The organism is Streptomyces altiplanensis (assembly GCF_053591575.1).
In genome coordinates this window covers 55,228-169,213 of sequence record NZ_JBSFUB010000005.1, presented here as the reverse complement: position 1 = coordinate 169,213, position 113,986 = coordinate 55,228, and the positions used below count along the sequence as shown (strand labels likewise).

At 72.1% G+C, this 113,986-nt stretch carries 96 protein-coding genes and 1 pseudogene (2 of these 97 running past the window's edge); 49 read left to right on the top strand and 48 right to left on the bottom strand.

The window, feature by feature from the left end:
- From ACWD0Y_RS03995 to ACWD0Y_RS03985, 3 genes are all read left to right on the top strand, one after another.
- Positions 1–932: the 3' portion of a glutamine synthetase family protein gene (locus tag ACWD0Y_RS03995; protein WP_093801124.1), read on the top strand. 430 nt of this gene lie to the left of the window's left edge; the window shows 932 of its 1,362 coding nt (coding positions 431–1,362); its start codon lies beyond the left edge, outside the window; the stop codon is at positions 930–932.
- 147 nt (positions 933–1,079) lie between these two features.
- The gene (locus ACWD0Y_RS03990; protein WP_450258889.1) at positions 1,080–1,325 is read left to right on the top strand and encodes a hypothetical protein; all 246 of its coding nucleotides are present in this window, start codon (positions 1,080–1,082) and stop codon (positions 1,323–1,325) included.
- Positions 1,322–2,062 carry an SAM-dependent methyltransferase gene (locus ACWD0Y_RS03985; RefSeq protein ID WP_450258888.1) on the top strand — a complete coding sequence of 247 codons (741 nt, stop codon included), beginning with the start codon at positions 1,322–1,324 and terminating at the stop codon, positions 2,060–2,062. The genes ACWD0Y_RS03990 and ACWD0Y_RS03985 overlap by 4 nt, the downstream gene beginning before the upstream one ends.
- A gap of 18 nt (positions 2,063–2,080) precedes the next feature.
- Here the strand turns inward: ACWD0Y_RS03985 and ACWD0Y_RS03980 are convergent, their stop codons facing one another.
- On the bottom strand, positions 2,081–2,593 hold the full coding sequence (locus ACWD0Y_RS03980; protein WP_450258887.1) for a pyridoxamine 5'-phosphate oxidase family protein: 513 nt from the start codon (positions 2,591–2,593) through the stop codon (positions 2,081–2,083).
- 73 nt (positions 2,594–2,666) lie between these two features.
- Positions 2,667–4,802, bottom strand: a complete 2,136-nt coding sequence (locus tag ACWD0Y_RS03975; RefSeq protein WP_450258886.1) for a PIG-L family deacetylase — start codon at positions 4,800–4,802, stop codon at positions 2,667–2,669.
- Between the two features lie 339 nt (positions 4,803–5,141).
- On the opposite strand from ACWD0Y_RS03975, the gene ACWD0Y_RS03970 reads away from it, so the two are divergent.
- Complete coding sequence (locus ACWD0Y_RS03970) at positions 5,142–8,138, top strand: bifunctional [glutamine synthetase] adenylyltransferase/[glutamine synthetase]-adenylyl-L-tyrosine phosphorylase (RefSeq protein WP_450258885.1); 2,997 nt, start codon at positions 5,142–5,144, stop codon at positions 8,136–8,138.
- 3 nt (positions 8,139–8,141) lie between these two features.
- Here ACWD0Y_RS03970 and ACWD0Y_RS03965 read toward each other — a convergent pair whose 3' ends face one another.
- Together ACWD0Y_RS03965 and ACWD0Y_RS03960 are read right to left on the bottom strand one after the other, a co-directional pair.
- Positions 8,142–8,522, bottom strand: coding sequence for a sporulation protein (locus ACWD0Y_RS03965; RefSeq protein ID WP_450258900.1), 381 nt, complete (start codon positions 8,520–8,522; stop codon positions 8,142–8,144).
- A 60-nt stretch (positions 8,523–8,582) separates the two neighbouring features.
- Positions 8,583–9,197 (bottom strand): TetR/AcrR family transcriptional regulator C-terminal domain-containing protein, encoded by a 615-nt coding sequence (locus ACWD0Y_RS03960; RefSeq protein WP_450258884.1) that lies wholly within the window; start codon positions 9,195–9,197, stop codon positions 8,583–8,585.
- Between the two features lie 137 nt (positions 9,198–9,334).
- On the opposite strand from ACWD0Y_RS03960, the gene ACWD0Y_RS03955 reads away from it, so the two are divergent.
- Together ACWD0Y_RS03955 and ACWD0Y_RS03950 are read left to right on the top strand one after the other, a co-directional pair.
- Positions 9,335–10,828 (top strand): APC family permease, encoded by a 1,494-nt coding sequence (locus ACWD0Y_RS03955; protein ID WP_450258883.1) that lies wholly within the window; start codon positions 9,335–9,337, stop codon positions 10,826–10,828.
- Between the two features lie 14 nt (positions 10,829–10,842).
- Positions 10,843–12,417, top strand: coding sequence for an amidohydrolase (locus ACWD0Y_RS03950; RefSeq protein WP_450258882.1), 1,575 nt, complete (start codon positions 10,843–10,845; stop codon positions 12,415–12,417).
- Positions 12,418–12,442: 25 nt separating this feature from the next.
- Here ACWD0Y_RS03950 and ACWD0Y_RS03945 read toward each other — a convergent pair whose 3' ends face one another.
- The 3 genes from ACWD0Y_RS03945 to ACWD0Y_RS03935 form a co-directional block, all read right to left on the bottom strand.
- The gene (locus ACWD0Y_RS03945) at positions 12,443–13,333 is read right to left on the bottom strand and encodes a phosphatase PAP2 family protein (RefSeq protein WP_450258881.1); all 891 of its coding nucleotides are present in this window, start codon (positions 13,331–13,333) and stop codon (positions 12,443–12,445) included.
- A gap of 75 nt (positions 13,334–13,408) precedes the next feature.
- Positions 13,409–14,428, bottom strand: a complete 1,020-nt coding sequence (locus ACWD0Y_RS03940; protein WP_093801153.1) for a LacI family DNA-binding transcriptional regulator — start codon at positions 14,426–14,428, stop codon at positions 13,409–13,411.
- 25 nt (positions 14,429–14,453) lie between these two features.
- A complete protein-coding gene (locus tag ACWD0Y_RS03935; protein ID WP_450258880.1) occupies positions 14,454–16,067 on the bottom strand; it encodes a glycoside hydrolase family 13 protein in 1,614 nt (537 codons plus the stop codon).
- A 300-nt stretch (positions 16,068–16,367) separates the two neighbouring features.
- Here ACWD0Y_RS03935 and ACWD0Y_RS03930 point away from each other — a divergent pair, with 300 nt between their 5' ends.
- The 7 genes from ACWD0Y_RS03930 (at position 16,368) to pulA (ending at position 29,814) form a co-directional block, all read left to right on the top strand.
- Positions 16,368–17,642, top strand: a complete 1,275-nt coding sequence (locus tag ACWD0Y_RS03930; protein ID WP_450258879.1) for an extracellular solute-binding protein — start codon at positions 16,368–16,370, stop codon at positions 17,640–17,642.
- 19 nt (positions 17,643–17,661) lie between these two features.
- A complete protein-coding gene (locus ACWD0Y_RS03925) occupies positions 17,662–18,672 on the top strand; it encodes a carbohydrate ABC transporter permease (protein WP_450258878.1) in 1,011 nt (336 codons plus the stop codon).
- On the top strand, positions 18,669–19,556 hold the full coding sequence (locus ACWD0Y_RS03920) for a sugar ABC transporter permease (RefSeq protein ID WP_450258877.1): 888 nt from the start codon (positions 18,669–18,671) through the stop codon (positions 19,554–19,556). The genes ACWD0Y_RS03925 and ACWD0Y_RS03920 overlap by 4 nt, the downstream gene beginning before the upstream one ends.
- Before the next feature lie 91 nt (positions 19,557–19,647).
- Positions 19,648–21,312 (top strand): glycoside hydrolase family 13 protein, encoded by a 1,665-nt coding sequence (locus ACWD0Y_RS03915; RefSeq protein WP_450258899.1) that lies wholly within the window; start codon positions 19,648–19,650, stop codon positions 21,310–21,312.
- Positions 21,297–22,337: a LacI family DNA-binding transcriptional regulator gene (locus ACWD0Y_RS03910; protein ID WP_450258876.1), complete on the top strand. Its 1,041-nt coding sequence runs from the start codon at positions 21,297–21,299 to the stop codon at positions 22,335–22,337. Before ACWD0Y_RS03915 ends, ACWD0Y_RS03910 begins: the two co-directional genes overlap by 16 nt.
- A gap of 406 nt (positions 22,338–22,743) precedes the next feature.
- Positions 22,744–24,441 carry a carbohydrate-binding module family 20 domain-containing protein gene (locus ACWD0Y_RS03905; RefSeq protein WP_450258875.1) on the top strand — a complete coding sequence of 566 codons (1,698 nt, stop codon included), beginning with the start codon at positions 22,744–22,746 and terminating at the stop codon, positions 24,439–24,441.
- 51 nt (positions 24,442–24,492) lie between these two features.
- Complete coding sequence (gene pulA / locus ACWD0Y_RS03900; protein WP_450258874.1) at positions 24,493–29,814, top strand: pullulanase-type alpha-1,6-glucosidase; 5,322 nt, start codon at positions 24,493–24,495, stop codon at positions 29,812–29,814.
- A 78-nt stretch (positions 29,815–29,892) separates the two neighbouring features.
- Here pulA and ACWD0Y_RS03895 read toward each other — a convergent pair.
- A pseudogene (locus ACWD0Y_RS03895) lies at positions 29,893–30,432 on the bottom strand (GNAT family N-acetyltransferase); the annotation flags it as partial.
- Between ACWD0Y_RS03895 and ACWD0Y_RS03890 the strand changes: the two are divergent.
- Together ACWD0Y_RS03890 and ACWD0Y_RS03885 are read left to right on the top strand one after the other, a co-directional pair.
- A complete protein-coding gene (locus tag ACWD0Y_RS03890) occupies positions 30,431–30,781 on the top strand; it encodes a 5-carboxymethyl-2-hydroxymuconate Delta-isomerase (protein WP_450258873.1) in 351 nt (116 codons plus the stop codon). The pseudogene ACWD0Y_RS03895 and the gene ACWD0Y_RS03890 sit on opposite strands and share 2 nt — an antisense overlap.
- A 32-nt stretch (positions 30,782–30,813) precedes the next feature.
- Positions 30,814–31,500, top strand: coding sequence for a DUF4230 domain-containing protein (locus ACWD0Y_RS03885; RefSeq protein WP_450258872.1), 687 nt, complete (start codon positions 30,814–30,816; stop codon positions 31,498–31,500).
- Here ACWD0Y_RS03885 and ACWD0Y_RS03880 read toward each other — a convergent pair.
- The 4 genes from ACWD0Y_RS03880 to ACWD0Y_RS03865 all read right to left on the bottom strand — a co-directional run bounded on the left by ACWD0Y_RS03880 (position 31,479) and on the right by ACWD0Y_RS03865 (position 38,387).
- Positions 31,479–32,207, bottom strand: coding sequence for a TetR/AcrR family transcriptional regulator (locus ACWD0Y_RS03880; RefSeq protein WP_450258871.1), 729 nt, complete (start codon positions 32,205–32,207; stop codon positions 31,479–31,481). The genes ACWD0Y_RS03885 and ACWD0Y_RS03880 overlap by 22 nt on opposite strands.
- 74 nt (positions 32,208–32,281) lie before the next feature.
- The gene (locus ACWD0Y_RS03875) at positions 32,282–34,243 is read right to left on the bottom strand and encodes a hypothetical protein (protein WP_450258870.1); all 1,962 of its coding nucleotides are present in this window, start codon (positions 34,241–34,243) and stop codon (positions 32,282–32,284) included.
- A 91-nt stretch (positions 34,244–34,334) separates the two neighbouring features.
- Positions 34,335–35,138, bottom strand: coding sequence for a tyrosine-protein phosphatase (locus tag ACWD0Y_RS03870; RefSeq protein ID WP_450258869.1), 804 nt, complete (start codon positions 35,136–35,138; stop codon positions 34,335–34,337).
- 117 nt (positions 35,139–35,255) lie between these two features.
- On the bottom strand, positions 35,256–38,387 hold the full coding sequence (locus tag ACWD0Y_RS03865; RefSeq protein WP_450258868.1) for an alpha-N-acetylglucosaminidase: 3,132 nt from the start codon (positions 38,385–38,387) through the stop codon (positions 35,256–35,258).
- Between the two features lie 176 nt (positions 38,388–38,563).
- On the opposite strand from ACWD0Y_RS03865, the gene ACWD0Y_RS03860 reads away from it, so the two are divergent.
- Positions 38,564–38,989 carry a hypothetical protein gene (locus ACWD0Y_RS03860; RefSeq protein WP_450258867.1) on the top strand — a complete coding sequence of 142 codons (426 nt, stop codon included), beginning with the start codon at positions 38,564–38,566 and terminating at the stop codon, positions 38,987–38,989.
- A gap of 70 nt (positions 38,990–39,059) precedes the next feature.
- On the opposite strand, the gene ACWD0Y_RS03855 is transcribed toward ACWD0Y_RS03860, so the two are convergent.
- The 3 genes from ACWD0Y_RS03855 to ACWD0Y_RS03845 form a co-directional block, all read right to left on the bottom strand.
- Positions 39,060–40,592, bottom strand: a complete 1,533-nt coding sequence (locus tag ACWD0Y_RS03855; protein ID WP_450258866.1) for a DUF1996 domain-containing protein — start codon at positions 40,590–40,592, stop codon at positions 39,060–39,062.
- Between the two features lie 320 nt (positions 40,593–40,912).
- On the bottom strand, positions 40,913–41,245 hold the full coding sequence (locus ACWD0Y_RS03850; protein ID WP_450258898.1) for a glyoxalase superfamily protein: 333 nt from the start codon (positions 41,243–41,245) through the stop codon (positions 40,913–40,915).
- A gap of 26 nt (positions 41,246–41,271) precedes the next feature.
- The gene (locus tag ACWD0Y_RS03845) at positions 41,272–41,763 is read right to left on the bottom strand and encodes a carboxymuconolactone decarboxylase family protein (RefSeq protein ID WP_450258897.1); all 492 of its coding nucleotides are present in this window, start codon (positions 41,761–41,763) and stop codon (positions 41,272–41,274) included.
- Between the two features lie 136 nt (positions 41,764–41,899).
- On the opposite strand from ACWD0Y_RS03845, the gene ACWD0Y_RS03840 reads away from it, so the two are divergent.
- The gene (locus ACWD0Y_RS03840; protein ID WP_450258865.1) at positions 41,900–42,361 is read left to right on the top strand and encodes a MarR family winged helix-turn-helix transcriptional regulator; all 462 of its coding nucleotides are present in this window, start codon (positions 41,900–41,902) and stop codon (positions 42,359–42,361) included.
- Between the two features lie 6 nt (positions 42,362–42,367).
- Here ACWD0Y_RS03840 and ACWD0Y_RS03835 read toward each other — a convergent pair whose 3' ends face one another.
- Positions 42,368–43,045 (bottom strand): LuxR C-terminal-related transcriptional regulator, encoded by a 678-nt coding sequence (locus tag ACWD0Y_RS03835; protein WP_450258864.1) that lies wholly within the window; start codon positions 43,043–43,045, stop codon positions 42,368–42,370.
- Complete coding sequence (locus ACWD0Y_RS03830) at positions 43,030–44,229, bottom strand: sensor histidine kinase (RefSeq protein ID WP_450258863.1); 1,200 nt, start codon at positions 44,227–44,229, stop codon at positions 43,030–43,032. Before ACWD0Y_RS03830 ends, ACWD0Y_RS03835 begins: the two co-directional genes overlap by 16 nt.
- On the opposite strand from ACWD0Y_RS03830, the gene ACWD0Y_RS03825 reads away from it, so the two are divergent.
- The 3 genes from ACWD0Y_RS03825 (at position 44,219) to ACWD0Y_RS03815 (ending at position 46,721) form a co-directional block, all read left to right on the top strand.
- Entirely contained in the window at positions 44,219–44,350 is a 132-nt protein-coding gene (locus ACWD0Y_RS03825; RefSeq protein ID WP_450258862.1) for a hypothetical protein, read from the top strand. The genes ACWD0Y_RS03830 and ACWD0Y_RS03825 overlap by 11 nt on opposite strands.
- A 138-nt stretch (positions 44,351–44,488) precedes the next feature.
- Complete coding sequence (locus ACWD0Y_RS03820; protein ID WP_450258861.1) at positions 44,489–45,142, top strand: hypothetical protein; 654 nt, start codon at positions 44,489–44,491, stop codon at positions 45,140–45,142.
- Between the two features lie 82 nt (positions 45,143–45,224).
- Complete coding sequence (locus ACWD0Y_RS03815) at positions 45,225–46,721, top strand: PepSY-associated TM helix domain-containing protein (protein WP_450258860.1); 1,497 nt, start codon at positions 45,225–45,227, stop codon at positions 46,719–46,721.
- Positions 46,722–46,817: 96 nt separating this feature from the next.
- Here ACWD0Y_RS03815 and ACWD0Y_RS03810 read toward each other — a convergent pair whose 3' ends face one another.
- On the bottom strand, positions 46,818–47,438 hold the full coding sequence (locus tag ACWD0Y_RS03810) for a winged helix-turn-helix domain-containing protein (protein ID WP_450258859.1): 621 nt from the start codon (positions 47,436–47,438) through the stop codon (positions 46,818–46,820).
- 376 nt (positions 47,439–47,814) lie between these two features.
- Entirely contained in the window at positions 47,815–48,846 is a 1,032-nt protein-coding gene (gene glnII, locus ACWD0Y_RS03805) for a glutamine synthetase (protein WP_450258858.1), read from the bottom strand.
- A 211-nt stretch (positions 48,847–49,057) separates the two neighbouring features.
- Here glnII and ACWD0Y_RS03800 point away from each other — a divergent pair, with 211 nt between their 5' ends.
- Entirely contained in the window at positions 49,058–49,957 is a 900-nt protein-coding gene (locus tag ACWD0Y_RS03800; protein ID WP_450258857.1) for a Gfo/Idh/MocA family protein, read from the top strand.
- 158 nt (positions 49,958–50,115) lie between these two features.
- Here the strand turns inward: ACWD0Y_RS03800 and pdxR are convergent, their stop codons facing one another.
- Positions 50,116–51,564 carry a MocR-like pyridoxine biosynthesis transcription factor PdxR gene (gene pdxR, locus ACWD0Y_RS03795; protein ID WP_450258856.1) on the bottom strand — a complete coding sequence of 483 codons (1,449 nt, stop codon included), beginning with the start codon at positions 51,562–51,564 and terminating at the stop codon, positions 50,116–50,118.
- A gap of 47 nt (positions 51,565–51,611) precedes the next feature.
- Here pdxR and ACWD0Y_RS03790 point away from each other — a divergent pair, with 47 nt between their 5' ends.
- Positions 51,612–52,112, top strand: a complete 501-nt coding sequence (locus ACWD0Y_RS03790) for a carboxymuconolactone decarboxylase family protein (protein WP_450258855.1) — start codon at positions 51,612–51,614, stop codon at positions 52,110–52,112.
- 45 nt (positions 52,113–52,157) lie between these two features.
- On the opposite strand, the gene ACWD0Y_RS03785 is transcribed toward ACWD0Y_RS03790, so the two are convergent.
- Positions 52,158–52,520: an arsenate reductase family protein gene (locus ACWD0Y_RS03785; protein ID WP_450258854.1), complete on the bottom strand. Its 363-nt coding sequence runs from the start codon at positions 52,518–52,520 to the stop codon at positions 52,158–52,160.
- A gap of 120 nt (positions 52,521–52,640) precedes the next feature.
- Between ACWD0Y_RS03785 and ACWD0Y_RS03780 the strand changes: the two genes are divergently transcribed.
- Complete coding sequence (locus tag ACWD0Y_RS03780; RefSeq protein ID WP_450258853.1) at positions 52,641–52,907, top strand: hypothetical protein; 267 nt, start codon at positions 52,641–52,643, stop codon at positions 52,905–52,907.
- 81 nt (positions 52,908–52,988) lie between these two features.
- Here ACWD0Y_RS03780 and glnA read toward each other — a convergent pair whose 3' ends face one another.
- Positions 52,989–54,398, bottom strand: coding sequence for a type I glutamate--ammonia ligase (gene glnA, locus ACWD0Y_RS03775; protein ID WP_093801179.1), 1,410 nt, complete (start codon positions 54,396–54,398; stop codon positions 52,989–52,991).
- Between the two features lie 197 nt (positions 54,399–54,595).
- On the opposite strand from glnA, the gene ACWD0Y_RS03770 reads away from it, so the two are divergent.
- Positions 54,596–55,063, top strand: coding sequence for an RDD family protein (locus tag ACWD0Y_RS03770; RefSeq protein WP_450258852.1), 468 nt, complete (start codon positions 54,596–54,598; stop codon positions 55,061–55,063).
- A gap of 129 nt (positions 55,064–55,192) precedes the next feature.
- On the opposite strand, the gene ACWD0Y_RS03765 is transcribed toward ACWD0Y_RS03770, so the two are convergent.
- The 4 genes from ACWD0Y_RS03765 to lipB all read right to left on the bottom strand — a co-directional run bounded on the left by ACWD0Y_RS03765 (position 55,193) and on the right by lipB (position 58,304).
- Positions 55,193–55,897 (bottom strand): DUF4191 domain-containing protein, encoded by a 705-nt coding sequence (locus ACWD0Y_RS03765; RefSeq protein ID WP_450258851.1) that lies wholly within the window; start codon positions 55,895–55,897, stop codon positions 55,193–55,195.
- 9 nt (positions 55,898–55,906) lie between these two features.
- Complete coding sequence (locus ACWD0Y_RS03760; RefSeq protein ID WP_450258850.1) at positions 55,907–56,143, bottom strand: SCO2195 family GlnR-regulated protein; 237 nt, start codon at positions 56,141–56,143, stop codon at positions 55,907–55,909.
- A gap of 284 nt (positions 56,144–56,427) precedes the next feature.
- Positions 56,428–57,393 carry a lipoyl synthase gene (gene lipA / locus ACWD0Y_RS03755; protein ID WP_450258849.1) on the bottom strand — a complete coding sequence of 322 codons (966 nt, stop codon included), beginning with the start codon at positions 57,391–57,393 and terminating at the stop codon, positions 56,428–56,430.
- A gap of 113 nt (positions 57,394–57,506) precedes the next feature.
- Positions 57,507–58,304: a lipoyl(octanoyl) transferase LipB gene (gene lipB, locus ACWD0Y_RS03750; protein WP_450258848.1), complete on the bottom strand. Its 798-nt coding sequence runs from the start codon at positions 58,302–58,304 to the stop codon at positions 57,507–57,509.
- Between the two features lie 240 nt (positions 58,305–58,544).
- Here lipB and ACWD0Y_RS03745 point away from each other — a divergent pair, with 240 nt between their 5' ends.
- Positions 58,545–60,014 (top strand): regulator, encoded by a 1,470-nt coding sequence (locus tag ACWD0Y_RS03745; RefSeq protein ID WP_450258847.1) that lies wholly within the window; start codon positions 58,545–58,547, stop codon positions 60,012–60,014.
- Positions 60,015–60,320: 306 nt separating this feature from the next.
- Here the strand turns inward: ACWD0Y_RS03745 and ACWD0Y_RS03740 are convergent, their stop codons facing one another.
- Positions 60,321–61,625 carry an NAD(P)/FAD-dependent oxidoreductase gene (locus ACWD0Y_RS03740; protein WP_450258846.1) on the bottom strand — a complete coding sequence of 435 codons (1,305 nt, stop codon included), beginning with the start codon at positions 61,623–61,625 and terminating at the stop codon, positions 60,321–60,323.
- Positions 61,626–61,819: 194 nt separating this feature from the next.
- Positions 61,820–62,734 (bottom strand): TIGR01777 family oxidoreductase, encoded by a 915-nt coding sequence (locus ACWD0Y_RS03735; RefSeq protein ID WP_450258845.1) that lies wholly within the window; start codon positions 62,732–62,734, stop codon positions 61,820–61,822.
- Positions 62,735–62,781: 47 nt separating this feature from the next.
- Here ACWD0Y_RS03735 and ACWD0Y_RS03730 point away from each other — a divergent pair, with 47 nt between their 5' ends.
- Positions 62,782–63,303: an N-acetyltransferase family protein gene (locus ACWD0Y_RS03730; protein WP_450258844.1), complete on the top strand. Its 522-nt coding sequence runs from the start codon at positions 62,782–62,784 to the stop codon at positions 63,301–63,303.
- Positions 63,304–63,419: 116 nt separating this feature from the next.
- Positions 63,420–64,577: a PP2C family protein-serine/threonine phosphatase gene (locus ACWD0Y_RS03725; protein WP_450258843.1), complete on the top strand. Its 1,158-nt coding sequence runs from the start codon at positions 63,420–63,422 to the stop codon at positions 64,575–64,577.
- Positions 64,578–64,581: 4 nt separating this feature from the next.
- Here ACWD0Y_RS03725 and ACWD0Y_RS03720 read toward each other — a convergent pair whose 3' ends face one another.
- The gene (locus ACWD0Y_RS03720; RefSeq protein WP_450258896.1) at positions 64,582–65,106 is read right to left on the bottom strand and encodes a DUF4240 domain-containing protein; all 525 of its coding nucleotides are present in this window, start codon (positions 65,104–65,106) and stop codon (positions 64,582–64,584) included.
- A gap of 181 nt (positions 65,107–65,287) precedes the next feature.
- Between ACWD0Y_RS03720 and ACWD0Y_RS03715 the strand changes: the two genes are divergently transcribed.
- Positions 65,288–66,223, top strand: coding sequence for an SDR family oxidoreductase (locus ACWD0Y_RS03715; protein ID WP_450258842.1), 936 nt, complete (start codon positions 65,288–65,290; stop codon positions 66,221–66,223).
- A gap of 3 nt (positions 66,224–66,226) precedes the next feature.
- Here ACWD0Y_RS03715 and ACWD0Y_RS03710 read toward each other — a convergent pair whose 3' ends face one another.
- The 6 genes from ACWD0Y_RS03710 to ACWD0Y_RS03685 all read right to left on the bottom strand — a co-directional run bounded on the left by ACWD0Y_RS03710 (position 66,227) and on the right by ACWD0Y_RS03685 (position 76,067).
- The gene (locus tag ACWD0Y_RS03710; protein WP_450258841.1) at positions 66,227–67,195 is read right to left on the bottom strand and encodes a helix-turn-helix transcriptional regulator; all 969 of its coding nucleotides are present in this window, start codon (positions 67,193–67,195) and stop codon (positions 66,227–66,229) included.
- A gap of 74 nt (positions 67,196–67,269) precedes the next feature.
- Positions 67,270–69,939, bottom strand: a complete 2,670-nt coding sequence (gene aceE, locus ACWD0Y_RS03705; RefSeq protein WP_450258840.1) for a pyruvate dehydrogenase (acetyl-transferring), homodimeric type — start codon at positions 69,937–69,939, stop codon at positions 67,270–67,272.
- 293 nt (positions 69,940–70,232) lie between these two features.
- Positions 70,233–70,856, bottom strand: a complete 624-nt coding sequence (locus ACWD0Y_RS03700) for a GntR family transcriptional regulator (protein ID WP_450258839.1) — start codon at positions 70,854–70,856, stop codon at positions 70,233–70,235.
- A 98-nt stretch (positions 70,857–70,954) separates the two neighbouring features.
- A complete protein-coding gene (gene sucB / locus ACWD0Y_RS03695; RefSeq protein ID WP_450258838.1) occupies positions 70,955–72,775 on the bottom strand; it encodes a 2-oxoglutarate dehydrogenase, E2 component, dihydrolipoamide succinyltransferase in 1,821 nt (606 codons plus the stop codon).
- A gap of 54 nt (positions 72,776–72,829) precedes the next feature.
- Positions 72,830–74,218 carry a dihydrolipoyl dehydrogenase gene (gene lpdA / locus ACWD0Y_RS03690; protein WP_176710108.1) on the bottom strand — a complete coding sequence of 463 codons (1,389 nt, stop codon included), beginning with the start codon at positions 74,216–74,218 and terminating at the stop codon, positions 72,830–72,832.
- A gap of 307 nt (positions 74,219–74,525) precedes the next feature.
- Positions 74,526–76,067 (bottom strand): leucyl aminopeptidase, encoded by a 1,542-nt coding sequence (locus tag ACWD0Y_RS03685; protein WP_450258837.1) that lies wholly within the window; start codon positions 76,065–76,067, stop codon positions 74,526–74,528.
- A gap of 313 nt (positions 76,068–76,380) precedes the next feature.
- Here ACWD0Y_RS03685 and ACWD0Y_RS03680 point away from each other — a divergent pair, with 313 nt between their 5' ends.
- From ACWD0Y_RS03680 to ACWD0Y_RS03660, 5 genes are all read left to right on the top strand, one after another.
- On the top strand, positions 76,381–78,417 hold the full coding sequence (locus tag ACWD0Y_RS03680; protein WP_450258836.1) for a hypothetical protein: 2,037 nt from the start codon (positions 76,381–76,383) through the stop codon (positions 78,415–78,417).
- 98 nt (positions 78,418–78,515) lie between these two features.
- Positions 78,516–80,057, top strand: a complete 1,542-nt coding sequence (pelF, locus tag ACWD0Y_RS03675; protein ID WP_450258835.1) for a GT4 family glycosyltransferase PelF — start codon at positions 78,516–78,518, stop codon at positions 80,055–80,057.
- Positions 80,024–81,532, top strand: a complete 1,509-nt coding sequence (locus ACWD0Y_RS03670) for a hypothetical protein (RefSeq protein ID WP_450258834.1) — start codon at positions 80,024–80,026, stop codon at positions 81,530–81,532. The genes pelF and ACWD0Y_RS03670 overlap by 34 nt, the downstream gene beginning before the upstream one ends.
- A gap of 10 nt (positions 81,533–81,542) precedes the next feature.
- Positions 81,543–82,178, top strand: a complete 636-nt coding sequence (locus tag ACWD0Y_RS03665; RefSeq protein ID WP_450258833.1) for a spherulation-specific family 4 protein — start codon at positions 81,543–81,545, stop codon at positions 82,176–82,178.
- A complete protein-coding gene (locus ACWD0Y_RS03660) occupies positions 82,175–82,978 on the top strand; it encodes an endo alpha-1,4 polygalactosaminidase (RefSeq protein WP_450258832.1) in 804 nt (267 codons plus the stop codon). The genes ACWD0Y_RS03665 and ACWD0Y_RS03660 overlap by 4 nt, the downstream gene beginning before the upstream one ends.
- A gap of 6 nt (positions 82,979–82,984) precedes the next feature.
- Here ACWD0Y_RS03660 and ACWD0Y_RS03655 read toward each other — a convergent pair whose 3' ends face one another.
- Together ACWD0Y_RS03655 and ACWD0Y_RS03650 are read right to left on the bottom strand one after the other, a co-directional pair.
- Positions 82,985–85,621 carry a hypothetical protein gene (locus ACWD0Y_RS03655; RefSeq protein ID WP_450258831.1) on the bottom strand — a complete coding sequence of 879 codons (2,637 nt, stop codon included), beginning with the start codon at positions 85,619–85,621 and terminating at the stop codon, positions 82,985–82,987.
- 90 nt (positions 85,622–85,711) lie between these two features.
- The gene (locus tag ACWD0Y_RS03650) at positions 85,712–86,494 is read right to left on the bottom strand and encodes an adenosylcobinamide-GDP ribazoletransferase (RefSeq protein WP_450258830.1); all 783 of its coding nucleotides are present in this window, start codon (positions 86,492–86,494) and stop codon (positions 85,712–85,714) included.
- A 77-nt stretch (positions 86,495–86,571) separates the two neighbouring features.
- Between ACWD0Y_RS03650 and ACWD0Y_RS03645 the strand changes: the two genes are divergently transcribed.
- On the top strand, positions 86,572–87,330 hold the full coding sequence (locus ACWD0Y_RS03645) for a hypothetical protein (protein WP_450258829.1): 759 nt from the start codon (positions 86,572–86,574) through the stop codon (positions 87,328–87,330).
- Positions 87,331–87,461: 131 nt separating this feature from the next.
- Here the strand turns inward: ACWD0Y_RS03645 and cobT are convergent, their stop codons facing one another.
- Together cobT and ACWD0Y_RS03635 are read right to left on the bottom strand one after the other, a co-directional pair.
- Complete coding sequence (cobT, locus tag ACWD0Y_RS03640) at positions 87,462–88,610, bottom strand: nicotinate-nucleotide--dimethylbenzimidazole phosphoribosyltransferase (protein WP_450258828.1); 1,149 nt, start codon at positions 88,608–88,610, stop codon at positions 87,462–87,464.
- Positions 88,611–88,792: 182 nt separating this feature from the next.
- Complete coding sequence (locus ACWD0Y_RS03635) at positions 88,793–89,992, bottom strand: bifunctional adenosylcobinamide kinase/adenosylcobinamide-phosphate guanylyltransferase (RefSeq protein WP_450258827.1); 1,200 nt, start codon at positions 89,990–89,992, stop codon at positions 88,793–88,795.
- A gap of 109 nt (positions 89,993–90,101) precedes the next feature.
- On the opposite strand from ACWD0Y_RS03635, the gene ACWD0Y_RS03630 reads away from it, so the two are divergent.
- Entirely contained in the window at positions 90,102–90,311 is a 210-nt protein-coding gene (locus tag ACWD0Y_RS03630) for a hypothetical protein (protein ID WP_093803583.1), read from the top strand.
- Between the two features lie 118 nt (positions 90,312–90,429).
- On the opposite strand, the gene ACWD0Y_RS03625 is transcribed toward ACWD0Y_RS03630, so the two are convergent.
- The 3 genes from ACWD0Y_RS03625 to ACWD0Y_RS03615 all read right to left on the bottom strand — a co-directional run bounded on the left by ACWD0Y_RS03625 (position 90,430) and on the right by ACWD0Y_RS03615 (position 93,011).
- Positions 90,430–91,524, bottom strand: a complete 1,095-nt coding sequence (locus ACWD0Y_RS03625) for a S1C family serine protease (protein WP_450258826.1) — start codon at positions 91,522–91,524, stop codon at positions 90,430–90,432.
- Positions 91,525–91,593: 69 nt separating this feature from the next.
- A complete protein-coding gene (locus ACWD0Y_RS03620; RefSeq protein ID WP_450258895.1) occupies positions 91,594–92,328 on the bottom strand; it encodes a class I SAM-dependent methyltransferase in 735 nt (244 codons plus the stop codon).
- A gap of 83 nt (positions 92,329–92,411) precedes the next feature.
- Positions 92,412–93,011, bottom strand: a complete 600-nt coding sequence (locus ACWD0Y_RS03615; RefSeq protein ID WP_093801202.1) for a DUF3043 domain-containing protein — start codon at positions 93,009–93,011, stop codon at positions 92,412–92,414.
- Between the two features lie 251 nt (positions 93,012–93,262).
- Here ACWD0Y_RS03615 and ACWD0Y_RS03610 point away from each other — a divergent pair, with 251 nt between their 5' ends.
- From ACWD0Y_RS03610 to ACWD0Y_RS03590, 5 genes are all read left to right on the top strand, one after another.
- Entirely contained in the window at positions 93,263–94,042 is a 780-nt protein-coding gene (locus ACWD0Y_RS03610; RefSeq protein ID WP_093801203.1) for a PspA/IM30 family protein, read from the top strand.
- A 30-nt stretch (positions 94,043–94,072) separates the two neighbouring features.
- Positions 94,073–94,351: a PspA-associated protein PspAA gene (gene pspAA, locus ACWD0Y_RS03605; RefSeq protein ID WP_450258825.1), complete on the top strand. Its 279-nt coding sequence runs from the start codon at positions 94,073–94,075 to the stop codon at positions 94,349–94,351.
- Positions 94,352–94,403: 52 nt separating this feature from the next.
- A complete protein-coding gene (locus tag ACWD0Y_RS03600) occupies positions 94,404–95,660 on the top strand; it encodes a sensor histidine kinase (protein ID WP_450258824.1) in 1,257 nt (418 codons plus the stop codon).
- Positions 95,657–96,355 carry a response regulator gene (locus tag ACWD0Y_RS03595; RefSeq protein ID WP_450258823.1) on the top strand — a complete coding sequence of 233 codons (699 nt, stop codon included), beginning with the start codon at positions 95,657–95,659 and terminating at the stop codon, positions 96,353–96,355. Before ACWD0Y_RS03600 ends, ACWD0Y_RS03595 begins: the two co-directional genes overlap by 4 nt.
- Before the next feature lie 146 nt (positions 96,356–96,501).
- Complete coding sequence (locus tag ACWD0Y_RS03590) at positions 96,502–99,675, top strand: efflux RND transporter permease subunit (RefSeq protein WP_450258822.1); 3,174 nt, start codon at positions 96,502–96,504, stop codon at positions 99,673–99,675.
- 88 nt (positions 99,676–99,763) lie between these two features.
- Here the strand turns inward: ACWD0Y_RS03590 and ACWD0Y_RS03585 are convergent, their stop codons facing one another.
- Together ACWD0Y_RS03585 and nadA are read right to left on the bottom strand one after the other, a co-directional pair.
- The gene (locus ACWD0Y_RS03585) at positions 99,764–100,165 is read right to left on the bottom strand and encodes a YciI family protein (protein ID WP_450258821.1); all 402 of its coding nucleotides are present in this window, start codon (positions 100,163–100,165) and stop codon (positions 99,764–99,766) included.
- Between the two features lie 186 nt (positions 100,166–100,351).
- Entirely contained in the window at positions 100,352–101,530 is a 1,179-nt protein-coding gene (gene nadA / locus ACWD0Y_RS03580; RefSeq protein ID WP_093801208.1) for a quinolinate synthase NadA, read from the bottom strand.
- A gap of 253 nt (positions 101,531–101,783) precedes the next feature.
- Between nadA and ACWD0Y_RS03575 the strand changes: the two genes are divergently transcribed.
- Entirely contained in the window at positions 101,784–102,140 is a 357-nt protein-coding gene (locus tag ACWD0Y_RS03575) for a HesB/IscA family protein (protein ID WP_093801209.1), read from the top strand.
- A 77-nt stretch (positions 102,141–102,217) separates the two neighbouring features.
- On the opposite strand, the gene ACWD0Y_RS03570 is transcribed toward ACWD0Y_RS03575, so the two are convergent.
- Together ACWD0Y_RS03570 and ACWD0Y_RS03565 are read right to left on the bottom strand one after the other, a co-directional pair.
- Positions 102,218–103,693 (bottom strand): hypothetical protein, encoded by a 1,476-nt coding sequence (locus ACWD0Y_RS03570; protein WP_450258820.1) that lies wholly within the window; start codon positions 103,691–103,693, stop codon positions 102,218–102,220.
- A 120-nt stretch (positions 103,694–103,813) separates the two neighbouring features.
- Positions 103,814–104,023: a hypothetical protein gene (locus ACWD0Y_RS03565; RefSeq protein ID WP_093801211.1), complete on the bottom strand. Its 210-nt coding sequence runs from the start codon at positions 104,021–104,023 to the stop codon at positions 103,814–103,816.
- A 179-nt stretch (positions 104,024–104,202) separates the two neighbouring features.
- Here ACWD0Y_RS03565 and ACWD0Y_RS03560 point away from each other — a divergent pair, with 179 nt between their 5' ends.
- Positions 104,203–105,177 carry a carbohydrate kinase family protein gene (locus ACWD0Y_RS03560; RefSeq protein ID WP_450258819.1) on the top strand — a complete coding sequence of 325 codons (975 nt, stop codon included), beginning with the start codon at positions 104,203–104,205 and terminating at the stop codon, positions 105,175–105,177.
- Positions 105,178–105,348: 171 nt separating this feature from the next.
- Here ACWD0Y_RS03560 and ACWD0Y_RS03555 read toward each other — a convergent pair whose 3' ends face one another.
- Entirely contained in the window at positions 105,349–106,734 is a 1,386-nt protein-coding gene (locus tag ACWD0Y_RS03555; protein ID WP_450258818.1) for an aminotransferase class V-fold PLP-dependent enzyme, read from the bottom strand.
- Positions 106,735–107,006: 272 nt separating this feature from the next.
- Between ACWD0Y_RS03555 and ctaC the strand changes: the two genes are divergently transcribed.
- From ctaC to ACWD0Y_RS03535, 4 genes are all read left to right on the top strand, one after another.
- Complete coding sequence (ctaC, locus tag ACWD0Y_RS03550; protein WP_450258817.1) at positions 107,007–107,975, top strand: aa3-type cytochrome oxidase subunit II; 969 nt, start codon at positions 107,007–107,009, stop codon at positions 107,973–107,975.
- A complete protein-coding gene (ctaD, locus tag ACWD0Y_RS03545; protein ID WP_093801214.1) occupies positions 107,972–109,711 on the top strand; it encodes an aa3-type cytochrome oxidase subunit I in 1,740 nt (579 codons plus the stop codon). The genes ctaC and ctaD overlap by 4 nt, the downstream gene beginning before the upstream one ends.
- Positions 109,708–110,106: a cytochrome c oxidase subunit 4 gene (locus ACWD0Y_RS03540; RefSeq protein ID WP_093801215.1), complete on the top strand. Its 399-nt coding sequence runs from the start codon at positions 109,708–109,710 to the stop codon at positions 110,104–110,106. Before ctaD ends, ACWD0Y_RS03540 begins: the two co-directional genes overlap by 4 nt.
- Positions 110,107–110,250: 144 nt before the next feature.
- Positions 110,251–111,513 carry an Ig-like domain-containing protein gene (locus ACWD0Y_RS03535; RefSeq protein WP_450258816.1) on the top strand — a complete coding sequence of 421 codons (1,263 nt, stop codon included), beginning with the start codon at positions 110,251–110,253 and terminating at the stop codon, positions 111,511–111,513.
- Positions 111,514–111,529: 16 nt separating this feature from the next.
- On the opposite strand, the gene ACWD0Y_RS03530 is transcribed toward ACWD0Y_RS03535, so the two are convergent.
- Positions 111,530–111,925 (bottom strand): hypothetical protein, encoded by a 396-nt coding sequence (locus ACWD0Y_RS03530; RefSeq protein ID WP_450258815.1) that lies wholly within the window; start codon positions 111,923–111,925, stop codon positions 111,530–111,532.
- 205 nt (positions 111,926–112,130) lie between these two features.
- Here ACWD0Y_RS03530 and ctaE point away from each other — a divergent pair, with 205 nt between their 5' ends.
- The 3 genes from ctaE to qcrA form a co-directional block, all read left to right on the top strand.
- Positions 112,131–112,751 (top strand): aa3-type cytochrome oxidase subunit III, encoded by a 621-nt coding sequence (ctaE, locus tag ACWD0Y_RS03525; protein ID WP_093801217.1) that lies wholly within the window; start codon positions 112,131–112,133, stop codon positions 112,749–112,751.
- 66 nt (positions 112,752–112,817) lie between these two features.
- Entirely contained in the window at positions 112,818–113,627 is an 810-nt protein-coding gene (gene qcrC / locus ACWD0Y_RS03520; protein WP_093801218.1) for a cytochrome bc1 complex diheme cytochrome c subunit, read from the top strand.
- Positions 113,624–113,986: the 5' end (the start) of a cytochrome bc1 complex Rieske iron-sulfur subunit gene (gene qcrA / locus ACWD0Y_RS03515; protein ID WP_093801219.1), read on the top strand. It continues 690 nt past the right edge of the window; the window shows 363 of its 1,053 coding nt (coding positions 1–363); it begins with the start codon at positions 113,624–113,626; its stop codon lies beyond the right edge, outside the window. Before qcrC ends, qcrA begins: the two co-directional genes overlap by 4 nt.

The following is a 113,986-nucleotide window of genomic DNA, read 5'->3' as shown; positions in this document are numbered from 1 at the left end:
CCCGGCCCACGCCCGCCGACAACTCGGGTTATTTCGACCACACCCCGCAGAACGTCGGCATGGACTTCCGCCGCCAGGCGATCACCATGCTGGAGTCCATGGGCATCTCGGTCGAGTTCAGCCACCACGAGGGCGCCCCGGGCCAGCAGGAGATCGACCTCCGTTACGCCGACGCGCTGTCGACCGCCGACAACATCATGACGTTCCGGCTGGTCATGAAGCAGGTGGCGCTGGAACAGGGCGTGCAGGCCACCTTCATGCCGAAGCCGTTCAGCGAATACCCGGGCTCGGGCATGCACACCCACCTCTCCCTCTTCGAGGGCGACCGCAACGCGTTCTACGAGTCGGGCTCGGAGTACCAGCTCTCCAAGGTCGGCCGTTCCTTCATCGCGGGCCTGCTCAAGCACGCCGCGGAGATCTCCGCCGTCACCAACCAGTGGGTCAACTCCTACAAGCGCATCTGGGGCGGCTCCACCCGCACGGCCGGCTCGGGCGGCGAGGCCCCGTCGTACATCTGCTGGGGCCACAACAACCGCTCCGCGCTGATCCGCGTCCCCATGTACAAGCCCGGCAAGACCGGCTCGGCGCGCGTCGAGGTCCGCTCGATCGACTCCGGCGCGAACCCGTACCTGACGTACGCCGTCCTGCTCGCCGCCGGGCTCAAGGGCATCGAGGAGGGCTACGAGCTCCCGCCGGGCGCCGACGACGACGTCTGGGCGCTGTCCGACGCCGAGCGCCGCGCGATGGGCATCGAGCCGCTGCCGCAGAACCTCGGCGAGGCCATCGCCCTGATGGAGCGCAGCGAACTGGTCGCCGAGACGCTGGGCGAGCACGTCTTCGACTTCTTCCTGCGCAACAAGAAGCAGGAGTGGGAGGAGTACCGCTCCGAGGTCACGGCCTTCGAGCTCCGCAAGAACCTGCCGGTGCTCTAGCGGCAGCCCGGGGCCGTCGGGGCCGGTGGCGTCATGCCGCCGGCCCCGGGCCGCCGCGGCCGGCGGCCGTCAGGGCCTCTCCGGCGCCTGTCCGGGCATAGAGCACCAGGCCCGCCGCGCGCTGCGCCCGCCCCGCTCCTCGGCCGCATGAACGCCACCTTCCGTTTCATGCTCGGCGGTGCGCTCGCCGTCGGCTCCGCGGTGGCGGGCGTGATCGGCGGGTTCGCCGGGGCGCACACGGCGCTGTGGGTGGGCGGCTGCTGCCTGGCGCCGGCCTTCGTGCCGGTCTTCCTCTCCCCGGTCCGTACGCGACGGGAGCTGCCCCGGGTGAGCACCGGGGCGGAGAAAAGCCGGTGCGGCGGGACCGGCGACGATGGGAGGGTGCGCGGATGAACCGATCACTGATCTCGCGGCTGGCCCATGCCAGTCACCCCGTCGCCGCCCCGCTCGACGACGAATCCGTGCGCCGCCTCCTCGGGCGGGCCGTCGTCCGGGGGGACGAGCGGCTGCTCGACCTCGGGTGCGGGCAGGCCGAATGGCTCGTACGGGCGCTGGTCGCGCATCCGGGGACGACGGCCGTGGGCGTCGACGTGTCGGCCGACGCGCTGGAGGAGGCACGCGAGCAGGCCGACGCGCGGGGCGTCGGGGACCGGCTGGTGCTGCATGAGCAGGATGCCGGGGCGTTCGCCTCGGAGCGGGGCTTCGACGTCGTGATGAGCGTGGGGGCCACCCACGCCTTCGGCGGGCTGACGGGCACGCTCGCCACGGCCCGCGAGCACCTCGCGCCCGGCGGCCGGGTGCTCGTCGGCGACGCGTACTGGGAGGCCGCGCCCAGCGCCGAGGCACGGGAGATGCTCGGGGAGTACGAGGATCTGGCCACGACCATGGACCGGGTGGCCGCGGACGGCTGGACGCCCGTGTTCGGGCACCTCAGCACCCGCCGGGAGCTGGACGACTACGAGTGGCACTGGACGGGGGCCCTGGCGGAGTGGGCCCTCGACCACCCCGGGGACCCCCTCGCCCGGGAGGCCCTCGCGGCGGCGGACCGGCACCGGTCCGAGTGGCTGCACGTGTACCGGGGCTGCTTCGGGTTCCACACGCTGGTGCTGCGGGCCACGCCGGCCGGCTGAAGCGGCCGGCCGGAGGGATCAGCCGAAGAGCCAGCGGGTCTGGCTGTAGACGCCCTTGCCGAAGCCGAAGGCCGTCGACGGGGCGACGCGGAACACCACGGCCCGGTCGCCCTCGCCCGCGCCCTGGAACGCCCCGTCGCGTACGTCGAAGTGCCAGTCCGGGCCGTACTTCGTCTCGTACGCCTCCGCCAGGCGCCGCAGGCGCGGCTCGTCGGTCTCCCGCGCAGCCTCGCCCTCGACCACCAGGTCGATCCCCTCGTGCAGGGTGTTCCTGCCGGTGGTCAGGACGACGTTCCGGTTGGCGGCGAGGTTCTTCGCCTTGCGTTCCGCCGGGCCCGTGCAGAAGTACAGCGCGTCGTCCTGCCAGACGGCCAGCAGCGGGGTGACGTGCGGGCGGCCGTCCGGGCGTACGGTCGTCAGCCAGAACAGCTCCGCCTGTGCCAGGCGCGCCACCGCGTCGGACCAGGAGGCCGCGGTCGCGCCCTCGTCGCTGTAACGGGGGTCCAGCCTGCTCTGCGGTTCCGGTTCCACGGTGTTTCCCTCTCGCTCGCGGTCCACCTCTCGTTACAGAGTCCTGTCGGCAGGGGCAGACCGCGAGCGGAACTCACCGGGCGTTCGTGCCCACCGGCTGCCAGCCGGAGGAGTCCCGGCCGCTCCAGTGGAGCCGGCCGTCCAGGGCCACCGCCGCCACCGAGGTGTTCCCCGCCGCGTCCGTGGCGGACGCGGGGGCTCCGCCGAAGAGGAAGCCGCCGCTCCTGTTCCAGCGCGGTGTGCCGGCGGGGCCGGTGGGAAGTTCGGCCGTGCCGAGCCGGCCCGAGCCGTCGCGGGCCGCCAGCAGGGTGCCCGCGGCGCTCACCGGGCCGAAGCCCGCCCGGCCGCCCAGGTCGATGACGCGCGGGGCCGCCGGGGCCGCGGCGGTCACCGCGCCCGGGGCGGTCCCGGCGGTGAAGCGGGCCGTCCGGACGGCGCCGGAGTCCGGCTTGCGGAAGTACAGGCGTACGCCGTCACCGTCCGGGCGGACGGTCGGCGGCAGCGGCGTCGCGGGCAGGGCGGTGGGCACGGGGCCGCGCATCGGGGCGCCGGGTGCGTCCTGGGTCCATACGACGGTCGACGTGAGGGTCTGCGCGAAGACGTAGTCGCGGCCCGCGCTGTCGGTGGCCGTGGCCGGGTCGCCGAACACCTGACGGCCGCCCAGCGCCCGCCAGGGCGCCCAGGTGCCGTCGGACAGCTGCGTACGGGAGCTGAGCCCGTGGTCACCGTCGCGGAGGTAGACCGTCGCCCGGCCCTCGCGGTCCACCGTCACCGCCGGGGCGCTGATGTCCAGGGACTCGGGCGCGTGGGCGGGGCGCGGCATGCCGAGGGCCTGCCAGGGGCCGAACGTGCCGCCCACGGTGCGCTGCACGGTGGTGACGACGTCCCTGCGGTAGCCGGCGGGGCCGTCGAAGGAGGTGCGGGTGCCGAAGAGGGCGATGCGGCCGTCGGGCAGCTTCTCGGAGGTGATGCCGCTGTCCAGGCCGGTTTCGCCGAGCAGCGTCGGACCGGTCCACACGGGCCGGTCTCCCGCCCCGGTGCCCGCCTCGCGGTGCCAGACCGCGAGGCGCGTGTCCAGCACCGCGAACGCCCACAGCTCGCCCTCCCGCGCGCCGCTCTGGAGCCACGAGGTGCTGGTGTTGCGCGAGTAGCGGATGCCGTACACCCAGCCGGGGCCCGTGGGCCGCCCCGCCACCTTGCGGTCGCCGCAGCCGGCCTCCGCGCCGCAGTAGTTGTCCGGGTAGTCGGTCCAGGCGTACGTCTCCAGCGTGTGCAGCTTCTCCCGCACGGCCTCGGGGCCCAGGACGTGCGGCAGGCTGCCGTTGAGGTAGCCGAGGTAGTTCTGGACGGTGAAGTGCGGGCGGCCGGCGGTTTCGCCGTACTCGCTGAGCGCCAGCTGGGCGAACCTGGCGCCGTACATGTGGTCCTGGTGGTCGGGGAGCATCTGCGGCGTGGTCTCGCGGCCGTTCGTCGGGTCCAGCATTCGTACGAACGTCGGCCGGAAGCGCTCCAGCACCCCGGTGATCGTCCGCACGACCTGGTCCCTGGAGTACGCGAAGGTCTCCTTGACCGGGGTGTCGGACGACAGGTGCGACTCCAGGGCCTGTATCCGGCCGTCCCACAGCCCGTGCAGGCTGTGCGGCCGGTCCGCGGCGCTGGCGCCCGCCTCGTGCAGCTGGAGCCAGACCAGGCTGACCTTCGGGTGCGCCTTCAGCGTGTCCAGCTCGGCCCAGCCGCCGCCCGCCGTGCGGATCGCGGAGCGCTTCCAGGGGCTGGTGCGGTCGCCGGTGGCCATCTCGGCGTACGCGGCGCGTATGCCGTTCTGCCGGGCCTCGGCGTACCGCATCTTGTCGGGGGCGGGCAGCGGGACGCCCTCGTTCTTGCCGCCGCGGAAGGAGTTGACCCCGTCCGCCTCGCCCGCCGTCAGGTAGACCGAGGTCAGGCTCTGGCCGGTGCGTATCGACTGGCTGAGGTCGGGGTTCATGAAGAACAGGTCGTCGTCCGGGTGGGAGAGGATCTGCACCACGGACTCGTGTGCGCCGCGGGACGGCCCGTCGGCGTCCGCCCGGCCCGCCGCGTCCACCGTGCCCGCGGTGTCGGCCGTGACGGTCCTGGCCGCCGTGGGACCGGAGGACGGCGGGACGGCGGGACGCGCGAGCTGGACGCCCGTCACCGCCAGCAGCAGCGTCGCGAGAGCGACGCTGGGCATGCTGCGGCGGGGCAGGCGGAAGGGACTACGGGCCCTGGGCGGCATAGGAACGGTGCTTTCGGTGTGCGGGGGTACGGCGTACGGAACGGGGTTGCGCCCAGGACGGCGCTGAACATCGCGCTGACTGTGGAGCAGAAGTGAAGAGAGTGGCACGGGGCATCCGGTTCACCGGCACCGAAAACCGGCGATGTTGTACATGTCACTGGCCTTTTCCGTCACAGCCCTTCTCCCAGGTCCGCAGGGTGGGAGGCCGTCTCGCCGCTCCTGCGGATAGGCTCGTGAGCCGGACCTTGACCGGGCGGCCGTACGGTCCGCGGGACGGCCGGAGCAGGAGGCACAATGTCGGCGCCGGGGCGCAGGAGCAGTACCTTCACACGGCTGCTGCGGCACGGTTTCACCGATCCGTCCGCCGCCGAGCGGCTCCTCGACGCCCCCGGGCTCGCGGCCGTACGGACCGACCCGGTGCTCCTGGACGCGCTCGGCGCGACCGCCGACCCCGACCTGGCGCTCCTCGGACTCGTACGGCTGGCCGAGGCGCAGGACGACGCCGGGCGGCGCGTCCTCCTCGACACCCTCGTCACCGCCAAGCCGCTGCGTGACCGGCTGCTCGGTGTGCTCGGCGCGTCGGAGGCGCTCGGCGACCACCTGGCGCGCCATCCGCACGACTGGCACGCGCTCGTCACGTACGAGGCGGCCGACCTGCACCCCGGGGTCGCCGAATTCGAGCGGTGCCTCGCCGGTGCCACCGACCCGGTGTCGCTGCGGGTCGCGTACCGGCGCTGCCTGCTGTCGATCGCGGCCCGCGACGTGTGCGGTACGACCGATGTCGCGCAGACCGCCGCCGAACTGGCCGACCTGGCGACGGCGACCCTGCGCGCCGCGCTCGCCATCGCCCGCGAGGCCGCCCCGCAGGACGCCGCCGCGTGCCGGCTCGCGGTGATCGCGATGGGCAAGTGCGGCGGCCACGAGCTGAACTACGTCTCCGACGTGGACGTGATCTTCGTGGCGGAGGCGCCGGAGGGGGCGCAGGGCGCCGACGAGGAGAAGGCGATCGGCGCCGCGACCCGGCTCGCCTCCCACCTGATGCGGATCTGCTCCGAGACGAACACCGAGGGCACGATCTGGCCGGTCGACGCGAACCTGCGGCCCGAGGGACGCAACGGGCCGCTGGTGCGGACGCTCTCCAGCCACCTCGCGTACTACCAGCGGTGGGCCAAGACCTGGGAGTTCCAGGCCCTGCTCAAGGCGCGGCCGGTGGCCGGCGACCTCGCGCTGGGCCTGGAGTACGTCGAGGCCGTGTCACCGCTCGTGTGGCAGGCCGCCGAGCGCGAGAACTTCGTGCCCGACGTGCAGAAGATGCGCCGCCGCGTCGTCGACAACATCCCCGCCGCGCAGGTGGACCGCGAGCTCAAGCTGGGGCCCGGCGGGCTGCGGGACGTCGAGTTCGCCGTACAGCTCCTCCAGCTGGTGCACGGGCGCAGCGACGCGACGCTGCACCACGGGTCGACGCTCGGGGCGCTGAAGGCACTCGCGGCGGGCGGGTACGTGGGGCGGGTGGACGCCGCGCAGCTGGACGAGGCGTACCGCTTCCTGCGCGCCATGGAGCACCGCATCCAGCTGTACCGGCTGCGCCGCACGCACCTCGTGCCGCAGGGCGAGGCCGACCTGCGGCGGCTCGGGCGCTCGCTCGGGCTGCGCACCGAGCCCGTCGCCGAGCTCGACCGGGCGTGGCGGCGGCACGCGGCGGTGGTGCGGCGGCTGCACGAGAAGATCTTCTACCGGCCGCTGCTCGACGCGGTCGCCCAGCTCGCGCCCGGCGAGATCCGGCTCAGCCCCAAGGCGGCGGGACAGCGGCTCGAAGCGCTGGGTTACGCCGATCCGGCCGCCGCGCTGCGGCATCTGGAGGCGCTCGCCTCCGGTGTGACGCGCAAGGCGGCCATCCAGCGGACGCTGCTCCCGGTGCTGCTGGGCTGGTTCGCGGACTCCGCCGACCCGGACGCCGGGCTGCTCGGCTTCCGGAAGGTGTCCGACGCGCTGGGCAAGACGCCGTGGTACCTGCGGCTGCTGCGGGACGAGGGGGCGGCGGCGGAGAACCTGGCGCGGGTCCTGTCGGCCGGGCGGCTCGCCCCCGACCTGCTGCTGCGGGCGCCGGAGGCGGTGGCGCTGCTCGGCGACCCGCAGGGGCTCAAGCCGCGCGGCCGGGCGCACCTGGAGCAGGAGGTGCTGGCCGCGGTCGGGCGGGCGGACGGTGCGGAGGCGGCGGTCGTGGCGGCGCGGGGGGTGCGGCGGCGGGAGCTGTTCCGTACCGCCGCAGGGGACATCATCGGGTCGTACGGAACCGAGGAGAGCCCGGCGGAGGAGGACCCCGGAGCGCTCGTCGACCGCGTCGGCAACGCCCTGACCGACCTCAACGCCGCCACGCTCGCCGGCGCGCTGCGGGCCGCCGTGCGGGAGCGGTGGGGGAACACGCTGCCGACGCGGTTCGCGGTGATCGGGATGGGACGCTTCGGCGGCCACGAGCTGAGCTACGGGTCCGACGCGGACGTTCTCTTCGTGCACGAGCCGCGCGAGGGCGCGGACGAGCAGGAGGCGGCGCGGGCCGCTAACACGGTCGTCGCCGAGATGCGGCGGCTGCTCCAGCTCCCCACCTCGGACCCGCCGTTGATGATCGACGCGGACCTGCGGCCGGAGGGCAAGAGCGGACCGATGGTGCGTACGCTCGCCTCCTACGCGGCGTACTACCGGCGGTGGTCGCTGGCCTGGGAGAGCCAGGCGCTGCTGCGCGCGGAGCCGGTGGCGGGGGACGCGGACCTCGGGCGGCGTTTCGTCGAGCTCGTCGATCCGCTGCGGTATCCGCGGGCGGGGCTCGGCGAGGAGGCGGTGCGCGAGATCCGGCGGCTCAAGGCGCGCATGGAGTCCGAGCGGATGCCGCGCGGCGCGGACCCGACGCTGCACGCGAAGCTGGGCCGGGGCGGGCTCAGCGACGTCGAGTGGACGGTCCAGCTGCTCCAGATGCGGCACGGGGCGGCGGAGCCGGGCCTGCGGACCACCCGTACGCGCGAGGCCCTCGCGGCGGCGCGCGAGGCGGACCTCATCGCGGCGGACGACGCGGCGGTGCTGGACGAGGCGTGGGTACTGGCGACGCGGGTGCGCAACGCGGTGATGCTGGTCCGGGGGAGGGCGGGCGACACGTTCCCCTCGGACGCGCGCGAACTGGGCGCGGTGGCCCGGTACCTGGGGTACGAGGCGGGGCACATGGGGGACATGCTCGACGACTACCGGCGCACGACGCGGCGCGCGCGGGCAGTCGTCGAGGAGCTGTTCTACGGGGGCTGAGGCCTACCGCGTCCAGTGCGCCGGGATGTGCGCGTCCAGCGCGGCGGCCCACTTCGCCGGGTCCATGTCCGCGTAGCCGAAGGTGGCCGGCGGCCAGCCGCCCGGGTGCAGATCGACGGCGTCCCCGCGGGCGACGAACACGGCCTCCGGCCCGGACCGTCCGCGCCCGGCGGACTCGGGGAAGAAGAAGCCGGTCTCCTGCCGGTGGGGCGCCACCCGCCGGCCCCGCACCCGGGCCGGCCAGGTGCCCACCTTCACCTCGGCCTCGACGTCCGCTCCGCCGCCCTGGACGGTCACGGTGCAGTGGAGCTGCTCGCCCGGGCGGACGACGGGGTTCTCGACCACCGTCCCGACGCTGGGCGCGTTGGTGCCGAGTGGGCTCAGAAACGTGCGGAACGCTATGAGAAGGGGCCCCCTCCCCGGACGTCCTGTCCGCCGGGCACTCTAGGCGGACGCATCCCCCAGCAGGCGACGGCAGTGCGCCATGAAGCCCTCCAGGGCCAGGTCGAACGCCGCGTGGGTGCGGTCGGGGCCGGCCGCCGCCAGGGCGCGGGCCAGCCACGGCGTCGCCGTCTCGTCCGGAAGCTCCCACATCGTCTCCGGCGCCGCCATGTCCAGCGCCGAGCCCAGCACCAGGTTCTCCAGCGCGCTGATCACGACCATCACGTCCGCCGGCCCGAAACCCGCGTCCAGCAGCAGCCGCGCGGCGCGCTCGTAGTGGCCGAGGACCTTCGGCGCGCGCACCGGTGAGGTCATGAGGAGCGGGATCGCGCGCGGGTGGGCGGCGAAGGCGGCGCGGTAGGAGCGGGCCCAGGCGGCCATCGCGGCGTCCCAGGGGCCGGTCTCCAGCGTCGAGGTGTCGATGGCGGAGGTGACCCGTACGCGCAGCAGCTCGACGATCCCGTCCCGGCCGTCGACGTGGTGGTAGACCGACCCGGTCTGCACTCCGAGCCGCCGTGCGATCTGCGGGACGCTGAATTCGCCCTGCTCGTCGACGAGCTCCAGCGCCGTCGTGGTGATGCGCTCCCTGTCCAGCAGTGGTGTGCGCGGCCGGCCCATGTCTGTTCCCCTTCGGTCTCGGGTCGCTTCCAGGTCTTCCCGGATGACCATCCGGAGGCTACATTGCCGAAACCGAAAGCCTTTAGGTTTCCGGTCGCCCCTGCCTCCCCGCCTGCCGCAGAAGGGCCTGCCCCCGCATGTCTGTGACCCCCCAGACCTCCCCGAGCTCCCCGAGCTCCCCGAGCTCCCGGGACGAGAGAACCGGACCGGCCGCCGGGCCGCCCACCCTCCGCCGCGCCACCCTCGGCACCTCGGACATCGTCTTCTTCGTCGTCTCGGCCGCCGCCCCGCTCACCGTCATGGCCGGCGTCGCCCCGCTCGCCGTCATGCTCGGCGGTGTCGGCGCCCCGGCCGGTTACCTCATGGCCGGCATCACCCTCGCCGTCTTCGCCGTCGGGTTCACCACCATGACCCGGTACGTACGCCACGGCGGCGGCTTCTACGCGTACATCAGCCGGGGCCTCGGCCGCCCCGTCGGCATGGGCGCCGCGCTGCTCGCCCTGATCGGCTACAACGGCATGGAGATCGGCGTCTACGGCCTGCTCGGCAGCGCCACCCAGGACACCGCCGAGTCCCTGTGGGGCATCGACATCCCGTGGCTCCCGGTGTCCGTCGCCGGGCTCCTGCTCGTCTGGTACCTCGGCTACCGGTCCATCGACTTCGGCGCCAAGGTCCTCGGCGTACTCCTCCTCGCCGAGACCGGCATCCTCGTGCTGCTGGCCGGCGGCGTCCTGCTGGACGGCGGGGCCCAGGGGCTCTCCGCCGACTCCTTCGCCCCCGGCAACATCGTGGCGCCCGGCATGATCGCCGTCCTCGCCATGGCCTTCGCCGCGTTCACCGGCTTCGAGTCCACCGCGATCTACCGCCGCGAGGCCCGCGATCCCGGCCGTACGATCCCGCGCGCCACCTACGTCGCCGTCGCCTTCCTCGGCCTCTTCTACGCCTTCGTCGTCTGGACCGTCATCCAGGCCTACGGCTCCGACAAGGTCGTCCAGGCCGCCACAGACGACCCCGGCGGCCTCTTCTTCACCGCCATCACCACCTACGTCGGCGGCTGGGCCGCGGACCTGATGCACATCCTCATCGTCACCAGCGTCATCGCCTCCCTCCTCGCCTTCCACAACGCCATCAACCGGTACGGGCTCTCCCTCGCGGAGGAGAACGTCCTGCCCGCCGCGCTCGGCAGGGTCCACCCCCGCCACCGCTCGCCCCACCTCGCCGGCGCCGCGCAGACCGCCCTCGGCCTGGTCGTCGTACTCGGCTTCGCCGCGGCCGGGGCGGACCCGTACACCGAGCTGCTGCTGTGGGTGAACACCCCCGGCATGATCGGCCTGATGGCGCTGCAACTGCTGGCCGCCATCGCCGTGCCGTTCTTCTTCCGGCGCGTCAGCCACACCGAGAACATCTGGCGCACCACCATCGCCCCCGCAGCGGCCGCCGTGCTGCTCGCCACCGCGCTCTTCCTCGTGACGAGGAACGTCGACCTGTTCTCGGGGGCGACCACCGGCGTCAACATCGTCCTCGTCTCCGTCGTGCCCGCCGTCTTCCTCCTGGGCATCGCCCTCGCCCTGCGCCTGCGCCGCAGCAGGCCCCAGGTGTACGCCGGCTTCGCCGCAGAACCGAACGAGTGAGAAAGCAGAGAAACATGCCCGCAGCCGACCTCGTCCTCACCGACGCCCGCGTCCGCACCCTCGACCCCGACCGCCCCGAGGCCACCGCCGTGGCCGTGAAGGACGGCCTGATCGTCGCCGTCGGCGGCGAGCCGGACGTACAGGACTGGCGCGGCCCCGGCACCGAGACCGTCGGCCTGGCCGGGGCCACCCTGACCCCCGGCCTGGTCGACAGCCACAGCCACCCCGTGTGGGGCCTGGAGATGTCCACCGGACTCGACCTCTCCGCCGTACGCGACCTCGACGCGCTGCGCGCCGCCCTCGCCGGCGCCGACCGCCACGAGGGCTGGATCACCGCCTGGGGCCTCGACCACAACGCCTTCGGCGGCCGCCCCGTCGACCGCGCCCTCATCGAGGACGCCGTGGCCGACGCCCCCGCCTTCATCCGCCTCTACGACGGCCACTCGGCCCTGGCCAGCGGCGCCGCACTCGACGCCGCCGGGATCACCGGGCCGCGCACCTTCGCGCAGCGCTCGGAGATCGTCTGCGACGCCGACGGCCGCCTCACCGGGCACCTGATCGAGCACGCCGCCATGGAACTGGTCGGCGCCAGGGTGCCCAGGCCGTCGTACGCCGAGCGCCGCGCCCGCCTCGGCGAGCTGCTCTCCGCGATGGCCGCCACCGGCCTGACCGGCGCCCATGTGATGGACCTCGGCGGCGACGCCCTGGAGCTGCTCCGGGCGGCCGAGGAGACGGACGACCTGCCCGTACGGCTGCTCCTCGCCCCGTGGTGCATGCCGGGCGCGGACACCGCCGAGCTCGACGAGCTCGTCGCCCTCCAGAAGGAAGCGGGCCGCCTCTGGCGCGTCGGCGGCGTCAAGTTCTTCATGGACGGCACGGTCGAGGGCGGCACCGCCTGGCTGGAGCACGCCGACTGCCACGGCCAGGGCACCGAAGCGTTCTGGCCGGACCCGGCGGCGTACACCGGGGCGGTGCGCCACCTCCACGAGGCAGGGGTGCGCACCGCCACCCACGCCATCGGTGACGCCGCCGTGCGCCACGTCCTGGACACCGTCGCGTCCCTCGGCCCGAGCGGGCGGCTGCGCCACCGCATCGAGCACATCGAGACCGTCCCCGGGGACCAGATCGCCCGCTTCGCCGAGCTCGGCGTGATCGCCTCGATGCAGCCGCCCCACACCGCGTACACCCGCGCCGACCACACCGACGAATGGTCGAAGCGCCTCGGCGGCGAACGCGCGGCCCGCGCCTGGCGCTGCCGCGACCTGCGCGACGCCGGCGCCGTCCTGGCCCTCGGCTCGGACTGGCCCATCGCCCACTACGACGCACGCCAGGTACTGGCCACCGCCCGAGCCCCGCGCGGCGCCGCCGGGGCCGGCCGTGCGCTGACCGGCCTGATGGCGCTGGAGGGCTGCACCACGCACGCGGCGGTGGCGGCGGGCGAGCAGACCGTCTCGGGCCGCATCGCCCCGGGCCTGCGGGCCGACCTGGCGGCCTTCGGCCTGGACCCGGTGGAGGCACCGGCCGACGAGGTGGCACAGGCACCCGTACGCCTGACCGTGGCCGGCGGCAGGATCACGCACCGGGGCTGACCCGGCGCGGGCACCGCTCCTTCGGCTACGCCCGGACCGGCCACACCCGGCGGCCGGTCCGGGGCCGCGACACGTCCTCGTCGACCAGCTTCGGCAGGCGGTGCGGCAGGGCGCCGTACCAGACACCGCTGAGGGCGTAACCGAAGGAGAGGCAGAGCATGCCGCCGACCGCGTCCAGCCAGAAGTGGTTGGCGGTGGCGACGATCACGACCAGGGTGGCCGTCGGGTAGAGCAGGCCGAGGATCCTCACCCAGGGGACGGTGGCCACGGCGAAGATCGTCAGGCCGCACCAGAGGGACCAGCCGATGTGCATCGAGGGCATCGCGGCGTACTGGTTCGACATGTTCTTGAAGTTGCCCGAAGCCATCGAGCCCCACGTCTGGTGCACCAGGACCGTGTCGATGAAGCCGTGCCCGTTCATCAGGCGGGGCGGCGCCAGGGGGTACAGGTAGTAACCGAGCAGGGCGATGCCCGTGGTCGCGAAGAGGACGAGGCGGGTCGCCGCGTAACGGCCGGGATGCCAGCGGAAAAGCCAGACCAGGACGCCGATCGTGACGATGAAGTGCAGCGTCGCGTAGTAGTAGTTCATCGACACGACGAGCCATGTCACCGAGTTCACGGCGCGATTGACCGTCTCCTCGACCGCTATCCCGAGGGTCTGCTCGGCCTGCCAGATCCAGTCCGCGTTGCGCAGGGCCGCGGCCTTCTGCTCCGGCACGGCGTTGCGGATCAGCGAGTACGTCCAGTAACTGACCGCGATCAGCAGGATCTCGAACCAGATCCGCGGACGGCGGGGCGAGCGAAGCCTCTTCAGGGCCGCCGACCGTGCGGACGGCTGATGCTGCTCGTCGTCCGCGCTGGGTGAGAGGGCGGTGGCCGCCCGGCCTTCCACAGTCTTCACGGTCAGTTCACCCATGGGGAGAGAGTCTGCCAGATGAGGACCACCCCTCCGATCATCCTCCGGTCGGGTGGTGCTCGCACGTGCTCAGCCCTACGGACGAGGCCCCGACGCCGTTGAACCACGTACTACCAGCTCGGGCATGAAGACGAACTCGCTGGGCGGCGCAGGGGTGCCGCCGACCTCTTCGAGGAGGGTGCGGACCGCGGCCTGCCCCATCGCCGTCACCGGCTGCCTGATGGTCGTCAGGGGAGGGTCGGTGAACGCTATGAGCGGCGAATCGTCGAAGCCGACCACCGAGACGTCACGCGGTACGTCGAGGCCCAGACGGCGGGCGGCGCGGATCGCCCCCAGCGCCATCATGTCGCTGGCGCACACGATCGCCGTACAGCCCCGCTCGATGAGGGCCGAGGCGGCGGCCTGGCCGCCCTCCAGGGTGTAGAGCGAGTGCTGGATCCGCTCCTCCGCCTCCTCCGGGGTGAGGCCGAGCCTCTCCTGCATGGCGGTCCGGAACCCCTCGATCTTGCGGAGTACGGGAACGAACCGCTTCGGGCCGACGGCCAGACCGATCCCGGTGTGGCCCAGCGACGCCAGGTGCGTCACGGCCAGCCGCATCGCCGCCCGGTCGTCGGGCGAGATGAAGGGCGCCTGGACCTTCGGCGAGAAGCCGTTGACCAGGACGAAGGGGACACCCTGGGCGCGCAGCTGTTCGTAGCGCTGCATGTCGGCGGTGGTGTCCGCGTGGAGCCCGGAGACGAAGATGATGCCGGAGACACCGCGGTCCACGAGCATCTCGGTGAGCTCGTCCTCGGTGGAGCCGCCGGGGGTCTGGGTGGCGAGGACGGGGGTGTAGCCCTGGCGGGTCAGGCCCTGGCCGATGACCTGGGCGAGGGCCGGGAAGATCGGGTTCTCGAGCTCGGGGGTTATGAGGCCGACCAGTCCCGCGCTGCGCCTGCGCAGGCGGACGGGGCGCTCGTATCCGAGGACGTCGAGCGCGGCAAGTACGGATTCGCGGGTGGCCGCGGCAACCCCCGGCTTGCCGTTGAGCACACGGCTGACCGTCGCTTCACTGACCCCCGCCTGGGCTGCGATGTCGGCAAGCCGTGCGGTCATGGGAGTGGACTGTACCGGGCGCATGTCAGATTGCCCACCAAGCGCAGGAATCGGGCGGGAGAGTGACGGCGCCGGCGTGCGTGGCGGGAGCCTCGGAGGCGATCAGGAGGCGCCCCGGAGCGGGGAGTTCGGCGGGGCGGGCCGTGGCGTTGAGCGTGCAGACGAAGCCGGGGCGGCCGAAGACCAGCAGGCCGTCGGGGGCCTGCCGCCAGGTGATCGGTCCGTCTCCCAGCCCCGGGAGCTCGCGGCGCAGGGCCAGCGCGGAGCGGTAGAGCTCCAGGGTGGAGTGCGGGTCACCGGTCTGGGCCTCGACGGTCAGGTCCTTCCAGGTGTCGGGCTGCGGCAGCCAGGAGGGGGCGGCGGACTCGGGGGAGAAGCCGTACGGCGGCGCGTCGCCCGACCAGGGCATCGGCACCCTGCATCCGTCGCGCAGGCCGTCCTGGCCGTCGCTGCGGAAGAAGGACGGGTCCTGGCGGACCGCGTCGGGCAGGTCGGTGACCTCGGGCAGCCCCAGCTCCTCGCCCTGGTAGAGGTACGCCGAACCGGGCAGCGCCAGCATCAGCAGCGCGGCGGCGCGGGCCCGGCGCAGGCCCAGCGCCTCGTCCCCGCCGCCGTAACGGGTGGGGTGGCGGACCACGTCGTGGTTGGACAGGACCCAGGTGGTGGGGGCTTCGACCAGGGTGGTCGCGGCGAGCGACGCCTCGATGACGGCGCGCATCGCCCGCGCGTCCCACGGACAGTTCAGGAACTGGAAGTTGAACGCCTGGTGCAGCTCGTCGGGGCGCACGTACAGGGCGAGCCGCTCGGGGGTGGGGGCCCACGCCTCCGCGACACCGATGCGCTCGCCGTCGTACGAGTCCAGCAGCCTGCGCCAGGAGCGGTGGATGTCGTGCACGCCGTCCTGGTCGAAGAACGGCAGGACCTGGGAGCCGATCATCTTGGCCTGTTCCCGGGCGCCGATGTCCGGCAGCCCCTCCGCCTTGATCATGCCGTGCGCGACGTCGACCCGGAAGCCGTCCACGCCCAGGCCCAGCCAGAAGCGCAGGATCGACTCGAACTCCTCGTGGACCTCGGGGTTGTGCCAGTTGAGGTCGGGCTGCTGGGGCGCGAAGAGGTGCAGGTACCAGTCGCCGTCGGGGACGCGGGTCCAGGCGGGGCCGCCGAAGACCGACTCCCAGTCGTTGGGCGGGAGTTCGCCGGCGGCGCCCCGGCCGGGGTGGAAGTGGTAGCGGTCGCGGGCGGGGCCGTCCTGCTGGTCCGCCAGGGCGGCGCGGAACCACGCGTGCTGGTCGGAGGTGTGGTTCGGGACGACGTCGACGATCACCCGCAGGTTCAGGTCGTGCGCCGCGTTGATCAGTTCCGCGGCGTCGTCGAGGGTGCCGAAGAGCGGGTCGACGGTGCGGTAGTCGGCGACGTCGTAACCGCCGTCGGCCTGCGGCGAGGCGTAGAAGGGGGTCAGCCAGACCGCGTCGGCGCCCAGGGCCGCCACATGCGGCAGGCGCTCGCGGATTCCGCGCAGATCGCCGATGCCGTCGCCGTCGCTGTCCGCGAAGGAGCGCACGTACACCTGGTAGATGACGGCGTCGCGCCACCAGCCGCGCGCCGGGGTCGTCCGGGTGGATGCGAGCTCCTGCGTCATGAAGGTCCCTCTCGTACGGGCGGGCTGGATCGGTCACTACGAGATCAACGCGGACAGATCCTGAAAGTAACAGCTCTGCAAGTCTTTGCGGTAGTGCTTGCAGGGTCGGCCGCGAGCCGTTAAGTCCTCTCCTGCCTGCCTGACAAGGGGTTCGATGGCAACTGTGAGGACACGCCGTTGTAACGATCGGCTGTTCTTGCGGAAAATCTTCGCAAGCTCTTTCGGACTTCTTTCATCCTTGTTACGTTCCTCGACGACCCGGCGCCGCGACGGAGCGGTTCGGCAGTTGAAGGAGTTCAGATGCGACGTGGCATAACGGCCACCGCCCTGGTCGCGACCCTGGCGCTCGCGGCGACGGCTTGTGGTGGCGACAGCGGTGACACCGGTGACAAGAAGGCTTCGGGCGAGCTGTCCGGCACCGTCACCTGGTGGGACACCTCGACCGTCGGCAGTGAGGACAAGGTCTTCAAGAAGCTCGCCGAAGGTTTCGAGAAGAAGCACCCGGGCGTCGACGTCAAGTACGTCAACGTCCCCTTCGGCGAGGCGCAGAACAAGTTCAAGAACGCCGCCTCGTCCGGCTCCGACGCCCCCGACGTGATCCGCTCCGAGGTCGCCTGGACCCCCGAGTTCGCGGACCTGGGCCTGCTGGCCCCGCTGGACGGCACCGCCGCGCTCAAGAACGACAAGGACTTCCTGGCGCAGGCCGCGGCCAGCACCAAGTACGACGGCAAGACGTACGCGGTGCCGCAGGTCATCGACTCGATGGGCCTCTTCTACAACGAGAAGATCTTCAAGGACGCCGGCGTCGAGGTGCCCGAGAGCATCGACGAGCTGAAGACCGTCTCGAAGAAGATCAAGGAGAAGACCGGCAAGACCGGCCTCTACCTGCGCGGCGACGACGCGTACTGGTTCCTGTCCTTCCTCTACGGCGAGGGCGGCGACCTGGTCGACGCCAAGAGCAAGAGCGTCACGGTCGACCAGGAGCCCGGCGTCAAGGCGATGAAGGTCGTCAAGGACCTCGTCGACTCGGGTGCCGCCAAGACGGACGCCACCGACGGCTGGGAGAACATGCAGGCGGCGTTCAAGGACGGCAAGGTCGCCATGATGATCAACGGCCCGTGGGCCGTCGCCGACACCTTCGCCGGCAAGGAGTTCAAGGACAAGGCCAACCTGGGCATCACCACGGTCCCGGCCGGCAGCAAGGGCCAGGGCGCCCCGCAGGGCGGCCACAACCTCGCGGTCTACGCGGGCTCCAAGAACCTGGACGCCTCGTACGCCTTCAGCGAGTACATGACCTCCGCCGAGAGCCAGGCGCTCGTCGCCAAGGAGCTCAGCCTGCTGCCGACCCGCACCTCGGTCTACTCCCAGCCGGACGTCTCCGGCAACCAGATCGTCGGCTTCTTCAAGCCCGTGGTCGACAAGGCCGTCGAGCGCCCCTGGATCCCCGAGACCGGCAGCCTCTTCGCGCCGCTGGTCACCGAGTACACCAAGGTCCTCACCGGCCAGACCACCCCGGAGAAGGGTGCCAAGGCCACCGGCGACCAGTACCGCAAGCTCCTCAAGGGCTGGAAGTAACAGAAAGGCAGGCCGACTGATGGCTGTCCACACCAGCCAGTCGGTGGCGAAGGCCGCGGGCGACGACGTCGCCCGCGGCCCCAGCCGCGGTGCTGGCACACCTCCGGGCAAGCTCCGGCGGTCGCTCTCCACCCACTGGTACGCCTGGACCATGGTCGCCCCCGTGGTGATCGTGATCGGCGTGATCATCGGGTATCCGCTGGTCCGCGGCATCTACCTGTCGCTGACCGACGCCAACGAGCGCAACGTCGAGCGCAGCATCGGCGTCAACCACCTCCCCGCCACGTACGAGTTCGTGGGGCTGGACAACTACGCCGACGCGCTCACCGGCTCCCAGTTCCTCGACACCCTCGGCTGGACGCTGGTGTGGACGGTCTCCTGCGTCAGCATCACGTTCCTGCTGGGCCTGGGGCTCGCGAACATCCTCAACCGCAGGATCGCCGGCCGGTCCGTCTACCGGATGATGCTGATCCTGCCGTGGGCCATCCCCGGCTTCGTCTCGGTCTTCGCCTGGCGCTTCCTCTACAACGAGGACCGCGGCTTCCTGAACCGGCTCCTGGCCGGCGGCGGCATCGAAGCGGTGCCGTGGCTCAACGACCCGACGATGGCGAAGATCTCGGTCATCGCCGTCAACGTCTGGCTCGGCGTGCCGTTCATGATGGTCGCCCTCCTCGGCGGCCTCCAGTCCATCGACAGCGCCCAGTACGAAGCCGCCGAGATGGACGGCGCCAGCGCCTGGCAGCGCTTCCGGCACATCACCCTGCCGGGACTGCGCCCCGTCAGCTCCACCGTGATCCTGCTGTCCACGATCTGGACCTTCAACATGTTCCCGGTGATCTTCCTGCTCACCCGCGGCGGGCCCGGCGACGCCACCCAGATCCTGGTCACCCAGGCGTACAAGTTCTCCTTCGAGATCAGTCCCCGCGACTACGCGCAGTCCTCCACCTGGGGCGTACTGATCCTGATCCTCCTGATGCTCTTCGCCGCGGTCTACCGGCGAGTGCTCCGCAAGCAGGGAGATGTCTGGTGACCACTGCCTCCAACGCCCCCGCCCCGGCCTCCGCGAACGTCCCGGTGAACGCCCCGCTCCGCGGCCGGCGCTCCCCGCTGGCCTCGGCCGGTCTGCACGTCACGCTCGTCGTGGCGTCGGTGATCGCCGTGTTCCCCGTGCTGTGGGTCCTGCTGACCTCGCTCAAGCCGGCGGCGTACGCGACGTCCACCGACTTCTTCAAGGACACGACGTTCGAGAACTACACCAACCTGCTGCGTGACACCCCGTTCCTCACCTGGTTCGGGAACTCGCTGCTCGTCGCGGGCCTGTCCACGGTCCTCGGCGTCTTCGTCGCCGCCACGACCGGCTACGCCGTGAGCCGCTTCCGGTTCCCCGGCAAGCGCGGCCTGATGTGGACCCTGCTGATCACCCAGATGTTCCCGGTCGCGGTCCTGATCGTGCCGATCTACAACATCATGTCGAGCATGGGCCTGCTCAACCAGCCGGCCGGTCTGGTGATCACCTACCTCACCATCTCCGTGCCGTTCTGCGCCTGGATGATGAAGGGCTTCTTCGACACCATCCCGCGCGAGATCGACGAGTCGGGCCAGGTCGACGGCCTCACCCCGTTCGGCACCTTCTGGCGGCTGATCCTGCCGCTCGCCAAGCCGGGCATCGCGGTGACCGCGTTCTACTCCTTCGTCACCGCCTGGGGCGAAGTGGCGTACGCCTCCGCCTTCATGGTCGGCGACGAGAACATGACCCTCGCGGGCGGCCTCCAGAAGTTCGTCAACCAGTACGGCGCCCAGTGGGGCCCGATGGCCGCCGCCTCCGTGCTCATCGCCATCCCGGCGGCGCTCGTCTTCCTCTTCGCCCAGCGCCACCTGGTGACCGGCGTGTCCGCCGGAGCCGTCAAGGGCTGACCGCCCTTTCCCCTTTTTCCGTACACCGGCGGCGCCGGGCCCGCACCGAGGACCCGGCGCCGCTCCCGCCCCCATGACTTCCAGGGACGACATGACCCAGCACCTCGCTGCTCCCACCGCCCCCGCCCGCGGCAACCGCACCGGCTGGTGGCGTGACGCGGTGATCTACCAGGTCTATCCGCGCAGCTTCGCCGACGGCAACGGCGACGGCATGGGCGATCTCGAAGGGGTACGCGGCCGCCTCCCGTACCTCAAGGAGCTCGGCGTCGACGCCGTCTGGCTCAGCCCCTTCTACGCGTCGCCGCAGGCCGACGCCGGCTACGACGTCGCCGACTACCGGGCCATCGACCCGATGTTCGGCACCCTCCTCGACGCCGACGCCCTGATACGCGACGCCCACGCCCTGGGCCTGCGCATCATCGTCGACCTGGTGCCCAACCACTCCTCCGACCAGCACGAGTGGTTCAAGCGCGCGCTGAAGGAGGGCCCCGGCTCGCCGCTGCGCGACCGCTACCACTTCCGCCCGGGCAAGGGCGCGAGCGGTGAACTGCCGCCCAACGACTGGGAGTCCATCTTCGGCGGCCCCGCCTGGACCCGTACGACGGACCCGGACGGCACGCCCGGCGACTGGTACCTGCACCTCTTCGCGCCCGAGCAGCCCGACTTCAACTGGGAGCACCCGGCCGTCGCCGACGAGTTCCGCTCCATCCTCCGCTTCTGGCTCGACATGGGCGTCGACGGCTTCCGCATCGACGTGGCGCACGGCCTGGTCAAGGCGGACGGCCTTCCGGACCTCGGCAGCCACGACCAGCTCAAGCTCCTCGGCAACGACGTCATGCCCTTCTTCGACCAGGACGGCGTCCACGAGATCTACCGTTCCTGGCGGCAGATCCTCGACGAGTACCCGGGCGAGCGCATCGGCGTCGCCGAGGCGTGGACGCCGACCGTGGAGCGCACGGCCAACTACGTGCGCCCCGACGAGCTGCACCAGGCGTTCAACTTCCAGTACCTGGGCACCGGATGGGACGCGGCCGCGCTGCGCGAGGTCATCGACGTCTCGCTCGCCGCGATGCGCCCGGTCGACGCGCCCGCCACCTGGGTGCTGTCCAACCACGACGTGACCCGGCACGCGACCCGGTTCGCCAACCCGCCGGGCCTCGGCACGCAGATCCGTACCCCCGGCGACCGCGAGCTGGGCCTGCGCCGCGCCCGCGCGGCGACGCTGCTGATGCTGGCGCTGCCCGGATCGGCGTACATCTACCAGGGCGAGGAGCTCGGGCTGCCCGACGTCACCGACCTGCCCGACGAGGCCCGCCAGGACCCGTCGTTCTTCCGCGCGGAGGGCCAGGACGGCTTCCGCGACGGGTGCCGCGTGCCGATTCCGTGGACGGCCGGGGGGCCTTCCCACGGTTTCGGTACGGGCGGCAGCTGGCTGCCGCAGCCGGCGGGCTGGGGCGAGCTGAGCGTCGAGACGCAGACCGGAGACCCGGCGTCGACCCTGGAGCTGTACCGCTCGGCGCTGGCCGTACGCCGCGAGCACCCCGGCCTGGGCGCCGGCACGGACGTGGCGTGGCTGGACGCGCCCGAGGGCGTGATCGCCTTCGCGCGCGAGGGGTTCGTCTGCACGGTCAACACGACGGGCGCGGCGGTACGCATCCCCGCACCCGGCCGCGCGCTGCTCGCCAGCGGCGAAGTGACCCTGCGCGAGGGTGATGTCGACCTGCCGGCGGACACCACGGTGTGGTGGACGGTGTGACCGTGCCCGCGCCGCCCCGGCTGGCGCACATAGCGGAGCACGCCCGGGTCAGCGAGGCCACCGTGAGCCGGGTCCTGAACGGCAAGCCGGGCGTCGCGGACACCACGCGCCAGCGGGTGCTCGCGGCGCTCGACGTCCTCGGGTACGAGCGGCCGATGCGGCTGCGGCAGCGCAGCGCGGGCCTGATCGGACTGGTGACGCCCGAGCTGACCAACCCGATCTTCCCGGCGTTCGCCCAGGTCATCGAGCAGGTGCTGGCGGGGCACGGCTACACGCCGGTGCTGTGCACCCAGCTGCCGGGCGGGGCGACGGAGGACGAGCTCGTCGAGCAGCTGGTGGACCGGGGGGTCGGCGGCATCGTCTTCCTGTCCGGGCTGCACGCCGACCTGTCGGCCGACCCCGCGCGGTACGGCCGGCTGGCCGAGCGCGGGGTCCCGTACGTCCTGGTCAACGGCTACAACGAGGCGATCAGCGCGCCCTTCGTGTCCCCGGACGACCACGCCGCGATGCGGATGGCCGTCGGCCACCTCGCCGAGCTGGGCCACGAACGGATCGGCCTCGCGGTCGGCCCGCGGCGGTACGTCCCTTCGCGCCGCAAGCGGGAGGGCTTCGTCGACGCGCTCGCCGGCCTGCTGCGGACACCGCGCGGCGAAGCCGAATCCCTGGTCCAGCACACGCTGTTCAGCGTCGAGGGCGGCCGGGCGGCGGCGGGCGCGCTGCTCGACGAGGGGTGTACGGGCATCGTCTGCGGCAGCGACATGATGGCGCTGGGCGTGGTGCGGGCGGCGCGCGAGCGCGGGCTCGAAGTGCCGGACGGCCTCTCGGTGGTGGGCTTCGACGACTCGCAGCTGATCGCCTTCACCGATCCGCCGCTGACCACGGTCCGCCAGCCGGTGCAGGCGATGGCGACGGCGGCGGTCGGGGCGCTGCTGGAGGAGCTGGGCGGCAGCCCGGTCCAGCGCACGGAGTACGTGTTCCAGCCGGAACTGGTGGTGCGGGGCTCCACGGCGCAGAAGCGCGCGTAGCGGAACGCGCCGCCGAGGGGCGGGGCGGCAGGGGAACCCCGGGCCTGCCCAGGCAGGGCCGCGGGGATTCGACGGCCCGGGGAGTCCCCTGTCGTACCCGACCCGGCCGGTCGGGCGCGTGAGGCCCGGACCTGCCGGGCCCCCGGCCGGCCGGGCCGGAGTCGAGGAGAACGTAGCAGTTCCGCAATGACTTGCGAAAGAGCTTGCAAGAAGAAATTCGGCAGGTTTCCCGCAGGTGAGCGGAGTGTGTCACAAGGGTTGACCGCGCTGGTGAGGGCTCGTACGGTCTGCCCCGCAGCAGGTTTTCAACTATTGCTGCAAGAACATTCAAGCCTTGAGGGCAAGGCGCGTTGCCGCGCGAGGCTGCACCGTCGCACCCGCACCTCCCCCCATGCAGGAGGAACACATGGCCCGCAGACCTTTCTCTGCCGCCCTCGCCCTCGCGGCCGGCGCGGGAGTCCTGGTGGCCCCCACGGGCGCCGCGCAGGCCGCCCCGCCCGGCACCAAGGACGTCACCGCCGTCCTCTTCGAGTGGAAGTTCGACTCGGTCGCCAAGGAGTGCACGCGGACCCTCGGACCGGCCGGTTACGGCTTCGTCCAGGTATCCCCGCCGCAGGAGCACATCCAGGGCGGCCAGTGGTGGACCTCGTACCAGCCCGTCAGCTACAAGATCGCCGGAAGGCTCGGCGACCGCACCGCGTTCGCGAACATGGTCAGCGCCTGCCACGGGGCGGGCGTGAAGGTCATCGCCGACAGCGTCATCAACCACATGGCGGCCGGCAACGGCACCGGCACCGGCGGCTCGGCGTACGAGAAGTACACCTACCCCGGCACCTACTCGGGTTCGGACATGGACGACTGCCGCTCCCAGATCAACAACTACCGGGACCGGGGCAACGTACAGAACTGCGAGCTGGTCGGGCTCGCCGACCTGGACACGGGTGAGAACTACGTGCGCGGCCGGATCGCGGCGTACCTGAACGACCTGCTCTCCCTGGGCGTCGACGGCTTCCGGATCGACGCGGCCAAGCACATGCCGGCCGCGGACCTCGCCGACATCAAGTCCCGGCTGAACAACCCGGGCGTGTACTGGAAGCACGAAGCCATCCACGGCGCGGGCGAGGCGGTCTCGCCGGACGAGTACCTGGGCTCGGGCGACGTGCAGGAGTTCCGGTACGGCCGGGGCCTCAAGCAGGTCTTCACCAACGAGAACCTCGCGAACCTCAAGAACTACGGCGAGGGCTGGGGCTTCATGGAGAGCGGCAGGTCCGCCGTCTTCGTGGACAACCACGACACCGAGCGCGGCGGCGACACCCTCAGCTACAAGAACGGCGCCACCTACACCCTCGCCAGCGTCTTCATGCTGGCCTGGCCGTACGGCTCCCCGGACGTCCACTCCGGCTACGAGTTCTCCAGCCACGACGCGGGGCCGCCCGGCGGCGGAACGGTCAACGCCTGTTACAGCGACGGGTGGAAGTGCCAGCACGACTGGACCGAGATCAAGAGCATGGTCGGCTTCCGGAACGCGGCGCGCGGTCAGGGCGTCACGAACTGGTGGGACAACGGCGGCGACCAGATCGCCTTCGGCCGCGGTGACAAGGCGTACGTCGCCATCAACCACGAAGGCTCCTCGCTGACCCGCACCTTCCAGACCTCGCTCGCGGCCGGCACCTACTGCAACGTCCAGAACAACACCGCCGTGACGGTCAACAGCTCCGGCCAGTTCACGGCCACCCTCGGCGCGAACACCGCCGTCGCCCTGCACGTGAACGCCAAGACCTGCGCCGGCGGCACCGGCCCGGCGCCGGTCACCGCCGGCGCCTCCTTCAACGTCGACGCCACCACCACGGCGGGCCAGAACATCTACGTCACCGGCGACCAGTCCGCACTCGGCAACTGGAACACCGCCGCCGCGATCAAGCTGGACCCGGCGAGCTACCCGGTGTGGAAGCTCGACGTCTCCATGCCCGCCGGCACGTCCTTCGCGTACAAGTACATCCGCAAGGACGCCTCCGGCAACGTCACCTGGGAGAGCGGCGCCAACCGTACGGCGACCGTCCCCGCGGGCGGCAGGGTCACGCTGAACGACACCTGGCGCGGCTGACCCGTCCGTCCGTCTCCCGTACGTCCCCGCACCTTCCGAGGAGTTCTCGCTGTGATACGCCCGCCCCTGCGAAGAGCGGCCGTCGGCGTCGTGAGTGTGGCGCTGTGCGCCGCGCTCGCGCCCGCCGTACCGGCGGCCGCGGCCGCGAAGCCGCCCGCCCCGCCGTCGGACAAGGCCCTGGCCGCCGAGCCCGCGCGGCACGACCTGACCCGGGAGCAGTTCTACTTCGTACTGCCCGACCGGTTCGCGAACGGCGACACGGCCAACGACAGGGGCGGGCTCACCGGCTCACGCCTCGAAACGGGCTTCGACCCCACCGACAAGGGCTTCTACCAGGGCGGTGACCTCAAGGGCCTGACGCGGAAGCTCGACTACATCAAGGGCCTCGGCACCACCTCCATCTGGATGGCGCCGATCTTCAAGAACAAGCCCGTCCAGGGCACCGGCAAGGACGCCTCCGCCGGCTACCACGGCTACTGGATCACCGACTTCACCCAGGTCGACCCGCACTTCGGCACCAACGCCGACCTGGAGAAGCTGATCGACAAGGCCCACGCCAAGGGCATGAAGGTCTTCTTCGACGTCATCACCAACCACACCGCCGACACCGTCGACTACGCCGAGAAGAAGTACGGCTACCGCTCCAAGGGCGCGTACCCCTACCTCGACAGGAACGGCCGCCCCTTCGACGACCGTGCGGGCGTCCCGGACGTCGACGAGGACGCGTACCCCTACACGCCGAAGACGCGCACGGACGGGAAGAAGGTCCCGGCCTGGCTCAATGACCCGACGATGTACCACAACCGGGGCGACTCGACCTTCGCGGGCGAGAGTTCCGAGTACGGCGACTTCTCCGGCCTCGACGACCTGTGGACCGAGCGCCCCGAGGTCGTCGACGGCATGGCGAGGATCTACCAGAAGTGGGTCCGCGACTTCGACATCGACGGCTTCCGCATCGACACCGTCAAACACGTCGACCTGGACTTCTGGACGCAGTGGGCCACCGCCCTCGACGCGTACGCGAAGAAGCGGGGCCGCGACGACTTCTTCATGTTCGGCGAGGTCTACTCCGCCGACACCGCGGTCACCTCGTCCTACGTGACGCGCGGCCGCCTCGACTCGACCCTCGACTTCCCGCTCCAGGACGCCACCCGCGCGTACGCCTCCCAGGGCGCGGCGGCCGGCAGGCTGGCCAAGGTCTTCGCCGAGGACTACCGCTACACCACCGACAAGGCCAACGCCTACGAGCAGGTCTCCTTCACCGGCAACCACGACATGGGCCGCCTCGGCACGTTCCTCAGGCAGGACAACCCGAAGGCCGACGACGCCGAGCTGCTGGGGCGCGCCCGCCTCGCCAACGAGCTGATGTTCCTCTCGCGCGGCAACCCCGTCGTCTACTACGGCGACGAGCAGGGCTTCACCGGCGCGGGCGGTGACAAGGACGCCCGCCAGCCCCTCTTCGGGTCGAAGACCGCCGACTACCTCGACGACGACCAGCTCGGCACGGACCGCACGCACGCCTCCGACGCGTACGACACCACGCACCCCCTCTACCGGTCGATCGCCGCACTGTCGAAGCTGACGAAGGACCACCCCGCGCTGCGCGACGGCGTACAGCAGGAACTGCACGCGCAGGGACCGGTCTACGCCTTCTCCCGCACGGACGCCAAGCGCGGGACCGAGTACGTCGTCGCCACCAACAACGGCGCCGGACCGAGGACCGTCGAGCTGACGACCGGCTCCGCGCACACGGACTTCCGCGCCCTGTACGGCACTTCGGAGACGGTACGCAGTGACGCCGGCCGCAAGGTGAAGGTCTCCGTGCCCGCGCTGTCGTCCGTCGTGCTCCGGGCGGCCGAGCCCCTCCCCGCCCCGGCGGCCGGGCCGTCCCTCACCCTCGAGGCACCGGCGGCCGGTGCCACCGGAACCGTCGAGATCGGCGCGGACGTCGACGGCGGGCAGCTCAACCGTGTCGTCTTCGCCGCCCAGACGGGCAACGGCAAGTGGCGCACGCTCGGCTCCGCCGACCACGCCCCGTACAAGGTCACCCAGTACCTGGGCGACGACGTGAAGGCCGGAACCACCCTGCGCTACAAGGCCGTCGTGGTGGACAGCGCCGGACGCACCGCGAGCGCCCTCGCCTCCACGACGGCGGGCCGGGCCCCCGCGCCGGACAGGCCGGCGGCCGTCGAGCGCGACCACGCCGTCGTCCACTACAAGCGCCCCGACGGCGACTACGACGGCTGGCAGCTGAAGTCCGGCGACAAGGCCGCCGCCTTCACCGGGCGCGACGCGTACGGCGCCTTCGCGTGGATCAAGCTCGCCGAGGGAGCCTCGTCGCTCCCGTACACCGTCGAGAAGGACGGCACGGCGGACGGCCCGCAGCGCACCGTCGACCTCGGCAGGACCGGCGAGGTATGGATCGAGCAGGGCGGGGACGGCCAGGCCGTCAAGGCCCCCGAGGGCGCCTACCCGCCCCAGGACAAGACGAAGGCCGTACTCCACTACCAGCGCGCCGACGGGGACTACGACGGCTGGGGCCTGCACACCTGGACCGGGGCCAAGGAGCCCACCGACTGGTCCAAGCCGCTGATGCCGGTGAAGAAGGACGCGTACGGCGTGACCTTCGAGGTCCCGCTCGCCTCCGGCACCACGTCCCTCAGCTACATCCTCCACAAGGGAGACGAGAAGGACCTCCCCACCGACCAGTCCCTCGACCTGGCCACCTACGGCCACGAGGTGTGGATGCTGGCCGGGCAGCCCGCGTACCTGCTGCCGCAGGCCGCCGGGGCGGCCTCGCTCGACCTGGCCAAGGCCGAGGCCCAGTGGATCGGCAAGGACACGGTCGTCTGGAAGGTCAAGGCCACCGACGCCACCAGCCAGCAGCTCGTGTACGCCCGTGACGGCGGCATCTCCGTCGTCGACGGGGCGCTCTCCGACGAGGGCCGCTGGCTGCGCCTCTCCCCCTCCGCCCTGACCGACGCGCAGAAGGCGAAGTACCCGCACCTCAAGGACCACCCCGCCTTCACCGTCGACCCGCGCGACCGGGACCGCGTCCGCGAGGCCCTGCGCGGCCAGGTCGTCGCCACCCAGCGGGCCGCCAACGGCGCCCTGCTCGCCGCCACCGGCGTACAGCTGCCCGGCGTACTGGACGACACCTACAGCGCCGGGGCCGCCAAGGCGTCCCTCGGCCCCGTCTTCCGCAAGGGCCGCCCCGTCCTCTCCCTCTGGGCCCCCACCGCCCAGCACGTCGCCCTCGAACTCGACGGCAGGACCGTCCCGATGCGGCGCGACGACCGCAGCGGCGTCTGGTCCGTCACCGGCGCCGGGTCCTGGGCGGGCAAGCCGTACCGGTACGTCGTGAAGGTCTGGGCGCCCAGCGTCCAGAAGGTGGTCACCAACAAGGTCACCGACCCGTACTCGACCGCGCTCACCGCCGACTCCGCCCGCAGCCTCGTCGTCGACCTCACCGACCCGAAGCTCGCCCCCAAGGGCTGGTCGACGCTCAAGAAGCCGGCCGCCACCCCGCTGCGCGACGCGCAGATCCAGGAGCTGCACGTCAGGGACTTCTCCGTCGCCGACCGCACCGCGAAGCACCCGGGGGAGTACCTGGCCTTCACCGACCGCGGCTCGAAGGGCATGAAGCACCTCGGCAAGCTGGCGAAGGCCGGCACGTCGTACGTCCACCTCCTCCCGGTCTTCGACATCGGCACCATTCCCGAGAAGAAGACCGGCCAGCAGCGCCCCGCCTGCGACCTGGCCGTGTACGCGCCCGACTCCGACGAGCAGCAGGCGTGCGTGGCGAAGGCGGCGGCGAAGGACGCGTACAACTGGGGCTACGACCCGCTGCACTACACCGTCCCCGAGGGCTCGTACGCCAGTGATCCCGACGGCACGCGGCGCACGGTGGAGTTCCGGCAGATGGTCAAGGGCCTGAACGACTCCGGCCTGCGCACGGTCATGGACGTCGTCTACAACCACACCGTCGCGTCCGGCCAGGCCGAGAAGTCCGTACTCGACAAGATCGTCCCCGGCTACTACCAGCGGCTGATGGCCGACGGCAGCGTGGCCACCTCCACCTGCTGCGCGAACACCGCGCCCGAGAACGCCATGATGGGCAAGCTCGTCGTGGACTCCGTCGTCACCTGGGCCCGCGACTACAAGGTCGACGGCTTCCGCTTCGACCTCATGGGCCACCACCCGAAGGCGAACATCCTGGCCGTGCGCAAGGCGCTCGACGAGCTGACGCCCGCCCGCGACGGCGTCGACGGCAAGAAGATCGTCCTGTACGGCGAGGGCTGGAACTTCGGCGAGATCGCCGACGACGCCCGCTTCGAGCAGGCCACCCAGAAGAACATGGCCGGCACGGGCATCGCGACCTTCTCCGACCGCGCGCGCGACGCGGTGCGCGGCGGCGGGCCCTTCGACGAGGACCCGGGCGTGCAGGGCTTCGCGTCCGGCCTCTACACCGACCCCAACTCCTCGGCCGCGAACGGCACCGAGGCCGAGCAGAAGGCCCGCCTCCTCCACTACCAGGACCTGATCAAGGTGGGCCTGACCGGCAACCTGGCGTCGTACACCTTCACCGACACGGCCGGCCGTACGGTCAAGGGCTCCGAGGTCGACTACAACGGCGCGCCCGCCGGGTACGCCGCGGCCCCCGGCGACGCCCTCGCCTACGCCGACGCCCACGACAACGAGACCCTCTACGACGCGCTGGCCTTCAAGCTGCCGCGCGCCACCCCGGCCGCCGACCGGGCGCGCATGCAGGTCCTGGCCATGGCCACGGCCGCGCTCTCGCAGGGCCCGGCCCTGTCCCAGGCGGGCACGGACCTCCTCCGCTCCAAGTCGCTCGACCGCAATTCCTACGACAGCGGTGACTGGTTCAACGCGATCCACTGGGACTGCGGGGACGGCAACGGCTTCGGGCGCGGCCTGCCGCCGGCGGCCGACAACAAGAGCAAGTGGTCCTTCTCCAAGCCCCTGCTGACCGCCCCGTCGCTGACCCCGGGCTGCCGGGACACCGAGGGCGCCTCGGCGGCGTACGGGGACCTGCTGAAGATCCGTACGACGGAGAAGACCTTCAGCCTCGCCTCGGCGGACCAGGTGCAGGAGGCGGTCTCCTTCCCCCTCTCCGGCAAGGAGGAGACGCCCGGCGTCATCACCATGCGCGTCGGCGGCCTGATGGTGGTCTTCAACGCGACCCCGTCCGCGCAGCGGCAGAAGGTCGCCGGCCTCGGCGACGCGGCGTACGCCCTGCACCCGGTCCAGGCGGCGGGCGCGGACGCGACGGTCAAGAAGGCGGCGTACGAGAGGAGCACCGGCACCTTCACCGTTCCCGCCCGCACGGTCGCCGTCTTCACCCGGGGCTGACACACAGGGCTGACACACAGGGCTGACACACGGGGCGGGCCCCGGGTCCCGGACACCCTCCGGAACCCGGGGCCCGCCCCCGTACGGACTTCCGCCCCGCGGCCCCGCCTTGGCCGGCTGCCCGCCGACCACCCGGTACCCCGCCCCCTCGTAGTACGTCCGCAGCCGCGGATTCGACGTCAGGCAGTCCAGCCGCGCCAGTTCCCGCCCCGCCTCCGCGATCCGCCGCTCCGCCCGCGCCAGCAGGAGCCGCCCGAGGCCGGCCGGCGCGGCCGTGCGGCCGGTCATCAGCCGGTGCACGTACCCGGCGACCGGCGGCTGCGGACCCCACGCCGGCTCGTCGTCCCACCACAGCTCGTACGCCCCGACGGCCACGCCTCCCGCCGTCCCGGCCAGCCACACCTCGCCCTCCCTCATCCGCAGCCGGAAGTGCTCCTCGCCCTTCCCGCCCGGCTGCCACTGCGCGATCCCGCGGCTCCGCATCCAGCGGGCGGCCCCGTCGTGGAGGGATACCAGGCCGGCCGCGTCTTCCTCGTCCGCGATGCGGAACGTCACTTGTGCCGTCGTGCGATCACCGTAAAGGTGACGGGACAGCCCCCCGACCTGGAGTGTGCTCATGCCGCAGATCACCGTCGACTACTCCGAGCCGCTGGCGGACTCCTTCGACCGCCGGGGCTTCGCCCTGGCCCTGCATCCCCTGGTCGCCGACACCGTCGGCACCCGGCCCGACGCCTGCAAGACGCGGTTCCGCCGCGCCGACGACACCGTGGTGGGCGGCGCGGACACCGGCCACACCCTCGTGCACATCGGCATCGCCCTGCTGCCGGGCCGCACCCCGCGGGTGAAGGAGGAACTCACGGCCGCCGTACTGGAACTGGCCGCCCAGTACGTCAAGCCGGCCGACGGGACGGAGCTGCACCTCTCGGCCGAGGTACGCGACCTGGAAGCGTCGTACCGCAAACGCTGAGTGACCACGGCCTCCGGGGGAATCCGTACCGTATGACTCTCACCGGACAGCAGCTCAACAGGCCCCCGCGCCGCACCGGGCTCCCCTGGTGGGCCAAGGCGACGGGCGTCCTCGCGGTACTGGTGGCACTGCTGCTCGTCGGCAGCAGGCTCAGTCTGCTGCCGGACCTCGACGACGTCTTCGGGGAGGAGACCCACGACCGTTCGGGCCCGGCGCTCCTGAAGTCCGTTCAGGACATGAGCCGCTACGAGGCCGCGTCCGGCAACTTCCAGGTCGTCGTCGACCTGGAGAAGGACGCCAAGTTCCTCCCCGACGCCCTGCGCGGCACCCGCACCCTCTACGTCGGCGCGGGCACCGTCAGCGCGTACGTCGACCTCGGCGAGGTGGGGGAGGGGCAGGTCACCGTGAACGAGGAGCGCACCGCGGCCACCCTGCGGCTGCCGCACGCGCGGCTCGGCAAACCGGCGCTGGACGCGGACCGTTCGTACGCCGTGTCCAAGGAGCGCGGGCTGCTCGACCGGCTCGGGGACTTCTTCTCCGACAACCCGGCCGACGAGCGGGCCGTCAACCGTCTCGCCGCCCGTCACATCGGGGAGGCCGCGAAGGAGAGCGAACTGGCCGCGCGCGCCGAGAAGAACACCACCAGCATGCTCCAGGGCCTGCTGCACTCACTCGGCTTCAAGGACGTCACCGTCCACTACGGCGACGGCGGGCGCTGACCGGGCACGCTCTTCGGCACCGCAGTCAGGGAGTCCAGCCGCGTGAGCAGGTCCCCGAAGGGCCCGTCGGCCGGCTCCAGCGCGAGGATCCGCAGTACGATCCGCGCCATCTCCTCGTCGTACGCCGCGCTCACGGCGGCCAGCGCCGCGAAGTCGTGCACCAGCTGCAACTCCAGCTCGGCGCGCGGGATCTGCCGCCCGTCCAGCCAGATCAGCGCCGTCGACTCGGCGAGCGACACCCACGACCGCACGACCATCGCCAGCCTCGCCGGCGGGTCGGTGACCCCGAGGTGCGCGACGATCTGCTCGTACGCCGCCCGGCGCACCTCGTCGATCATGGCGTTCGTCGTCGACGAACCGGCCGCGGGGCCGCCCCGCATCAGCGCGGAGAACCCGGGCCCGTGGTCGTCGACGAAGTCGAAGAAGCGCCCCATGACCCGCAACAGCCGCGCGCCCAGCGGCCCTTCGCGCGGTTCGGTGAACCGGGCGGCGAGCTCGTCGGCCGCCCGGCGCAGCGCGGCTTCGTACAGGTTCTGCTTGCCGGGGAAGTAGTGGTAGACGAGCGGCCGCGAGATGCCCGCGGCGGCCGCTATCTCGTCGATCGACACGTCGTCGGGCGAGCGACGGCTGAACAGCTCCAGCGCCACGCCGATCAGCTGCTGTCTGCGTTCCTCGACGCCCATTCTTCGGCGCACCCCGGTCGTCATACGAGCAGCGTAACCGCCGTGGCCTGCCGGAAATCCCGGGACCGGGCCGGGACCGGGCCGGGGCCGGTCCCGGCCTAGCGCAGTGCCCCCACCCGGGCGCCGCTCTCCACCTGCCCGTCCAGGTCCGCCTGTGCGCCCGCCTTCGCCCGTACGGCGAGGAGGTTGCCCTGCGCGGTGCCCTCCACCCCGCCCGAGGTGGTGACCGAGGTGAACTGCTCGCTGCCGGCCGCGAGGACGTACCAGTTGCCGCCCCGCGACTTCCACAGCACACCCGCCAGCACCTGCGGGTCACGCTCCCCGCACGCGGGCGAGTGCTCGGCGCGCGCGACGATCGCGCCCGGCGCCCCCCTCTTCGCGGACGGCGCCTGGAACTGCGCGAGCACCCTGCTGCCCGTGCCCCGCCACGTCTCCGCGCGGGTGCAGAGCCACTGGGCGGTGCCGTTGCCCTCGGGCAGGGGCTGCTCGGCGTACGCCCACGCGTTCACGCTGCGCACGCCGTGCGCACGCACCGCGGGCAGCAGGCAGGCCGTACGGGCCCAGCGCGCCCGCTCACGCGCGCCCGTCACATCGCGCGGCGCGGACGGCGGGCCCGACGTCAGCCGGGCCGGGGCGAGTTCACCGAGGTCGGTCATCAGCCGGGGGCCCACGTCGTCGCGCAGTTCGAGCGCGTCCCAGGAACGGCAGTCGCGGGCCTGCGCCGGACTTGTGAGCGGGTCCGTCACACCGTCCCGGGTGCGGCCCAGGGGCGCCGGCGTCCCGGCCGGGTCGAGCAGGTCCCGTACGGACGCCTTGCGCACCCAGGGGGCCGTCAGATAGCGGACGTTGCCGTCGGTGCGGCCCACCACCAGGGCGTTCGCCCCGGCCGCGTCCGCGCCGTCCACGCGCGCGAAGTCGAGCGCCGCGCCCGCCGTGCCGCTCTGCGGCTCGGCGTACCGGACGACGCGCAGACCGTCGTACAGCAGCACCACCCTCGCCCGGTCGACGTCGCCCGCGAAGAGCAGCTGCGGCGGCCCCATCGGCGGGCCCACCGGCGTGGCGGGCGTCGCGGAGGTCTGCACGGACGGGCCCGGCCTGGCCCAGACGGCGAGGGCGCGGCGCAGCAGGGCGTTGTCGTCGGTGAGGCCGCCGCGGGCCGGCCAGACGGAGAAGTCGGTACGGGAGGACCGCTTCCACACGGCGGGCCCGACCCGGACCGTCTTCGCCGGGTCGAGGGCCCGCTCGGCAGCCGGGTTGCGGGCGTAGGAGGGCGCGGCCGCACCGTCGGGGCCCCAGCCCTCGCCCGGCAGTCCGAGCAGCGTCCCGCAGACCACGACGGCGGCGGTCGCGGCGAGCGCGGCCTTCGTGTGCTGCCTGCGCCGCATCAGGTCGGTGGGCCTGGCCTGGAGGGAGCACGGGTCGAACTCGGCGGACCTCAGCAGCTCCTCCGCACGCGCGCCGTCCGCAGCCCCGGCCTCCGGCCCGGTCCCCGCCGCGACGCCGTCCGCCTCGGCCAGCGCCGCGTCCGGGTCGGCGGCCCCGGCGGCGGCGAGCGTCTGCGCCACCTCCGCGTCCCGCATGTGCTCCAGGCCGCGCAGTACGTACGCGGCCCGGCCGGGGCCGCTGAGCGCCGAGAGCCGCTGGTCCAGGGCGAGTTCGTCGGCACCGCCGGAGCGCGGGAACAGCCGCAGCCCCCACACCTGCGGCAGCAGCGGCGGCAGCTGCGCCCGCTTGGGCCAGGCCCTGCGGCGCAGCGGCAGCCCGGCCTCCAGGGCCTGGCGCAGCACCCGCTGCCGTACGTACGCGTACCCCGGGTCGGGGCGGGCGCCCTCGCGGCGCGGCAGCGGAAGACCGGACACACCCGGGGTGCGGCTGCGCGGCAGCGAGCGCTGCACGAGCGAATGGGCGGTCAGGACCCGGCGGTTGCGGCCGAGACGCGGCGGCAGCACGAGGTACGCCAGCCGTACGAGCCGCGGATAGTGTTCGACGAGCGCGGCCTCGGCCTGCTCGACGTCGATGGGGTCGGGGGCAGGGGGAGTGATGACATCCTGTGGGCGCACGTTCAGCAAAACGAGCGAATCGTCCGATGGTCACCTCGCCGGCCGACGCACCGGCCCGTGCCCCGCACCGGCCCGTGCCCCGCCCCGGGACTCAGCCCGCGATCAGACGCTCGCGGATGCGCGCGATGCTCTCGCCGGACACGCCGAGCCCTTCCCGTACGTAATTCTCGACCGAGCCGTGGCGCGCGTGCGCCTCGTCGAGCGCCGCCGCCAGGTACTCGGGCACGACCCCGATGACGGCGAGTGCGGTCTCCGGGTCGCCGCCGGCGGCGACGAACCCCTCGACGAGGGGGGCGAAGGTCTGCCGCACGGCCGGGTTGACGGAGAGGTACTCGCGCTCGATCGTGGCGTCGTCCGCGCCGAGGAGGGACAGCACCAGGGTCGCCGCCCAGCCGGTGCGGTCCTTGCCCGCCGTGCAGTGGAACAGCAGCGGTCCCGCGTCGGGTGCGCCGAGTTCGGTGAGGAAGGTGCGGTAGGCGGCGCGGGCCGAGCCGGACGTCACGAAGGCGCGGTAGGTGTCGGCGAACAGCTTCTGGGCCCTGCCGCCGCCGAGGTGCTGCTCGGCGAGGGCCGGGCTGGAGAGGATGTGCTTCAGCTGGGCGGGGGCGGCCCGGGCCGTGCCGGCGGCGGCGAGCCGGTCGGCCAGTACGTCGGCGACGATCAGCCGCGCGCCGTCCGGGACCCGGTCGGGGTGGTCGGCGCGCTCGGCGGCGGAGCGGAAGTCGACGATCGTATGGAGGGAGAGCGCGGCGACGGCGGGGTCGGACGCGGGGTCCATCCGGTCGAGCTGCCCGGAGCGCAGGACGAATCCGGGGCGTACGGAGCGGCCGCCGGGGAGCGGGGTGCCGCCGAGGTCGCGGAGGTTCGCGACGGTGGTGGCGGGGATCTGGGGCATGGGGTGCTCCTGGGGCGTTCGTTCACAGCCACTGCGCGTCCGGACCGAACGCTATCCGACGGCCCCCGGCCGGCCGGGGCGACGGCGGTGCGGGTCGCCCGCACCGCCCCCGCGTCGTCAGGACACGCGCCACCCGCTGAACTCCACCGTCCCCCGCGCCCCGCTCCCCCCGTGCGTCGCGCTCATGAACATTCCCGCGTCCTGAACCCCCGCCGCCCCCGCCACCGGCACCGTCGCGACCGTCCGCCACGTCGCCCCGCCGTCCGTCGAGCACGCCCCCGTGAACGCCCCGCCCGCCCGCGAGAGCCGCAGCAGCACCGGTGCCCTGACGCCGGTGACGCGCTGGTAGGTGTCCACCGTGCCGTCGCCGTTCGTGTCGTACGACAGCACCACACCGTTCGCCGGGGTGACCGCGAGGTTCAGGAAGCCCCGCGACCCCGGTGTGTCCAGGCTGTTGCGGACGGCGATACCGGCGCGCGCCCACGCGCCCGTCACCTCCTGCGCGTCCACCCGCACGGTGATGCCGCCGCCGTCCCGCAGCGCCCCCTGCCGGTACAGCGCGCCGAACTCCGTGGTCGCCTTCCACAGGTCCTGGCCCGCCCCGTCGATCGCGTACCGGTCCGCCAGCTGCCCGAAGGCCGCGCCGTTGTTCGTGTACGTCCGCCAGCCCCCGGCCAACGGCCCGGCGACGTACAGGCTGCCCTCCTGGACGGCGGTGACCCGGGTCTCGCCCTGCGGGCCGTACGCCGTGCTCAGTTCGTACGGCACCGGTTCGAGCGGACGGGTCAGCGGTGTGCCGGGGGCCTTCACGCGCCAGGAGGCGCTTCCCCTGCCCGCCGCCGGGACGGACGCCAGCGACACCGGGCCCTCGGGCTCCGCCTCCGCGCCGCCGGACGCGAAACCGAGCGCGAAGTCGACCCGGCCGGTCGCCCGCAGTCCGTTGACGTTGCGGAAGGCGGCGGTGACCAGCGCCGAGCCGCCGGGCGGGAAGACGGCGGGCTCGGCGGTGACGGTGACCGCGCCCTGGTAGGGCGCGCGGGCGAGCACGTCGTGGACGCGCCGGGCCGTGCGGTACGGATCGTTCGGCGGACGCAGCGGATACGCCTCGCGCTCGCGCGTCCACGGCTCCTCGACGGCGTACCAGTCGAAGGACTTGGGCGCGCGGTCCGCCGCGAGCGCGTCCTCCAGCTCCTCCAGGTACGCCTGCCACTGCGGGAGGTGGAAGTCGCCGATGAGCCCCTGCCAGTCGCGGTTGGCGTAGTTGACGAGGCGGCCGCCGTCCGCGGTGGGCCTCTCGGCCCAGGTGGTGACGAGCACACGCGCGGTGCGCTCCAGCTGCTGCGCTTCGGCGGGCGAGGACGCCAGGCGCTTCGCGTCCTCGATCCACGGCCCGAGCAGGAAAGCGCGGTGCGAGCCCGCCATGTCCTCACTCAGCCGCATCAGCTTGAGCCAGAGGGTGGACAGGGCGCGGAAGGCGGGCAGGTCCTTTCGCGCGTACGCCGCCTTCAGCTGCGGCAGCAGCTGCCAGGAGCGGTTGGCGAGGGCCTGGCGGCCCAGGTCGGTGAGGTCGTAGCGGTACGCGTCGGACCGGCGCAGCGGTTCGCGTACGCCGAGCAGCGCACCGAACGCCTTGTCGAAGTCCGCCGGGTCGAAGGCGGGCGTATGGGTGGCGTAGTGCGTACCGGAGGCGGCGGACAGGCTCGGCCGGGAGGCGAAGACCGAGTCGTGCGGGCGGCCGTCGCGGCTGGTGATGCGGTACGCCGTCTCGCGCAGCGCGGCGAAGGCGGCGCGGGCGTCCGCGTCCCGGCCGCCGTAGCGCAGATCGGCGTACCCCTCGAACCACTCCTTGCGGTCCACCGCCTCCCTCCGCCACGCCAGCTCGGAGAACAGCTCCAGCGCGGCCGGATCGCGCTCGGCGGCCTCCGGCATGTAGGCGGTGCCGACGAGGGCGGAGCCGGGCCGGTCGCGCCAGACGGTGAAGCGCTCGGTCCACAGGTGGGTCTTGGCGCCGATCGTCGTGCGGCCGCCGAAGTTGGGGATGGTGCCGAAGGCGTACGGCGCGCCGCCCCAGTCCTTCTCCCGGTCGGTGACGGTGTCCAGGTCGGAGAGGCCGTCCACGATCAGGAGGTGTCTCCTGTCGAGCGCGTCGAGCAGGTCGCGGCGCGGGTTCGCCTGCCAGCCGAGGATCACCCAGGTGGCGCCGGGGCGGGCGTCCTGGAGGGCCGTCTCGACCGCTCGGGCGGCCTCGGGGACGGGTACGTCGCCCGCCGAGCCGCCCTCGTGGAGGAGGTCCATCTTGAAGTGCCGGACCGGGCCGAAGAGTTCGTGCTGGTGGCGGTAGAAGGAGGCGGCGACCTCGCGGAAGGCGGTGGTGCGCGGGTCGAGCCAGTCGGGGCGGCGCAGGCCCGCCCAGTCGCCCTGCGGGACGGTGCGGGCGCCGGGGTTGCGGGCGGCGAAGCCGTCGGGGACGGTGCCGAAATAGCCGGGGAGGACCGGTTCCATGCCGAGCTCGCGCAGGCGGTCGGCGATGCGGCGGCCCAGACCGGCGCGTTTCGCGACGAGTTCGGGGGAGAGCGGGCCGCCGTACGCGCTCATGTTCTGCAGGAGCCACCACGGCTGGTGGGAGGGCGCGGGCAGCCAGACGCGGGCTTCGGCGTCGGAGTAGCCGAAGTCCTGGAGGAGGCGGTGGTAGACGGCTTCCTGACCGGTCGTGACGAGCACTTCGTTGCAGCCGTGCAGCGCGAGTACGTCGATCATCCGCTCCCAGCGGGGCCAGTCGGCGTACGGCGCGGTGTAGCCGTCGTGGGTGTCGTTGAACGCGAAGCGGTGCGGGACGGTGGCCGACCGCTCCAGGGGCTCGCGGGGCGCGGGAAGCCGCCGGGGGAGGTCGAGCTGGGTACCCGACCAGGAGATGTGTGCCCCGCAGACGTACTTGAGGTACCAGTGGACGCCGGTGAGCAGGGCGGCGGGGCCGGTGCCCGCGACCTCGACGCGGCCGGTGGCGCCGTCGACGCGGAAGCGCTCGGGGCGGCCGTCGTCCGTCGTGAGGGTGCTGAGAAGGAACTGGCCGGCGTGGTCGGGCAGCAGCCGTTCCAGGGCGGCGCGCGCCGGGGCGGCGGGGTCGGGAGCGGTGGCGGCGCCGGGTCTGCCCGCTGCCCTGGCCGGGGGGTGCCCGCCGACCGCGGCTGTGACGCCGATCGCTCCGGCGGTGCCCAGCAGCGTGCGTCGCGACAGACGGTGATCGGGCATCGGGGCGCTCCTCGGTGGGACGACAGGCGCGTACGGAGCGCACGTTAATGACGGTGCGGGAGCGCAGCAATGGGGCATGCGATGTGTTCGTATCCGCCCCACCGTGTGGCCCAACGCGGCACGATGGGCGGATGCGCTACCAAGGCCGACGTACGGCAACTTCCGCATCGACTCCGGTGGTTCTGGCCGCCCTGGCCACGCTGGCCGTGCTCGCCACGGGCTGTGGTCCGGCCGAGGAGGGGAAGCCGGTGCCGGACACGGCGAAGGGCAGCCTCGAACAGCTCGCGGCGAAGGCGGAGTGCGCGCCGGACGTCCGGACGGACGCGGCGGAGCTGCGCCAGGCGAACTGCGAGACCGGCGACGGCCGCTATGTGCTGGCCACCTTCGCGACCGACCGGGGGCAGCGCGAGTGGATCAACGAGGCGAAGGACTACGGCGGTGCGTACCTGGTCGGCAGGAAGTGGGTCGCGGCGGGCGACCGGGAGGTGGTCACAGCGCTGCGCGGCCGGCTCGGGGGGACGGTGGAGACTTCCTCGCACCACTCGGGGGAGAGCGGCGGTGGGGGGAACGAGGAGGAGCACTCCGGTCACCACGGGAGCTGACCGCGCAGGTTCTGGGGGGTGAACTCTTCAGCGGCCGGGCGGGCTCACACCGAGCCCGCCCGGCCCCTGCCTAGGCGCACCTACGGCCGTCGTTCACGCAGGACACCACCTTCTTCATCAGCCGGCTGTCGAAGACGTTGATGAAGTCCCCGTGGTCGGTGACCGGCTTGTGGAGCTGCTCGGGGAAGGAGTCGACCGCGAACCCGGGGCCCGGCGGGACGTCGTACACGATCCGCTGCACCAGCTGCGGAATGGCACGGAATCCGTCGGGACAGCCACCGTCTTCTTCCGCGAACGCGACATGCGTGCGGTGATTGGCGCTGTCGGTGTTCTTTCCGTCCCAGCAGCTCTGGAACGCGAAAGTGCGGACGACCTGGCTGCCTTCCGGGCAGATCGGGTATTTGTCCTTGAGCTGGCGGTCCTCGAACCCGGTGCAGCTCCAGGAAGCATTGGCATTGGCGTCACCATTGGTGAACGCCTTGGCGTCGCCGGTGATGATGCGCAGGAAACGCGGCATCGCGGTGACCTTGGCGACGGGGCTTCCGACGAATTTCAGCGAGACCTGCGTGGGCGTCTGGATCTCCCCGACGTTGCTGTCCTTGCCTCCGCCGTCGGCATTGGCGTCGTTCTCGTTCTGGCCGTTCTGGAGGCGCAGGACGGGCCAGTAGTACGTCGACCTGTCGCCCTGGTTCCGGCAGGTGGTGGCACCGCGGGCCAGGTCGTTGTCGCTCGCGAAGGCGTCATTGGCCTGGTTGCCGACGTAGTCGTGCATGTGGTGGGCGCCATTGCTCACACCTGGGGCGACAATGACGTTGTCCGGATTGAACTTCCCGTTCTCGTTCCGCCCGCAGTCGGTGGTGAACTCGCCGCGGGAGGCGCCGCGCCGCTTGCGCGGCTGCTGGACGTTCGGCTGGATGGACTGGATGTCGACGAAGTCGGAGGCGTCGGGGCCGTTGCCGGCCTGCCCGCCGTTGCCGTTGCCGTCCTGGCCGCCTCCCTGGTCATCGCCTTGGTCGCCGCCCTGACCGGCGTTGTCACCGTTGTCGCCGTTGCCGTCCTGGCCGCCGTCGTCCTGGCCGCCGTTCCCCTGTCCGTCCCCGCCGTCCCCCGCGTTGTCGTCGGCGCGCAGTGTGCAGGGTGCGAGGCTTTCGAGCCCCTGGGGGCGTTCGGCCGCGCGGCCGACGGCGGTGGCGATCCGGTCGACGGAAGCCAGCCGCTTGTCCCTCAGCGGCCGGAGAATGGCGTTTTCGGCCAGGCCCGGGTCCCGGGTGATCTGCTCCTTGGAATCGGCGAACCGCTTGTACGCCTCCGTGATCTGGGAATCGAGATTCGCGAGCTCCCGATCGACTTCCCGGCGTGCGGAATCGGGTACGTCGGGCAGGTCGTTCGCCACCTCCGGGCAGTCGATGGTCGACAACTGCTGACCGGCATTCTGAATCCGGTCGGACTGACCCGGCCCCGGACCGGACGGCCCGGACCCGCCTTCTCCCGCGGATGCGGAGACATTGACCGCCAGCAGTCCACCCCCGCCCAGGATCAGGGCGGCCGATGCGGCAATCGCCCGGTTCGTCAGCGTGGAACGTTTTCTTGATGCGCGTCGCATGGAACTCCTCTGCTTCGTCGCCGGGTGAAGGTAAGGGGGATCCCGGCAGGGGAGAAGCGCTCCCTCCCCATACGGGCCCTGTTAGCGTCCCGTTCAAACCTCTTTCGAATTCGTCGGTGTCCACATTCGCGAAGCGGGACGGATGCCGACGGATACCGACGTACGGGACGACCTGAGGCGCGGTGTCGCAGGGGCACGGGATCCAGCAGGGGTCCACCGCGGCGGGGGTGCGGGGAGCCGGGGCCGGGACGGGGAAACGCACGGCGCGCCATGGGGAAGCGCGCCGCGCCCGGGGACCCGGCCCCGGGCGGGGCCCGGCCTCAGCCGGACGGCGTACCCACCCGGAGCCGGTTGCCGTCGGGGTCCCGCAGCTCGACCTCGCGCGCCCACGGCTGGTCCTGCGCCGTTACGCCGAACTCCGCGGCGACGGCATCCACGTCGCGCACCTGCAGATACACCAGTGTGTCGGGGAGCGCGTCCCTCTGGTGCTCCGACAGGAACAGCCGCACGGGGCCGCGTGCCACCTCCACGAAGGCGGGGAAGCCCGGCTCGTAGCGGTGCTCCCACTGTTTTCCGAAGCCGAGGCGGGCGTACCAGGCGACCGCCGCCTCCGCGTCTTTGACGTGCAGGACCGGAATGGCTTCCTCGTTGATGGTCATGAGGCCATCCTCCCGCTCCGTCACTCCTTCCAGGCGAACGGCGTGAGCTGTTCGTCCAAGGGGGCATCGGTCAGCCGGTTGGCCAGGGTCGACATCGTGTAGGCCCCGATGCCCAGGACGACCTCCAGCGCGTTCTGCGGGGTGTAACCGTGGGCCAGGAAGGTCTGGAGCGTGCCGTCGGGGACCGCACCCGAGGTGGCGACGGCCTCCAGCGTGAACTGCCGTATCCCTTCCAGCCGTTCGTCGCCCAGCGGTTGCTGCTCGCGCAGCGACTCGACCAGACCGGCGCCGGCCCCCAGCGCGGTGAGCTTCGCCGTGTGCATCGCGACGCAGACGTGACAGCCGTTGCGGGTCGCGATCGTCATGATCACGACCTCGCGGGACAGCGGATCCAGGGTCGTCGACTCGAAGAGCGCGCTGATCTTCAGGAAACCGTCGAGCAGTTCCGGGGACGCCGCCATGCGGGCGACGGGGGCGGGCAGATAGCCCAGACGCTTCGTCGTCGCCTCCATGGGGCGGCGGGAGGCGGCGGGGGCCGTCCCGGTGGTGTGGTCGGGGAAGGCGGGCCGGGGCGCGGTCAAGAGGTCTCCTCGGATAATGTCGTCAACATGGTTGTCGAAAAAGTAAACGTCATTGACGAGTTGCGCAATGGCTGAGGGGTACGAGCTTCCGCTGCTGCTGTTCGCCGGATTCCGCTCGTTCATCGACGAGTTGCACGCCGAACTGGCCGCACAGGGCCACCCCGACGTCCGCCCCGCACACGGCTTCGCCCTCCAGGCCGTCGGCCGCGACGGCGTGACGGCCGGTGAACTGGGCCGGCGGCTCGGGGTCTCCAAACAGGCCGCGGGCAAGACCGTCGAGCGGCTGGAACGGCTCGGTTACGTCGAGCGGGCCGACGACCCGGACGACGGGCGGCGCAAGCTGGTGAGGCTCACGCCGCGCGGGTCCGACGTCCTCGCGCGGTCGGCCGTCATCTTCGGCCGGCTGCGGGCCCGGTGGGTCGAGGCCCTCGGTGCGCGGCGGGTGGACGCGCTGGAGGCGGACCTGCGGGCCATGGCCCCCGGAGGCGGCGGCCTGCGGCTGGACGCGGCCGGCTGGTTCGGGTCCTGACCGCCGTCAGCTTCCGCCGACGCGTCCGTTCCCGTTCCCGCCCCGGTCCAGATAGGCCAGTACGGCCAGCACCCGCCGGTTGTCGTCGTCCGACACGGGCAGGCCGAGCTTGCCGAAGATGTTCGACGTGTGCTTGGCGATCGCCCGCTCGGTGACGACGAGCCGGTCCGCGATGGCCGCGTTCGACCTGCCCTGCGCCATCAGCTCCATGACCTCCCGCTCCCGCGGCGTCAGATGGCCCATCGGCTTGTCCTGGGCGCGGCGGGAGAGGAGCTGGGAGATCACCTGGGGGTCCATCGCCGTGCCGCCGGCCGCCACCCGCCGTACCGCGTCGACGAACTGCTCGGCGTCGAAGACCCGGTCCTTGAGCAAGTACCCGATACCGCCGTTGCCGTCGGCCAGCAGCTCGCGGGCGTACAGCTGTTCCACGTGCTGGGAGAGCACCAGCACCGGCAGGCCCGGCCGTGCCCGGCGTGCCTCCAGCGCGCACTGGAGACCCTCGTCGGTGTGGGACGGCGGAAGCCGGACGTCGACGACCGCGACGTCCGGTTCCAGCTCGGCCAGTGCCCGGGTCAGCTCGGGCCCGGTCTCCACGGCGGCCAGGATCTCGAAGCCGAAGGCTTCGAGCATGCGGACCAGGCCGTCGCGGAGCAGGAAGAGGTCTTCGGCTAGGACAACGCGCAAGGGATCTCCATGGTGACCATGGTGGGACCGCCCGCGGGACTGCTGACGGCCAGGACGCCGTCGAATGTACCGAGCCGGCGTTCGACACCGCTCAGCCCGGAGCCCGCCCCGGCGTCCGCCCCGCCGTGCCCGTTGTCGGTGACGGAGACCCGCAGCATGCCGTCGGCGTGGTGCATGTCGGCGTGGATCCGGTCCGCTTCCGCGTGCTTGACCGCGTTCGTGAGGAGCTCGCTGACCGCGAAGTACGCCGCCGACTCGACGGGCGCGTCCACGCGGCCCGGCAGGTCCACCGTCACCTCCGTCTCGACGGGCAGGCGCAGCGCCAACGCCCGTACCGCGTCGCCGAGTCCGCGTTCGGCGAGCACCGGCGGGTGGATGCCGCGCACCAGGTCGCGCAGTTCGGCCAGGGCCTCGGCGGAGGACTCGCGGGCCATGGCGAGGAGCTTCCTGGCCTGGGCCGGGTCCTTCTCGACGAGCGCCTCGATGGTGGAGAGGTTCATGCCCATGGCGACCAGCCGGGCCTGCGCGCCGTCGTGCAGGTCCCGCTCGATACGGCGCAGTTCGGCGGCCGAGGTGTCGACGGCGTCGTGCCGCGTCTCGGTCAGCTGGTCGATGCGCCGGGCGAGCGACATCTCGTGGGTGGGGCGCAGCAGCGACCCGGTGAGGGTGAGGTGGGCGCGCAGCAGCGCCGGGTTGTAGCGCACGGCCACGTGGAAGAGGGCGATGCCGAGCGCGACCGCGAGAAGTGCGGTCCCCTGGCTGTCCACGGGCACGGGGCCGTACCAGTACGGATCATTCTCGAACACCCGCCACAGCCCCGCCGCCAGCACCAGGCTCTCCAGCGGATAAAGCAACAGCGCGGCGGGCAGGAACGCGCTGAGACAGCCGGCCGTCATGTCCACCTGGAGCCACAGGAAGTCCCGCCAGGTCGCCGGGTCCCTCAGCATCAGCACACACCGCTCGACCTGTCCGACGAAGCCGCCGCGCAGGTCGGCGGGCATCCGGCGGTACGGGACCGGGACGCGCGCGTCCGACCACTTGGCCACGAGGAGCCTCCGCTGATCGGCGTAGCCGCGGAGCGCGGTCAGAACGACAGGAGTGGTGAAGAGGCCGATCCCGATCGGGATGAGCGCGAGGGAGACAACCGTGAACGTGGACAGGACGACCGATGCCGTGAGCGACATGATCGTCAGTGCCAGTCCCCGCACGCCGGCAAGGAACGTGCTGCGTATTCTGGTCGCCATCATCCTGTTCAACCCTCTCCTCGGCGGCCCGTACGCCGGGCACGCGCCCAGTCTTGCCTGAGGCGGCCTCCAAGGTCACGGGGTTCCGCCCCCGGATCCGGGGTGTACCTACCACCACCCCCGGCCCCTCCTCGCCGCACAGCTGTGTCCTGCACCGATGTCCCCACGAGGGCTCCCGGAGTGGCAGCATGTGCGGATCATGACGGACGCCCGGTCACCCCTGCGCGCACTGCGAGCCGCACTCTTCGCTGCGGTGTGCGTCCTCGCGGCGGCCGTGGGCCATTCCTCCATGTCCGGGCACGGAGTTCCGGTTCCGGGGCTGCTCGCGGCCTTCGCGGTGACGGCCGGGCTCGCGTGGGCCGCGGGGCACAGGCGGCACGGGGTCTTCGCCGTCGGCGGCGGCCTCCTCGCCGTACAGGGCGTACTGCACCTCGTCTTCGGTACGGCGCAGGAGCCGGGCGCCGGCCACCACCGGATGTCCGTCACGCACCAGCAGTTCATGGACCCCGAAGCCATGGCGGCCGCGGCGTCCGCCCCCGCCCAGGGTTCCTCCCCGCTCGCGATGACCGCCGCCCACCTCGGCGCGGCCCTCGTCTGCGGTCTGTGGCTGGCGCGCGGCGAGGCGGCCTTCTTCCGGCTCGCGCGCACCGTCGACGCGTCGGCCTTCACCCCGCTGCGGCTGCTGCTCGCCGTCGTACGGGCCCCGGAGCTGCCGGAGCCGGTACGCCCCCGGGGTCCCCGCTCCGCTCGCCGCCACGGCCACGGCGTCGTCCTCGCGCACACGCTGTCGCGGCGCGGGCCGCCGCGGGTCCCGAGGACCCGCGCCACGGCCCCCGCACTTCCCACTGTCTGACCACTGTCCGACCGCGTGACCAGGGGGCCGCTTCACCCACCCCGTGACCCAGGTCACTCCGTCGGCAACTCCGAGGACAGTCATGGCCATTGACGACCCCGTACAACCCGCACAGCCCGTACAACTCGCACAGCCCGCGCAGGAAACGGATGCGGATACGGAAGCCGGTCCGGCACCCGCCGCCGGCGGACGCGGAACCACCTGGAGCGCCCTGCGCCCCCTCGTCCTGCGCGTCCACTTCTACGCGGGCCTGCTGATAGCCCCGCTCCTGCTGATCGCCGCCACCAGCGGCCTCCTCTACGCGCTCTCCTTCCAGGCCGAGAAGTTCATCTACAGCCACGAGCTGGAGACCCCGGTCGGCGAACGCTCGCTGCCGCTCGGCGACCAGCTCGCGGCCGCCCGCGCCGCCCACCCCAAGGGCACGGTGACCGCCGTCTGGCCCTCCGCCGAGGACGGCGCGACCACCAGGGTGCTGATGACGACGCCCGAGGTCGAGGAGGGCAAGTCGCTCGCCGTCTTCGTCGATCCGTACACCGCGGAAGTACGGGGCGAGCTGACCAGTTACGGCTCCTCCGGCGCCCTGCCGCTGCGTACCTGGCTCGACGAGCTCCACCGCGACCTGCACCTCGGAGATCTCGGCCGTCACTACGGCGAACTCGCCGCGAGCTGGCTGTGGGTGGTCGCGCTGGGCGGCCTGTTCCTGTGGCTGGGCCGCAGGCGCACGGCGAAGCGCGACCTGATCGTCCCCGAGCGCGGGGCGAAGGGCCGCCGCAGGACGCTGTCCCGGCACGGGGCCCTCGGCACGGTGGCGGTGCTCGGACTCGTCCTGCTCTCGGCGACGGGTCTCACCTGGTCGCGTTACGCGGGCGAGAACATCGGCGCCGTACAGGACCAGCTCGGCGGCGCGACCCCGGTCGTCTCCGCGGCACTCGCCGAGGGCGGCGGTGACGGCGGCGGGGAACACGAAGGCCACGAGGGCCACGGCGACGCGGGCTCCCACGAGGGCGCGGCCGGCACGGACGTCGGCATCGACAACGCGCTCGCGGCCGCCCGCCAGGCCGGGATCGAGGGGAAGCTCTCGGTGATCCTGCCGAGCGAGGGGAGCGGTTACGTCGTCAAGGAGACCGACACCCAGTTCCCGGTCCACCTGGACTCGGTCGCCGTCGGCCCCGCCGACGGCCTGGTCATCGACGAACTGCGTTTCGCCGACTACCCGTTGCTCGCCCAGCTCACCCGGTTCGGCATCGACGCCCACACCGGCGTCTTCCTCGGCCTGGTCAACCAACTGGCCCTGGCGGCCCTCGCGGCGTCCCTGATCCTGCTCATCGTCTGGGGCTACCGGATGTGGTGGCTGCGCAGGCCGACGAAGGAACGCAGGCTGCCCGCGGGCCGCCCGGTGCCGCGCGGCGCCTGGCGGAAGGCGCCGGTCACGGCACTGCTGCCCCTGGCGGCGCTCACCGTGCTGGTGGGCTGGTTCGTACCGCTGCTGGGCATCAGCCTGCTGGTGTTCCTGGCGGTCGACCTGCTGCTGGGCGCGGTGGCCCGCTTCCGCGCCCGCACGGCCCGTACGGCGGACTGAGGGCCGGGGCTGCCCGTACCGCCGCGCCGGACGGGCAGCCCCTTCGCCGTACTCCGCCAGAGCCTCAGAGCCTCAGAGCCTCACAGCCTCAGGAGCTCAGGGCGTGAACTTGTACCCCACGCGCCGCACCGTCTGGATCCTGCCGCGGTGCTCGGCGCCCAGCTTGCGGCGCAGCCGCGCGATGTGGACGTCGACGGTCCTGCCGTCGCCCACATGCCCGTAGCCCCACACCGTGGACACCAACTGGTCGCGTGTGTGCACCCGGTGGGGATGCGCCACCAGGTGGGCGAGCAGCTCGAATTCGAGGTACGTGAGGTCCAGCGTCCGCCCGTCCACGGCGGCGGTGCGCCCGGCGCCGTCGATCCGCACGGGCCCGTCGCCCAGGGCCCCGGCCCCCTCCTCTTCCGCGTCCTCCCCCGTCGCCTTTTCCGCGACGGGCGCGACGGGCGCGACGGCGGGCTGCCGGTCGGCCGGTACGAGCACGAGGTACCCGACCATCGGCGGCCGGCCCGGCAGCGCGGGCAGCGTGTGCTCGGGCGCGGGCAGCCAGGTGGAGCCCGGCGGCAGGAAGTCGCCCACGTCCAGAGTCCGGCCGGGAGTCCTGCCCGGAGCCCCGCCGGTACGCGCCCCCTCGTGCCGTTCGACGGCCCGCAGCCGGTGGCGGCCGATGACGGCGGAGGACTGGGAAGCGGCGGAGAAGGCACGGGTGTTCGCCATGAGAGGTCAGCTTCTTTCGCGCGGAGGAGTCGTCGAGGACGTACTGCGTCGTCACTGCGTCGTGCTGCGCGCGGACCGAAGACCGGTGTGAACGGCTTTAGAGGGCCCGCGCGTTCCTCGCGCGACAACACACCCGGTCGAAGTCGTGATGCTGACGGGAAGGCCAGAACGGCTCGAGGTCGCTGCGACGCGCTGTCGCGGTGTCCTGGTGGCCGGTCATGTGCCCCATTGAAGCAGATGCCCGCCGTCGGCAGCAGCCCCCCTTCCCCCGGCCTCCGTACGGCAGGGCGCCTGCGGCACACCGGGCCGGGGTACGCGCAGGGGGCGCCCACCGGATCGGCGGGCGCCCCCTGCGACGAGCGGTCGGGAGCGGGGATCAGACCTGGCCGGCCTTCTCCATCGCGGTGCAGCAGGTGTCGACGATCAGGCGCGTCACGACGTACGGGTCGACGTTGGCGTTCGGACGGCGGTCCTCGATGTAGCCCTTGCGGTCCTGGCCGACCTGCCACGGGATACGGACCGAGGCGCCGCGGTCGGAGACGCCGTAGCTGTACTCGTTCCACGGGGCGGTCTCGTGCAGACCGGTCAGGCGGTCGTCGATGCCCGCGCCGTAGTTCTTGACGTGGTCCATCGGCTTCGAGCCCTCGCCCAGCGCCTCGCACGCGGTGATGATCGCGTCGTAGCCCTCGCGCATCGCCTTCGTCGAGAAGTTGGTGTGCGCGCCCGCGCCGTTCCAGTCGCCCTTGACCGGCTTCGGGTCGAGGGTCGCGGACACGTTGAAGTCCTCGGCGGTGCGGTACAGCAGCCAGCGGGCGATCCACAGCTGGTCGGCGACCTCCAGCGGCGCCAGCGGGCCGACCTGGAACTCCCACTGGCCGGGCATGACCTCGGCGTTGATGCCGGAGATGCCGAGGCCGGCGGCGAGGCAGTGGTCGAGGTGCTTCTCGACGATCTCACGGCCGAAGATCTCGTCCGCGCCGACGCCGCAGTAGTAACCGCCCTGCGCGGCCGGGAAGCCGCCCACCGGGAAGCCGAGCGGACGGGCACCGTCGAAGAAGGTGTACTCCTGCTCGATGCCGAAGATCGGCTCCTGGTCGGCGAACTGCTCGGCGACCGGGCGCAGCAGCGCACGCGTGTTGGACTCGTGCGGCGTCATGTCGATGTTCAGGACCTCGCACATGACGAGGATGTCGTCACCGCCGCGGATCGGGTCCGGGCAGGAGAACACCGGCTTCAGTACGCGGTCGGACGCGTGGCCCACGGCCTGGTTCGTGCTGGATCCGTCGAAACCCCAGATGGGCAGCTCGGTGACGTCCGCGGCGGAGCCCGCCATTATCTTCGTCTTCGAGCGGAGCTTGGCGGTCGGCTCGGTGCCGTCGATCCAGATGTACTCGGCCTTGAAGGTCACGGACGCCATCCTTTGTGGTGCTGCGGTGTGCTGCTGCGGGGCTGCGGCTGATGAGCGCAGCTTCGCAAGCGCTGATTTCCCGTCCGTTGCCCGATTGTGAACCCCGTGTTACTCAGGTTTCCTGCGGATCACGGGCGTTCGCCGGTCACGCACCGGCCGCGGAGGCCGGGGGACCCGCGCGTCCCCCGGCCCCGCGGGCACACTGGCGGGCATGACCGAATCGTTGAGCAAACCGCGCATCGGACTTCTCGGCACCGGCCCCTGGGCGGCCGGCACCCACGGACCCGCGCTCGCGGCGCACCCCGGCATCGAATTCGCGGGCGTGTGGGGCCGCAGGCCCGAGGCGGCCGCCGCCCTCGCCGCCGCCCACGCCACCACGGCGTACGACGACGTCGACGCCCTCCTCGCCGCGTGCGACGCCGTGGCGATCGCCCTGCCGCCCGACGTCCAGGCCCCGCTGGCGGTACGTGCCGCGGCCGCCGGACGCCACGTGCTGCTGGACAAGCCGGTCGCGACGACGGTGGCGGGGGCACGGGAGGTCGCCGGGGCGACGGAGAAGGCGGGCGTGGCGTCGGTGGTCTTCTTCACCCTGCGCTTCGCGGCCGGAACGGCGCGGTGGACCGCCGAACAGGGCGCGGCGGGCGGCTGGTTCACCGCCCACGCACGGTGGCTCGGCGCGCTGTTCTCCCCCGGTGCGGACAGTCCGTACGCCGTCTCGCCGTGGCGCGGCGAGAAGGGCGCGCTGTGGGACGTGGGGCCGCACGCCCTGTCCGTACTGCTGCCGGTGCTCGGCGACGTCACGTCGGTGACCGCGGCGCCGGGCCCCGAGGACACCGTCCACCTCGTCCTGCGCCACACCTCGGGCGCGTCGAGCACGGTGACGCTCAGCCTGAGCGCCCCGGCGGATGCGGCGGGGGCGGCGGTCGAACTGCGGGGCACGGCGGGTGTGGCCGCACTGCCTCCGTGGGGCAGTGCGGCCGGGGCCTTCCGCGCAGCCGTCGACGCGCTGCTGCACTCCGTACGGACGGGAGAGGCGCATCCGTGCGACGCGGCCTTCGGGCTGCGCGTCACGGAGATCCTGGCCGACGCGGAGGCGCGACTGGGGCGTTGAGACGGGGCGGTGCCTCTGCGCCGGCCGCGTCGTCCGCACGGTTCGCGCTGCCCCCGGCCGCCGGACGGGCCCGGTCCGCGAGCCCGTCCGGACGCGGCCCGCTCACGGCCGGCGCGGAGGCACCCCCCGGCACAGCGGACTGGGCGGCGATTTCCGTATCAGGCGGGCGGCAGGGCCCGGCACAGCGCGTCCAGCGCCCCCGCGTACAGGTGCTCGGCCGGCGTCGAGTAGCCCACGACCAGCCCGTCGCGCCCGCCGCCCCCGGCGCTGTCCCCGGAGCCGCCTCCCGCGCCCGCCCCGCGGCCGCTCCCCGGATGCCGGTAGCCGGAGAGCCCCTCCACCGCCAGCCCCTGCCACGCCGCCGCCTTCACCACCGCCCGCTCGGTGCCCGGCGGCAGTTCGAGCACGGCGTGCAGCCCCGCCGCGATCCCCGTCACGCGCACGTGCGGCGCACGCTCGGCCAGCACCGCGACCAGCCGGTCGCGCCTGCGCCGGTGACGCTGTCGCATCCTGCGCACATGACGGTCGTACGCACCCGAGGCGACGAAGTCCGCCAGCGTCAGCTGCTCCGTCGCGCTCGACCACTGCTCGCGCTCGCCCTTCGCCGCCGCGACATCGTCCACGAGCCGCTCCGGCAGCACCATCCAGCCGATCCGCAGGGTGGGGGAGAGGCTCTTGCTGACCGACCCGATCAGCACCACATGGTCCGGATCGAGCCCCTGCACCGCGCCCACCGGCTGCCGGTCGTAACGGAACTCACCGTCGTAGTCGTCCTCCAGGACCAGCCCGCCCGTCGCCCGCGCCCAGTCCACGACGGCCGCGCGCCGCTCCGGACGCAGCGGCCCGCCCGTCGGGAACTGGTGCGCGGGGGTGAGCAGTACGGCCCCCGGCCCGGCCAGTTCGTCCACCCTGGCCCCGCCCCCGTCGACCCCGACCGGCACGGTACGCACCCCCTCGCCGGCCAGCAGCGCGCGGTGGAACGGCAGTCCGTACTCCTCCACCGCCCACGTCCCGCCCACCACTTCCGCCAGCAGCCGCAGCGCGTGCGCGGCCCCCGAGCACAGCACGATCCGCCCGGCGTCCGCCCGTACCCCGCGCACCCGCGCCAGATACTCCGCCAGCGCCTGCCGCAGCTCCGCCCTGCCCCGCGGATCACCGGGCCCGAAGGCGTCGTGGGGCGCGGCGGTCAGCGCCCGGCGGGCCGAAGCGAGCCAGGCGCTGCGCGGGAACACGGAAGGGTCCGGCCGGCCCTGGACCAGGTCGTACGCCGGCCGGGTGGCCCGCGCCGGAGTGCGCGCCCGCCGCACGGGCGTGACCGGCTCCGCCCGCTGCGCGACCCGGGTGCCGGACCCCTGTCTGGCCGTCAGCCAGCCCTCCGCCACCAGCTCGGCGTACGCGTCGGCGACGGTATTGCGGGCGAGCCCGAGGTCGGCGGCGAGGGAGCGGTACGGCGGCAACCGCGTCCCGGGAGCGAGCCGCCCGCTGCGGACCGCTTCACGCAGCGCCCGCATGAGCACGGCACGCCGGCTGCCGGCTCCTGCCTTCTCCAGCTCCAGGTGCAGATCGCTGCCGAGCCCCTCCGCGGAATTGACCCATGATCGTGCCACGAGAATGCACCCCTCCTCCGGTCGCCCGTGCTCGTAGATTCGTATCCATGACGACGACAGAGATCCGGCAGAGCCCCTCCGCCCCCGCCTCCTCCGCCACCCGCCTCAACTTCGCCAAGAGCGCGCCCAAGGCGTTCAGAGCGGTGATCGGCCTCGACGCCGCCGCCCGTGAGGGCCTCGACCCGGCGCTCGTGGAGCTGGTGCAGATCCGCTCCTCGCACCTCAACCACTGCGCGTACTGCCTGCACATGCACACCTCCGACGCGCGCAAGGCGGGCGAGAGCGAGGAGCGGCTGCACATGGTCGCGGTGTGGAAGGAGGCCGCGCACTTCTTCACCGCGAAGGAGCAGGCCGCCCTGGCCCTCACGGACGCGGTGACGCTGATCGCGGACGGCGGGCTGCCGGACGACGTGTACGCACGGGCGTCCGCCCACTTCGACGACAAGGAACTGGCCCAGCTGCTGGCCCTGATCTTCACGATCAACACCTGGAACCGCATCGCACTGGCGACGGCGAAGACCGCGGGCGAGGACGAACGCGTCTCCTGACCCGGCCGGCGGTGGGGCCCCGTGCCCGTACGCCGGCCCGGGGCCTCACCGCCGCGACATGGCGTCCCGTACCGCCTCGTCCGTACGGGCCACCACGGCCGTACCGTCCTCGGCCGTGATGATCGGCCGCTGGATCAGCTTCGGGTGCTCCGAGAGCGCCGCGATCCACCGGTCCCGCGAACCGGCGTCCCGCGCCCACTCCCCGAGCCCCAGCTCCTTCGCCGCGGCCTCCTGCGTGCGCGTGATGTCCCACGGCTCGAGCCCGAGCCGCTCCAGCACCGCACGGATCTCGTCCGGCGTCGGTACGTCCTCGAGGTAGCGGCGCACCGTGTACTGAGCCCCCTCCTCGTCCAGCAGACGCACCGCGCCGCGGCACTTCGAGCAGGCGGGATTGATCCAGATCTCCATGGCCCCAACCGTATCTTCAAGCACCCGCCGCACAAGGTCTGGCCAGGGCTGATTGTCAGTGGTGGGCAGTAAAATCGAGGGTGTCAGAGAGGGTTCCCGAGCGCCCCCAGGAGGACGCCCATGGCCGCAGCCGCACTGCTTCCGCTCGCTCCGCAAGCCCTGTCGAAGACCCCACTGCCGGCCGGGCGGCCGCGCGCGTGGTACGAGACCCACAACCGCCGCCTCAAGGCGATGCGCCTTGCCATCGCGCTGCTCGACACGGGTGTGTACCACCCGGCGCAGGCGTCCAACGACAAGATACGCACCGTGGCGGAGCTCGTCGGCATACACCCGCCGTCGGACACGACCTGCCGGATGGTGCGCGCTCTGATCCGCTACGGCCGCTGACCCGGGAACGACTGACACCTGAGGGCCGTCACCCCCGCGCGACGCGGGGGTGACGGCCCTCAGGGCGTGATCTTGTGATCTTTAGAGGTCGAAGTACAGCTCGAACTCGTGCGGGTGCGGGCGGAGCTGGATCGGGGCGATCTCGTTCACGCGCTTGTAGTCGATCCACGTCTCGATCAGGTCGGGGGTGAAGACACCGCCGGCCAGCAGGTAGTCGTGGTCCGCCTCGAGCGCGTCGAGGACGGCCGGGAGCGACGTCGGGACCTGCTGGACGTTCGCGTGCTCCTCGGGAGCCAGCTCGTAGAGGTCCTTGTCGATCGGCTCGGCCGGCTCGATCTTGTTCTTCACGCCGTCGAGGCCCGCCATCAGCAGCGCCGAGAAGGCGAGGTACGGGTTCGAGGACGGGTCCGGGGCGCGGAACTCGACGCGCTTGGCCTTCGGGTTCGAGCCCGTGATCGGGATGCGCATGGCCGCCGAGCGGTTGCGCTGCGAGTAGACCATGTTGACCGGGGCCTCGAAGCCGGGCACCAGGCGGTGGTAGGAGTTCACCGTCGGGTTGGTGAAGGCCAGGAGCGACGGGGCGTGCTTGAGGATGCCGCCGATGTAGTACCGCGCCATGTCCGAGAGGCCCGCGTAACCCTGCTCGTCGTAGAAGAGCGGGTTGCCGCCGGACCACAGCGACTGGTGGACGTGCATGCCCGAGCCGTTGTCACCGAAGATCGGCTTCGGCATGAAGGTCGCGGTCTTGCCGTTGCGCCAGGCGACGTTCTTCACGATGTACTTGAAGAGCATCAGGTCGTCGGCCGCGGCGAGCAGCGTGTTGAACTTGTAGTTGATCTCGGCCTGGCCGGCCGTGCCGACCTCGTGGTGCTGGCGCTCGACCTGGAGGCCGTTCTTGTCCAGCTCCAGGGAGATCTCGGCGCGCAGGTCGGCGAAGTGGTCGACCGGCGGGGTGGGGAAGTAGCCGCCCTTGTAGCGGACCTTGTAACCGCGGTTGTTCTCGACCGCACCGGTGTTCCAGGCGCCGGCCTCGGAGTCGATGTGGTAGAAGGACTCGTTCGCGGAGGTCTGGAAGCGGACGTTGTCGAACACGTAGAACTCGGCCTCCGGGCCGAAGTACGCCGTGTCGGCGATGCCGGTGGACGCCAGGTACGCCTCGGCCTTCTTCGCCACGTTCCGCGGGTCACGGCTGTACTGCTCGCCCGTGATCGGGTCGTGGATGAAGAAGTTGATGTTGACCGTCTTGTCCTTGCGGAACGGGTCGATGCGTGCCGTCGACAGGTCCGCGCGGAGCGCCATGTCGGACTCGTGGATGGCCTGGAAACCGCGGATCGACGATCCGTCGAAGGCCAGCTCCTCGGTCGGGTCGAACGCCGCGGCCGGGATCGTGAAGTGCTGCATCACTCCGGGCAGGTCGCAGAACCGGACGTCGACGAACTTGACGTCTTCGTCGGCGAGGAACTTCTTCGCGTCGTCGGCGTTCTGGAACATCCAACTCCTCCTACTCCCACCCGGTGGGGATGGGGTTGCAGCTCTTCGTGCGGCCAGTGCGGTGGCACACGCTGGACCCGACCATAGGCAGACCGGATTTCTCAAGCATGACCCATTTGTTTCGCCCAAGTTAACCGGACCGGCTCCGGGCGGCCCCGGCCTCCAGGGTACGAAAGCGGGCGCAGTACCGTGGACGGGTGGACAACAGGCAAGCAATTGGATCGTGGCTCTCCGGGCCGGGCGAAGCCGCCAGGCAGATGGGTGCCGACACCGGGTACCGCGGCGAGCGGCTCGGACTGCCGGAGCACGGGCCGGGCGCCGTCGCCCCCCTCGGCCGGCGCTTCGGGGCCCTCTTCGCCGACTGGGCGCTCTGCATGCTGATCGCATACGGGTTGCTCACCGGCGGTGACGCGCAGGCGTCGGGCAACTGGGCGCTGGGCGTGCTGCTCGTACTGAGCCTGCTCACCGTCGGCACGATCGGCTCCACCCCCGGCAAGCGCCTCTTCGGCCTGCGCGTCGTCGCCGAGAACGGGGACCGCCTCGGCTTCGGCCGGACGTTCGTCCGCAGCGTGCTCCTGTGCCTCGCGATCCCGGCCCTGGTCTGGGACCGCGACGGCCGGGGCCTGCACGACCGTCTCGCGCGCGCCGTCCAGGTCCGGCTCTGATGTGCCCGTAGGCGGGCGGGGGCGGACGAAGGAGACGAAGGAAGGGCGGCCCGGAACCTCATCGGTTCCGGGCCGCCCTTCGGCGTATGTCCGTATGTCCTGGTGGCGTACGGGAGGAGCGGAAGGCTCTCAGCGCATCTTTCCGCCGCGCGGCATGCGCATCCCCTTGGGCATGGGCCCCTTCGGCAGGGGCATGTTCGACATCAGGTCGCCCATCGCGCGCAGCCGGTCGTTGGCCGTCGTCACCTGCGGACCCGTGAGGACGCGCGGCAGCTTGAGCATCGTGGTGCGCAGCTTCTTCAGCGGCACCTGACCCTCGTCGTTGCCGACGATGATGTCGTGGACCGGTACGTCCACCACGATGCGCGCCATCTTCTTCTTCTCGGCGGCCAGCAGGCTCTTCAGCCGGTTCGGGTTGCCCTCGGCCACCAGGACGATGCCGGCCTTGCCGACGGCCCGGTGCACGACGTCCTGGCTGCGGTTCATCGCCACCGCCGGAGTCGTCGACCAGCCCCGGCCGACGTTCTGCAACACGGAGGCCGCAGCGCCCGGCTGCCCCTCCATCTGCCCGAACGCCGCTCGCTCGGCACGGCGTCCGAAGACGATCGCCATCGCGAGGAAAGCCAGCAGGAAGCCAAGAATGCCCAGGTAGACCGGGTGATCGATCAAGAAGCCGATCGCGAGGAAGACACCGAAGGTGATGATGCCCACAGCCGCGACGACAAGACCCACCTTCGAGTCGGCCCGCCGGGTCATCTTGTAGGTCAGGGCAATCTGCTTGAGTCGCCCGGGGTTCGCAGTGTCCGCGTTGTCTGCGCGTTCCTTCCTCGCCATGCCTGAAGTTTACGTTGCCCGGGAAGTACGGGCCGCCCCGGCCTCCAGTACGCGCTCGGCCTCGACCCGGTCCTTGGCCCTGCGCCGGTCCTCGAGCACCGACGTCCAGGCGTTGCGGCGGGCGGTGCGCTGTCCGCCGCCCATCAGGAGCGACTCGACGGCGCGCAGGGCGGTGGTGACGGACGGGATGGCGGTGGCGTGGGTGACTGGCGTCGTCGCTGCGTGGACGGGCGTCGCGGCCGGCATGGTGGGGATCCCCCTCGGGAGCGGTGACTCGGGAACGGGCGGGATGTGCGGGTGCGCGTGCGGACGCAGGCGCGGGTGCTGGAGTGCAGCTGTGTGTAAGCCTAGGGTCACTGATTGGTGTTACCAGCGCATGGCCGGGCGGTCAAACACCCATGAATCCTTGACGCGTACGTCCGGGACGCGGGCCGGGACACGGGTACGGCCCGCACCTCCCCCGACCTGCGGGGACTGTACGGGCCGCGTCGCCCTGGCCATTACTGGCCGGTAATCGCTTGTGCCTGGATTCACACAGCGGGGGTGGCGGTCAGCGCGCCACGCCGCTCCATCGCCTGGCCGAAAAGCCGGCCCGCGCGGTACGAGGAACGGACCAGCGGCCCGGACATCACACCGGAGTAGCCGATCTCCTCGGCCTCCTCCTTCAGCTCCACGAACTCGTGCGGCTTCACCCAGCGCTCGACCGGGTGGTGGCGCGGCGAGGGGCGCAGGTACTGCGTGATCGTGATGAGCTCGCAGCCCGCGTCGTACAGGTCCTGGAGCGCCTGGCTGACTTCTTCGCGCTCCTCGCCCATGCCGAGGATGAGGTTCGACTTGGTGACCAGGCCCGCCTCACGGGCGCGTGTGATCACTTCGAGGGAGCGCTCGTAGCGGAAGCCGGGGCGGATGCGCTTGAAGATGCGCGGCACCGTCTCGACGTTGTGCGCGAGCACCTCGGGGCGGGACGAGAAGACCTCGGCCAGCTGCTCGGGGACCGCGTTGAAGTCGGGGATGAGGAGCTCGACCTTGGTGCGGCCCTCCGCGCGCTCCGACGTCATCGCGTGGATCTGGCGCACGGTCTCCGCGTACAGCCAGGCGCCGCCGTCCTCCAGGTCGTCGCGTGCGACGCCGGTGATGGTGGCGTAGTTCAGGTCCATCGTGACGACGGACTCGCCCACGCGGCGCGGCTCGTCCAGGTCGAGCGCGGCGGGCTTGCCCGTGTCGATCTGGCAGAAGTCACAGCGCCGGGTGCACTGATCACCGCCGATGAGGAAGGTGGCCTCGCGGTCCTCCCAGCATTCGTAGATGTTCGGACAGCCGGCCTCCTGGCACACCGTGTGCAGTCCTTCGCCCTTCACCAGGGCCTGCATCTTGGTGTACTCGGGGCCCATCTTCGCCCGGGTCTTGATCCACTCGGGCTTGCGCTCGATGGGGGTCTGGCTGTTCCGGACCTCCAGGCGCAGCATCTTGCGTCCGTCGGGTGCGACTGCGGACACGTCCGGCTCCCTACGACTTCGATTCTTCGGCGCCCACCAGGGTACGCCCGATATTTGTATGGGGATTACGTCCCGCCAACCCGTGGCCAGAGGCGCGCATTCCCGGGGGCTTCCTAGGCGGAGGCCTTCTCGATGATCCGGGGGGCCGGATCCGCGTTCTCCAGTACGTCCCGCAGGTGCTTCTCGACGACCGGCAGGACCTCGTCGACGGTGACCTCCCGGCCGAGCTCGCCCGCGAGCGAGGCGACGCCCGCGTCGCGGATGCCGCAGGGCACGATCCGGTCGAACCAGGTGTTGTCCGGGTTCACGTTCAGCGCGAAGCCGTGCATCGTGACGCCCTTGGCGACGCGGATCCCGATGGCGGCGAGCTTGCGGTCCTCGCGGCGCTGGCCGGCGTTGGACGGGGCGTACTCGGGACCGTTCAGCCGCGGGTCGAACTCCTCGTCCTGGAGCCGCGGGTCGAAGTCCAGGGAGAGCCCGCCGAGCGCCTGGCGCTGCTCCACCGGGTCGCCGAGCACCCACACGCCGCTGCGGCCCTCGACCCGGGACGTCTCGACGCCGAACTCCGCGCACGCGCGGATCAGGGCGTCCTCCAGGCGGCGCACGTGCGCCACCACGTCGACCGGGCGCGGCAGCTTCATGATCGGGTAGCCGACGAGCTGGCCGGGGCCGTGCCAGGTGATCTTGCCGCCGCGGTCCACGTCCACCACGGGCGTGCCGTCCAGCGGCCGCTCGCTGTCCGCCGTACGCCGTCCCGCCGTGTAGACGGGGGGGTGCTCGAGGAGCAGGCACGTGTCCGGGATCTCGTCCGCGAACCGTGCGGCGTGCACCTCGCGCTGCTTCTGCCAGGCCTCCTGGTACTCGACGGCTTCCTCGCCGAACCCCAGTCGGACAAACCGCAGCTCACTCACGGCAACGCCTCCTTAGAACCTTCACCGTGCACGTATCGCGCCCCAGCCACTGTACGGCGGCGACGGTTCCGGCCGCCGGGCAGGTCGTTTTCGTCAGCGTTCGTCAGCGTTCCCACAAATCCTCACACGATCGGATGAATGTGGGTGGAAGGGGCCGGAGCGGTCTGCGGGTGCAGCTAAATTCGCGCCGTTCCATGAGGGCTGCTCCCGGAGCCCAGAAGGCAGGAGACCGCACAGCTGATGACGGAACGACCTCCGCAGCGCACCCCCAACCGCCAGCTCGCCGCGCTCATCGCGGAAGCGGGATTCTCCAACGCTGGCCTTGCCCGACGGGTGGACCAGCTCGGTCTGGAACACGGCCTGGATCTCCGGTACGACAAGACCTCGGTGACCCGCTGGCTCCGCGGCCAGCAGCCGCGCGGTACCACCCCCGCGCTGATCGCCGAGGTCTTCGCCCGGCGCCTCGGGCGGCGGCTGACCGCCCAGGACCTCGGGCTGGACGCCTGTGCGCCCGTCTACGCGGGGCTGGAGTTCGCGGCCACCCCCGAGGAGGCCGTCGACATCGTCAGCGGGCTGTGGCGCAAGGACTCCGGCAGCCACGCCGAGCTGCGCAAGATCGCGTTCACCCCGGCCGGACTCGTCGTCCCGAGCCGGGACTGGCTGATCGGGCGGGCGGACGACCGGGTCGCGCGCACCGACCAGCCGGTGAACGGGGCGAACGGCGCGACCGGGGTGAACGGGGCGCGGGTCCCCGCCCCGGGCCGCTCCGCGATGCCCCGCCAGCGGCAGACGGACCGCGGCCCCGGCCAGCGCGTCTCCACGGGGGACATCGCGGCGCTGCGCTCGGTCGGCGAGCTGTTCCGGACGCTGGACGACGCCTACGGCGGCGGGCACGCCCGGCAGGCCCTCGTGCGCTATCTGGAGCACGAGGCGGAGCCGATGCTGCGCGGTACGTACGGGGAGGCGACGGGGCGGAGGCTGTTCGCGGCCGCCGCCGACCTGACCCGGCTGGCCGGCTGGACGTCGTACGACATCGCGGCGCACGGCCTCGCCCAGCGGTACTTCGTCCAGGCGCTGCGCCTCTCGCAGGCGGCGGGCGACCGGCCGTACGGCTCGTACGTGCTGGCCACCATGAGCCGGCAGGCCGTCCATCTGGGGCACGGGCGGGAGGCGGTGCAACTGGCCAGGGTGGCGCAGCAGGGTGTGGGCAGCACGGCGCCGGCCGTCGTGCAGGCGCTGCTGCACTCGGTGGAGGCGCGCGGGCACGGGGTGCTGGGGGAGGTCCGGGCGTGCACGGCCTCGCTCGTACGGGCGGAGCGGGCGATGGAGGCGGCGCGGCCGGGGGACGAGCTGCCGCACTGGGCGCGTTTCTTCGACGAGGCGCAGCTGGCGGACGAGTTCGCGCACTGCCACCGGGACCTCCAGCAGCACCGGGCGTCGGCGCAGCACGCGGAGCGGTCGTTGCAGTTGCGGGCGCCCGGCTACGCGCGCAGCCGGCTGTTCTGCCGGGTGGTACTGGCGTCGGCGCGGCTCGGGCTCGGGGAGCTGGACCAGGCGTGCGCGCTGGCGGCGGAGTCGGCGCAGCAGGCCACGGAGATGCGGTCGGCCCGGGCGCTGGAGTACGTCCGGGACTTCGAGAAGCGGCTTGAGCCGTACCGGGACGCGGCGGCGGTCCGCAACTACCGGGACCGGGTCGCGGCGCTGGGGTGAGGAGCGCCGCTCCTCGGGCGCCGGCGGGCGCCCTGGGGAACAAGCCCCGCGGGGCGCGCGCCGGTGGGTGCGGATTCCTCTCGCCCGGGGCTCTGCCGGCTCGCTCAGCGGTGGTGGCCCGCGACATGGGGCCTCACCTGAGCGGCACTCAGCGCCTCGTCCCGGGTGAACAGTTCGTCCGGCGCTGCGGGAGCGGGGGGCGGGGGGAGCGGGGGACCGTGGTGCGGTGGCAAGAGGGCCTGCGGGGGGCCGGGGCCGACCGTTCCCCGCAGGCCCCGCCCTGCTGCGGCCCGGACGCACGAGGGCTCAGGCGGCCTCGCGCAGATCCCCGGCCGCGTAACCGGGCTGGATGCCGAAGTCGCGGAGGATCTCCTGCGCGGCCCGGCGGCCCGAGTGGAGCGCGCCCTGCACCGTGCTCGTTTCGCGGTGGTCGCCGCAGACGTACAGACCCGAGAGGAGCCGTACGGGGCGGCGCAGGTCGTGCGGCGCCGGCATGGCCGGGACCGCTTCCCTGTCGTGGTGGACCGCGAGGAGTTCCCAGTCGTCCGTGGGGACGCCGTAGAGCCTGGCCAGGTGGGCGCGCACCACGCGGTCGGCGTCCGGCGGGGGAGTGCCCAGGACCGTCGAGGAGATCAGCGAGCGGCCGCGCGGCGCGCGCGACGGGTCGACCTCGCTGAGTACGGCGGTGTGCGAGACGGGGCCGCTGCGGTCGGCGTCCAGCAGCAGGGACGGGTCCGCCAGCGGGGTCGTGGGCGCGGCGTGGTGGAGGACGGTCACCGGGTGGAAGGGCGGCACCCGCAGGCCGGGCAGCAGGCCGGCGGCGGCGCGGGCGCCGGTGGCCAGCAGGAGGGAGCGGCAGCCGAACGTGCCGTGCTCCTCGGTGGTGACGGAGGTGGTGGAAGCCGCGGTCACCCGTACGCCCGTACGCACGGTTCCCGGCGGCAGCGTGGCGGCCAGCAGCTCGGGCAGCGCGGATGCCCCGCCCTCCGGTACGCACAGCCTGCCGCGCGCGAAGCCGCGCAGCGCGAGGTCGGCGCACCGGCTGGAGGTGGTGAGGTCCGGGTCGCTGAGCAGCGCCGACAGCAGCGGGCGCAGGAAACCGTCGACCGTACGGGGCGGCAGTCCGCGCCCGGACAGGGCCTCGGCGGCGGTCCGTTCGGGGCGGGCCGTCAGGCGGCGCACCGGGGTGGCCGCGAACCGCCCGAGCGCCGCGCCGAGGCGGGCCTGGTCGAGTGCGCCCCCGAAGGGGGGCCGCGGGGCGCTTGCCAGGGCGCGCGCCGCGCTGAGAGCGCCCCGCGCGCTCCCTGCCTCTCCGGCGCGGTAGTGGCGGCCTTCGCTGTGCACGAGGACGCCGGGGGAGAAGGTGCGCAGCGCGAGCCCTTCGAGTCCCGGTGTGCGGAGCAGTTCCGGGTACGCGGTGCTGAGGACCTGGCCGATGCGGTCGAGCCGGAATCCGTCGACCTCCTCGGTGGCCATCCGCCCGCCGACCTGAGGTGCCGCCTCCAGGACGCCGACCGTCACACCGGCGCCGGTCAGCTGTTGGGCGGCGGAGAGCCCGGCGACCCCGGCCCCCACAATGACGACGTCCGCGTGGTGTGCGGTGGTGAGCACGTGCCCTCCCCGAGGTCGGCGTGACTGTGGGGGGACTCATGCCCTCGACAGGTTCACGGAATGCCCGAGTTCGAGTTGCAGCGTAGAAGCGGACGTGGGAGGGCACAGTCGCGCACCGACCGGGGCACTGGAGCACAACCGGAGCACAATGGTCGCGGAGTGATCGCATATCGGACAGGGGTGATCAAAATCGGTCAGTGCGGCACGGGCCGGTGCAGCGCCGCCCGCACCGCGTCGTCGATCTCCGGGAACGCGAACGAGAAGCCCGACTCCTCCAGCCGCCGCGGCAGGGCCCGCTGGCTTCCCAGCACGTCCACGGAGAGCTCGCCCAGCGCGAGCCGCAGCGCCGGCGCCGGCACGGCGAACGGCGTCGGCCGTTTCAGCACCCGCCCCATCGCCTCCGTGACCTCCCGGTTGGTGACCGGCCGCGGCGCCGTGAGGTTCACGGGACCCGAGAGCGACCCGGTGTCGATCAGATGACGCAGCGCCGCGATCTGGTCGTGCATCGCGATGAAGCTCCAGTACTGGCGTCCCGACCCCAGCCGCCCGCCGAGCCCCGCCCTGAACAGGGGGAAGAGCCTTCCCCAGGCGCCGCCCTCGCGTGCGACCACGAGTCCGGTGCGGGCGAAGACCGTCCGTACGCCCGCCTCCTGCGCCGGAGCGGCGGCCTCCTCCCACTCCACACACACGGACGGCAGGAAACCGTCACCGGGCGGCGCGTCCTCGTCGACCGCGCGGTCCCCGGTGTCCCCGTAGAAGCCGATCGCGGAACCGCTCACCAGAACCTTCGGCGGCACGTCCAGGGAGGCGACGGCCTCGGCGATCGCGGCCGTACCGAGGACCCTGCTGTCGCGGATCTCCTTCTTGTACGCCGCGCTCCAGCGGTGGTCGCCGATGCCCGCCCCGGCGAGATGGACGACCGCCTCGCACCCGGCGAGCCCGTCGGCGTCGACGTACTGCCGCTCCGGGTCCCACGTCACCTCCTCCGCGCTCCGCGCCGCGCGCCGCACCAGGCGGGCGACCTCGTGTCCGTCCGCGCGCAGTGAGCGCACGAGCGCCGTACCGATGAGACCGGACGAGCCGGTGACCGCAATCCGCATGCCGCCCATCCTGCCCCCGTCCGGGCCCGGACGGTCCGCATGGCACAGTGACAGCCATGCCAGAGCCCCGCATCGCGCACTTCCGGCCCGCCATACGTCCCGCCACGCGGGCCGACGACAAGGAACTGGCCGCGCTCGACCGGGAGACCTGGTCGCCGGTGCACTCCGTGCAGCCGAGGCCGCAGCCGCCGTACGGTCCCTTCTTCGACGGGAGCGACCGGCCCGAGGACATCCTGGTGGCCGAGGCGGACGGCGTGATCGTCGGATACATCCGGACGGTCCCGCCCACCCCGCTCGCCTCCAACGCGCACGTCCGGCAGATCCAAGGCCTGGCCGTGGCGGAGCGGGCACGGGGCCGCGGGACCGGGCGCGCGCTGCTGCGCGCGTCCCTCGACGCGGCGCGGCGCCAGGGCGCCGTGCGGATGACGCTGCGGGTGCTCGGCCACAACGCGCCCGCGCGGGCGCTGTACGAGGCCGAGGGATTCGCCGTCGAGGGCGTGCTGCCGGGCGAGTTCCGCCTGCGGGGGGAGTACGTCGACGACGTGTTCATGGGGCGCGCGCTGACGGACGTGCGCTGACAGGCGTGCGGTGACCGCCTGAGCCATAGTGGGAGAGGTATGAAGGAGTTCCGGATGCCGCCCACTCCAGTTGCCTCGTCAGCGACCCGCGCGACCGGCCGCGGTCTCTTCGTCCGATGAGTTCGGTCCGGGCCAGAGGCGCAGAAGAGACCTCCGGCGGGCTGCGCGGAACGCCGCAGCCGCGCTGGCTGAGGGCCCTGCCCGCGGTGATCCTCGCGCTCCTCACCTTCGCCCAGGTCATCACCCCCGAGACCCTCCAGCTGGGCTACTTCGTCGTCGCCGTGACGCCGGTCGCGGCGCTCGCCTACGGCCCGGTGAGCGTCGCGGTGCTCGGCTGTCTCACCCTGGTGACGCTGAGCCTGCCGTACGGCCGCCGGATCTGGGACGTCGAGACCCCGGACCTGCTCGCGCTGGTGGTCGTCGTCGTGCTCAGCGTGGTCATCGCCACCGTGCGCACCCGCCGCGACCAGCAGCTGGTGACGGTCCGCACGGTGGCCGAGGCCGCCCAGCTCGCCGTACTGCCGCCGCTGCCCGCCGCCGTGGGCCGGGTGCGGTGCGCGGGGCTGTACCGGGCCGCGCAGCGCGGGACGCTGGTGGGCGGCGACCTGTACGACGTGCGCGAAGGGCCCTGCTGCGTACGGGCCCTGGTGGCCGACGTGCGGGGACACGGGCTGGAAGCGGTCTCCACGGTCGCCGCGCTGCTGGGCGCCTTCCGCGAAGCCGTACTGGACGAGGAGGACCTCGCGGGGGTGGCGGCGCGGCTGGACAGGCGGCTGGTCGTGGACTCCACCGTCGTGGAACACGCGGAGCTCTTCGCCACCGCGGTCGTGCTGGAGTTCCCCGACGGAGAAGCCGTCGTACGGGTGGTCAGCTGCGGCCATCCGCCGCCGCTGCTGCTGCGGGACGGGGCGGCGCACGAGATCCGGGTGGACCCGGCGCCGCCGCTGGGCCTCGGTCTGGCCGGGGCGGCCTCGGCCCCGGTGGTCTGCGTGCCGCTGGAGCCCGGGGACCGGATCCTCGCCCACACGGACGGGGTGACGGAGGCGCGCGACACCTCGGGTGCCTTCTTCCCGCTCGCGCGGCGGCTGCCCGCGCTGGCCGCCTCCGTACCGGAGGAGGACCTGCTGGCCCTCAACGAGGCCGTGCACAGGGACCTGGTGCGCTACGTGGGCAAGGTGGAGAACGTGCACGACGACGTGGCCCTGCTCGCGCTGGAGCCCGGGGGCGCCGCCGGGCGGGAGCCGGCAGCCGCGTCGTCCCCCGACGGCCGTTAGCTTCTCACCGGTACCTGCCGAACCGTTCCCACAGCCGGGGGTAGCGGTCGGCCAGGGCCGCGTCGTCCTCGAAGTCGAACGGTGCGCCCTCCGGCTCCGGCGCCTGCGCCGGGACCCCCAGGCCCGGTGCGACCGCGCCGGTGAGCTGCTCGTACGCCTCGTCCGCCGCGTACCCCAGCTCCTCGCCGTCCCCGTCGACCTCCTCGTCGAACTCGTCGAGGAGGTCGGCCAGGTTGTCCGGATCGTGCAGCGCCCCCTCGAAGACCTCCCGGCCCTGGCCGATCAGCCAGCAGCGGAAGTAGTCGAAGGCGTCGTCGCTCGCACCGCCGAGCAGTACGGTCGCCGCGCCCCACAGGTCCCAGCGGTACGCGCGGTTGTAGCGGGCCTCGAAGTGTCTGGCGAAGTCGAGCACGGAATCGGGGTCCCGCTGGAGCAACTGCTCGACCAGCAGGTCGGCGTGGTCCTCGGGGTCGCCCTCGGCGGCCTCGCGGGTGGTGTCGATGATCTCCCAGAATTCCGTCTCGTCCATCACGGGACAAGCATCGGCCCTGGACCCGGGCCCGCGCACGCCCTGTCCCCCGGATGCGGCTGTGTCGTTACCGGACACACGTCGAGAGGAGTAATCAGGACAGGAGGTGTCGGCTTTCGCTGTCAGTGTGGAGCCGCGTACGGGACGAAGAGCCACGGACAGCGGTACCGAAGGAGCGGACATGAGCGAGCACGACGCACCCCTCACCGGCAGGATCGCGCTGGTGGCCGGGGCGACCCGGGGCGCGGGGCGGGCGATCGCCGTGCAACTGGGGGCGGCGGGAGCGACGGTGTACGTGACCGGGCGCACCACCCGCGAGAAGGTCAGCGAGGTCGGACGGCCCGGCGAGACCATCGAGGAGACCGCGGAACTCGTCACCGCGGCGGGTGGCACCGGGATCGCCGTACCCACCGACCATCTGGAACGCGACCGGGTGCGAGCCCTGGTGGAGCGCATCGACCGGGACCACGGACGGCTGGACATCCTGGTCAACGACGTCTGGGGCGGCGAGCACCTGGTGGGGGAGGTCCTCGAGGACAAGCCCAGGATGTGGGAGTACGACCTCGACAAGGGCATGCGGATGCTCGAACTCGGCGTCCGCAGCCACATCATCACCAGCAGCCTCGCCCTGCCGCTGCTGGTGCGGAACCCCGGCGGCCTGGTCGTCGAGGTCACCGACGGCACCGCGGAGTCCAACCGGCGCTACCGCGAGAACTTCTACTACGACCTCACCAAGAACGCCCCGATCCGGATGGCGTTCTGTCTCGCCGAGGACCTGAAGGACTTCGACGGCACGGCGGTCTCCCTCACCCCCGGCTTCCTGCGCTCCGAGCAGATGCTCGACGCGCTGGGCGTCACCGAGGACACCTGGCGGGACGCCGTCGAGAAGGTCCCGGAGTTCGCGATCGCCGAGTCCCCGGTCCTCGTGGGGCGCGCGGTGGCGGCGCTGGCCGCCGACCCCGGCAAGCGGCGCTGGAACGGCCGGTCGCTGTCCAGCGGACAGCTCGCCAAGGAGTACGGCTTCACCGACGCGGACGGTTCCCGGCCGGACGCCTGGCTCTACTTCAAGGAGGTCGTCTGGGGTGACAAGGACGCCCCGGTGGACGACTACCGGTAGCGCCTATGCGTAGAGCTCCCGCATCCGCCTCGCGGTCTCCGCGAACAGGTCGCGCAGCTCACCCGGTTCCAGCACCTCCACCTCGGGGCCCAGCGGCAGGAGCTGGCCGTGCGCCACTTCGGGGGACTCGACGAGCAGGGTCACGGTGATCCGGCCCTGCTCGTCGGGCGGCCCCGCCGCGTCCAGCGCCTCGCGGGCCGCGGCGCGGTCCATCGCGTACGGCAACTGCCGCACGCCCGCCTCCGACAGCCGCACCACCACCTCGGCACGCAGGATCGAGCGGGCGAAATCGGCCGCCCGCTCCTCCCAGAACTCCGGGAGCACGAAGCCCTCGTCCCGTACGAAATGCTCCTCGGACACGGCCACCGCGGTGAAGCGGTCGATCCGGTACACCCGGAAGTCACCGTCCGCGCGGGCGCACAGGTACCAGACCCCGGCCTTGAGCACGAGGCCGTACGGGGCCAGTTCCCGCTCCGCCTCAGAACCCTGGCGGCGCCGGTAGCGGCCGGTGACCATCCGGTCGTCCCAGACGGCCTCCGCGATCGCCGGCAGCAGCTCGGGCGTCTTCGGCTCCTGGTACCAGCCGGGCGCGTCGAGGTGGAACCGTTGCGCGGCCGTGTCGGAAGCGTCCCGCAGCGAGGGGAGCAGCGCCGCCGACACCTTCAGCCGCGCGGCCGACGCGGCGTCGTCGAGCCCCATCTCCCGCAGCGCGCCCGGCAGTCCGGACAGGAACAGCGCCTCGGCCTCGCTGCGGGCCAGCCCGGTCAGCCGGGTGCGGTACCCGCCGATCAGCCGGTAGCCCCCGCTCCGGCCCCGGTCGGCGTACACCGGAACGCCCGCCTCCGACAGCGCTTGCGCGTCCCGTGTGACGGTCCGCTCGGAGACCTCCAGCTCACGGGCCAGCTCGGCCGCGGTCATGGAGGGGCGGGACTGGAGCAGGAGCACCATCTTGATCAGGCGGGCAGCGCGCATGACGTCATCATGCACGCCGCCTCTGACAAGCGGTCCTGATCAGCGCCCCGGTGAGCGGCCCTGATCGGCAGCCCCTACAGGCCGTACCGCTGACGGGCCTCGGCCACCGCCTCCGCCTTGACCTCGCCCCGGCGGGCGAGCTGGGCGAGCGCCGCGACCACGATCGACTGGGCGTCGACGCCGAAGTGACGGCGGGCCGCCTCGCGGGTGTCGGAGAGGCCGAAGCCGTCCGTACCGAGCGAGGAGTAGTCCTGCTCGACCCACTGGCTGATCTGGTCGGGGACCTGACGCATCCAGTCGCTCACCGCGAGGACGGGACCCGGCGCGCCTTCGAGCGCGCGGGTGACGTACGGCGTGCGCACCTCGCCGCGCAGCAGCGCCTCGTCGCACTCCAGCGCGTCGCGCCGCAGCTCGCCCCACGAGGTGGCGGACCAGACGTCGGCCGCGACACCCCAGTCGGCGGCGAGGAGTTCCTGCGCCTCCAGGGCCCAGTGGATCGCCGTACCGGAGCCGAGCAGCTGGATGCGCGGGGTCTCGGCGGTGGCGCCCGCCGCCTCCTTGAAGCGGTAGAGGCCCTTGATGATGCCCTCCTCGACGCCTTCCGGCATCGCGGGCTGCGGCTTCGGCTCGTTGTAGACGGTCAGGTAGTAGAAGACGTTCTCGGCCTCGGGGCCGTACATCCTCCGCAGACCGTCCTTGACGATGACGGCGATCTCGTACGCGAACGCCGGGTCGTAGTTGAGCGACGCCGGGTTGGTGGACGCGATCAGGTGCGAGTGGCCGTCCGCGTGCTGGAGGCCCTCACCCGTCAGGGTCGTACGGCCGGCCGTCGCGCCCACGATGAAGCCGCGGCCGAGCTGGTCGCCGAGCTGCCACATCTGGTCGGCGGTGCGCTGCCAGCCGAACATCGAGTAGAAGATGTAGAACGGGATCATCGGCTCGCCGTGCGTCGCGTACGACGTCGAGGCGGCGATGAAGTCGGCCATCGCGCCGGCCTCGGTGATCCCCTCGTTGAGGATCTGGCCGTCCTTGGCTTCCTTGTAGTACATGAGCTGGTCGCGGTCGACCGGCTCGTACGTCTGGCCGAGCGGCGAGTAGATGCCGGCCGACGGGAACAGCGACTCCATGCCGAACGTGCGCGCCTCGTCGGGGACGATCGGCACCCAGCGCTTGCCGGTCTCCTTGTCCCGCATCAGCTCCTTCGCCAGGCGTACGAAGGCCATGGTGGTGGCCATCTCCTGCTTGCCCGACCCCTTGAGGAGGGCGCTGAAGGCGCGGTCGGCGGGCTCGGGCAGGGCCACCGCGTGCACCCGGCGGGCCGGGGCGGGGCCGCCGAGGGCGGCGCGGCGCTCCTGGAGGTAGCGGACCTCGGGCGAGTCGGCGCCCGGGTGCCCGTACGGTACGAGCTCCTCGTCCAGCTTGGCGTCCGGGATCGGCAGCTCCAGCAGGTCCCGCATGGCGCGGAACTCCTTGCCGGACAGCTTCTTCATCTGGTGGTTGGCGTTCTTGGACTCGAAGCCCGGGCCGAGGGTGTAGCCCTTCACCGTCTGCGCGAGGATCACGGTCGGCGCGCCCTTGAACTCGATGGCCGCCTTGTACGCCGCGTAGACCTTGCGGGCCTCGTGGCCGCCGCGCGAGGTGAAGAAGCACTCGGCGATCTTCGCGTCGGTCAGCAGCTTCCCGAGCTCGGCCAGCGCCGGCTCGGCGCCGAAGAAGTGCTCGCGGATGTAGGCGACGTCGCGGGTCGCGTACGTCTGGAACTGGGCGTCCGGCACCTCGCGCAGGCGGCGCAGCAGCGCGCCCTGGGTGTCGAGCTGGAAGAGCTCGTCCCAGGCGGAGCCCCACAGCGTCTTGACGACGTTCCAGCCGGCGCCGCGGAACTGGGCCTCCAGCTCCTGCACCACACGGAAGTTGGCGCGGACCGGGCCGTCGAGGCGCTGGAGGTTGCAGTTGATGACGAAGGTCAGGTTGTCGAGCTGCTCGCGGGCGGCGAGGGTGATCGCGGTGGTCGCCTCGGGCTCGTCCATCTCGCCGTCACCGAGGAACGCCCACACGTGGGAGTTGGAGGTGTCCTTGATGTTGCGGTTGGTGAGGTAGCGGTTGAAGCGCGCCTGGTAGATCGCGGAGAGCGGGCCGAGGCCCATCGACACGGTCGGGAACTCCCACAGCCAGGGCAGGCGCCGCGGGTGCGGGTACGACGGCAGTCCGTCGCCGCCGGCCTCCTGGCGGAAGCGGTCGAGCTGGTCCTCGCTCAGGCGGCCGTCGAGGAAGGCGCGGGCGTAGATGCCGGGGGAGGCGTGGCCCTGGATGTAGAGCTGGTCGCCGGAGCCGTCCCCCTCCTTGCCGCGGAAGAAGTGGTTGAAGCCGGTCTCGTACAGCCATGCGGCGGAGGCGAAGGTGGCGATGTGGCCGCCGACGCCGAAGCGCGAGCCGCGGGTCACCATGGCGGCCGCGTTCCAGCGGTTCCAGGCGGTGATGCGGGACTCCATCGCCTCGTCGCCGTCGAAGGCGGGCTCGGCGGAGGTCGGGATGGTGTTGACGTAGTCCGTCTCCAGCAGCTTCGGCAGCGCGATGCCGGCGCCTTCGGCGTGCTGGAGCGTGCGGCGCATCAGATACGCGGCCCGGTGGGGGCCTGCGGCCTTGGTGACGGCGTCGAGAGAGGCCGCCCATTCGGCGGTCTCTTCGGTGTCACGGTCCGGGAGCTGGTCGAGCTCGCTCGGAGAAATGCCTACGGGGTCGGTCACGATGGCCGCCTTCCGGACAGGAGGGGGGTGCAGAAAAAAGGGGGGCCTTGTCTGGCAGGACAGGGCGGTGGAGCACGGGTCGGATGGACCCGTCGTCGACTGTAAGTCTCTGATCGATGATCGATCAAAGCCTGGGGCGAAAAAACTTCTCCATACAATGAAATTGGCATTCCGTGCCGCGAAACGGGGCACGCGGTGCCTGGGCGTATGTGGCATTTCGGGCGCGGACCGGTGGGTGGTGCGGGGCCGGGCGCCTGCGGCGCTCCCCCGCCCGCCCCGCGCGGCGGTACGCGTTACGCGCGCGGGGCGCAGCCCAGGACGTGGGCCTTGACCAGGGTGCCGATGGCGGGGTCGCGGCGGCGGAAGGCCTGCACCAGGGCTTCGTGCTCCTCCGCGTACGACTTCTGGACCGTACCCAGCCAGCGGATGGACAGCGCGGTGAAGACCTCGATGCCCAGGCCCTCCCAGGTGTGCAGCAGGACGCTGTTGCGGGCCGCGCGCACCAGCTCCCGGTGGAAGGCGACGGTGTGGCGCACCTGCGCCGTCCCGTCCGCCGTGCGGTCCGCCTCGTACAGGGCCGCCACGTGCGGCTCCAGGGCCGAGCAGTCCTCCGCCAGGGCGGACGCCGCGAGTTCGGCGGCGATCTGCTCCAGACCGGCCCGTACGGGGTAGCTCTCCTCCAGGTCGGCCGCCGTGAGGTTCCGGACCCGTACGCCCTTGTTGGGCGCGGACTCGATCAGGCGCAGCGACTCCAGCTCGCGCAGGGCCTCCCGCACCGGCGTCTGGCTGACCTCCAGCTCGGTGGCGATCCGGCGCTCCACGATGCGCTCGCCCGGCTTCCAGCGCCCGCTGACGATCCCCTCCACAATGTGCTCGCGGATCTGCTCGCGCAGCGAGTGGACGACGGGCGGGGTCATGAAGCGCTCCTTCAAGCCGTGTTCGGTCTCTAGACCATACGGCGGCGCCCCCGCCCGGATGACTCCGGACGGGGGCGCGGACGCTGGTGAGACGAGCGTTACAGGCCGAGCTCGACCTCGAACTCGCCGGCCTCCAGGATCGCCTTGACGGCCGTCAGGTAACGGGCCGCGTCGGCGCCGTCCACCAGGCGGTGGTCGTAGGAGAGGGCCAGGTAGGTCATGTCACGGATCGCGATGGTCTCGCCGAGGTCCGGGTGGTTGATGACCACCGGGCGCTTGACGGTGGCACCGATGCCCAGGATGGCGACCTGGTTCGGCGGCACGATGACCGTGTCGAACAGCGCACCGCGCGAACCGGTGTTGCTGATCGTGAAGGTCGCGCCGGACATCTCGTCCGGGCTGATCTTGCCGGAGCGGGCCTTGCCGGCCAGCTCGGCGGTCTTCTTGGAGATGCCGGCGAGGTTGAGGTCGCCCGCCCCCTTGATGACCGGGGTCATCAGACCCTTCTCGGCGTCCACCGCGATACCGATGTTCTCGGTGTCGAAGTAGGTGATCGTGCCCTCGTCCTCGTTGATCCGGGCGTTGACGACCGGGTAGGCCTTCAGCGCCTGGGCCGCGGCCTTGACGAAGAACGGCATCGGGGACAGCTTGACGCCCTCGCGGGCGGCGAACGCGTCCTTCGCCTTGTTGCGCAGCTTCATCAGCTTCGTGATGTCGACCTCGACGACCGAGGTCAGCTGGGCCTGCGTGTGCAGGGCCTTCATCATGTTGTCGCCGATGACCTTGCGCATGCGGGTCATCTTGACCGTCTGGCCGCGCAGCGGGGACGCCTCCAGGGCCGGAGCCTTGGAAGCGGCCGCCGGAGCGGCGGCAGCGGCCGGAGCCGGGGCAGCGGCGGCGGCCTTGGCGGCCTCCGCTGCGGCCACGACGTCCTGCTTGCGGATACGGCCACCGACGCCGGTGCCCTTGACCGAGCCCAGGTCGACGCCGTTCTCGGCGGCGAGCTTACGGACCAGCGGGGTCACGTACGCACCGTCCGCGTCGCCCGAAGCAGGGGCGGCGGGGGCGGGAGCGGCCGGAGCGGCGGCCGGAGCCGGAGCCGGAGCGGCGGGAGCCGGGGCGGCGGCGGGCGCGGGCTGGGCCGGGGCCGGAGCCTCGACAGCGGCCTCGGCCGGAGCCGGCGCGGGGGCCGGTGCCGGGGCGGCGGCCGGCTCGGGAGCCGGGGCGGCGGCGGGCTCGGGAGCCGGGGCGGCGGCGGGGGCCGGAGCCTCCTGGGCCGGGGCGGCGGCCGGTGCCGCGCCCTTGTCGCCGATGACGGCGAGCTTCGCGCCGACCTCGGCGGTCTCGTCCTCGCCGACCAGGATCTCCAGCAGCGTGCCCGCGGCGGGGGAGGGGATCTCGGTGTCGACCTTGTCGGTCGAGACCTCGAGCAGCGGCTCGTCCTCCGCGACCTCCTCGCCGACCTCCTTCAGCCAGCGGGTGACGGTGCCCTCGGTGACCGACTCGCCCAGTGCGGGCAGCACGACGTCGGTACCGGAGGCGCCACCGGCCGGTGCGGCAGCCGGGGCCGGGGCCTCGGCTGCGGGCGCCGGAGCGGCCTCGGGCTCTGCGGCGGCCGGAGCCGGTGCCTCGGCGGGCGCCTCGGCTGCGGCCGGGGCGGGTGCCTCGGCGGGCGCACCCGTGCCGTCGTCGATGACGGCCAGCTCTGCGCCGACCTCCACCGTCTCGTCCTCGGCGACCTTGATGGACGCGAGGATGCCGGCGGCGGGGGAGGGGATCTCGGTGTCGACCTTGTCGGTCGAGACCTCGAGCAACGGCTCGTCAGCCTCGACGCGCTCGCCCTCGGCCTTCAGCCAACGGGTGACAGTGCCCTCGGTGACGCTCTCGCCGAGCGCCGGAAGGGTTACGGAAACCGACATGGTTTCTGTTGCTCCTTACAAAATTGCGGAAGTGGTCGTCGCGCCCGGACTGGATCAGTCGTGGGAGTGCAGAGGCTTGCCGGCCAGGGCCAGGTGGGCCTCGCCCATCGCCTCGTTCTGCGTCGGGTGGGCGTGGATGAGCTGCGCGACCTCGGCCGGCAGGGCTTCCCAGTTGTAGATCAGCTGAGCCTCGCCGACCTGCTCGCCCATACGGTCACCGACCATGTGGACGCCGACCACGGCACCGTCCTTGACCTGGACGAGCTTGATCTCGCCCGCGGTCTTCAGGATCTTGCTCCTGCCGTTGCCCGCGAGGTTGTACTTCAGAGCGACGACCTTGTCCGCGCCGTAGACCTCCTTGGCCTTGGCCTCGGTGATACCGACGGAAGCGACCTCGGGGTGGCAGTACGTCACGCGCGGCACACCGTCGTAGTCGATCGGGACGGTCTTGAGACCGGCCAGCCGCTCCGCGACCAGCATGCCCTCGGCGAAGCCGACGTGCGCGAGCTGGAGGGTCGGGACGAGGTCACCGACGGCGGAGATCGTCGGGACGTTGGTCTGCATGTACTCGTCGACCAGGACGTAGCCGCGGTCCATCGCGACGCCCTGCTCCTCGTAACCGAGTCCCTGCGACACGGGGCCGCGGCCGATCGCGACGAGCAGCAGCTCGGCCTCGAACTCCTTGCCGTTGGCGAGGGTGACCTTGACGCCGTCGTTCGTGTACTCGGCCTTCTCGAAGAAGGCGCCCAGCGAGAAGTTGATGCCGCGCTTGCGGAACGCGCGCTCCAGCAGCTTCGAGCTGTTCTCGTCCTCGACCGGCACGAGGTGCTTGAGGCCCTCGACGATGGTGACGTCGGTGCCGAAGGACTTCCAAGCGGAGGCGAACTCGACGCCGATGACGCCGCCGCCGAGCACGATCGCGGACTTCGGGACCCGGTCCAGCGTCAGCGCGTGGTCCGAGGAGATGATGCGGTCGCCGTCGATCTCCAGCCCCGGCAGCGACTTCGGCACGGAGCCGGTCGCCAGCAGGACGTGACGGCCCTGGATGCGCTGGCCGTTGACGTCGACGGACGTCGGGGAGGACAGTCGGCCCTCGCCCTCGATGTACGTCACCTTGCGCGAGGCGACCAGGCCCTGGAGGCCCTTGTACAGGCCCGAGATCACGTCGTCCTTGTACTTGTGGACGCCCGCCATGTCGATGCCGTCGAAGGTCGCCTTGATGCCGAACTGCTCGGACTCGCGCGCCTGGTCGGCGATCTCGCCCGCGTGCAGCAGGGCCTTCGTGGGAATGCAGCCGTTGTGCAGGCAGGTGCCGCCGAGCTTGTTCTTCTCGATCAGGGCGACGTCCAGGCCCAGCTGCGCTCCGCGCAGGGCCGCGGCGTAACCGCCGCTACCACCGCCGAGGATCACTAGGTCGAAAACGGTGCTGGCGTCGTTCGCCACGTCACGTCCTCCATGCATGTGCGCCGGGCGCGGTCTTCGATGACCGGGCGGCGGCTGGTGTTCGGCCGCTTTTTATTCGGCCCTGTGGTGGGGGCCCTGTCCTGCCGAGAACCCATCTTCGCACTTGTTGACGGACGGCGGGACGCGGGGCCGGAGTGCGAGACGGTCATGGACCGCTCGCCAGGTGTTACCGGGGCGTACAGAGGTGCGGATTTCGTCGAAGGCGAAACCGGCCCGTACGCGCCCGTGCGTGGACACGGCCCCGGACGCCTGCCCGGGACCGTGTCCACGACGGTTCCGCGGGGGATCAGCCGAGGTCGCCCGCGGCGGTGCGCTCGGCGAGCGCCACCAGGGTGCGGACAGCGGAGCCGGTGCCGCCCTTGGGGGTGTAGCCGAACGGGCCGCCCTCGTTGAAGGCGGGGCCCGCGATGTCCAGGTGCGCCCAGGCGATGTCCTCGCCGACGAACTCCTGGAGGAACAGGCCGGCGACCAGGCCGCCGCCCATCCGCTCGCCCATGTTGGCGATGTCGGCGGTGGCGGACTCCATGCCCTTGCGCAGCTCCGCCGGCATCGGCATCGGCCAGGACTGCTCGCCGGCCTCCTCCGCGATCTCGTGGATCGCGGTGCGGAACGACTCGTCGTTGCCCATGATCGCGAAGGTGCGGTTGCCGAGCGCCAGCACCATCGCGCCGGTCAGCGTCGCCACGTCGACGATCGCGTCCGGCCGCTCCTCGGAGGCGCGGGTCAGCGCGTCGCCCAGGACGAGACGGCCCTCGGCGTCGGTGTTGAGCACCTCGACGGTCTTGCCGCTGTACATGCGCAGCACGTCGCCGGGGCGGACGGCGCTGCCGGACGGCATGTTCTCGGCGAGCGCCAGCCAGCCGGTGACGTTGACCTTCAGGCCGAGGCGGGCGGCCGTGACGACGGCGGCGAACACGGCGGCGGCGCCGGCCATGTCGCACTTCATCGTCTCGTTGTGGCCGGCCGGCTTCAGCGAGATGCCGCCCGAGTCGTAGGTGATGCCCTTGCCGACGTACGCCAGGGTCTTCTCCGCCTTGGGGTGCGTGTAGGCGAGCTTCACCAGGCGCGGACCGTGCTCCGAGCCCTGGCCGACGCCGAGGATTCCGCCGAAGCCGCCCTTGACGAGGGACTTCTCGTCGAACACCTGCACCTTGAGACCGTGCTCCTTGCCCGCGGCGGCGGCCACGGCGGCGAAGGACTCGGGGTACAGGTCGTTCGGCGGGGTGTTGATCAGGTCGCGGGCGCGGTTGATCTCCTCGGTCAGCGCGAGGGCGCGCTCCGCGGCGGCCTTGAAGGCCTTGTCGCGCGGCTTGCCGCCGAGCACGGTGATCTCGGCGAGCGGCTGCTTCGCACCGCCGCCCCCGGGCTTCTCGCCCTTCCCGGACTTCTCGCCGCCCTGGTACGCGGTGAAGGCGTACGCACCGAGCAGCGCGCCCTCGGCGACGGCGGCGGCGTCCTCGACGGCCTCGACGGGCAGCGCGAAGCCGGCCTTCCTGGAGCCGCTGAGCGTGCGGGCGGCCACGCCGGCCGCACGGCGCAGCGCCTCGGCGCTGTACGTGTCGTCCTTCTCCGGGAGCACGCCGAGGCCCACGGCCAGCACGACCGGGGACTTCAGGCCCGACGGCGCGGGCAGCTTGGTCACCTCGCCCTCGGCCCCCGAGGCGCCGAGGGTCTCCAGGACGGAGGCGAGCTTTCCGTCGAACGCCTTGTCCACGGCCTCGGCGCCCGGAGCGACGACCGGCCCCTTGGCGCCCTTCGCCACACCGACGACGATGGCGTCGGCGCGCAGCGCCGCCGCGCCGGAAGTGCTGAGAGTGAGAGCAGTCACGGTGGTGAAATCTCGCTTCCGTTGAGTTGTTCGGCCGATGGGGTGGGGCCGACCGTGCCCGGCGCATCCGTCGTGATCCCGGCTGCCCGGCCGGATGAGCGCCGGTGATGAGCCTACGCGCGCTTGCCCCGTTCGATCACAGCAGCGAGCAGTTCACTCATCAGAGCTGTCCTTTTTGCGTTTACGGTGCCCGGCGTGAGGGCTGCGTCACACTCGGTGCGATCCGGGAAGTGGCCATGTCCGTGCTTTGCATGATTTCCGCAGGTCATCCGCGATTTCTCCGCAGGCAGATCTTCGAAGGGGAGGGTGCGCGGTGGCGTACAGGACGCGTAGGGGCACAGCCGGAGCGGCTCTGCTGGCGGCCGGGCTGCTGGCGGTGGGGGCGCCGCCGACGGGTGCGGGGGCGGCCGTCGCGCCGCGCATCGACCTGAGGGTGCTGGTCGTCGACGACGGCGGCGGGGCCGTGGAGGCGGTCGAGTCGGAGCTGCGGGGCACCGGTGTCCCGTACACCGTGGTGCGGCTCGACGAGCCCGGCCGGCCGGTGATCGACGCGGGTTTCCTCGCCGACACGGTGGACGGGCGGCCGCGCGCCAAGTACCAGGGCGTCGTCCTGCCGAACGCGGACCCGTTCGGCGCCGGCTCCGCCGAGACGGCCGCCCTCACCGCGTACGAGAAGACCTTCGGCGTCCGGCAGGTCGACGCGTACACCTGGGCGCACCCGGGTGTCGGGCTCGACCACACGGGTGACGGCGGGTACGCCGGGACGCTCGACGGCGTGGACGCGGCCGTGACGCCGGCGGGGAAGGCCGGGCCCTTCGGCTACCTCGACGGCGCCGTCGAGTTCGAGGACAACGCGCCGTCCGTCGGCGAGAGCTACGGGTACGCGGGCCGGCCCCGCGAGGGCTACACCAGCTACCTGGACATGCCGGTCCCCGGCGGCGGAGGGGAACGCGCCAGCCTCCTCGGCGAGTACGCCCACGACGGGCGCCGCGAGCTGGTCGTCACCTTCGCGTACAACCAGCACCAGCGGCAGTTCCGGCTGCTCGCCCGCGGCATCGTCGAATGGCTCACCCAGGGCGTCCACCTCGGGCAGAGCCGCAACTACTTCTCCGTGCACGTCGACGACGTCTTCGCGCCCGACAGCCGCTGGGACACCGAACTCAACTGCACGCCCGGCGACTTCGACTGCGGGGACGGGGAGGGGGAGGGAACCGTGCCGGTCCGGATGACGGCGCGGGACGCGCAGTACGCCGCCCAGTGGCAGCAGAGCGCCGGCTTCACGCTCGACATGGTCTACAACGCGGGCGCCGGCGAGGCGTGGAAGGCGGCGAACGGCGGCAGCGACCCGCTCACCGCGCAGCTGCTGGCCGACCGGGCGCGGTACCGCTGGGTGAACCACACGTACACGCACCCCTTCCTCGGCTGCCTCCAGGACACCTCGACCGTGCCGTGGCAGTGCGCGAAGGACGCGGCGGGCGGCACCCGGTGGATGAGCCGCGCCGAGATCTCCGCCCAGATCAGGAACAACCACGACTGGGCGGTGGGCAGGGGCATCGCCCTCGACCGGACCGAACTGGTCACCGGGGAGCACTCGGGGCTGAAGACACTCCCGCAGCAGCCGGAGGACAACCCCAACCTGGCGGGCGCGCTCGCCGACAACGGCGTGAAGTGGATCGCCAGCGACAACTCGCGCGAGTCGCGCCAGCGGAGCCTCGGCCCAGCACTCACCGTGCCGCGCCACCCCATGAACGTGTACTACAACGTCGGCACCGCCGCCGAGATGACCGACGAGTACAACTGGATCTACACCGGCAAGGCCGACGGGGGCAGCGGCGTCTGCGAGACCAGCCCCGGCTCGACCTGCCTCGACGAACCGCTCGACACGGCCACCGGCTACGCGACGCACATCGTGCCGCAGGAGGCGCGTACCGCGCTCGGCCACGTCATCGCCAACGACCCGCGCCCGCACTACGTCCACCAGTCCAACCTGGCCGAGGAGCGGATCCTCTACCCCGTCCTGGACAAGGTCCTCGGCGACTACCGCTCCCTCTTCGCCGACAACACGCCGGTCGTCAACCCCCGTCACCGGGACGCCGGTTCCGAACTCGCCCGCCGCGCCGCCTGGGACGAGGCGCTCGCCGACGGCAAGGTCACGGCGTACCGCATCGGCGCGACCGTCACCGTCCAGTCGCCCCAGGGGACCGCCGCGCCCGTCACCGCGCCCGAGGGCACCCGCAGGCAACTGGCCCTGGGAACGGCCGTGTTCGGGACGGCGTACGCCGGTCAGCGTTCGGCCTGGATCTCGCCCGAACCACTCCAGCGGACGGTCACGCTGCGGCTTCCGGCCTGACCGCAGCAGCTTCCGACGGCAGCGCCTGACCACAGCAGCACCCGACCGCAGCAGCGCCTGGCCGCAGCACCCGGCCACTCGTCACGGGGGACACGAACATGAGCCGCGGGCTCCACGTCAGCATGCTCACCGAAGGCACCTACCCGCACGTCCAGGGCGGCGTCAGCACCTGGTGCGACCAGCTCGTCCGCGGAATGCCCGACGTCGGCTTCCACGTCGTCTCGCTCACCGGCAACGGCCGCGAGCCGGTGACCTGGGAACTGCCGCGCAACGTCCACCGGCACACGGCGGTCCCGCTGTGGGGAGCGGAGACGGCGGGGGGCAAGGGGCCGCGGCGCGGCCCGCGCCCCTTCGCCGGCCGGGAGCGCCGCCGCTTCCTCGCCTCGTACGAACGCTTCCTGCTGGCCGTACTCGACCCGGAGGCCGGCTGCGACTTCGGCCACGAGCTGTACGCCCTCGCCGCCCTGGCCCGGCGGGGGCGGCTCACCACCGCCCTGCGCACCGAGGCGGCCCTGCGGACCCTGACCGGGATCTGGACCCTGCGGCACCTGCCGACGGCCCGCGCCGAACCCACCCTCCACGACGCGCTCACCGCCACCGACCTGCTGGAACACCTGCTGCGCCCGCTGGCCGCCCGCATACCCGCAGGCAGCGTCGCGCACGCCGTCAGCAGCGGGCTCGCCACCCTGCCCGCGCTCGCCGCCAAGCACTTCGACGGGGCCCCCTTCCTCCTCACCGAGCACGGCATCTACCTGCGCGAGCGCTACCTCGGCCACCGCACGGCCGCCCAGCGCTGGCCGGTCAAGGCCCTGCTGCTCGGCTTCTACCGGGCGCTCAACTCGCTCGGCTACCGGGAGGCCGACCTGATCACGCCCTGCAACCAGTACAACCGCCGCTGGGAGGAGCGGGGCGGCGCCCCCGCCGACCGCATCCGCACCGTCTACAACGGCGTCGACCCCCACCTCTTCCCGCACGCCGGACCCGAACCGGAGGTCCCCACCCTCACCTGGGCCGGCCGCATCGACCCGATCAAGGACCTGGAGACGCTCGTACGGGCCTACGCGCTGGCCCGCGCCCGGCTGCCCGAGCTGCGGCTGCGGCTCTTCGGCGGAGTGCCGGACGGCGGCGAAAAGTACCGGACGGAACTGGAGGAACTCGCGGCCGGGCTCGGCGTCGGCGACGGCGTCACCTTCGAGGGGCGCATCTCCGACGTGGCGCGCGCCTACGGGGCGGGGCACGTCGTGATGCTCTCCAGCATCAGCGAAGGCTTCCCCTTCAGCATCCTCGAAGCGATGTCGTGCGGGCGCACGACGGTGTCGACGGATGTCGGCGGTGTACGGGAAGCCGTCGGTGACACGGGGATCGTGGTGCCCCCGCGCGAACCCGGGGCGATGGCGCGGGCGGTGCTCGGCCTCATGGCGGACGACGCCCGGCGGGCCGAGCTGGGGCGGCTCGCGCGCCGGCGGGTGATCGAGCTGTTCACGCTGCGGCGCTCGGTCGAGGGCTTCCACGAGATCTACCGCGAACTGGCCGGCGTGACGCAGGCGGAAGGACCGCTCGCCGCCGAGCCCGTGGCCGACTGGACGACCGAGCTCCGGGACCCCTGGTGGAGCGACCTGTCGACGCGCGGGGCGGCCTGATGAGCGGGCCCCGGTGGCCGGAACCCGCCGTACGGCGCGACACACCGCCGCGCGTACCGCGCCCGCGCTGGGCGGCCGACCCCTTCGACGAACTCGCCGACCGGCTGCGCGCGCCGGCGGAGGCCGCCGTACACCCCGACGAGCTCGCCGCGATCCTCGAGTCCGACGGCATGACGGACGATCACATCCGGCTGACGTACGGCCGCGAGAACTCCTTCGCGCTGGCCGAGGACCTCTTCGCACGGGTGCCCCGCGCCTACCCCGGGCCGGACGAGCCGCCGTCCGGCGGCTCCTGGCGCACGGGCCTCGCCGGCTGTCTGCTGCGCGGGCTGGTGTTCGCGCTGCCGGGGCTCGCGTACGTCCTGGGGGCGCCGTTCCTGGCCGGCGCGGCGGGGGACGGGCGCGGCCTGCCCGCCGGGACGGACGTCCTCCTCGCCGGCGCGCTCACCGGCTGGGCGTGGAACCAGGCGCTGGCCCACCGCGCGTACACCTGGCTCGGGCTCGGCGACCGGCCGGCCGCCGCCCGCGCCCTGCTCACCGGCGCCCCGGCGGGCGCCCTGCTGGGCACGGCGGCCGCCGTCGCCGCGACGGGGCCCGGGGAGGGCTGGGCGGCCGCGTTCGCCACGGCCCAGGCGCTGTACCAGGGCGCGGCGACGGCGCTGCTGGTGCTGGGTCATGAGCGCCTGCTGCTGTACGCCCTGGCCCCGATGGCACTGGGCGCCCTGCTGACCCTGGTGCACGACGTGCCGGGCGCGGGGAGGGCGGCGCTGCTGGCGGGGCCGGGGGCGGCGGTCCTGGCCCTGGCGGCCCGCGAGGTGCTGCGGGCCCGCCGGCGCGGGGTGCGGCGCGGGGTGCGGCGCGGGGAAAGAAGGAAGAGTCCCGCCGGGCCGTCGCTGCTGCGGTCGCTGCCGTACGGCGTCTTCGGGCTCGCGACCGGCGTGCTCGTGCTGCACGCCGTGCTCCAGAACCTGCTCGCCGGAGGCGTCTCCGGCATCGTCGCCGCCCCCGGCGCCGTCGCGCTCACGCTCAGCATGGGGCCCGCCGAGTGGCTCCTGTACCGGTTCCGGCGCCGGTGCGACGCCGGGCTGCGGGCAAGCACCACGCCCCGCGCCTTCCGGCGCGCCGCCACCGTCACCCTCGCCCAGTGCCTCGGCGGGTACCTCGCCGTGCTGCTCGCCCTCCTCGCCGCGACGACCCTGCTGTGGCTCGGCGCGCCCGTACCCGACGCGACCCGCGCGACCGGCCTGCTGCTCACCGGTGTCATGCTGTGGACGGGGCTGCTGCTCCAGTCGTCCGGCGCGGTGACCGTCGCCGCGACCGTCTGCGGCGCGGCCGCGCTCCTGCAGACGGCGGCGCTCTTCGCGGACCTCGCGGTCACCGGCCCCGCCGCGCCCGTCGTCCCCGGCGTCGCGTCCGCCGCCCTGACCGCCCTGGTCTGCGTACGGCTCGGTCGTGCGACGGCCCACCGTCATTGAGGAGGCCCAGGTGAAGAACCTGCTCGTGCCCTTCTACGAGCACCCCGCCGAACGCCCGGACGCCTGGGAGGCCCTGATCCGCGCCGCCCCCCGTCTGTACGGCGTCGTCCTCAACCCCGGCAGCGGCTCCGGCGCCGCGCCCGACCCGGCCTTCGCCGCCGTGTCGTCGCGGCTGCGCGCGGCGGGCGTACGCGTCCTCGGGTACGCCGACACGGACTACGCCCGGCGCCCGCACGCCGCGGTGGTCCAGGACCTGCTGCGCCACCGCGACTGGTACGGCGCGGACGGCGCCTTCCTGGACCAGGTGGCGTCGGAGCCGGACGCGCTGCCCCACTACCGGCGCCTCGCGGTCGCCGCGCGGGCGGTCGGCGCGGCCACCCTCGTGCTCAACCACGGCGTCCACCCCGACCCCGGCTACCTCGGGCTCGCCGACGTCCTCGTCACGTTCGAGGGCGCCTGGGACACGTACCGCGACGCCCCGGACGCCCCGCCCTGGACGGCGGCGCACGCGCCCGGCCGGTTCTGCCACCTCGTGTACGCCGCGCCGCCCGCCGCCGCGTTCACCGCCGGGACCGGCTGCGCCGTACCGGGCGGCCTGCCGCACCCGTGGGGGACCCTGCCGCACGCCCTGGAGGCGGCCCGGTGAGGTCCCGGAGCGCACTGCCCCTCCTGCTGGTGCTGCTGCTCCTCGCCGGCTGCGCGGGCGGCGGCACCCCCGCACCGGACGACCGCGGGCCGAAGGCCGCGCGCTGGCAGCCGGAGCCCGGGCTCACCTGGCAGTGGCAGCTCAGCGGCAAGCTCGACCCGGCCGTCGACGCGGCGGTGTACGACATCGACGGCTTCGACCACCCCGCCTCCGCCGTGGCCGATCTGCACCGCCGGGGCCGCAAGGTCATCTGCTACCTCTCGACCGGCGCGTGGGAGGACTTCAGGCCGGACGCCGGCGAGTTCCCGAAGTCCGTACGGGGCCGGGGCAACGGCTGGAAGGGCGAGCGCTGGCTCGACATCCGCCGTACCGACGTCCTGGAACCCCTGATGGCCCGCCGCATGGACCTGTGCCGGGACAAGGGCTTCGACGCGGTCGAGCCCGACAACATGGACGGCTACCGCAATCGCACCGGCTTCCCGCTGACCGCCGCCGACCAGCTGCGCTACAACCGCCTGATCGCCCGCCTCGCCCACGACCGGGGTCTCGCCGTCGGTCTCAAGAACGACCTCGACCAGATCCCGGAGCTGGTGGGCGACTTCGACTTCGCGGTCAACGAGCAGTGCGCCGAGTACGACGAGTGCGCGGAGCTCACCCCGTTCGTCACGGCCGGCAAGGCGGTCTTCCACGTGGAGTACGAGCTGGCGACGCGCGACTTCTGCCCCGGGGCGCGCGAGCTGGGGCTCAGCTCGATGCTGAAGAAGTACGACCTGGGGGTGTGGCGCGAACCCTGCGCGTGACCGCGCCTACTCGTCCTGCGGGCAGTCGTACGACGTACCGCCCTGCTGCCACTCCTTCCCCGCGTCGATGTTCTTCCCGGAGTCCCCGCACATCAGCACCGGCGCCGAACCGTCCTCCCCGTGGTGCAGGACGGTCAGCAGCTTGTTGAGCGGGCGCTGCAGCGAGCCCGCCGCGAACCGCAGGCGGCCGCTGGCCCCCTCCAGGTCGAACGAACCGCTGTTGACGATCTGCTGGACGTTGGGGCGCGTCAGCTCCACGCCCGCCGCGTTCGCCTGACTCGTGGCCTGGGCGAGCACCTGGACCGCGTCGTGGGCGAGCGCGGCGTGCCCGTCGTTCAGCCACAGGTCGGATTCCGTGAATTTCTCGGTGTACGCGTCGTTGAACGCCTTCGCGGTCGCACTGCGGTCCGGATGACCGGCGGGCAGCATATGGGCCGTGTGATAGAGGTGCAGCCACGACTTACCCACGAATCCGCCGGAGAGCGCCGCATTGGTGAGCTCGTTCCCGCCCATCACCGTGAGGTCCTTGTTGGCGCACTTGCTCAGGCTCTGGTACGTCTCCAGGAAATTGTCGAATTCCCTCACCCGCGAGGTCCAGTAGACCAGCGTCTTCTTCTTTCCCGCGACCCTGCTGCACACCGCCTCCGCCACCTCGGACATGCTGAACTTCATGTCGAGGTCGGGCTCGTTCGGTACGACGACTCCGCTGTTCCCGCCGGGTATGTAGCCGATGCGGCTCTCCGCGGAGCGGAAGTCCTCGGCGAATTCCTTGCCCAGCTCGTCGCTGTACACATCGGTCGGGTCGGTCACCACGGCGACGCTCTCCGCGGGCGCGCAGGAATCCTCTCCCGTACGTACCGTGTTGGCCTTCTTCGCGAACTCCGCCACGACCCGCGCCTCCCGTTTGTTGTTGGGCGCGGCGCCGTGGTAATAACGCCCGACCTCCATGGCTTTCGCCGTGGCCGTGGAGCTCACGATGGGAATCCGGGCGGAATTCAGCACGCGCAGCGCCTCGACCGTTTCCGTCCGGCTCTCGGTGAATCCGGTGACGCCGATGAGGTGCTGGTCCTTCTCCGCCTCGCGGACGATCTCCGCCGCCACCTTGCGGGCGTTCTTGAACTGCACCCCGGCGTCGTACGTCTTGATCCGCACCCAGATCCCGTTGTCGTTGGCGGGCGCCAGCTCGTGCAGCGCCTGCTGGGCCAGGGCCAGCCCGCGCAGTTCGGGGATGGCCGCGCCGGACCGCCGCTCGGCCGCGTTCGGCGCCATCGAGGCGCGGACGTGGGCGATGGTCACGGTCCGCTCCGGCTCGCCCTCGGTCCGCGCGACCCTGTTCTGCTCCGCGATCATCTCGAGTGCGTCGGCGTACTGGGCGGGGAGCGCGGGCCCGGCCGCCTCGGACTGCCGCACGTAGTCCGTTCCGGTGAGGCACCGCGTGTAGGTGCCGGTGAAGGGGCTGTCGAGGTACGGGACGAAGGCGAGCTGTCCGGTGAGCCAGAGGGTGACGGCGAGCGCCCCCGCTTCGAGGGCCAGCTCCCTGCCGGGCCGCAGCCGCACCCACGGCGTCCACACCGGCGGCACCGTGACGCCGCGGCTGCCCGGCTCCGGGCGGGCGAGCCGCACCTCGTAGGGCGTCGGGACCGTCCCCTTCGCGGGGTCGAGCCGGCGCGCGGCCTCCTCCAGCGTGCCGCCGCCCGGCGCCGCGTCGTGCGTGTCCGGCAGCGCGGCCACCACCACCGTGGCGGCGTTGGGGCTCGGCCGCTGCTGGTCGCCGTACAGCCGGACGAAACCCGCCACGGCCGCGCTGCCCCCGTCGCCGCCGGCCCCGGTCCGCGCGCCGTTGAGCAGCAGCGCGTGGCGCGGGCGGCGGCGTCTGCGGCCGGGGTGGAGCAGGCCCTGGCGCGCGTGGCCGTACAGATCGGTCATCAGGGCGGCGAGGAGCAGCCCGTCCCACCGGTCGGCGTCCCGGGGGCCGCTGCCGGGCCGGGCGGCCGCCTCCCACGTCCGGAGGAACTCGTCGAGCGCCGCGGCGTACGTGCGCTTGCCGCGGTAGTTCTCCGGCCACAGCAGGCGGTAGCGCCTGCGCCGCGCGAGACGCCACTCCCAGCGGCGTTCCCAGAGCAGGAGGCGGACGCGCTCCGCCACCGACCAGACGGAGCGGAGCGGGACGGTCATGAATCCCGCGTTGATCGTGGGGCCCGTGTCGTCCCTGGCCGGCAGCACCGCGGTGGCGCGGCCCCGGTGCCGGGCGAACACCCGGTCCGCCAGCTGCGCGTCGGTCCCCGCCCGGTGGTCGGCGACGCACCGGAGCAGGTCGTAGGCGGGCAGCCGCACCCTGCCCGCCTCGTCGGGAGCGTTCTTCTTCAGCTCCTCGGCGACCCTGGCGATCAGCTCGGTCCTGGAGCCGCCGCGCCAGTCGACATGGGCGTACGGCGTGCACGGTACGGTGCCCCGCGCCCTCGACGAGCGCTGGAGGCCCAGCTCCAGGGCCTCCAGGGCCTGCTGGGCCTCCTCCGCGCCGGTGCGCAGCACGATGGGCGGGTGCTTGGGGCCGCGCTTCGACAGCCGCGACCGGCTGCGCACCGCCTTGCGGTAGGCCTCGGTGAATTCGCTGCTGTGGTCCCAGCCAGGAAACTCGGGCATCTTCTGTCTCCCCCGACAGCCGTGGGGGAAGAGCGTGCACCTTGCAGTGAGACCACGTCAACTGCCTTGTGCAGCGCGGGTGTTCTCCTGTCACTCCAGCACCAGGAACACCAGTGCGGCCGTCGCCGCGGTCTCCGCGACGCCGCCGAAGACGTCGCCCGTGACCCCGCCGAAGCGGCGCACGCAATGGCGCAGCAGCAGGTGCGCGGCGGCGAGCGCGACCAGGACGGCGACCGCGTGGTGCAGGGCGGCGTACGGGCCGAGGAGGGCGCCCGCGGCGCCCGCGCAGGCGACGGGCACCAGGAGCGCGGCGGCCGTCGCGGCACCCGCCGGAACCGTCCCCGCGACCGCCGCGCCCAGCCCTTCGGGGCGGGCCGGCGGGACGCCCGCGCGGGAGGCGAGGGTCAGGGCGAGGCGGGCGGCGACGGCCGATACGGCGGCCCCGGCCGCACCGTGCGCCCATCCGGCGGCGTACAGCTCGAAGAGCGCCGCGGCCTGGGCCAGCAGTACGAACAGCAGCGTGATGACGCCGAAGGGGCCGATGTCGGACTGCTTCATGACGCGCAGCGCCTCGTCGGCGGGTCTGCCGCTGCCCAGGCCGTCGGCCGTGTCGGCGAGACCGTCGAGGTGCAGGCCCCGGGTGAGGACGGCGGGCGCGGCCGTACTCGCCACGGCGGCGAGCAGCGGCCCCGAGCCGAGCAGCAGGAGCGCACCGCCGGCCGCCGCCGCGCACAGGCCCACGACGAGCCCCGCGAGGGGAGCGCACAGCATCCCGGCGCGGGCCGCTTCGCGGTCCCACCGGGTCACGCGTACGGGAAGCACGGTGAGCGTGCCGAAGGCGAAACGTATGCCGTCGCTGAGGAGAGAGGTCACGGCGCGCACGCTAGTCGCCAGGGGAGGCCGGTAAGTTGCGCATAAGGCGCAAAATCTCCCAGAGGGGACCGAGTGGCATGGGTCACTGGTGGTACCGGAACATCCTCGAACCGGGAAAGCTCCCGCTGCTGCTGGCCCTGCTCTCCTTCGTCCTCACGTTCGCGGTCACCCGCACCGTCACCCGGATGATCCGGGCGGGCCGCGGCCCCTTCCGGAACGTCTCACCCGGCGGTCTGCACATCCACCACGTGGTCCCCGGCATGATCCTGATGACGATCGGCGGCTTCGGTGCGGTGGCCACCGGCGCGCACGGCGTCAGCTCGGCGATCTGCGCGGTGATCTTCGGGACGGGTGCGGGGCTGGTCCTCGACGAGTTCGCGCTCGTCCTCCATCTCGACGACGTGTACTGGAGCGAACAGGGCCGGCGGAGCGTGGAGGTCGTGGTCGTGACCGCCGCCGTGGTGGGGCTGGTCCTCATCGGATCCGTGCCCTTCGGGGTGGACGAACTGTCGCCGGACGAGCAGGAGAGCCGCGCCGCACTCGTCCTGAACGTGCTCGTCAACTTCTCCCTGGCGCTGATTGCGCTCAGCAAGGGCAAGGTCCTCACCGCGCTCTTCGGCACGGTCGTGCCCGTCGTCGCGCTCGTCGGCGCGATCCGGCTGGCCAAACCCGGCTCCCCGTGGGCCAGACGCCTCTACCGCCGGCGCCCCAGGGCCCGCGCCAGAGCCGCGCTGCGCCTGTGGCGCCACGACCGCCGCTGGTCGGGGCCCGGCCGGAAGATCCAGGACCTCATCGGCGGGGCCCCGGACCGGACGCCCGCGCATGACGAGAAGTGAGCACCCGGGGCGCGCCGGGTCTTTCCTTCGGCGGCCCGCCGGACTTCTGTCCTGAAACGCGGCGGTAGGGGCCGCCGCGGTGCGGAGAGGGCGGCATGTGCGACCGCCGGCCGCACATGCCGCACACGCGGTCAGCCCGTCGCGCCGCCGGTCCCGTCGGCCGCCACGCCGGTCGTCGCCCCGTCGTCCGCGGCCTTGTCGTCCGTCGCCCCGTCGTCCGTCGCCTCGTCGTCCGGTGTCCGCTCGGGCAGTTCCGCCGCGAGAGCGGCGGCGGCCTGCACGAGGGGGAGCGCGAGCAGGGCCCCGGCCCCTTCCCCCACGGTGACGCCCTGGTCGAGCAGAGGGGTGAGCGCCATCCGGTCCAGCGCCTTCGTCTGGCCCGGCTCACCGCTCACCTGGCCCGCGAGCCACCAGTCCGGCGCCCGGAAAGCGGCGCGCTGGCCGACCAGGGCACAGGCCGCGGACACCACGCCGTCGAGGATCACCGGCGTGCGCCGCACCGCGCACTGGAGCAGGAAACCGGTCGCCGCGGCGAGGTCGGCGCCGCCCACGGTCGCCAGCAGCTCCAGCTGGTCGCCGAGGACCGGCCGCGCCCGGCGCAGCGCGTCCCGGATGGCCGCGCACTTGCGCATCCACGCCAGGTCGTCGATGTGGACGCCGCCGCGCCCGGTGACCACGGAGGCGTCCGTGCCGCACAGGGCGGCGATCAGGGTGGCGGCGGCGGTCGTGCCGCCGACGCTCAGATCACCGAGTACGACCAGATCGGTTCCGGAGTCGGCCTCCTCGTCGGCGATCGCCATGCCCAGGCGTACGGCCTGCTCGGCCTCCTCCACGGTGAGCGCGTCCTCGACGTCGATGCGCCCGCTGCCGCGCCGCACCCGGTGGCGTACGACGTCTTCGGGGAGCAGCTCCGGATCGCAGTCGAGTCCGGCGTCGACGATCCGCACCGACGCGCCCGTGCGGCGGGCCAGCACGGCGACGGGGCTCTCGCCGTCCAGCACGGCGCGCACGAGCCGGTGGGCGCTCCCCGCGGGACGGGCCGACACGCCCAGTTCCGCCACGCCGTGGTCACCGGCGAAGAGGACCACGCGGGCCCGCTCCACGGGCTTGACCCGTACGGACGCCTGCGCGGCCGACAGCCACTCACCCAGCTCGTCGAGCCGGCCGAGCGCGCCGGGCGGCACGATCAGCCGCTCCCGGCGCTCTTCGGCGTCGCGCCGCACGCCACCGTCCGGGCGCTCGATCAGGTCGGAAAAGTCGTCGAGGTTAAGCGAGCTCATTCGCCGAACAGTACCGGCACCTTCGCTGACGACCCGTCAGCGGTTCGGGCGCCCCGCGGGGCCGCCCGTGCCCTCGGGCACCGGACGGGCCGACGCGGCCGGGCCGGGTGCTCCACCGGGCGGCTCCAGCCCCTCCGGCGCTCGAAGGGCGGGGCCCGGAGCGAAGCCCCGGAAGGCCGCACTCACCCGCGCACCACCATCGCCTGCCCCGCCACCACCAGCAGGACCTGCTCGCACTCCCCGGCGAACGCCGCGTTCAGCCGCCCCAGTTCGTCCCGGAACCGGCGCCCGCTCGCCGTGGCCGGCACCACGCCCGATCCCACCTCGTTGCTCACCGCCACCACCGTCCGCCGCGTGGCCCGCACCGCCTCCACCAGCTCCGCCACCCGCTCCCGCAGCGCCCGCTGCCCGTCCGCCGCCCACTTCGCGTCGTCCCACGCCCCGACCCGGTCCATCGCGTCGGTCAGCCACAGCGCCAGACAGTCGATCAGCAGCGGCGGCCCGTCCGCCGCCAGCAGCGGCGCCAGCTCGCACGTCTCCTCGGTGCGCCACGCACCCGGTCTGCGCTCCCGGTGCAGTCCCACCCGCTCCGCCCACTCCTCGTCACCGTCGCGGATGCCGCTCGTGGCGACGTACACCACCTCGGGAAAGGCCTCCAGGCGCCGCTCGGCCTCCACCGACTTGCCCGACCGCGCCCCGCCCAGCACCAGCGTCCGGCGCGGCACATCCGGCACCGCGTGGTACTCGCCGACGACCACGGTCGTCCCGTCCGGCACGGCCCGCGCACCCGCCGCCGCGAGCCGCCGCTCCAGCTCGGGACCCGGCGGCACGTCGTGGTCGAGGTGTACGGCGACGACGTCCGTGGCCGCACCGACGGCTCCGGCCGCCCGCAGCCGCGCCAGCGCGTCGGGCCGGCCCGTGATGTCGGCGACGACCATGTCGTACGTACGGCCGCCCGCTGCCACCCCGGCGGGAGCGCCGCCCGGCGGCAGGTACAGCAGCACCTCGCCGTCCGGCGAGGTCACCTCGTACCCCGTGCCGGGCGCGTCCATCGGGACGGCCCGCACCCGGTGCCCGCTGATCAGCGTCAGCTCCCGCCCGTCCGGCACCCGCCCGGCCGCCGGCAGTCCGGCCGGCAGCTCCATCGGAGGGCCGTCGTGCGGATGCGTCAGCAGCACCTGCCGTACGCCGGTGAGCGAGTGTCCGGCGCGGGCGGCGGCCAGCGCCGCCCCCGGCGTCAGGTCGAGCAGCAGCGCGTCGTCCACGAGCAGTGCGGTCGCCGCCCGCGCCAGGCCGCCGCGGGCGGTGGCGCACGAGGCGCAGGGACAGTCGGGGCGGGGCAGGCCTGCCGGGGCCCCGGTGCCGAGGAGAGTCAGTTCCACGAGGACGATCCTCCCGCGTCCCCGCCGGTGACGCGCGCCCGGATACCCCGGCTACTCTGCGGGGCAGGCTGTGCTGGACAAAAGCACGAGCGGGAACCTGGAGGCGAACATGGCGTGGACGTGGCGGTTCGAGAAGGCCGACGGTACGGAGGTCCAGCCGGCGGTGGTGCCGGAGGAGTTCACCACGCAGGGCGACGCGGAGTCGTGGATCGGCGAGGTCTGGAAGGACCTGGTCGAGGGCGGCGCCGACCAGGTGGTGCTCTTCGACGACGGCACGAAGATCTACGGCCCGATGAGCCTGCACGCCGAAGAGGCCTGACGGTCCGACGGCCTGGCGGCTCGGCGGTGCGCGGACGTGACGGCCGGCCACGTGTCCTTGGCCGCCGGGCGGGCTCGCGCCGAGCCCGCCCGGCGGCCGGGGGCACACCGGAAGTGCCCTAGATCTCGCCGAGGGTGACGTCCGCCGTGCGCTTCTCGCCGTCGCGCAGGTAGCTCACCCGCACCCGGTCGCCCGGCTTGTGCGGGGCCAGCGCCTCCGCCAGCGAGGTGACCGTGGTGAGCGGGGTGGAGCCGACCGCGGTGATGACGTCCCCGGCCTTCAGGCCCGCCTGCGCCGCCGCGCCGTCCGGCTCGGCCGAGACGACGGCGACGCCGGCCGGTTCGAAGGCGCTGTTCACGACCGTACGGGCCGTGATCTCCAGGGCCGCCCGCCCCGAGTCGGTGACCCTGCCGTCCCTGATGATCTGGTCGGCGACCGTCCTCACCAGCGAGGACGGGATCGCGAACCCGATCCCCGGCGCCGCGCTGCCGCCCAGGGCCGGGTCGGTCGCCGCGAGCGTCGGGATGCCGACGACCCCGCTGTCGAGGCCGACCAGCGCGCCCCCGCTGTTGCCCGGATTGATCGCGGCCGAGGTCTGCACCATGTTCGCGATGGTCGCGCCCGTCCCGCCGCCCGAAGGCGACGCGCTCACGGTCCTGCCGACCGCGGAGACGATGCCCTGCGTGACGCTGCTGGAAAGCCCCAGCGGACTCCCCATCGCCAGCACGATCTGCCCCACCTCGACCCCGGAGGAGTCCGCGAACCTCGCGGCCCTCAGCCCGTCGGGAAGACGGTCGAGCTTGATGACGGCGAGGTCCTGCTCGGGGTAGGCGGCGACCAGCCTCGCGCCGAGCGTGGTACCCCCGGTGGCCGCCGTGACCTTGAAGTTCCTCTCCTGGCCGACCACATGGGCGTTGGTGACGACGTGCCCCTTGTCGTCGTAGACGACGCCCGACCCCAGACCACCGGACGCTTCGATCTGCACGACCGAGGGCAGCACCTCCCTGATCACCTCTTGGTAGTCGTTCTGCAGGTCCTCCCGCGCTCCGGGCGCCACCGGCGCTCCCGCGTCCGCGGTGGACGCCGGCGAGTCGGGCGCCGTGTCCGGGGCGGAACAACCACTCGGACCCAGCAGCGCGACCGCGCAGGCTCCGGTGGTCAGGGGCAGCAGGAGCCAACGGCGCGCACGGCTGGGGTCACGTGATCCATCCATGCCTGGAGTGTCCCTTTTGCGGAAATTCCAGGCCCGTGGAGCGGGTCCATCGGAGGGCCGCCGGGCTTCTCAGCCGCGTACGCCGCACAGGTGCAGCAGTGCCGCGACCTGCCGGTAGGGGTCGGTGCGCCCGGCCCGGTCCTCCAGGGCCAGTACCCGCTCCAGCTCCTCCGGGGAGAGCTCCGCCCCGTCGCCCTCGACGTGGTCGGTGAAGACCCGCACGCCGTACCAGGCGTGCAGCGGGGCGGCGATCCCGGCGAGGGTCGCCCTCAGCGCGCCGAGCCGGTCGGCGCGGACCGGCAGGCCGAGCCGGTTGGTGTAGGTGTCCGAGTCGAACGCGGCGAGCGCCCCCGACCAGTCCCCGGCGAGGCCGGGCCGCATCGCGAGCGCGTCGGCGTTCCGTACGAGCAGCGACAGCAGCCCGCCGGGCGCCAGCATCCTCGCCAGGCCCGCGACCATGGCGTCGGGCTCCTGGACGTGCATCAGCACGCCGTGGCACAGCACCACGTCGAAACTGCCGGGCAGGAAGTGGACCCCGGTCTCCGTGCCGTCGCCCTCGATCAGGTGCACCCGCTCGCGGATGCCCTCGGGCTCACCGGCGAGCGTCTCGCGCGCCGCCGCCAGCATGTCCCGGTCGGACTCCAGGCCGGTCACCTTGTGACCGGCCCGGGCCAGGCGCAGGGCCTGCGCGCCCCGGCCCATGCCGACGTCGAGCACGGCGAGCCGCCGGCCCACCGGGAAGCGGGCCGATATCTGCTCGTCGAGCCGGCGGGCTACCAGTTCCTGGCTGACGGTGTCGCGCAGGGCGCCGGCGCCCTGCGGCGAGCCGGCCGCCGCGCTCGCGCTCCGGGGCCGGGACGTGCCCGTGATGTCCGTGGCGTCCGCGCTCAGGGCCGTTCCCCGCGCTTGACCTGGGGCTTCGGCAGACGCAGGCGGCGCATCTGGAGCGTACGCATCAGGCCGTAGGCCACGGCGCCGCGCTTCGGCTCGTTCGGGAAGCGCTCGTTCAGCTGCTTCTTGAGCCGGATGACCAGGCCGATCGAGTCGATCACGATCATCACGATCACACCGAGCCACAGCAGCAGCGCGATGTTCTGGATGTTGCTGATGCGGATCATGCTGAGGACGAGGATCACCACCGCGAGCGGCAGGAAGAACTCGGCCACGCAGAAGCGGGAGTCGACGAAGTCGCGCACGAAACGGCGGACGGGGCCCTTGTCGCGGGCCGGCAGGTAGCGCTCGTCCCCGCTCGCCAGTGCCTCCCGCTGCCTTGCCAGGTCCGCACGGCGGGCTTCGCGCTGACGCTTCATCGCCTCCTTGCGGTTCGCCGGGGTCGCCGCCACGCTGCGGCGCTGCGACTGTGCGACAGCGCGCTTCGGGGTGGGGCGGCCCTTCGGGGCCTGCGGATCACGGGGCTGCTTGGAGAGGTCCACCTGCACCTTGTCGGTGGGGGCCTTCTCTTCCTTGGAGGAACGGCTACGGAACACAAAACCCAAGGGTACGGGGTGCCGGGCATGGACCACAGCCCTGAGGGGAACGATCCCGCAACGGTCGGTTTCCCCGGCTGTCACCTACTCCCTGGGCTGGAGCCCGGCGGGCCGTAGTCGTCCTGGAGGAGGAGCGCATCGGCCCGCGAACAGTGCGGTAATGGATGCAGGGCCCGTAATGTGGGTTCAAGTGCTGGAGCCGGAGTCCGTAGTCCGTCAGAAGGGGGCGCGCGAAGCCCATGAGCGGTGTCATGAAGCGTATGGGGATGATCTTCCGCGCGAAGGCAAACAAGGCCCTTGACCGGGCCGAGGATCCGCGCGAGACCCTCGATTACTCGTATCAGAAGCAGCTGGAGCTGCTGCAGAAGGTACGCCGCGGTGTCGCCGATGTGGCGACGTCGCGCAAGCGCCTCGAACTGCAGCTGAACCAGTTGCAGGGCCAGTCCTCCAAGCTGGAGGACCAGGGGCGCAAGGCGCTCGCGCTCGGCCGGGAGGACCTCGCCCGTGAGGCGCTGTCCCGCCGTGCCGCGCTGCAGCAGCAGGTCACCGACCTGGAGACGCAGCACCGGACGCTCCAGGGCGAGGAGGAGAAGCTGACGCTCGCCGCGCAGCGCCTCCAGGCCAAGGTCGACGCCTTCCGCACGAAGAAGGAGACCATCAAGGCCACCTACACCGCCGCGCAGGCGCAGACCCGGATCGGCGAGGCCTTCTCCGGCATCTCCGAGGAGATGGGCGACGTCGGCCTGGCGATCCAGCGGGCCGAGGACAAGACCGCGCAGCTCCAGGCACGGGCCGGCGCGATCGACGAGCTGCTGGCCTCCGGCGCCCTGGACGACCCGTCCGGGATGGCGAAGGACGACATCGCCGCCGAGCTGGACCGCATCTCCGGTGGTACGGATGTGGAGCTGGAGCTGCAGCGCATGAAGGCCGAGCTGGCGGGCGGTCCGACGGCGCAGCAGCAGGCGCTCGAAGGCGGCGCGCAGGACGGGACGCAGCAGTCGCAGCCCCGGCACAACTTCGACAAGCAGTAGGCCGCCCTCACTCCACCAAGGGAGAACGTCGTGATCGTACGGATCATGGGGGAGGGGCAGGTGAAGCTGGCCGACAGCCACTTCGCCGAGCTGAACAAGCTGGACGACGAACTGCTCGCCGAAATGGAGAGCGGGGACGAGTCCGGCTTCCGGCGCACGCTCGGTGCGCTCCTCGAAGCGGTACGCCGCCTCGGGGAGCCGTTGCCGGACGAGTCCCTGGAACCTTCGGAACTGATCCTCCCGTCGCAGGACGCGACGCTGGACGAGGTCCGCGAGATGCTGACCGACGACGGCCTGATCCCCGGCTGACCGGGCGGGGGAGCGGCCCCGCGCCCCTGCCCGCACGCCGTACCGTTGCGCCATGACTGCCCTCGGTACGGGTTACGCCCGGTCCCGGTGCTGGCTCCGCGCACACCCCCTCGCCCTCGACGCCGCCCTGGCGCTCGCCGTGCTGGTGATGACCGTGGCCGGGGCCTTCGCCGACCCGCACGGCGGCCCCAACGGGCCGACCTTCGGCACCCGGGTCCCCGGAGCCCGCAGCGTCGTCCTGATGGTGCTCGGCTCCGCCGCCCTCGTCCTGCGGCGCCGCAGGCCCATGGCCGTACTCGCCTTCACGGGCGTGGTCACGCTCGTCGAGCTCGTCGCGGGCGACCCGCCGGCGCCCGTCGCGATGAGCGCCGTCATCGCGCTCTACACCGTCGCGTCCCGCACGGACCGCCCCACCACCTGGCGCGTGGGCCTGCTGACGATGACCGGCCTGACGGCCGCCGCGATGTGTTTCGGCTCCGGCCCCTGGTACTCCCAGGAGAACCTGGGGATCTTCGCCTGGACCGGTATCGGGGCGACCGCCGGAGACGCCGTACGCAGCCGCCGCGCCTTCGTCGACGCCATCCGTGAACGCGCCGAACGTGCCGAGCGCACCCGGGAGGAGGAGGCCCGCCGCCGTGTCGCGGAGGAGCGCCTGCGCATCGCCCGCGACCTCCACGACGTCGTCGCCCACCACATCGCTCTCGTCAACGTCCAGGCGGGCGTCGCGGCCCACGTCATGGACAAGCGCCCCGACCAGGCCAAGGAAGCCCTCGCGCACGTACGGGACGCCAGCCGCTCCGCACTGAACGAGCTGCGCGCCACCGTCGGCCTGCTCCGCCAGTCCGGCGACCCCGAGGCCCCGACCGAACCCGCCCCCGGCCTCGCCGTGCTCGACCAGCTCCTGGACACCTTCCGCCACGCGGGCCTCCCGGTGGAGGTGGCCAGGCCGGACAACGAGGCGGCCGCCCCCCTGCCCGCCGCCGTCGACCTCGCGGCGTACCGGATCATCCAGGAGTCCCTGACCAACGTCCAGAAGCACGCGGGCCCGCACGCCAGGGCCGAGGTGAGTGTGGTCCGCGTCGGCCCGTCCGCCGAAGTCACGGTGATCGACAACGGCGCGGGGGCGGCCGGGGGGACGGCGGGGGCGGAGGGCCCCGGAGCCGGCGGCGGCCACGGCCTCACCGGGATGCGCGAGCGCGTCACCGCCCTCGGCGGGACCCTGACCGCGGGCCCCCGCTACGGCGGCGGGTTCCGCGTGCATGCGATCCTGCCGTTCACGGCGCGTACCGGTACGGGGGAAGACAGATGACGACGGCCACGACCATCCGCGTCCTGCTCGCCGACGACCAGGCGCTCCTGCGCAGCGCCTTCCGGGTCCTGGTGGACTCCGAGCCCGACATGGAGGTCGTCGGCGAGGCCGCGGACGGCGCCCGGGCCGTCGAGCTCGCCCGCGCCCTGCGCGCCGACGTCGTCCTGATGGACATCCGCATGCCCGGTACGGACGGCCTCGCCGCCACGCGCATGATCAGTGAGGACCCGGAGCTGTCCGCGGTGCGCGTCGTCATGCTGACGACCTTCGAGGTGGACGAGTACGTCGTGCAGTCCCTGCGCGCCGGTGCCTCCGGCTTCCTCGGCAAGGGGGCGGAGCCGGACGAGCTGCTCAGCGCCATCCGTATCGCCGCGGCCGGTGAGGCCCTGCTCTCGCCCGTCGCCACGAAGGGCCTGATCGCCAAGTTCCTCGCCCAGGGCGGCACGGCGGAGGACGACGAGGCCACCGCGGCCCGCGCCGAACGGCTCTCGGCGCTGACCGTGCGCGAGCGCGAGGTCCTCGTCCAGGTCGCGGGCGGCCACTCCAACGACGAGATCGCCGAGCGGCTGGTCGTCAGCCCGCTCACCGTCAAGACCCATGTGAACAGGGCGATGGCGAAGCTCGGCGCCCGCGACAGGGCCCAATTGGTGGTAATCGCGTACGAATCGGGCCTTGTGCGGCCGAGGGTGGAGTGAAGGTGTAGGGACGCGTACTCCAGCTGCGGTATGCGCGGCATAAGAAAGGCACCTGGGAGCGACGGATCGCCCTCTTCGCATGGCTGATCGTATAAGCGGACCACCGTGTCCGCCTGCCTCGCACGCCACAGAAGAGAGACCCACCCATGTCCTGGCTGTCCAGATTCAGCCTCGCTCAGCGGGCGCTGATCGGTCTGATGTCGATCATCGCGATCGTCTTCGGCGCCATCGCGATACCGCAGCTCAAGCAGCAGCTGCTGCCCACCATCGAGTTCCCGATGGTCTCCGTGCTGGCGCCCTATCAGGGTGCGTCCCCCGACGTGGTCGAGAAGCAGGTCGTCGAACCGCTCGAGAACACCATCAAGGCAGTCGACGGCATCACCGGAGTCACCTCCACGGCGAGCGAGGGCAACGCCGTGATCATGGCCCAGTTCGACTACGACAACGACACCAAGCAGCTCGTCGCCGACGTCCAGCAGGCCGTGAACCGCTCCCGCGCCCAGCTGCCCGCCGACGTCGACCCGCAGGTCGTGGCCGGCTCGACGGACGACATACCGACCGTCCTGCTCGCGGTCACCTCGTCCCAGGACCAGCAGGCGCTCGCCGACCGGCTGGAGAACACCGTCGTCCCCCGCCTGGAGGACATCGACGGTGTGAGCCAGGTCGGCATCGACGGCGTACGGGACCTCCAGGTCGCCGTCACCCCCGACGACAAGAAGCTCGCGGCGGCCGGCCTCGACGTCTCCGCGCTCAGCCAGGCCCTCCAGGCGGGCGGCGCCACCGTCCCGGGCGGTTCCTTCGCCGAGGACGGCAAGAGCCGTACGGTCCAGGTCGGCGGCGGCTACACGTCGCTGCGGCAGATCGAGGACCTGCGCGTCACCGCTGCCGCCACCGGCGCACCCGCCGGCCAGGGGGGCAAGCCGCCGAAGCCGGTACGCCTCGGTGACGTCGCCACCGTCGAGGAGCAGCCCGCCACCGCGGTCTCCATCACCCGCACCAACGGCAAGCCCAGCCTGTCCCTGGCCATCACCATGGACCAGGACGGCAGCGCCGTCGCCATCTCCGACGCGGTCACGGACCTCCTCCCCGACCTGCGCGCGAGCATCGGCGCGGACAGCGAGATCGCGGTCGTCTTCGACCAGGGCCCGGCCGTCTCCAAGTCGATCTCCGGCCTGACCACCGAGGGCGCCCTCGGCCTGGTCTTCGCCGTGATCGTCATCCTGGTCTTCCTGGCGTCGATCCGTTCGACGCTCGTCACGGCCATCTCCATCCCGCTGTCGGTCGTCCTCGCGCTGATCGTGCTGTGGACGCGCGACCTGTCGCTCAACGTCCTCACGCTCGGCGCGCTGACCATCGCGATCGGCCGCGTCGTCGACGACTCGATCGTGGTCCTGGAGAACATCAAGCGTCACCTGGCGTACGGCGAGGAGCGCCACTCGGCGATCACCACCGCGGTCAAGGAGGTGGCCGGCGCGGTCACCGCGTCCACGCTGACCACCGTCGCGGTCTTCCTGCCGATCGGCCTGGTCGGCGGCATGGTGGGCCAGCTGTTCGGCTCGTTCTCCCTCACCGTCACGGCCGCCCTGCTCGCTTCGCTGCTGGTGTCCCTCACCGTGGTGCCGGTCTTCTCGTACTGGTTCCTGCGCGCGCCCAAGGGCTCCGAGGGCGTCGACCCGGCGGAGCTGCGCCGCAAGGCGGAGGAGAAGGAGCGGCGCAGCCCGCTCCAGCGGATGTACGTCCCGGTCCTGCGCTTCGCGACCCGCCGCCGCCTCACCAGCCTGGCCATCGCGATCGTCGTCCTTCTCGGTACGTTCGCCATGGCGCCGCTGCTGAAGACCAACTTCCTCGACCAGGGCGAGCAGGACACCCTGTCCGTCACCCAGGAGCTGGAACCGGGCACCAGCCTGGCCGCCGCCGACCGGGCCGCGCTGAAGGTCGAGAAGGCGCTCGACTCCATCGACACGATCAAGGACTACCAGGTCACGGTCGGCTCCTCGGGCTTCGCGGCCGCCTTCGGCGGAGGCACGGGCGCCAACCAGGCGACGTACCAGCTGACCCTCGAGGACGCCTCCGACTTCGAGGCCACCCAGGACCGGATCGACGAGGAACTGGGCAGGCTCGACGGCATCGGCGAGACCACGATCGGCGCGGGCGGCGGCTTCGGCAGCCAGGACCTGAGCGTCGTGGTCAAGGCCGGTGACGGCGATGTGCTGAAGAAGGCGTCCGAGCAGGTGCGGGACGCGGTCGCGACCCTCGACGACGTCACCGACGTCCAGAGCGACCTGGCCCAGAGCGTGCCCCGGATCTCCGTCAAGGCCAACGACAGGGCGGCCGCCGCGGGCTTCAACCAGGCCACGCTCGGCGCCGCCGTCACCCAGGCGGTGCGCGGCACCACCTCGGGCAAGGCGATCCTGGACGACACCGAGCGCGATGTCGTCGTGAAGTCTGCCAGGCCGGCCACCACGATGGACGAGCTGAAGAAGTTGAACCTCGGCCAGGTGAAGCTCGGTGACATCGCCGACGTGAAGCTGGTCGCGGGGCCGGTCTCGCAGACCCGGATCGACGGCGCCCGCGCCGCGACGATCACGGCCAAGCCGACCGCCGACAACACGGGCGCGGTGACCGCCGCGCTCCAGACGGAGATCACCGAGCTCAAGAAGAAGCTGCCGGAGGGCGCGAGCGTCGAGATCGGCGGTGTCTCCTCCGACCAGAACGAGGCGTTCGCCCAGCTCGGCCTGGCCATGCTGGCGGCCGTCGCGATCGTCTTCATGCTGCTGGTGGCGACGTTCCGTTCACTCGTCCAGCCGCTGATCCTGCTGGTGTCCATCCCCTTCGCGGCGACCGGTGCGCTCGGCCTGCTGCTCCTCACCGGTACGCCGATGGGCGTCCCGGCGATGATCGGCATGCTGATGCTGATCGGCATCGTGGTCACCAACGCGATCGTGCTGATCGACCTGATCAACCAGTACCGGGCCCAGGGCCTGGGAGTCGTCGAGGCGGTCCTGGAGGGCGGGCGTCACCGTCTGCGCCCGATCCTGATGACGGCACTCGCGACGATCTTCGCGCTGCTGCCGATGGCACTGGGCATCACCGGTGAGGGCGGTTTCATCTCGAAGCCGCTGGCGATCGTGGTGATCGGCGGTCTGATCACGTCGACGCTGCTGACCCTGCTGCTGGTGCCGACGCTGTACGCGATGGTGGAGCTCCGCAAGGAGCGCCGGGCCGGGAAGAAGGCGGCCAAGCGCGCGGCGAAGGCGGGCGCCCCGGCCCCGTCCGGCTCCGAGTCGCCGGAGCAGGAGCAGGAGCCGGCGAAGGTCTGACCGGCGTACGGCACGGCACGGCGGTGAGCCCCGGCCCCCTGGAGAAGGGGGCCGGGGCTCACCCCGTTCCGGGCCCGGCCGGGTCCGCTCAGGGCTCCGGCACCTCGGGCGGCCCCTCCGGGATGGCGTGCACCTCGACCGGATCGTTCCCGGGCTTTCCGCCGGGGCCGGGGCAGGCCGAGGCCCGCGCGGCGATCTCCAGGGCCCGTTCCTCGTTCTTGACGTCGACCACCCAGTAGCCGGCCAGGATGCGCCCGGGCTCCGTGGGTCCGTCGGTCACCTTCGCCCGGCCGTCGTCCATCGCCCGTACCGTCTTGACCATCGTGGGCCCGCCGAGACCACGGGCCTCCACCAGCTCGCCCGCCGCGCCGATCTCCTGGTTGAGCGCGTCCATGTGCGCGAACATCGCCAGCATGTCGTCCTTGGAGAACGACGACATCATGCCGTCCCACTCGTCGGCGGGCACGTTCATCTGGATCATGTACTGCATGTTCCTCACCCTTCCGGGGTGCTGATGGCCTTGTGCAGTGGTAGACGCCGGGACGCCGCAGAACTCATCGCTTCCCACGCTTGCAGGTAAGCAGCAGCCCCGCACCCGGTAACGCAGGTAAGGGTCACCCCGCATTGCGGGGTGACCCTTACCTGTTACCTGCGTTACGAGAAGCGGGAGGCGCGGCTACGGCAGCGCCAGCATCCGCTCCAGCGCGAGCTTCGCGAACTGCTCGGTCTCGCGCTCGACCTCGATGCGGTTGACGAGGTTGCCCTCGGCCAGCGACTCCAGCGCCCACACCAGGTGCGGCAGGTCGATGCGGTTCATGGTCGAGCAGAAGCAGACCGTCTTGTCGAGGAAGACGACTTCCTTGCCCTCCGGGGCGAACCGGTTGGCGAGCCGCTGCACCAGGTTCAGCTCGGTGCCGATGGCCCACTTGGAGCCGGCCGGAGCCGCCTCCAGCATCTTGATGATGTACTCCGTCGAGCCGACGTAGTCGGCGGCCGCCACCACCTCGTGCTTGCACTCGGGGTGCACGAGGACGTTGACGCCCGGGATGCGCTCGCGCACGTCGTCGACGGACTCGACCGAGAAGCGCCCGTGCACCGAGCAGTGCCCGCGCCACAGGATCATCTTCGCGTTCCGCAGCTCCTCGGCGGTCAGGCCGCCGTTCGGCTTGTGCGGGTTGTACAGGACGCAGTCGTCCAGCGACATGCCCATGTCCCGCACCGCGGTGTTGCGCCCCAGGTGCTGGTCGGGAAGGAAGAGCACCTTGTCGCCCTGCTCGAAGGCCCAGTCCAGCGCCCGCTTGGCGTTCGACGACGTACAGATCGTCCCGCCGTGCTTGCCGGTGAACGCCTTGATGTCGGCGGAGGAGTTCATGTACGACACGGGCACGACCTGCTCGGCCACCCCCGCCTCGGTCAGCACGTCCCAGCACTCGGCGACCTGCTCGGCGGTGGCCATGTCGGCCATCGAGCAGCCCGCCGCCAGGTCGGGGAGCACGACCTTCTGGTCGTCGGAGGTCAGGATGTCCGCGGACTCGGCCATGAAGTGCACGCCGCAGAAGACGATGTACTCGGCCTCCGGCCTGGCGGCCGCGTCCTTGGCCAGCTTGAAGGAGTCCCCGGTGACATCGGCGAACTGGATGACCTCGTCACGCTGGTAGTGGTGGCCGAGGACGAAGACCTTGTCCCCGAGCTTTTCCTTGGCCGCGCGGGCGCGCTCCACCAGGTCCGGGTCCGAGGGCGAGGGCAGGTCGCCGGGGCAGTCCACGCCGCGCTCGCTCCTGGCGTCGGCCTCGCGGCCGAGCAGCAGGAGAGCGAGCGGCGTCGGCTGGACGTCCAGTGGCTGGGCGGTGGTCACGGCACGCACCCTTTCTTGTCTGCGAACACGCTTTTCGTCGATTTGACGTTATCTATCATAACCGCTTCATGTCACTTTGACGATGCCGATGTCGTCGATGTGACGAATTGCCGTCGGCTCCGGCCCCGTGCCCCCACGGAGCGGTGTGTGCGAGCATGAATGGAGAAGACAAGCGCTCAGGCCCGGAATGAATCCGCGGCCGCGCCGGTTGCAACCGTCGGCAAGCAGTCCGTACAACCCGGGAGAGATGTAGATGTCCGTTCAGGACGACAAGACCACCGTGAGCGACGGCATTCTCCTGTCCGACGCCGCCGCGGCCAAGGTCAAGGCCCTGCTGGACCAGGAAGGCCGGGACGATCTGGCGCTGCGCGTCGCCGTGCAGCCCGGTGGCTGCTCCGGTCTGCGGTACCAGCTCTTCTTCGACGAGCGCTCGCTCGACGGTGACGTCGTCAAGGACTTCGACGGCGTCAAGGTCGTCACCGACCGCATGAGCGCCCCGTACCTGGGCGGCGCCTCCATCGACTTCGTCGACACCATCGAGAAGCAGGGCTTCACGATCGACAACCCGAACGCCACGGGCTCCTGCGCCTGCGGTGACTCGTTCAGCTAAATCTGAACCGCGCGTGAGAGAAGGCGGCCGCCCCGTACCGGGACGGCCGCCTTCTCCGTGCTCTGCGGCGTACGGGCCTAAGCGCGCGGCACCGTCTCGCCGCTCCGCGCGTCCACGACCTTCCGGCCGTCCAGCGGCTTGTCGAGCGTCACGGTCTCCGTCAGCTCCTTGGCGATCATGATGCAGGCCCTCCCCGGCTCCGGACTGGTCTCGGTGATCCTCACCTTCACCATCCCGCCCTCCTCGCTCGCCTTCGCGCCGTAGTCGCTGCACACCCCGCCCCAGAAGTGCAGGGTCAGCTCGCGCCCGTCGGCGCTGTACGACTCGACGTGCCGCGCCGGCGCCGGGGGCTCTCCGCTCCCGGGCGGGGCCGGCGGAGCGCTCTCGCGCGGCGACGGCGCCGCGGGCGGCTCGGCCAGGTAGTCCGGATCGACCGCGGGGTGGGTGACGGTGAAGGGCTGCGCGCCGCCTCCCGGCTTCACCTCGAAGAGCCACGAGGGTACGAGCGCCTGCCGCCCGTCGACGTACTGCGCAGCCAGCCCGAAGACCGCCTTGCCCACGGTCACGGGCTCCGGCGCGGCCGGCGGCTGCCCGCCGCCCGTCTCGCACGGCGCCTCGGCCCCGGCGCGGGCCGCACGGTCCTCGGCCCCGTGGGGGACGGGCGTGGCGCAGCCGCCGATACCGGTCTTGCCGGCACCCTCGCCGGCCCTGTTCAGCTGCTCCAGCGCCTCACCCGCGCTGATCACCGGGTACTCGGCGCCCTTCGTCAGGCTCTTCAACTGCCCGCTGCCCCCCACCAGCCGGCCGTCGGGGCCGATCTGGACCCCGGTCGCCCAGCCGTACGTCGGCAGCCCGCCCACCTTCGGGTCGGCGTTCACCACCCGCACCGCCCCCATCAGCTGGCGTGCGTCCAGCTCGGCGTCGTCCTGGCCCACCGCCTTCAGCACCGGCGCCGCCGCCTCCTTCGCGGCCTTCTCGCTCACCGCGGAGCCCTGGCCGCCGGGCGCGTAGGAGGTGTCGGAACACTTCTCGCGCTTGGCGCAGTCGTCGCTGCCGCCCCGGCCGTACTGCGCGAAGGTCCAGGTGCCCGGCGCCTGCCTGTTGACCTGGAGCACCGGCCCCGAGCCGTCCTTGGTGACGCCGGCCTTCCAGGCCGGGCCCTCCACACGCGGCTTGCCCGGCAGGCCGAGCGCCTCGGCCAGTCGCGCCACCTCGGCCTCGGTGACCGTGCCCGACGCCCGGTACACAGGGGCGGAACCGGGCCCCTTCGGCAGCTTCCCCGCCGCGCGGTAGGTCGCCCCGCCGTTCGGGTCGGGCTCGCCGGGCGCGATGCCCGGGGCGCCGCCCCCGCGGCCGTCGAGGTTCAGCGGCGGCGGAGTGCCGTCACCCGCCGCCACGCCGCTCCCGGTGCCGCTGCCACCCGGGGCGGTCGACGCCCAGTACGCCGCGCCGCCCCCGGCCAGCAGCACCGCCGCGGCCACTGAGGCGGCGACCAGTGGGGAACGCCGCCCGCGGGCGCTGACTGCGTCCTCTTCCGGTCGCTCGGTGCTCACCGCATCGCTCCTTCGGCTGCTCGGCCGTCCTGTGTCGTATGTCGTATCCCTTTTACGGGGGACACCGGTGGGACGGAACGGAGGAGCGCGCGGTTCCCCCGTATGCCGCAGGAGGAGGACTCAGCCGCCGTATTCGGACATCCCGCCCACCAGCCGCGCCGAGGCGGGCGGCACGGAGATCCCGTGGATCAGGGAGGCCGGAACGGGAGCCGGCGCGGGAGCCGCGGGCACCGCCCAGTGCGGGACCATCCGGGCGCAGTCTCCGCGCAGTTCCTCCAGGCTGCCGTCCTGCTCGGCCCGGACGGACACCATGACGCTGTGCTTGTGCATGCGGGATACTCCCGTAGCTCTCGGGGCCGCACGTCCACGGACCCTGACATGGGCACCGTAGGCACCTGGGGCAACGGAAAAAAGCCCTACTATTGGGTAGTTTTGCCGCTTAGTGCGAGAGGGCTACGACCGGGTAGCGTGAACTGTCCTCACCCCTCGCCCGCAGGAGCGTCCTCGCCGTGCGTATCGCAGTCACCGGCTCCATCGCCACCGACCACCTCATGACCTTCCCCGGCCGCTTCGCCGACCAGCTGGTCGCGGACCAGCTGCACACGGTCTCGCTCTCCTTCCTCGTCGACAACCTCGACGTACGCCGGGGCGGAGTCGGCCCGAACATCTGCTTCGGCATGGGCCAGCTCGGCGGCAACCCGATCCTGGTCGGCGCCGCCGGCTCGGACTTCGACGAGTACCGCGCCTGGCTCGACCGGCACGGAGTGGACACCGGCTCGGTGCGCATCTCCGAGGTCCTGCACACCGCCCGCTTCGTGTGCACCACCGACGCCGACCACAACCAGATCGGCTCCTTCTACACGGGCGCCATGAGCGAGGCCCGCCAGATCGAGCTCCAGGCGGTCGCCGAGCGCGTCGGCGGCCTCGACCTGGTGCTGATCGGCGCGGACGACCCCGAGGCGATGCTCCGCCACACGGAGGAGTGCAAGACCCGCTCCATCCCGTTCGCCGCGGACTTCTCCCAGCAGATCGCCCGCATGTCCGGCGACGACATCCGCACGCTGCTCGACGGCGCGACCTACCTCTTCTCCAACGAGTACGAGAAGGGGCTCATCGAGTCCAAGACCGGCTGGACCGACGCCGAGATCCTCGGCAGGGTCGGCCACCGCGTCACCACGCTCGGCTCCCGCGGTGTCCGCATCGAGCGCGTCGGCGATGAGCCGGTGCTCGTCGGATGCCCGGAGGAGGAGAGCAAGGTCGACCCGACCGGTGTCGGCGACGCCTTCCGCGCCGGATTCCTGTCCGGTCTCGCCTGGGGCGTCGGCCTCGAACGTGCCGCGCAGGTCGGCTGCATGCTGGCGACCCTGGTCATCGAGACGCTCGGCACCCAGGAGTACACGCTGCGCCGCGCCAACTTCATGGACCGCTTCACGAAGGCGTACGGCGACGAGGCGGCGGAAGAGGTCCGGGCGCACCTGTCCTGACCCGGGACGCCCTCCGGGGTCTCCCGGGGCGCCGGGCGGACGGGAGCACCGGCCCGCCCGGCGTCCGGGGAGCGGGGCCCGGGGCGGAGTCCCCGGGCAGTGGAGCCGCGAAGGGCCACAGGGGGAGGGGCGGGCGGCGCAAAGCGCCGCGGGCCCGCCCCTCCGCACCCCTCAGGCGAGCCGCCGCACCACGTACGCCACGCCCCGCTCCGCCGCCCGCTCGCCCACGTACTCCTGCCCCCGCATCCCGCACCACGCCGGAATGTCCAGCCGCGCCGCCTCGTCGTCCGACAGCACCGTCACCGTCCCCCCGACCGGCACGTCGCCGATCACCTTGGCCAGCTCGATCACCGGGACCGGGCACCGCTTGCCGAGCGAGTCCACGACGAGCGACGGCGCGCCGGACTGTTCGACGGCGGGCGGCGCGGCCGGCGCGCCCAGCCGCTCCCGCACCCCCGCCACCGCACCCGGCAGCACCTCCAGGAAGCGGTCCACGTCCTGCGCCCGGGTCCCCGGCGGGAGCGAGACCCGGACGTTGCCTTCCGTCAGCACCCCCATCGCCCGCAGCACGTGACTGGGCGCGAGCGTGCTGCTCGTGCAGGACGAACCGGACGATACGGAAAAACCCGCCCGGTCCAGCTCGTGCAGCAGCGTCTCCCCGTCGACGTACAGACACGAGAAGGTGACCAGGTGCGGCAGTCGCCGCACCGGATCGCCGACCACCTCCACATCCGGTACGAGCTCGGGCACCCGGGCCCGGATCCGCTCCACCAGTGTCCGCAGCCGCGCCGCCTCGCCGGCCGCCTCCGCCCGTACGGCCCGCAGCGAGGCGGCCGCCGCGACGATGGCCGGCAGGTTCTCGAAACCGGCCGCCCGGCCGGACTCCCGCTCGTCGGCGGGCCCTTGGGGGGCGAACCGCACCCCCTTGCGTACGGCCAGCAGTCCGACCCCCGCGGGGCCGCCCCACTTGTGGGCGCTCGCGGTCAGCAGCGACCAGTCCCCCTCCACCGGACCCCACCCCAGCGACTGCGCCGCGTCCACCAGCAGCGGCACACCCACCGCCCGGCACTCCTGTGCGATTTCGGCCACCGGCTGTTCGGTGCCGACCTCGTGGTTGGCGGTCTGCAGGCACGCCAGCGCGGTGTCCTCGCGCAGCGCCCGCGCGTACGCCCCGGGGGCCACCCGGCCCGTCCGGTCCACCGGGACCTCCGTCGTCGTACCGCCCCCGCCCTCGTGCTCGGCGGCCGAATGGAGCACGGAGGAGTGCTCGACGGCGGAGACCACCAGGTGGCGGCCGACACGCCGGCGCGCGGCGAGCGCGCCGGAGACGCCGGAGTGCACCGCGCGGGTGCCGGAAGAGGTGAACACGAGCTCGTCCGGGCGGCACCCCACGGCCTCCGCCGCCGCCTCGCGGGCCGCGTCCAGCAGCAGCCTGGCGCGCCGCCCCTCGCGGTAGAGACGGGCAGGGTCGGCCCACCCCTCGTCGAGCGAGGCCAGCAGGGCCTGCCGGGCGACGGGATGCAGGGGGGCGGAGGACGCGGCGTCGAAGTAGGGCACGCCGCCACGCTAATCGCCGTGGTGGCGGGCCGGTGCCCCGCCACCAGGGAAATAGCCGTCAGGAGACGGGCGGAGGCCGTGATTCCACCGAGAAGCCATCCCTTCGGGGAGGGGTACGGCGCGTTGGGCACCCTCCCCGCGCGGCCCCAAATAGCGTCCAGTAGGGTTTGGTCCGCATAAACATCCAAACCCCTGCCCGCGTCAGGGCCGGCGACCGACCAGCGAGACGGCCGCGACCCACCGCGCGGGCGAGACTCTCGGGAAGGCGCTACGTGAGTCCCAACGGCTCCGACCGCTCGTCGCGGCGCCCGATGCGGCGGAAGCTGCTCCAGGTGCTGACCGCGGGCGTGGTCCTGGCGACCGCCTCTGGTTGCTCGTACACATGGGAGGACTTCCCCCGCCTCGGGATGCCTACCCCGGTCACCGAAGAGGCTCCCAGGATTCTCTCCCTCTGGCAGGGCTCGTGGGCGGCAGCGCTCATCACGGGCGTCCTGGTGTGGGGACTGATCCTGTGGAGCGTCTTCTTCCACCGGCGTAGCCGCACCAAGGTCGAAGTACCTCCGCAGACCCGGTACAACATGCCCATCGAGGCGCTGTACACCGTGGTCCCGCTCATCATCGTCTCGGTCCTCTTCTACTTCACCGCGCGCGACGAGTCGAAGCTCCTCGCGCTCGAGGACAAGCCGGCCCACACCATCAACGTGGTCGGCTTCCAGTGGAGCTGGGGCTTCAACTACGTGGAGGACGTGGACGGCGACGCCGCCACGGGAGCCAAGCCCGCCAAGGAGCTCGGTTCCATCCCCGACCGGTACGCCAAGCAGTTCCCCGCGGGGGCCGAAGGCGTCCACGCGGTCGGCACGCCGGGCGAGCGGAACCCCCAGAACGGCAATCCGGGCCCGACCCTGTGGTTGCCCAAGGGAGAGAAGGTCCGGTTCGTCCTGACCTCCCGCGACGTCATCCACTCCTTCTGGGTGGTGCCGTTCCTGATGAAGCAGGACGTCATCCCCGGCTACACCAACGTCTTCGAGGTGACCCCCACCCGTGAGGGCACCTTCATGGGCAAGTGCGCCGAGCTGTGCGGCGTCGATCACTCCCGGATGCTCTTCAACGTCAAGGTGGTCTCCCCGGAGCGCTACCAGCAGCACCTCAAGGAGCTGGCGGAGAAGGGGCAGACCGGCTACATCCCGTCCGGTATCGCGCAGCTCGACACGGCCAGGAACGCGGGAGCGAGCAAACTGTGACCATCCTCAACGAACCTCACGGTGGCGCAGCGGCCGACGAGGTGTCTCACCAGAACGAGCTGCCGGTACGGCGCAAGGAGCCGGGAAATCTGGTGGTGAAGTGGCTGACCACCACTGACCACAAGACCATCGGCTCGCTCTACCTGATCACGTCGTTCGTGTTCTTCTGCGTCGGCGGACTCATGGCGCTCTTCATGCGCGCCGAACTGGCCCGTCCCGGCACGCAGATCATGTCGAACGAGCAGTTCAACCAGGCGTTCACGATGCACGGCACGATCATGCTGCTGATGTTCGCGACGCCGCTGTTCGCCGGATTCGCGAACTGGATCATGCCGCTGCAGATCGGCGCGCCCGACGTGGCGTTCCCGCGGCTGAACATGTTCGCGTACTGGCTGTACCTCTTCGGCTCGATCATCGCGGTGGCCGGCTTCCTCACCCCGCAGGGCGCCGCCGACTTCGGCTGGTTCGCCTACGCCCCGCTGTCGGACGCGGTCCGTTCGCCGGGTGTCGGCGCCGACATGTGGATCATGGGTCTGGCCTTCTCCGGCTTCGGCACGATCCTCGGTTCGGTCAACTTCATCACCACGATCATCTGCATGCGCGCACCCGGCATGACGATGTTCCGTATGCCGATCTTCACCTGGAACGTGCTGCTGACCGGTGTGCTGGTCCTGCTCGCCTTCCCGGTGCTGGCCGCCGCGCTCTTCGCGCTGGAGGCGGACCGTAAATTCGGTGCGCACATCTTCGACGCCGCAAATGGCGGGTCGCTCCTGTGGCAGCACCTCTTCTGGTTCTTCGGTCACCCAGAGGTCTACATCATCGCGCTGCCGTTCTTCGGAATCATTTCCGAAGTGATTCCGGTCTTCAGCCGCAAGCCGATGTTCGGTTACATCGGTCTTATCGGTGCGACGATCGCGATCGCCGGCCTCTCGGTCACGGTGTGGGCCCACCACATGTACGTCACGGGCGGCGTGCTGTTGCCGTTCTTCTCGTTCATGACCTTCCTGATCGCGGTACCGACCGGTGTGAAGTTCTTCAACTGGATCGGCACCATGTGGAAGGGCTCGCTGTCCTTCGAGACCCCGATGCTCTGGGCCGTCGGCTTCCTGATCACCTTCACCTTCGGTGGTCTGACCGGCGTCATCCTGGCCTCGCCCCCGATGGACTTCCACGTCTCCGACTCGTACTTCGTCGTCGCGCACTTCCACTACGTCATCTTCGGCACCGTGGTCTTCGCGATGTTCTCCGGATTCCACTTCTGGTGGCCGAAGTTCACGGGCAAGATGCTGGACGAGCGCCTGGGCAAGATCACCTTCTGGACGCTGTTCGTGGGCTTCCACGGCACGTTCCTGGTGCAGCACTGGCTCGGTGCCGAGGGCATGCCGCGTCGTTACGCGGACTACCTCGCCGCCGACGGCTTCACCCTGCTGAACACGATCTCGACGATCGCCTCGTTCCTGCTGGGCCTGTCCATGCTTCCGTTCTTCTACAACGTCTGGAAGACCGCGAAGTACGGCAAGAAGATCGAGGTCGACGACCCCTGGGGCTACGGCCGTTCGCTGGAGTGGGCCACGTCCTGCCCGCCCCCGCGGCACAACTTCATCACGCTGCCGCGGATCCGTTCCGAATCCCCGGCGTTCGACCTGCACCACCCTGAGATCGCCGCTCTCGAAATGCTCGAGAACGACGGACAGAAGGACACCGCGCTGTTCGGCGGCAAGGAGGTCGGCAAGTGAAGATCCAGGGCAAGATGTTCCTCTGGCTGTCAGCCTTCATCCTCGCCATGGCGATCGTCTATGGCTTGTGGTCGAAGGAGCCCGCCGGAACCACGGCGCTCTTCCTGGCCTTCGGCCTGAGCATCATGATCGGCTACTACCTGGCCTTCACGGCCAAGCGTGTCGATGCCATGGCTCAGGACAACAAAGAGGCCGACGTGGCGGACGAGGCCGGTGAAGTGGGGTTCTTCGCCCCGCACAGCTGGCAGCCGCTCTCGCTGGCCATCGGCGGCGCCTTCGCCTTCCTGGCCGTCGCCATCGGCTGGTGGCTGCTGTACTTCTCCCTGCCGCTGCTCCTGATCGGCCTCTTCGGCTGGGTCTTCGAGTACTACCGCGGTGAGAACCAGAACCAGTAGCCCGCGGCAGGCCCGGCATTCGCAGTAGCCCGTGGCATTTGCAGCACCCCCCGAGGGGCCCGCCCACCTGCGGTTCAGGTGGGCGGGCCCCTCGTTTGCGTCGCTGGGCTCGCTGAATGTGATGAATGTTCTTAATGTGTGATCATGAGCCAAGCACCCCGATTCCGGACGGTCCTGAGCTGCTCTCTGCTGATCGCGTCCCTCGCGGCGGCCGGGACGGCGTGCGACGGGTCCAGCGACGGCCATCCGCTCTCCGCCGCGCCGTACGATGCGGCGGACCAGGTCTCCTTCAACGCCGGGTCGGGTACGGCGAAGGCCGATCCCGAGAAGCCCCTGGAGATCACCGCCAGGGACAAGGACGGCCGGATCACGGATGTCACGGCGTCCGACGCCGCAGGGCGCTATCTGGCGGGCGAACTCTCCGCCGACGGGGCGCGCTGGCACAGCACCGCCCCCCTGGCCGCGGGGGCGCGCTACACGGTCAGGGTCAGCACCGAGGACTCGGACGGCGCCCCCGGCCTGCGGACGCTCTCCTTCGAGACCGCGCAGGCCCCGGCCAAGAAGCGCCTGACCGTCACCTTCGGTCCCGAACCGGGCAAGTACGGCGTCGGCCAGCCGGTCACCGCCAAGCTCAGCACCCCCGTCAAGGGCGAGGAGGCCAGAGCGGTCGTCGAGCGCGCGCTGAAGGTCGGCTCGACGCCCGCGGTGGAGGGCGCCTGGCACTGGGTGGACAGCGAGAACCTGCACTTCCGCCCGAAGGAGTACTGGCCGGCCAACGCCACCGTCAGGGTGCGCAGCACCCTCGAGGGCATCAAGGTCGCCGACAGGCTCTACGGCGGCCCCTCCAAGCAGGTGCAGTTCACCACCGGTGACCGGCTCGAAGCCATCACGGACGCCGGCTCCTACCGGATGACGGTGAAGCGCAACGGCAAAGTGATCAACACCATTCCGGTGACCACCGGCAAGCCCGGCTTCTCCACCCGCAACGGGGTCAAGGTCGTGCTGGGCAAGGAGCACTTCGTACGGATGCGCGGTACGACCGTCGGCATCCCGGAGGGCACGGCCGACTCGTACGACCTGCCCGTCTACTACGCCACGCGGGTCACCTGGAGCGGCGAGTACGTCCATGCCGCGCCCTGGTCCGTCGGCTCGCAGGGGTCCGCCAACGTCAGCCACGGCTGCACCGGCATGAGCACCGACGACGCCGAGTGGTTCTACGAGACCGTCCGCCAGGGCGACATCGTCAAGGTCGTCAACAGCGCCGGCGACATGATGGACCCCTTCGGCAACGGCTTCGGCGACTGGAACCTGTCCTGGGACAAGTGGCGCAAGGGCAGCGCCCTGCTGACCGGCCCCTCGGACGGCGGAAGCCCCGTCGACGCGGCCAGACTGCGGCCGGAGGTCTGACGGGGCCCGCGGGGTGTCACGCCTCGACCGCGTGCCTGCCGCGCAGCAGGGCGGCCAGGGCGCCCGAGAACTCCACGGGGTCGACCGGAAGCGTCACCGCGCTCTCCGCGCGGCTCCAGGTGGCCAGCCAGGAGTCCTGGGGGCGGCCGATCAGCAGCAGCACGGGCGGGCAGTTGAAGATCTCGTCCTTGATCTGCCGGCATACGCCCATGCCGCCCGCGGGCGTGGCCTCGCCGTCCAGCACGCAGACGTCGACACCGCCCCTGTCCAGTGCCGCCAGGACGGCCGGCAGCGTGGCGCACTCCAGGAACTCGACCGGCGGCACGTCCGGCGCAGGCCTGCGACCCGCTGCCAGCCGCACCTGTTCGCGGGTGTTCGCGTCGTCGCTGTAGACCAGGACCGTGGCGGTCATTGTTCCTCCATGCATCTGAAAGCCCTCGAAGGCTCGGTGTTGGATCAGGAACCGATGCGCGGATGCTACTCCGTCCGACACCTTGTCAGCAGGGGTTCGGACACCCCTTCGATGAGCCGTTCGGGTCAGGTCGCAGAGCCTTCCGGGAGCATGGACACACCGAATGGCACCCCCGGGAGTGAGGGCGGGATAAGCGACCGACATAATGTCGGTCGTGGCGACAGCAACGACAGTAGATACCGGGCACGCGCACCCGTCGGTCAATCGACCGAACCTCACCAGCGTCGGAACCATCATCTGGCTGAGTTCCGAGCTGATGTTCTTCGCGGCCCTCTTCGCGATGTACTTCACCCTGCGATCGGTGACGGGTCCCGACCACTGGAAGGAAATGGCGTCCTCGCTGAACTTCCCGTTCTCGGCGACGAACACCACCATCCTGGTGCTCTCCTCCCTCACCTGTCAGCTCGGCGTCTTCGCCGCGGAGCGGGGCGACGTGAAGAAGCTCCGGGCGTGGTTCATTCTCACGTTCGTGATGGGTGCGATCTTCATCGGAGGCCAGGTCTTCGAGTACACCGAGCTGGTCAAGCACGAGGGCCTCTCGCTCTCGTCCGACCCGTACGGCTCGGTGTTCTACCTGACCACCGGCTTCCACGGACTGCATGTGACGGGCGGACTCATCGCCTTCCTGCTGGTCCTCGGCCGTACATACGCGGCCAAGAGATTCACCCACGAGCAGGCAACCGCCGCCATCGTCGTGTCCTACTACTGGCACTTCGTCGATGTCGTCTGGATCGGCCTCTTCGCCACGATCTACATGATCAAGTAGGTCGGGTCCGTACCCGCCTCATATCCAGCACCATCGACGCAGAAGATCCTGACACCGGGGTAATCCGTGAAAAAGCTCTCCGCACGACGACGCCATCCGCTGGCGGCGGTCGTCGTCCTACTCCTCGCGCTGGCGGCCACCGGGGGGCTGTACGCCGCGTTCGCACCCGCGAGCAAGGCACAGGCCGATGAAACCGCCCAGTCCCTCGCCATCGACGAGGGCAAGAAGCTGTACGCCGTCGGCTGCTCCAGCTGCCACGGCACCGGCGGTCAGGGCACCTCCGACGGTCCGTCCCTCGTGGGCGTCGGCTCGGCCGCAGTGGACTTCCAGGTCGGCACCGGCCGTATGCCGGCGCAGCAGCCCGGCGCCCAGGTGCCGGAGAAGCCGGTGGTCTACTCGCAGGCCGAGATCGACCAGCTCGCGGCGTACGTCGCCTCCCTCGGCGCCGGCCCGATCACGCCGACCAAGGAGCAGTACAACCCTGAGGGCGCGGACATCGCCAAGGGTGGCGAGCTGTTCCGCACCAACTGCGCCCAGTGCCACAACTTCACTGGCGCGGGCGGTGCCCTGACGAACGGCAAGTACGCTCCGCCTCTTACCGACGTGGACCCGAAGCACCTCTACCAGGCCATGCAGACCGGTCCGCAGAACATGCCGTCCTTCCCCGACACGACGATGCCGGAGCAGGAGAAGAAGGACATCATCGCGTACGTCCGGACCGTGAACGGTGAGAGGACCGCGACCCCCGGCGGCTTCGGGCTGGGCGGCATCGGCCCCGTCACCGAGGGACTGTTCGGATGGATCTTCGGTCTGGGTTCGCTGATCGCCGTCGCCGTCTGGGTCGCGGCCCACACCGCTAAGGCCAAGAAGTCATGAGTAACCAAGAGATTCCAGAGAAGAACCTGCCGAGTGGGCAGGACACCGCGCACGGCGCGGTGGCCGTGGCGGAGGACCCGTTCGCGGACCCGGGGCTGCCGCCCCACAAGCCGCGCATCCAGGACATCGACGAGCGGGCCGCCAAGCGCTCCGAGCGCACGGTCGCCCTCCTGTTCACGCTGTCGATGCTGGCCACGATCGGCTTCATCGCCTCCTTCGTGGCGTTCCCGGTCGACAAGATCGTGTACGTGTGGCCGCTGGGCCACGTCAGCGCGACGAACCTGTCGCTCGGCCTGACGCTGGGCATCGCGCTCTTCTGCATCGGCGCGGGCGCGGTCCACTGGGCCCGCACCCTGATG

Excerpts from the sequence above, each read along its gene's own strand:
- ACWD0Y_RS03990 (WP_450258889.1), top strand. The coding sequence starts at position 1,080 with ATGAACGCCACCTTCCGTTTCATGCTCGGCGGTGCGCTCGCCGTCGGC.
- ACWD0Y_RS03985 (WP_450258888.1), top strand. The coding sequence starts at position 1,322 with ATGAACCGATCACTGATCTCGCGGCTGGCCCATGCCAGTCACCCCGTC.
- ACWD0Y_RS03975 (WP_450258886.1), bottom strand. The coding sequence starts at position 4,802 with ATGCCCAGCGTCGCTCTCGCGACGCTGCTGCTGGCGGTGACGGGCGTC.
- ACWD0Y_RS03970 (WP_450258885.1), top strand. The coding sequence starts at position 5,142 with ATGTCGGCGCCGGGGCGCAGGAGCAGTACCTTCACACGGCTGCTGCGG.
- ACWD0Y_RS03960 (WP_450258884.1), bottom strand. The coding sequence starts at position 9,197 with ATGGGCCGGCCGCGCACACCACTGCTGGACAGGGAGCGCATCACCACG.
- ACWD0Y_RS03955 (WP_450258883.1), top strand. The coding sequence starts at position 9,335 with ATGTCTGTGACCCCCCAGACCTCCCCGAGCTCCCCGAGCTCCCCGAGC.
- ACWD0Y_RS03950 (WP_450258882.1), top strand. The coding sequence starts at position 10,843 with ATGCCCGCAGCCGACCTCGTCCTCACCGACGCCCGCGTCCGCACCCTC.
- ACWD0Y_RS03945 (WP_450258881.1), bottom strand. The coding sequence starts at position 13,333 with ATGGGTGAACTGACCGTGAAGACTGTGGAAGGCCGGGCGGCCACCGCC.
- ACWD0Y_RS03940 (WP_093801153.1), bottom strand. The coding sequence starts at position 14,428 with ATGACCGCACGGCTTGCCGACATCGCAGCCCAGGCGGGGGTCAGTGAA.
- ACWD0Y_RS03935 (WP_450258880.1), bottom strand. The coding sequence starts at position 16,067 with ATGACGCAGGAGCTCGCATCCACCCGGACGACCCCGGCGCGCGGCTGG.
- ACWD0Y_RS03930 (WP_450258879.1), top strand. The coding sequence starts at position 16,368 with ATGCGACGTGGCATAACGGCCACCGCCCTGGTCGCGACCCTGGCGCTC.
- ACWD0Y_RS03925 (WP_450258878.1), top strand. The coding sequence starts at position 17,662 with ATGGCTGTCCACACCAGCCAGTCGGTGGCGAAGGCCGCGGGCGACGAC.
- ACWD0Y_RS03915 (WP_450258899.1), top strand. The coding sequence starts at position 19,648 with ATGACCCAGCACCTCGCTGCTCCCACCGCCCCCGCCCGCGGCAACCGC.
- ACWD0Y_RS03905 (WP_450258875.1), top strand. The coding sequence starts at position 22,744 with ATGGCCCGCAGACCTTTCTCTGCCGCCCTCGCCCTCGCGGCCGGCGCG.
- ACWD0Y_RS03890 (WP_450258873.1), top strand. The coding sequence starts at position 30,431 with ATGCCGCAGATCACCGTCGACTACTCCGAGCCGCTGGCGGACTCCTTC.
- ACWD0Y_RS03885 (WP_450258872.1), top strand. The coding sequence starts at position 30,814 with ATGACTCTCACCGGACAGCAGCTCAACAGGCCCCCGCGCCGCACCGGG.
- ACWD0Y_RS03880 (WP_450258871.1), bottom strand. The coding sequence starts at position 32,207 with ATGACGACCGGGGTGCGCCGAAGAATGGGCGTCGAGGAACGCAGACAG.
- ACWD0Y_RS03870 (WP_450258869.1), bottom strand. The coding sequence starts at position 35,138 with ATGCCCCAGATCCCCGCCACCACCGTCGCGAACCTCCGCGACCTCGGC.
- ACWD0Y_RS03865 (WP_450258868.1), bottom strand. The coding sequence starts at position 38,387 with ATGCCCGATCACCGTCTGTCGCGACGCACGCTGCTGGGCACCGCCGGA.
- ACWD0Y_RS03855 (WP_450258866.1), bottom strand. The coding sequence starts at position 40,592 with ATGCGACGCGCATCAAGAAAACGTTCCACGCTGACGAACCGGGCGATT.
- ACWD0Y_RS03845 (WP_450258897.1), bottom strand. The coding sequence starts at position 41,763 with ATGGAGGCGACGACGAAGCGTCTGGGCTATCTGCCCGCCCCCGTCGCC.
- ACWD0Y_RS03840 (WP_450258865.1), top strand. The coding sequence starts at position 41,900 with ATGGCTGAGGGGTACGAGCTTCCGCTGCTGCTGTTCGCCGGATTCCGC.
- ACWD0Y_RS03830 (WP_450258863.1), bottom strand. The coding sequence starts at position 44,229 with ATGTCGCTCACGGCATCGGTCGTCCTGTCCACGTTCACGGTTGTCTCC.
- ACWD0Y_RS03820 (WP_450258861.1), top strand. The coding sequence starts at position 44,489 with ATGACGGACGCCCGGTCACCCCTGCGCGCACTGCGAGCCGCACTCTTC.
- ACWD0Y_RS03815 (WP_450258860.1), top strand. The coding sequence starts at position 45,225 with ATGGCCATTGACGACCCCGTACAACCCGCACAGCCCGTACAACTCGCA.
- ACWD0Y_RS03810 (WP_450258859.1), bottom strand. The coding sequence starts at position 47,438 with ATGGCGAACACCCGTGCCTTCTCCGCCGCTTCCCAGTCCTCCGCCGTC.
- ACWD0Y_RS03800 (WP_450258857.1), top strand. The coding sequence starts at position 49,058 with ATGACCGAATCGTTGAGCAAACCGCGCATCGGACTTCTCGGCACCGGC.
- ACWD0Y_RS03790 (WP_450258855.1), top strand. The coding sequence starts at position 51,612 with ATGACGACGACAGAGATCCGGCAGAGCCCCTCCGCCCCCGCCTCCTCC.
- ACWD0Y_RS03785 (WP_450258854.1), bottom strand. The coding sequence starts at position 52,520 with ATGGAGATCTGGATCAATCCCGCCTGCTCGAAGTGCCGCGGCGCGGTG.
- ACWD0Y_RS03780 (WP_450258853.1), top strand. The coding sequence starts at position 52,641 with ATGGCCGCAGCCGCACTGCTTCCGCTCGCTCCGCAAGCCCTGTCGAAG.
- glnA (WP_093801179.1), bottom strand. The coding sequence starts at position 54,398 with ATGTTCCAGAACGCCGACGACGCGAAGAAGTTCCTCGCCGACGAAGAC.
- ACWD0Y_RS03765 (WP_450258851.1), bottom strand. The coding sequence starts at position 55,897 with ATGGCGAGGAAGGAACGCGCAGACAACGCGGACACTGCGAACCCCGGG.
- ACWD0Y_RS03760 (WP_450258850.1), bottom strand. The coding sequence starts at position 56,143 with ATGCCGGCCGCGACGCCCGTCCACGCAGCGACGACGCCAGTCACCCAC.
- ACWD0Y_RS03745 (WP_450258847.1), top strand. The coding sequence starts at position 58,545 with ATGACGGAACGACCTCCGCAGCGCACCCCCAACCGCCAGCTCGCCGCG.
- ACWD0Y_RS03735 (WP_450258845.1), bottom strand. The coding sequence starts at position 62,734 with ATGGGCGGCATGCGGATTGCGGTCACCGGCTCGTCCGGTCTCATCGGT.
- ACWD0Y_RS03730 (WP_450258844.1), top strand. The coding sequence starts at position 62,782 with ATGCCAGAGCCCCGCATCGCGCACTTCCGGCCCGCCATACGTCCCGCC.
- ACWD0Y_RS03725 (WP_450258843.1), top strand. The coding sequence starts at position 63,420 with ATGAGTTCGGTCCGGGCCAGAGGCGCAGAAGAGACCTCCGGCGGGCTG.
- ACWD0Y_RS03720 (WP_450258896.1), bottom strand. The coding sequence starts at position 65,106 with ATGGACGAGACGGAATTCTGGGAGATCATCGACACCACCCGCGAGGCC.
- ACWD0Y_RS03715 (WP_450258842.1), top strand. The coding sequence starts at position 65,288 with ATGAGCGAGCACGACGCACCCCTCACCGGCAGGATCGCGCTGGTGGCC.
- ACWD0Y_RS03710 (WP_450258841.1), bottom strand. The coding sequence starts at position 67,195 with ATGCGCGCTGCCCGCCTGATCAAGATGGTGCTCCTGCTCCAGTCCCGC.
- ACWD0Y_RS03700 (WP_450258839.1), bottom strand. The coding sequence starts at position 70,856 with ATGACCCCGCCCGTCGTCCACTCGCTGCGCGAGCAGATCCGCGAGCAC.
- sucB (WP_450258838.1), bottom strand. The coding sequence starts at position 72,775 with ATGTCGGTTTCCGTAACCCTTCCGGCGCTCGGCGAGAGCGTCACCGAG.
- pelF (WP_450258835.1), top strand. The coding sequence starts at position 78,516 with ATGAGCCGCGGGCTCCACGTCAGCATGCTCACCGAAGGCACCTACCCG.
- ACWD0Y_RS03655 (WP_450258831.1), bottom strand. The coding sequence starts at position 85,621 with ATGCCCGAGTTTCCTGGCTGGGACCACAGCAGCGAATTCACCGAGGCC.
- ACWD0Y_RS03645 (WP_450258829.1), top strand. The coding sequence starts at position 86,572 with ATGGGTCACTGGTGGTACCGGAACATCCTCGAACCGGGAAAGCTCCCG.
- cobT (WP_450258828.1), bottom strand. The coding sequence starts at position 88,610 with ATGAGCTCGCTTAACCTCGACGACTTTTCCGACCTGATCGAGCGCCCG.
- ACWD0Y_RS03630 (WP_093803583.1), top strand. The coding sequence starts at position 90,102 with ATGGCGTGGACGTGGCGGTTCGAGAAGGCCGACGGTACGGAGGTCCAG.
- ACWD0Y_RS03625 (WP_450258826.1), bottom strand. The coding sequence starts at position 91,524 with ATGGATGGATCACGTGACCCCAGCCGTGCGCGCCGTTGGCTCCTGCTG.
- ACWD0Y_RS03610 (WP_093801203.1), top strand. The coding sequence starts at position 93,263 with ATGAAGCGTATGGGGATGATCTTCCGCGCGAAGGCAAACAAGGCCCTT.
- ACWD0Y_RS03600 (WP_450258824.1), top strand. The coding sequence starts at position 94,404 with ATGACTGCCCTCGGTACGGGTTACGCCCGGTCCCGGTGCTGGCTCCGC.
- ACWD0Y_RS03595 (WP_450258823.1), top strand. The coding sequence starts at position 95,657 with ATGACGACGGCCACGACCATCCGCGTCCTGCTCGCCGACGACCAGGCG.
- ACWD0Y_RS03590 (WP_450258822.1), top strand. The coding sequence starts at position 96,502 with ATGTCCTGGCTGTCCAGATTCAGCCTCGCTCAGCGGGCGCTGATCGGT.
- ACWD0Y_RS03585 (WP_450258821.1), bottom strand. The coding sequence starts at position 100,165 with ATGCAGTACATGATCCAGATGAACGTGCCCGCCGACGAGTGGGACGGC.
- ACWD0Y_RS03575 (WP_093801209.1), top strand. The coding sequence starts at position 101,784 with ATGTCCGTTCAGGACGACAAGACCACCGTGAGCGACGGCATTCTCCTG.
- ACWD0Y_RS03565 (WP_093801211.1), bottom strand. The coding sequence starts at position 104,023 with ATGCACAAGCACAGCGTCATGGTGTCCGTCCGGGCCGAGCAGGACGGC.
- ACWD0Y_RS03535 (WP_450258816.1), top strand. The coding sequence starts at position 110,251 with ATGAGCCAAGCACCCCGATTCCGGACGGTCCTGAGCTGCTCTCTGCTG.
- ACWD0Y_RS03530 (WP_450258815.1), bottom strand. The coding sequence starts at position 111,925 with ATGACCGCCACGGTCCTGGTCTACAGCGACGACGCGAACACCCGCGAA.
- ctaE (WP_093801217.1), top strand. The coding sequence starts at position 112,131 with ATGTCGGTCGTGGCGACAGCAACGACAGTAGATACCGGGCACGCGCAC.